The sequence below is a fragment of the Bacterioplanes sp. CLAM21 genome (assembly GCF_059641015.1).
Genome location: NZ_CM184929.1, coordinates 2,163,990 through 2,279,332, shown reverse-complemented (window position 1 = coordinate 2,279,332; position 115,343 = coordinate 2,163,990). Strand labels below are relative to the sequence as shown.

Below are 115,343 nucleotides of genomic sequence, written 5' to 3'. Positions count from 1 at the left end.
CTTCTGGGCGCTGGCCATTCAGGTACTTGCCGCTCAAGGCACCAAAGGCCAGCGGTGAATAGGCCAGCAGACCAACCTGTTCACGGTGAGACACCTCTGCCAAGCCAACTTCATAGCTGCGATTGAGCAGGTTATAAGGGTTTTGCACGGACACTGGCCGGGCATAGCCGTGCTGTGCGGCGACACTCAGCGAGGTCATCACACCCCAGGCGCTTTCGTTGGAGAGCCCGTAGTGGCGAATCTTGCCCTGTTGCTGCAGCTCATGCAGTGCCGCCAAACTTTCTTGCAGCGGGGTAAATTCCTCGTCCTGCGCAGCCTTGTAACCCAGCTGACCAAAAAAGTTGGTGTTACGAGCCGGCCAATGCAACTGATACACGTCGATATAGTCGGTTTGCAAGCGCTGCAGACTGCTATCAACGGCCTCAACAATGTGCGACCGCGTCAGCTGTGGACCACCACGAATGTGCTTCATCCAATCACCCGGCCCAGATACCTTGGTGGCCAGAATCACCTTGTCACGACCACCGCGTGCAGCCAGCCAGGTGCCAATATAGCGCTCGGTGGCACCTTGAGTCTCAGCTTTGGGCGGCACCGGATACATCTCAGCGGTATCAATAAAATTCACGCCATGATCGAAGGCCATATCCAGCTGAGCATGAGCTTGCTGCTCGGTATTCTGCTCTCCCCAGGTCATGGTCCCCAGACAGATCTGGCTCACTTGAATCCCTGAATCCCCTAACGGGCGATATTGCATACACACCTCCATTATTGACTAGACGGTCAGTTTACTGCCCCCTCGTCCATTCAGCCAACTGGCTCGCTGTATAGAATGGCCAAGCCCACGATCGCCATAACCAACCGGTTAGCGGCGCTCAAAGATCCAAATAGATAACGGTATAACTACAATTCCAGCTGATGCATCTGGCGCCGATATTGGTTGGCGAGTTGCCGATCTGGCACAGCATTTAAGATTATAAAGATGGCCTCTCTCGCCGCCGCAGCGTGGTCAGAGGACTGCGCTAACACCATTAACTGATCCAACGCCTGGCGGTACTGCTGCTCACGAGCCAAAACGAGCGCGTCGGCAATGACAGCCGTTTTACCGCCGTAGGTCTGCAACGCCAATTGGGCACGCAGCTGAATTACCTCGGGTTCACGATGCAGGCTGGCGCCGTATATATCGAAAGCGTGAGCGACAGCCTCGAGCTTTCGCGCTTGCAATAAAGAATCAAGCCAGGCGACAAACAGCTGCGGTCTCCATAACCCTTGCTGATGAGCCTTTTGCCAAGCCAGCTCAAAGGTATGAGACGCTTTATCTAGCATGCCTTTAGCCAACCAGTCCTGACCTTCCTTATACAAGGCATCACACTCGCTAGCACACCAAGGCTGCAACCATTGCCGCAGCACCTGCTCAGACTGCAGTCCGCTGCATTGTTGCACCAGCAGTTTATCCTTAAACAACAGCAAACTCGGCACGCTACGCACCTGCAAACGCTGGCAGATATCCGCCTGCTGTTCTGCATCGATACTCACTACACGTAACTGTTGAGCAAATTCAGACTGCAAACGCTTCAACACTGGCCACTGCAAACGACACGGGGCGCAGTTATCTGCGCCGACATACAGCAATACCGCCAGCGACATTGATGCATCTAACACATCTTGATCAAAGGCGGGTGATAACACAGGTGACATTGGCTGCTGCAAAAACCAGCACCTCCACAAATTGAGAAATTGCCGCGAAAAGCACACATTCTACGGCAAATACGGTATAACCCTGGCAATACGTAAACTAAGGCCAGATATGAAAAGCCAACACTGGTGGGTGTCCACCGCATTGCTGCTGCTCTTTGCTGCCACCTTACTGGGGCTATGGTGGTTTCAACAACAGGCAGTTAGGCCCTTTATGCTCGCTACCGACCACCCAGATTACTGGCAAGCGAGCAAGGTTGAGCAACGCCTACAGTCTCTTTGGCAGCAACTGCCCGCAACACAGCAGCCAACGTTAATGCACTTTTGGAATCCCGACTGCTTGTGCAATCAAGTCAGTCAGCGCCACTACCAAACCCTGCTAAATCGCTTTGATGCGTCAGAACTGCGTGTTGTGGTGGTGGCACCGCATACTATTAACGCGGTACAACAGCAGCGTTTGCAAGAGCTTAACGGTGATCGTATTCAAGTCCTCACCGCGACCGCCGACTTGGCCCTACCCGCCAGCCCATCACTGGCGTTATTCCATGCCAGTGGCAAGCTCGGTTATTTCGGCGCCTATGGCTTTGGCGCCTTGTGCACAGTAACCGACGATCAGCTCTTCCCAACCCTGGTAAAGCGTTTGCAAACCGAACCATACGGCCCCTTTATGAGCATTACCGGAGATGGCTGCTTTTGTCCCTGGCCAGTTGGCGACGCAAACGGTTCAAAGCCGAAATAACCTCGCTGCGCGCCGCTCCGGGCTGAGCATCGCCCATGTAAAGATACTGATACAGCTGTTGCCGTAGTTGCTCAATTTGATCTGTACGTTTGGGTATTTTTTCAGCCAGCTGCTGCAGCTGTTGCTCGGGAGTTTGACCCACCGCATCGACGCCATGGCGCTGCATGGCCTTTTGCAACAACAGCCAAGCACGACTAAACCGATCCCGATAACGCGGCCGCTGCTGCCACCAAAGCCAAGCAGCCGCCAAGGCAAACAAAGCCGCTATCATAACGGCCAAAGCGTACAACCACTCTTTATAGCTTTGCAGCCCGATCCAGCGCTGCAACAGCTCCTGCTGCCGGCCACGATCATAAGACAAGACAAAGCGGTGCCAATAATAATTGATCTGATCCACTTGCATGCGTAACTGATTCACCCAGCCAATATTTCCGTAACCAAACGGCGACAACAAGCCCCCAGACAAGCTACGTTCATCGACCGACAAGGCATCCCGAAGACCTAATTCAATACGCTCAGGCGCCACCGCTGCCGTCGGATCGATTGACCGCCAGCCAACGTCTGCTTGCCAGTACTCGACCCAGGCATGGGCATCAAACTGACGCACGGTCAGATACCCTGCTTCCGCGTTCCACTCTCCGCCCTGGTAACCGGCAACCACGCGTGCAGGAATGCCAACAGAACGAAGCAGAAAGGCAGTAGCCCCAGCATAATGGGCACAAAAGCCGCGGCGAGTATCAAACAAGAACTCATCGACATCATTGTCACCCAGCACGGGTGGGCGCAACGTGTAAAAATAGTTCTGCTGAGCAAAGTGTCGCAATAGGCTAGCAACCAGCGTATCGGCATCGCCATCATATTGCTCCTGAGCCCAGCGCCGAGCGCGCGGATTCATTGCTGGCGGAAGTTGAAGGTTTTGCCGTTGCACATCGCCATTTAGACCCTGTTTGGCAATGCTGAGATCCGGTACGGATTCAGCCCGGTAACGAACTCGCTGGCGAACCTTAGTACGATATAACAGCCGATCATCCGAAGTCAGGCCAGTACGCTCATCCACTGCTCCGACGCCACGTAACGCAAATAACCAGTGCTCATCGGTCGGCTCTTGTATCACCTCATAACGAACCACATCTTCCCGGCCAGCGGCTGGACGCCACGCATTTGGCGGATACACCGCCAATTGATGCAAGCCACTGGGGTGCCAACGCCGGCCATCGTAGGCATCCAGTGTCAACGCGCGCCAATATAACTGGCTTCTGGCAGGCGGCTTACCAGATTCAAACGTCGCCCGAAACGCAAGTTCCGTAGACTGACTGAGCTGGGCTATATCGCCCGGTGCCATCGTGCTAGCCAGCCCAGTTCTGGCTTGATCGCTTTGCAGCGCCACATTCCATAACGGCCCAAGACGCGGAAACAGAAAATAGAGCACCAACATAATGGGTACCGATGACACCAATAGATGCAGTGACAGCCGTGCATGAGATCGCTGGCCGCCACTGTCGTGAATACTGATGAGCGCCGTGGTGATCAGCCAAACCGCTAGCACTCCCAATACGCCAGCCAGTAGCTCTTGCTCAAACAAGAACCCTGTAGATAACGTGAAATAGGCCATGAATACCACTACATAGCCGTCTCTCAAGGACTTCATTTCTAGCAACTTGAGCGCCGTCGCCACCACTAAGAAAGCCCCGGCACTTTCTAGAGAAAAACGCCCTTTAAAGGTGCTGGCAATCGCTATAATCGCAGCCAGAACAATGGCCGTTTTCAATATTTTGCTTGGATACGACCAACGCCCAACATGTACCGCCCAGCGCCACCCTGCCGAAAGTGCCGCCAAACACCAAATCCAAACCGGCAAATGACTGGCATGCAACACCAAGCTCACCGCAACAGCACACAGCAGCCAAAGAATGGCGCTGCGTGGAATAGAATGCACTATCATGCCGTCTCCTGATTGAACACAGCCAGTGCTTTTAAGCAGGCCTCCAAGTGCAGTTCAGAATGGTGCTGTGGAAGCGTTTGTCCGGGCAAACGCAAACCATACTGCCAACCTTGCTCATGCGCTTTCAGCACCCAGGCCGTTAGATGCGACAACCTCTGTTCCTGAGGCAATGGGGCTAAGACGTCCCAATCAAACCAACAACTCGCCCCTTCATCACTGTCAAAATCCTTACTGACTAGGCCTCGTCCCCTGGCTAACTGCTTCCAGGCGATCTGGCGCATAGAATCTCCTGGCTGATAGGAGCGCAACCCATGAAAATCGTGCTCACCGCGGCTTTCATGGCTAACGCCCTCCAGCCACTCGCCTTCACTACCGCCAGAAAAGCGAAACGGAATCCAAACAGGCTGGGGGTACACCACCACCGGGTAACGTAAACGAATCCAACTCCAACAGCGAAACAGGCCTAATGGGTAACGGCTTTCTAATAAAAAACGTTCAGCCTCAAACCAGCCGCGCTTACCTGCCTTGAGTGTCAGGGTGACCACACTTTCATTCACCGAAACATCAACATTGCCCATAACATCGGCATCATTCGGATAACGCAGCAGTAGTGATTGATGGTATTTGCCGCGAGCACTACTCAACCGTACTGGCAGCTCGATACTGTCGCCAACAAAGACAGGTAACGCATGGCCCGCCGTTAACGTGAGACCGGACAAGTTAGAAAAGCTGAAGTGCATGGCACCAATACCCGTACTAAACAGCCAAAATGTCAGGCCATGCACCAGGCTATTTTGATAATTAATGCCAGTCAGCAATAGCAACAACAGCAAGCCACCGTAGAGCCAACCAATGGCCGAAGGAAAGATAAAAATCGACCGGTGCCCTAAGGTAACACTGGAGCTGGCGGGGATGCGCCGTTCCATCCAACGCATCCAGCGCTGGCGCCAACGTTGACGCAGACTACTCATAACAACACGGGCACTTTGCTTAGAATCTGTTGCGACACCTGAGATGAACTGCCGTCGGCCGCTTCCGCCAAACGATGATCGACCACCGCCGCCAACACCGCTTGAATATCCTCTGGCAATAAATACTGGCGCTGATGCATCACCGCCCAGGCTTTTGCTGCCCTTAATAACGCCAAGCCACCTCGTGGTGACAAGCCGTATTGGTAACCCCCATCGTAGCGAGTGAAGGCAATAATACGCTGTAGATAATCCAACACCGACCCTGATGACTTAACGTCATCAACACTGTGCTGCAACTGCTTTAGCTGCTGCAAATCAATCACCTGACTGACTTCACTGGCCAACTGGCGATGATCACGCCCCTCAAATAAGGCGCGCTCAGAGGCTTCATCGGGGTAGCCCAATCTAATACGCATCAAAAAACGATCCAGCTGAGATTCAGGCAATGGAAAGGTGCCCGATTGCTGCACTGGGTTTTGCGTCGCCACAACAAAAAATGGTTCTGGCAGTGGGCGGGTTTGCCCTTCAATAGTGACCTGGCGTTCTTCCATCGCTTCGAGCAAGGCACTTTGCGCCTTGGGAGTCGCACGATTAATTTCATCAGCCAGCAACAGCTGACAAAACACAGGACCAGGATGAAAGCGAAAACGCCCCTGGTCACTGCCAGATTCACGTTCAAACACGCTAACACCCAACACATCGGCGGGCAGTAAATCACTGGTGAACTGCACGCGGTTGTAATCCAGCCCTAATACACCCGCCAGAGCATGGGACAAGGTAGTTTTTCCCATGCCTGGCAAGTCCTCAATCAGCAGGTGACCGCGAGCCAGCAAACAGCTCATCGCTAATTTCAACTGCGACTGTTTGCCAAGAATTATCTGATTTAATCGGTCAACGGCGGACTCAAGCTCACTGCCCATGAAGTACTACCTACTAATGAAAAGACAGTAAGAATAGGTAAACGACCGACACAAAGAAAGGCTGGAACGGTCAGTACCAACCGCTTGGCAGAAAACAACAAGGCGACGATTACCCCCCCTATTCAGCGCTCACAAAATCCTCTGCAAAACTGTTTGCATTCTGCAAATGCCAACAGTAACGCTCGGCCTTAAAATTGTATCTCATTGTTTTATAAGACATTTTATAAGTGGCACGGAGTCTGCAGAAGCCCTAACACTCATCAACCGGAGATACGGCCATGTTAGGAGATAGAACAATGCGACTCGAAACTCACGACAGCGACAGCGGTGAGCTCATTATTCATATTGGCGGAGATATGGATGCAAAAGGCTGCAGCCTGATTCGCGACGATATGGAAAACATCGCCAGCAGCGCACAGGGGCGATCTGTGATCATCGATATCAAAGAAGTCAGCTTTCTCGACTCATCCGGCATCGGAGCCATCGTTTACTTATTCAAACGCGTGAAAGGTTCTGGCGGCCAGTTGGCGATCAGCAATGCCACCGGACAACCACTGGAGTTGATGGAGCTGCTGCGAATTCAAACAGCGATTCCAGTGCAACCTATGGTAGCGGCGCAGGAGGCAGGATGATGGCCATTGGCAAACTGGGCTTGGCCCTAGCAGCACTAAGCCTAGCTGGATGTGCCAGTTGGCCAGAGGATGGCCGTGGCGGCATGGCTGAGCACTTTCCCTACTTGGATGCTGAAGTCATGCCGGATCAACCTCTGGGCCCAGAGCATGGGCTCAGGTTTGAGTTCGAGCTGGTCAGGCAGCAACTCGATGTCATGATATTGGAAGGCGCCAGGCTCTGTTTTCCTGCCTCTGTGGTACAGGCAAAAGAACGTCAAAACCGCATTGCCCGGGAGCTAAAGGGCGGATTAGTGTTCGATGCTGCCAACGACTTAATTGTGCAGCGTAAATCGCTGTTGCGATTGGAAAAGCAGTTGGATCAGGTTAACGCTCAGATTGACTGCAATGAATCAACGGCTCAACAAGTGGCCGCCAAACAGGATTTTGGCCAGCAAATTTTTGCCCTACTCAACAGCGATAACCAGTTTGCTACAAACTCGTCCGATATTAATCCCAAATATATGGGGCGCCTAGCAGAAGCAGCTTACCTATTAAAGAACCAACCGCAGTTTCATCTCAAAGTGACTGGCCACGCCGACATGCGCGGCAGCAATGAGCAAAATGACCTATTAGCCATGGCACGGGCGCAACAAGTACAGCGCTATTTAGAAATCTTTGGCATCGCCTCTAATCGCATCGAAGTGGATGCCGTCGGCTCTCGCGACCCTCTGTTTCAAGGTGACATGAGCCATATTCTGTTAACAAATCGCCGCGTCAGTATCGAACTGATTCAATCTCCCCACACGCTGAGCATGGGCAAGGAGTAGCAACATGAAAACGCGGACAATACTGATTGTAATCGCCTTTTTATTTCTGTGTATCGGTTCATCAACTTACGCAGACAACATCCAAGTTGGCGACCAAATTCGAATCCTACTGCCTGGTGAACAGGCGCTGGAACGTCCGCTGCAAGTTGATCGGCAAGGCAATATTCATGTCCCCGAAGTCGGCGCCATTCAGGTGACAGGCTTAACTGAGTCTGAACTGCAACCATTAATTGCACAGCGCATGCAAAGCATTTATCGAGATTTAAAACACCTCAAAGTGTTTGTCAGTCAAAAACAATTACTGATTAACGTTCAGGGATACGTCAAAAAACCCGGTGAATATACCTTGGCGTCTAACGCCTCGGTGCAGGTCGCCATTCATGCCGCAGGCGGTTTGCGCGCTGGCGCGCAAATGGATCGAGTGCAATTACTGCGTAGCGGTGAAAAACAGTTCTTTGATTACAAAGCATTTCTCGACAGTGGTGATTTTAATCGTCTGCCCAGCTTGCAATCCTTGGATACGTTATTTATTCCCGCATCGCCCATGATCGGCAATGTCGAGCGCGAATTTGATCCTGCGGCATTGGCCGATGGCGGTGACGCAGCCGAAGACCGCAAAGCCATCAAAGTGTTTGGCGAAGTCAATCGTCCTGGCAGCTTTTCTTACAAACAATCAATGAGCTTGGTGGATATATTAATGCGAGCTGGCGGCGTGACGCGCTACGCCGGCGTTGAGCAAATCCGGGTCATTAGCGATCAAGAGCCCAAATTATTTAATCTCAAGCGCTACCTCGATAGCGGCGACGAACAACTGCTGCCGACCATGGTCCCTGGCGCTACCATTTTTGTACCGCGCCAGGAAGAAGAAATTAAATCGGGTGCCAATACCATTTATATCATGGGCGAAGTAGCGCATCCGGGGGCTTACGAAGGCAAACAAGGCGCTACCTTTATGGACATTTTGGCCAACGCCGGCGGCCCTACCCGTTTTGCCGAATCACGCCAAATTCGAGTATTAAAAGCCAGTGGTGAAGTGATTCGCTTTGATCTCAGCGGCTATACCGAAGGCACAGTCGCCCAGCAGCCGCCGAGCATTCGTCCCGGGGACGCGATTTTTGTGCCCGAAAAAACCGACATGAATGAAAAGTCCTGGCTGAAGGTTGCCCCCGACAGAGCGGTTCGCATCATAGGAGAAGTGGTTCGTCCTGGCCGTATCGAATGGTCGGATGAGATGTCATTACTGGATTTACTGGCCCATGTCGGCGGCCCAACCTCAAGAGCCGACACCAGTAATATTGAAGTGGTATCGCCGCAAAGTAATGGTGCCACCCGCTCTCATGTCTTCGACCTGGATCGCTTTATTCAACGCGGCGGTCACGACCGTGAGCTGCCGGTTATTAAAGCCGGTGCCATCGTACGCGTGCACGATTTACCACAAGATCCGGCTGACAATAAATCCCAATGGGTACGCCAGAGCTCTGAACGCTCCATTTATGTATTTGGCCAAGTCGGCGCACCCGGACGCTATCGTTTCACTAACGATATGCATTTTTTGGATATTTTATCGGCAGCCGATGGCCCTACCGCTATCGCCGATATTCACAATATTCGCATCACCCATCGTAACGGCAAACACGCCAGGGTAAGTAAATTAAATCTGGCCCTGTATTTTGAAACCGGTGACCCTAATCTGCTACCTGAGGTCCGAACTGGGGATACCATCTTTGTGCCAGAGAAAAACCGTATCTGGCTCGACCAACCAAAAGAACAAACCGTTCGAGTGTTAGGTGCCGTCAATAAACCAGGCCGCTATCGCTTCAGTGACAATATGACGCTGCTCGACCTGTTGGCCGAAGCCGGTGGCACCTCGAGCAGTGCGTACATCGAAAAAATTACCGTAGTGAATTTGTCCTGCTGTCGTGACCAGGCACGCTCATTTGATCTAGCAGACTTTAGTCGCCATGCCAATTTCGCAGCCCTACCCGTGGTTCGCGCTGGCGACACCATTTTTGTGCCTAGCCAATCCGACAGCACGGCGGAAAAGATACGTACCGGTATTCGTGATGTGGTTCAGTCCGTCGCCTTATTTACCTTACTGGGGATTCTGTGATGCCAATGCAACCTTACACCATGGAAATCGAAGAGATTTATCAGCAAACCCTGGCACAGGGCGTGCGTAGCCTAGCCATTACTGCCTGCAATCCGGGTGAAGGCGTCAGTACCACCGCCCAGGCTTTGGCGCAACGCAGCTTATTGGCCGGCAATAGTACCTTGCTGGTCGACATCAACCTCTATAACCCCAGCCTGCGCAGCCTGGCCCTCGATGAGCCATCGCTCGGCCAACCGGGTATTCCACAACTGGTCAGTGCTCCTGGACAAGGCTTGGCACTGACAGGGGTCGTCGCCCCGGTAAGGCGCGAAGATATTTTGCGTTTGCGCCGCCCCCAGGCGCTACGCCAGCAAATACAAACCTGGCACCAGGAGTTTGATGTGGTGATTTGCGATACCACACCGTTTAGCCGTCTTAATGCCAACAATATTCCTGCCGAGCTGGTAGCAGGTTCATGTGATGGCTGTTTGCTGTTGGTATTAGCCGGGCATACCACTCATGCCATGGTGACTTCTGCCATGAACAAGCTGAATGCCAGCGAAGCGGCGTTGCTGGGGTGCATTATCAATGACCGTTTTAATCCTCCGCTGCGCCAAGAGCTCATACGTGAAGTGAACCGTTTACCGCAGATACTAAAACGTCCAGCGGAAGCCCTGCGGCGCTGGCTGCGTCACAACCCTTTGCTGTCTATGGAGGTATAGCCATGACCACGGTACTACTGGAATTCGAGCATCATATGGCGCTCGACAGCATTAGCGACTTCCGCCATCAAGTGGAGCAGGCGCTGACTCATAGGCCCATCATCAACGAGCAGCGCAATGCCATGTTGGTGTGCTTATCTGAAGCCGGGGTCAATCTGGTAGAACACAACCCGAATGCCAGCCATATACGCATGCAGTTTGGTCTCGACCATAGCGATTGGTGGATGCGCTTAGAAGATAACGGCCACGCCTGGGACCCGACACTGGCTGAACCTGAGAATAATGAAACAGACTTGTCTACCTCCGGTCGCGGCCTGGGATTATTACAACAGCTTACCGACAGCCTGCATTATCAGCCGGCCCAAGACGGTCACTGGAATCGCCTGGACCTTAGATGGAAGCGCGCCAGCGCCAATCAAAAGCCAACCTTGTTAGTGGTCGATGATGACCCCAGCCAACGGCGTTTAATTGAAGCCTACCTAGCCGAGGACTTTAACGTCCACAGCGTCGCTGACGGTGCTCAAGCATTGATTTTACTGCAACGACGTTCGGTCGACATGGTGATATCGGATATTCGTATGCCCGGCATGACCGGCCTGGATTTGCGCCAGCAATTGGCCCAGCAAATGGCCACCGACACCCTGCCCTTTATCTTTTTGACGGCAGCCAATGACAGTCAGGTGCAGCGCCAAGCCCATGCATTAGGCATTGATGATTTTTTGCTAAAACCCGTCAGCAAACAAGCCTTAGTCGGCACCGTCAATCGGGTATTAGAACGCTCCCGGCAGGTGTACACCCAGCTCACCGAGCGCATTAACACGCGCATCAGTCACACCTTAACGCCGCAATTACCCAGTCAGTTGCCCCATTGGGACATCGCCATCGGTTGTCGCAACGCCGGCATCGGCGGCGGCGATTTATTGCTGCACAAGTGCTCAGAACAGCGTTCATTGCTGACCCTGGTGGATATCATGGGTCACGATGAGGTCTCGAAGTTTTTTTCCTATGCCTACTGCGGCTACATTCGTGGTTTATTGCACAGTATGGACATCAACGAACTGGCCCCCGCGCTGTTCCTGCGCCAGCTCTCCAACAGTGCCTATCAAGATGAACTGCTGTCGCAGCTAACTCTGACCTGCGCAGCCTTGTCGTTAGCCGATCACGGTCGCATCGATATCGCCTGCGCCGGCCACCCGGCGCCACTACTAATTAGCGCGGACGGTGTGCAACGCTTACCTGTGGGTGGCATGTTGCCGGGTCTGATGGAAAACAGTCGTTATGACAGCGGTCATTTTTGTGTCAAACCCGGTGAGCGCATCGCTTGTTTCACCGACGGCCTATTTGAATCCGCCGCCGACGACAGTAGCCGCCGACAACTGCAGCACACTATAGAAACGACCTTAGTGCGCACCTGCAAACTGCCACTGCAGCAAGCGCTAGAAGAAACCATGGCGACCTTTGATCGTCTGGCAGGACCAACACCGCTGGACGACAGTTTGCTAATGCTGCTCGAGCCCTGCGATCCAGCAACAACGTCTAACACTCTAATATCGTGAGGTATCGCCTATGTTGTTCGCCGCGCGGAAAAAACACGTATTAGTCATCGACGACGACCTATCGTTGCAGCGCATTTTGCAGTTTCGGCTATCACAGCTGCACAAACTTAAGGTGTCTGTGGCCACCTCCGGGCTCGACGGCCTAGAACTGGCAAGGCAGCAGCTACCCGATCTCATTCTACTCGACTGGGTCTTGCCGGACATCAGTGGCACCGATGTACTGGAGCAGCTAAAGCAAACTCCGGATACCGCAGGCATCGCCATTGTCATGCTGACCGGCAGAAACCTGCTCGGTGATGTGGAACAGGCCTTTGCTCTCGGCGCCGATGGTTATATGACCAAGCCGATATCCATGTCCAAACTGAGCGGTAAGATCAATGCATTATTGCTGCGGCCGGCGGTATGAGGTTAATTCCAAGGAGAGTGACACCATGAAGGATCAAAGCAAGAGCATGCTGCTATGGGCATTACTGATATTCAATGCCCTGATCTTCAATGCGTCACTGCTCGCACAACCACCGCTCGCACAACCTCTCAGCGTCGGGATTGTGCCGCAACAAGCTGCCAGTAGTTTGGCGCGAAAATGGGGCCCTTTGATTGCTTATCTCAGTGAGCAAACAGGCTTAAGCCTGCAATTTGCTACGGCTCCCAGCATTCCTGAATTTGAACGCCGGCTGCAGCAAGGTCAGTACCAATTGGCCTATATGAACCCTTATCACTTCACTCAATTCAGTGAGCAACCCGGCTACATGGCTATTGCAAAAGCACGCAACAAGCGCATCCGTGGGCTGATCGTGGTGGCCAAAGACAGTCCACTGCAGTCCTTAGATCAATTGCAAGACAGCACCCTGGCCTTTCCTGCTCCCAATGCTTTTGCTGCCACCTTGTTGGTGCAGAGCCAGCTCAATCAGTTAAAGATCGACTTCAACAGCAAATACGTGTCTTCCCATGATTCGGTTTATCGATCCGTCGCAAAGGGCCTGTATCCCGCCGGTGGAGGAATCCAGCGTACCCTAAACACCCTTCCTGAAACGGTGCGCGCTCAGCTGCGAATTTTGTGGACATCGGCCGGTCACACGCCACACGCCATAGCTGCTCACCCTGAGTTAGCCCCTGAAATAGTCACTAAACTGCAATCAGCGCTGATACGGTTGGCTGATTCCGCCGAAGGTAGAGCTTTACTGCAAGACCTTCGTATTCAAAGCTTTGAAACAGCCAGCCACAGTGATTGGGACGATGTACGGGCGCTCAACCTTAACGCCAACATGGCAAGGAATTGACGTGAGTTTTCGCACTAAAACGATTTTGGGCATCGCCATTATTGAAAGCGCTTTGTTGCTTATATTGACCATCAGTGCGCTGAATTATTTGGGCCAGTCTAACCTCGACCAGTTGCATCAGCGTGCCCAATTAACCACGCAATTGTTGGCCCAGGCTGCCAAAGAATCACTCATCGCCACCGATATCGCCACACTAAAAAGCATTACCGACGAGGTGATTAAACACTCGGATGTCACTTACATCGATATTCGCAACAGCCATCAGTCTTTAGCCCAAGCTGGCCAAATCCCATCCGACAACGAATCAGAGGAATCTGGTTTGCACAGCAAGGTACTGCACACCCGCATTGATATCGACGAAGGCGGATTGATATTTGGCACCATCAAAGTGGGGTTTTCCACCAGCAGCATCGATACCTTAGTCACCGACGCTAAGCGACACATTATGGCCATTGCCGCGCTAGAGATCGTATTGGTGGCGCTCTTTTCATATTTGCTGGGCAGCTACCTTACACGCCAACTGAAACAGTTACAGCACGCCACCGACACCATTTCGCGTGAAGGCCCAGGCCATCAGCTCAAGATTCACGGCAACGACGAGCTGGCCGCGGTGGGGCGATCATTCAATGCCATGTCGGCCAGTTTAAAGAACAGCTACGATGACCTGCACGCCAGTCTGGCGCAAGAAAAAGACACACTAGCCATGGCGCAGCGTGCGCAGGATAAAAACGACGCCATATTAAATGCTTCTTTGGATGCCATGATTATGATTGATCAACATGGCCATGTGGTGGATTACAACCAAGTCGCCGAGCAAACATTTGGCTGGTCAATCGATGAAATCAAAGGCCAAGTGCTAGGTGACTATATTGTGCCGCCCGCCCTTAGGGATGCTCACAACCAGGGTATGGCGCACTATCGACAAACTGGCGAAGGCCCAGTCCTAGGACAGCGGCTCGAATTGCATGCGGTGCGTAAAAATGGCGAGCAATTCCCGATAGAAATTGCCATATCACCGATAAAGACCGATGGTACCACCCTATTTACTGCCTTTATTCGCGACATAAGCCGACGACATATCGCCGAAACAGAGTTGCGCATAGCGGCCCATGCCTTTGAATCCACTGAAGCCATCATCATTACCGACCCCGAAGGCCATATTATTCGGGTCAACAAAGCCTTTAGTCGGATCACAGGCTATACACCTGACGAAGTATTAGGCAAAAAACCACGGAGCTTATCGTCTGGACTGTACGACGAATCCTTTTATCAGGAAATGTGGAATCAACTAGCGGACCAGGGTAGTTGGACCGGAGAGATATTTAACAAGCGCAAAAATGGTGAAATATTTCCAGAGCATTTAAATATCAACGCCGTCATCGATAGCAATAACAACATCACCCATTATGTTGCCCACTTTGTCGACATCAGTGAACAGAAGAATTATGAATCGGCGCTGGTACAAGCACGCCGCGATGCTGAGCAAGCCAGCGAGGCCAAGAGTCGTTTCCTGGCGGCCATGAGCCATGAAATACGAACTCCAATGAACGGGGTACTCGGCGTTCTGGGTTTACTGCGCGACACACCACTCAATGACATGCAAAGGAAAATGGTTAAAACCGCGCGTGATTCAGGCGAACATCTATTAACCATTATTAATGACATCCTTGATTTCTCCAAAATGGAGGCCAACAAGCTGTCATTGGAAACGTCAGATTTCAGCATCGAAAAAATCATCAAACAGGCGCACGAGCTGCTACTCCCCCAAGCCAAGAAAAAACAGCTCGACCTGCATTACTGTATTGATGACGAGGTCCCGAGTCGAATCAACGGTGACCCGGATCGGCTACGACAAATTCTGATTAACTTAATTAACAACGCCATTAAGTTTACGACTAGCGGACATATTGCCATACGGGTTTCGTTAGATACGATGCACGATCAACATGCCGACATTCGATTTGAAGTTGAAGACACGGGTATTGGCATCAGTTCAGACGACCAGGTCAGTCTGTTTGAAGAATTTACCATGGCCGATCAGAGTCTATCACGCTCGGAACAAGGTACTGGTCTTGGGCTCGCCATTTGCAAACGTTTAATTCAACTGATGCAAGGTTACATTAGTGTGCGCAGCGAACCTAGCATGGGCAGTACCTTCTTTTTTATTGTGCCACTGCAGCTGGCGACAACGGATCATCCGGATGTCGATACCGATCAGCAACAAGCCTGGCTACCGACCCCAGGACTCAGAGTGTTATTGGCAGAAGATAATTCAGCCAATCAATACGTCTTCAAAAGCATTCTCGATAAAGCGCAACTGGTGGTCGATATTGCCGCCAATGGTGAAGAAGCCGTCGAAGCCTGCCGATTACGGCCTTACGACATTGTACTGATGGATATTTCTATGCCCATCATGGACGGCATTGAAGCCACCAAAGCCATACGCGAGCTTAACGACACCATTTACACCTTGCCCATTGTCGCTCTGACCGCCCATGCCCTCGATGGCGATCGGGAGCGTTTTTTAGAAGCGGGCATGAACGACTACCTCACTAAACCCTTGACGGGCCCGATACTATTAAATTGCATCGCCCGCTGGACCCACCCTACCTTGCAGCCCAGTGCCGATATTGCATCTAGCACAACACCCGACGACAGCGAAGAGAGTTCACCATTGAACGTTATTGACCCCTCTGTTTTGGAGCAACTGGCCCGCGACACTTCGCGCGAGCTGATCCCTAAACTTACCCGGCTGTTTATTGAAGATTCGAAGCAGCGTTTGCAAACCCTGCAGCAAGCGCTGCAGCAAAGTGACTTAACCACCCTCGAATTTCAGACCCACACCCTTGGCAGCAGCGCTGCTTCCCACGGTCTGCCTAAATTGTGCCAGCAATGCCGAGACATCGAGCACCTTTGCCGCTCTGGAGAACATCAACAGGCGCTGCAAATGGCCGCTAAACTGGCCGACATCGCCAACGACGCGTTTCAGCAGCTGCAACGGTTTGTCGAGCAAACATTTGAAGATGCAAAGCCAGCGCGAGCCAGTGGCAGCGACTATGATTAATAGGACAAGGATTGACAGCAAGCGAGCGTGCTATGACGGAGATAAACCGGGTATTGGTGGTCGAAGATTCCGCCCCATTGGCAGCCATCTACCTAGAGTATCTGAAAGATCAAAAGCTGAGTCTTAAACACGTCGAATCTGGCCAAGGCGCCAAACAGGCGATCAGCGCCAATCCCCCTGATGTAATTTTGCTGGATTTAAAGCTTCCCGACATGGACGGCCAAGAGATTCTTGAATGGGTGCGAGAGCAAGGGTTTCCCTGCGCTATTTGCATCATTACCGGCCATGGCTCCGTCGATCTGGCAGTGGATCTGATGCGCTTGGGCGCCAATGACTTTTTAGAAAAACCCATCAACGCCGCCCGCCTGAAAACCAGCGTTAACAACTTACTGGAACGCAATCGCTTACAGCACCTGGTAGAAGACATCCAAACGACGTTTGACCGCCAGCGCTATGAAGGCTTTATTGGTGCCAGCCTGCCCATGCAAGCAACCTATCGCATCATTGATGCCGCCGCCCCAAGTAAAGCGACCGTGTTTATTACCGGTGAAAGTGGCACCGGCAAAGAAGTGTGTGCCGAAGCCATTCATAATCGCAGCCCACGCAAGGATGGTCCCTTTGTTCCTATTAACTGTGGCGCTATTCCCCACGATCTAATGGAAAGTGAAATTTTTGGTCATGTAAAAGGCGCCTTTACCGGTGCCGCCGCCGAGCGTAAAGGCGCTGCCGCTCAGGCCGACGGTGGCACTTTGTTTTTGGATGAAGTGTGTGAAATGGACTTAGAGCTGCAGAAGAAGTTACTGCGTTTTATTCAAAGTGGTCGCTTTCAAAAGGTCGGGTCGAGCAAAGAAGAGTCCGTCGACATTCGAATTTTGTGCGCCACCAATAAAGATCCCATGGAGGAAGTCAACGCCCAGCGCTTTCGCGAAGATCTGTATTATCGTTTGCACGTAGTGCCCTTGCATCTGCCGCCACTGCGCAGCCGGGGCGATGATATATTAGCCATTGCACACTATTTCCTAACCAGCTTCGCTAAAGAAGAAGGCAAGCAATTTGAAGGTTTTTCGCCTGAAGCCGAAGTCATGCTACGCCATTACGATTGGCCCGGTAATGTTCGCCAGTTGCAAAATGTCATCCGCAATACTGTCGTACTACACGACGACCGTGTCGTTCGACCGCACCATATTCCACCACCACTGGATCAAGTGTTATTGGAAAAGTCTGCTCAATTATCCAGCCGCCACACAACAGAGCCACTAGCTCAGCAACCGAAGGCAGATACTGGTGCAACACCATTAACCATTCGCCCTTTGGCCGACGTTGAGCGTGAAGCCATTGAGCATGCTATTGCCGTATGTGAAGGAAATATCCCTAAAGCGGCAGCACTATTGGACGTCAGCCCTTCGACGATTTACCGCAAAAAGCAAGGTTGGGAGCAAGATGTCATACCCAACCAAGTCTCAAGCGGATAAACATTCACGCCACTTTATCCTGATGACGGCCTGCCGCCATGAGTTTACGCAGCCCCTGCATCACACTATTTTGTGCGACAACACCGAGTGAACGATTGGCTTTAGCTGGATTGCCGACCGAGACACGAATATCGCCCTGACGCGCTTTTTGATGGCGAATGCTGGTAGTGTGATCAGCAAGACTGTTTAACATGCGAGCCATCTGATTAATGGTCACCGATTCGCCCGTACAAACGTTAAACACCTGATGTGTGGTATCGGCTTTTTCCATAGCTGCCGCTAGAAAACGCACGACATCGGCGACATAAATAAAGTCGCGTGTTTGCTCACCGTCACCAAAAATGGTCAACGGCTGTCGCCTAGTTAACTTGTCGACAAAAATCGAAATCACCCCTGAATAAGGGGAACTGGGGTCTTGGCGCGGCCCAAACACGTTAAAAAACCGCATGCCCACGGTAGGAATGGCGTGCATCAACGACGCCACCCTAGCATGCAGCTCAGAGCCCAGTTTATCAGCACCGTAAGCCGTTAGCGGCCGAACCCCTGATGATTCTCGTAGCGGCATATCGGCATTGTCGCCATAAACCGCCGCCGAAGATGCATACACAACAGGGACTTTGTTAGGCCTGGCTGCTTCAAAGACATTGACACTGCCGGTTAAATTTATCTGATGAGTTCGCGCCCAGTCTTCATTAGAACGCTGAACCGATGCCACGGCAGCTAAGTGAAAACAGCCATCAATATTTTCCATGCAAGCACGCACAACGTTTAAATCTGTGACATCGCCGACACGGACATCACAGGCAGGATTAACGTTATGCATATGCCCGCTGGACAAGTCATCCAATATACGAACCTGATGACCCTCGGCTAATAAAAAGTCTGTTAAGTGAGAGCCAATAAAACCGCATCCACCCGTGACAAGATAATGTGCCATATTAATTCCTCGTAATTAATATCAGTGCACAGGGTGAATGGCAAACGACATGCCAGTAATGATAAATAATCCCAAGCCCGCTATTTTTCTGGGTTCAAGGCAAAAACAGGCAGCAAGCATTAACATATCAACAGCCAACAACGCGGATAACTCGCAGTTCGCAACGCAGTCTGCAATAAGTCACAACCTATTTTTGCGAAACGCACGTCTGCCACGCCCATATTGGAAAAAATACGCGATATCTCACCGATAACAACGCCAGTCTGGCCACAAAGATATAGGCACCGAAGTTGCTTGTATGACGTCACTGCGATTGAGCGTAACGCGACACTGCTGTGTCGCTGATGTGCTCAGGAGATTCAGTCGAGGTGTCGCTCAATGCTGCTCTAGCTGAGGGTTAAGGGTTAACCATGCAGAAGCGGCAACAACGATAGCGCTCTGCTGGTAAAAAGTGCTGGCGAATTATGATCTACAAAAAAGATTAAAAGGAGCGATATATGGTAATGACCATGCACAAGATCTGTATCTTGCTCGATAGCAGCGGCATGGGTGGCATAGAGACCCATGTTCAGCAATTGGCCAACGGTCTGGCGATGGCCGGTCAACAGGTCACCGTGGTGTTGTACCAAAACATCGACCATCACCCTCTAGTTCACAGCTTACAGCAGTCACACCCAGAGATTCGCCTTTGCCAGCTGGATGGAACTATCAGTGCGCTGTGGGCATTTCTTCGTCGTGAATCGCCGTCGATATTACACACCCATGGTTACAAAGCCGGCATTCTCGGACGACTTTTAGCGATACCTCTGGCTATCTCTGTGGTGAGCACCTATCACGCCGGTGAACTTCCCTCTGGCCGCGTTCGCGCCTACGACCTGCTCGATCGCTATCTTGGCTTTGCCGCCGCCGCACGCTTTGCCGTCAGCCATGAAATACGCCAGCGCCTGCCCTATCCGGCACGAGTGCTGGACAATTTTGTCGATACCCGTGGTTTACACAAGAGCCAGGGCCAGCAGCTGGCATTCGTTGGCCGCCTGAGCCATGAAAAAGGGCCAGATCGTTTGTTAGACCTAGCCCGACAATTTCCAAAACAGAGCTTTGATATTTACGGCGATGGACCACTGGCCACCACATTAACCCGTCAGGCGGCAGGCAATGTGACCTTTCACGGCCAAAGCGATATGCGCCACTACTGGCCGCATATCGGTGTATTGATCATGCCATCACGGTACGAGGGTTTGCCAATGGCAGCACTGGAGGCCATGGCACGCGGTATCCCAGTCATAGCCTCTAACGTCGGTGACCTTGGCCGTGTGATCGAACATGGTATTAACGGTTGGCTGGTGGACCAAGACGACGCCAACGCCTTTGAAAGCGCGTTACAACAGTGGCTGCAACTGAGCCAAACCGAACGTCAGCAAATGCAGCAGCAGTGCATCACCACCATTCGCTCGCGTTTTTCCACCCAGGCAGTCATTCCCACCCTGTTACGTACCTATTGGCAAATTGCAAAAGCGCCATCAACGTGAGTTGCAGATTGAGGATCTAGCACTCGATAGATCCTCAATTGGTTCCAATATAAGTTTATATTTCTCTGATATTTCAACAACATAAAATCAATTTTCGCACCTGGCCTGGTCCTTGCTCAAGCTTATCTAAAGCGGAGGGATCAATGTGAAAATGACCACCAAGCCAGTCACCATACTGTTTGTACATTACGGCGATAACTGGATCCGTGGCAGCGAGGGCTGCCTGCTGGACTTGATCAGCCATCTGGATGCCGACCGCTATCGGCCGCTACTCTGGTGCAATAGCCAAGCCTTAGTCGAAGCCGCTCAGGCCCTTCACATTGAGGTGGTGCGCGACGATTTTCCGCTGTTATTGGGCTGGCAAGCACCGCGTTTAAATCTGCGTGGTTGGAGCAGCCTAATCAGCAAGGGTAAACAACTGGTTGAACAGCATCAGGTCGATCTGATCCACGCCAATAGCGCAGCGCCCATGCAGTGGCTCAACGTCGTCGCCCGCCTGTGCCAGCGTCCTCTGCTCACTCATTTGCACGCCCGCTATCCGGCCCGCGATCGCCTTACGTTGGGTTTGCATCACAGTGCCATGCTGGTAGGAGTCAGTCAGCCGGTCGTTGATCATGTGCTGCAAGACGGCATACCCCAAGAGCGTACCCAAATGATTGCCAATGGCATCGATACCCAGGCGCTGTTGGCGCAGCCCGTGGTGGATCTTCGCGCCCAGCTCAAGCTTGATGCTGGCGACTTTTTACTGGCCACCGTTGGCTCTTTGATCCACCGCAAAGGCATCGACATCATCATCAAAGCCCTACATCAGCTAACGCTGCAAGGACTGCCTGCCCATTTGGCCGTTATCGGCGATGGCGAAGAACATCAATCGCTACAGCAGTTAAGCCATCAGTTAGGACTAAGCCAACGGGTGCATTTTATCGGTGAGCAGGATCAGATCGCGTCCTTGCTGCGCGGTGGCGTGGATGTGTTTGTCAGCGGTGCCCGAGAAGAAGTGTTTGGCTTGGTACTGGCAGAAGCCGGTTTATGCCAATTACCTGTAGTAGCGCCCAGAGTGGGCGGCATTCCCGCCGTGGTGGACGATGGCCAAACCGGATTACTGGTTGCCAGCGAAGATCCGCAATCTATGGCCAACGCCTTGGCTTTACTGCAGCGCCATCCACTGCGACGTCGACAAATGGGACTGGCGGGCAAGCGCAGGGTCATGCAACGTTTTACCATTGAACGCAACGTCGAGCAGTTTGATCACTTGTATCAACGACTGCTCAGCGATAAGACTCAGCGCATGGGCTGGACCCGCCATTGGCAGTTGGGCACTGCACTAAAGCTGGCACTGACGTCGACCTGGAAGGCACTGCGGCAGCGTTTTTCTACTACCAAACCTCGTCATATCCTGGTACTCGACCCCACCGCTTTTCCGGGCGGTTCAAAAGTGGCGACGGAAACCGCGTTGTCATTGCTTGATGATCAACAGCAGCGCGTTAGTGTGCTCACTGCTAACCCAGCTTCTTGGAGCAAGCCACAGCTCAACGTCATCGGTTTTTACCAACTCAGTTGGCTGGCCCAACAAGATCAAGGCATGGCATTTTTTCTGCGTCACGCTTATTTGTCAGTTGTCATTATCTGGTCACGACTGCGTTTAGGTCGCATTGACCTTGCCGTTGGTGCCTCAGGGCCTGGGGTTGATCTGGCCCTTTATCTGCTCAAGCCTCTGCTGCGCTTTCCGATCTTGCAACTGATCCACGGACCGGTGGCCGCCTCGCGCACCTTGGCTCGCTGTCTGTTGCAGGCCGATCGTGTGCATTATCTCAACAGCAGCCGCCAATCACTGCTGCAGGCGCTGCAACGCCTGCAAACGGCAGAGCAACCTCTGTCAGAATCGCTGCCCGCGCACTTTATCGAACTGCACAACGGCTTGGCGGCTGATCAATGGCCAAGCCCATGCCAGTATCAAGCGCCACAAATTTTCTGGGCTGCATCATTGTTAAAATGGAAAGGCCTAGACACCCTATTGGCCGCGTTACAGCACCTACCCCAGCGCCCAGACACCCATATCTGTTATATCCGCCCGCAGCAAACGGCCTTGCCTGTCAGCCATGCACCAGTCGAGCTGGATAAGGTGCATTGGCATGAAACCCCCAATGATCTTGATCGTATTCGCAGCCAGTGCAGCATTTTTATCTCCACCAGCCATCAAGAACCCTTTGGCCTATCCATCCTGGAAGCGCTGGCGGCGGGTCTGTGTGTCGTTATTCCTAATGACGGTGCCTATTGGAGTCAGCACCTGGTGGATGGCCAGCACTGCCTTATGTATCAGCCCGGCGATGAGCACGATCTGGCAGAGAAAATTGCCGCGATCAGCGCCGACTTAGAGCGTCTTAGTCGCATAGGAGAGAATGGTCGAGCACTGGCAGAGCAGTATCGCGCCGAGCAACGTTTGGCGCCATTACTGTCGGACCTAAGCACGATTGAGGCGACCTCCGACACCGCCATCGGCGCGCGGAGCAGCCTATGAAGCTGTCACGGGTGATGCATCACGCCCTACTCTACGGCACTAGCATTGCGCTGATGAAAGGCGTATCGCTACTCATGCTGCCCTTTATTGCCCAACAGCTGTCTGCTGACGACTTTGGTCGATTGGAAGTTGCCGGCAGCCTGGCCGTGATTGGCAGCATCATGATTGGACTGGGGCTAGAGGATAGCCTTTATCGTTTTGCCGGCGCCCACAGCGAGCAGGATGCCAGACGGCGCGTTGCTGCGGTGATTTACACCCTAACCTTAATCGCCGCACTGATCGTCGTGCCTCTCGCCTGGCTGCTCGCTGCCCCTCTGAGTACTTGGTTACCCGGACAGCTCGGTAGCTACGAAGTCACCCTAGTGTTGTCGCTTTTGGCATTAGAAGGCGCGATCGCTGTGCCACTTGGCTGGCTACGTATGCGCGATCAGGCCATGAGCTTTTTTACCTTAACCACAGGTCGTGCCGGATTGCAGGCACTGTTGACCCTGCTGTTGTTAAGCGAGGGAAGACAAGTTGCCGGAGTATTGGAAGCGGGTGTGATCAGCGCATTATTGCAAGCGCTTGTGCTGGCCTGGTTGCAGTTACGCGACAGCGGCATCGGGGTAGATAAAGCCATTATCCGCCAAGCGCTGGTATACGGCTTGCCACTGGTCGCCAGTGGTTTACTTGCCTTCTCCGTTAGCGGTTTGGATCGTTGGATCATCGCCGATCAGGTTAGCTTGGCCGATGCCGCTCACTTTGGCATTGCCGCCAAATTTGCCCTCGCTACGGTGCTGCTGCTGCAGCCCTATGGCATGTGGTGGATGCCAAAGCGTTTTGAGGTGTTGTTTGGTGAGGGTGGCGCCGAGCGAACCGCCTACTTTAACAGCCTAGGTATCACCTTAGCGGTGATTATGACGGTCGCCGTTGGCCTTGCCGCACCGGTGATGATTCATTGGCTGATGCCCCTTGAGTACGCTCCAGCCGCAGGCTATGCCGTGGTGCTGGTGGCAGCAGCAGGGCTGAAAGAAATCAGCGAGCTGGTCAGCATCAGTTGCTTGGCAGGCAAAACTACCGGCACCCAAGTGGGCATTAATGCCCTCAGTGCAGGCTGTGCCGTTGTCCTGATGCTCAGCTTGGCGCCCAACTACGGAACCTGGGGTGTGTGCGGGTCGTTATTGGCCGCCCAGTTGGTCCGTCTGCTGGCATTTGCCCTTATCGGCCAACAGCTGCACGCCTTACCCTACCCCAGCGCGGCACTGCTACTGCTAACAGTGGTTGCGGTGGCCACCCTGTTATGGTCAGACCATCGCCAAATTGATGCGGCGTATTTCCTACTGTCGGCCGCCTCGCTAGCGCTGGTTATCTTATCGGCTCTGGCGCTTAAGCTATTGCCGCTCCCCCTTATCGCCAAGGCCGAAGAAGACAGTGAAGCCAATAAAGTCAGCGGGGTCACCTGATGGACTTGAGTTATAACCACCGCCGTTCACAAATCCTATTAGCAGGCGCCATTTGCCTGCTGATAGCCGGGCTGTGGAAGCTAGTGCCCCATCCAGCGGTGGTCGTAGTCATCGGGCTACTGCCACTGGCGGGCTTGGTGGTGCTGGATAAGTCGTTTTTTATGATTTTGCTGTTTGTGGCGTTTTCGTTTTTCCGTTTGCATGAGGTATTTCCCCAGCTCTATTCCTTGAAAATACCCCTACTGCTGTCACTGGCCTCGTTGGCCGCGCTGTTTTGGCATGTTGGTTTTAGCCGCCAGTACCAGATGTATTGGCGCCCGGAACTGACCACTCTCAGCATCTTTTTTGCCCTGGTGGTTATCGGCGTGGTGATGGCCAGCAATCGCCCCATCGCCCTGGCTTACTTTAAAGGCATCTATTGGAAAATTGCGCTGATGACCTTTGCCATCGCCTGGCTGTCACGCACCGCCAAAGACTTTGCCCTGACCTCCCGCGTGATTACAGTGTCGGGAATTCTGGTTGGCTTAGTGGCGCTAAAAAATAAGGCGACCGGCATCGGCCTGGTAGAAGGTACCCGTGTCACCATTAGCCGCGATATTGGCTCTGTATTGGGCGACCCTAACGATCTGGCCTTAGTATTGATGTTTCCCACCTCTTTTGCCGTCAGCCTGGTGTTAACCGAGGGCATCGACAGAGGCACACGGCTGCTGGGGCTAATTAGCATTCCTATTTTGTTCAGTGCCGTCATTGCCACCCAAAGTCGCGGCGGACTGCTCGGCATCATGGCCATTTTTGGCCTTTACGGTTATCGCCGCATCCAATCAAAAACCCTGCTATTCAGCCTGGCATTGATTGCCAGTGCGGTCCTCTACCTCGCAGCAGGCATCTCCGGCCGCGCCTCTGGCGGTGCCGGCGAAGAAGGCATCGATGCCTCGGCCATGGGACGCCTTTACGCCTGGGAAGCCGCCGTCGGTATGGCGGTTCATAACCCCTTTACGGGAGTGGGAATCGATAATTTTTATTCCAATTATTTTTATTACAGCCCGCATTGGGATGGTTTGAACCATGCCGTGCACAGCACTTGGTTTGGTGTCTTGGCAGAAACTGGTTTTCTCGGTCTGACGGTATTTCTGATTCTGATTGCCCAGCTTACCCGTACCGCACTGCGCACCCTCAATCGTGTTGAAGCAGCACGCAGTCAGGTGCAGCCAGCTATTCATGCCTCTGCCATGGCGGTGCTCGCAGGTCTAGTCGGCACCATAGTTTCTGGCACCTTTCTCACTCAGGGATTTACCTGGCCTATCTACATTCTGGCGGCGCAAGTCATCGCCATTGCCCGCTGGGCCGACACTCATTTGAGCGACACCAAGGAGGCATCATGACGTTAAAAGAAGATGCCCTGACGGGTGTTGTCTGCTCGACAGCAATCCAGTCCCATACGACCGCTAGGCGCTGGCTCTATCTGCCACTGATCGCAGGCCAAGCCGTCGCAACGGCGGCTCATATCGGGCGAGAGCAAGCCTCTTTGTGTCCAGTCACCAGTCTGTTAGCGTTAGGATTAGCGGCACTGGCATTAGCCGCGGATAAACGCACGGCCAATACTCTCGATGTGGTATTGGCTCTGGCGTGCTCTTTGGCGTTTGTTGTGCCAAGTCAGCAAGGTGGCTGGCTGATACTCTTGCTGATCGGGGCTCGCCTAGCGGCAGCACCTCAAACGACAGCCACTCAATCGACAACCCCACCAATCACAAATGCAAACCGACGCCCAGGCCAGCTGCTGTTACTAACGGCAGGTTTAAACCTGGTCTGCACTTACAGCCTCAAGTGGTTTGCCAACCCGATTCTCAGCCTCGATGCCTATGCCTTAGCCGCCCTTTTAGACCTGAGCGGAATCCACTATGAACGTCTTGGCAATGTTATCGCAGGCCCTGGCGATCATCAGCTGCTGATACTGCGCGGCTGTAGTTCATTGCTGCTGATGAGCAATGCTGCACTGGCCTGGTGGGCCGTGATGTTATTTCGTGGTCAGCGCATCACGCCACGCACCCTGGCCCTATGTGCGGCACTATTGGTTCTAACGCTGGCGCTAAACCTAATGCGTTTACATTCCATGGTGATGCAACTGCACTGGCATCAGTGGTGGCATTCAGAGACTGGTATGCAGCTATTCCAACTGCTGTCAGCAGCGATCGTGTTGGCCTTATTAGCATTGGGAGGACGTTATGCCCAGGCGCGCTAAGGTGTTCTTTTATCTGCCGATCTTAAGCTGTTTGCTGCTGGTGTCAGTTGGCTTAGTGCTGCGTTTCTTACCAGCATCGAGCACAGCAGCCGTACCCGAGCAACAACGAGAACTGCGGCTGGCTCAGTTCTTAGCCCAACATCAATTACAGCAGATCAAACGTGTGCATTTCACCAAGGATGCCGGCATTACCGGCGTGCAAGGTTGGCTTCCAGCCTGCGCAGGGTTTGTGCATGCCACTGTGATGCCATTGGGTGACGAATTTTTAGGATTGTGGCAAGACCGCGCTGCACGTGCTGGCACAAACACGGCCTTCTGGTTTCGCCAGCGCCTCTATCAACATTTCCCGCGCCTGCCGTTTTGGTTCAACAGCATGCGCCACGCGCTGTTAAAACGTCTGGATTTAACGGCCACTCGCTCTGATCAGCCGGTGATCGCCCTATCGTACCCGGCCAGCTGTCAGCAGCTCTTTCATATCCCCTGGTCGCAGCTATCGCTGCAAGGAGCTCCACTATGAAACCTTTCCTGCCCCCACTTGTGCTGTTTGGGTTATTTTCCTGGCAACATGCGTTAGCGGTGGATGCCGACTCGCCCACCATAGAAAACCAAACCGTCGATGAGTCCATTTTGCAAACCGTGCAAACCGAGCTTTCGGAGCAAAGTGAAGTGGATCCGGCTTTTCTTAATACCGACTATGACCCTTATTTAACGCTTAATCAGGACGCCAATGTGTCGGTGACCTTTCTCGATGAAGGCGCCGGCTATCGTAATTCGTTAGGCTGGTTCACCTTTACCGAAGGGGCGTTCGATGATTTAACCAAGGGCGACATCGATACCGACAGCTCCGGTGTTATCTCCCTAGAGGAGCTCAGTGCCATCGACGGCGTCGAAACCGGCTGGTTGTTTGCTAATGCCTCAGAATCTGGTGGCGGCGGTTCTCTGCAAGTCGGTGATACAGTACAAGTCGGCACAGGAACCTTGGAAGCCAATACCTCGGTGAGTTTTTTCCTCGCCCAAAACGCCTACACTGGCGGCGATACCGTCACTGATGGCGTCTATAGTGGTGACACTCAGATGTTTTATGGCCTTGATTTCCTGAACCCTGAAGCCGACTTCACCAGCACCATAGTCAGCAACCTCACCGATGCTCGCCACGTTGCCATGATGTTTGAAGACGACAGTCAAGAGCAGGTAATTATGGGCTTTGAAGATCTTAACCGGGTCGACTCAACGGCCAATGATTATGGCTATCGCTCGGATAACGACTTTAACGATGCAGTGTTTATTGTCTCCTCAGACCCGGCCACGGCGTTTGGCGATTCCAATATTGCCACTGCGCCGCTGCCACCTCTGGGCCAGGGTGTGCTCGGGCTGTTATTGGTCGCTGGGTTATTCAGCTTCGCCTTTAACAAAGACTCATCCTTTACCATGCTGGCATGACGCCCAGACACACCACAAGGACGTGGTAAAGGGTTAACACAAGGCACTCACCGCACACGGCCATAGCGATCGCCAAAACCGCTGCTTGGGTTGCCCATCAATATCGCTGTGTCCTTTTATCACTTTTCTCATCACCCAGCTCTTTTCAATCCGTTCGCCTCATTCCGTGCATCGCTGAAATCGCATTGCAGATTGCAAAACGCCCCCATTGCAGACCGCAAAATCGCCCCTAAATTTATGCTATCTAGCTGTTTTATATAGGTTTTTCAATATTGGCCCGATCCCTGCTCTAGCTCTGCATAGATGTTAAGAGGAGTGCCATTATGTGTGGAATTTTCGGTGCCATTAACGGTGACTCAGTCACCCCCAGTTTGTTAGCCGGCCTTGAAGCACTGGCCTATCGCGGCTACGACTCCAGCGGCATTGCTATTGCCGCGGCTTCTGGCCTTGAACGTCGTCGCGCCCAAGGCAAGATAGGCAATCTGCAGCAGGCCGTTCATCAGGCGCCGCTCGATGGCACCACCGGCATTGGCCATACCCGTTGGGCAACCCATGGTCGCCCCGACGAGCGTAATGCCCACCCACATATGACCGATCAGGTCGCTGTGGTGCATAACGGCATCATAGAAAACTACCAACAATTGCGCAGCGAGCTGAACCAGCAAGGGGTGGAGTTTTCTAGTGACACCGACAGCGAAGTCATTCCCTGCCTGATCAGCCAAGCCTTGCAACAAGGAATGGATCACTTTCGTGCCATGCGCACTAGCCTGGCACGGCTTCATGGCAGCTTTGCCATCGCCGCCATTTTCAGCGACAACCCAGATTACATTTATGCCGCTCGAATGGGCAGTCCATTAGTGATAGGAAAGACCGAAGGCGCCCATTACCTCGCCTCTGATAGCAATGCACTGGGTGACAAAGCAGATTACGCCTGCCACTTGGAAGACGGGGATCTGGCCTGCATCTCCCGCCATCAGGTCATTATCGTCGACCGCCACGGCAGAACTGTCGAGCGAGAATTCAGCCTGTTAGAAGAAGGCCAAGGCGATCACGGCAAACAGGGGTTCGCCCACTACATGCTGAAAGAAATTCACCAGCAACCGGACATCATCGACCAGCTGCTGAACTACTACCGCCATCAAGCGGCGGGCCAACAAGCGTTGGCACGCACCTGCCAATTGCTGCGTAGCAAGCAACGGCTGGCCATGGTCGCTTGCGGCTCATCCTATTACGCTGGCATGGTCGGCAAATACTGGCTGGAGCACAGCGCTGCTATGCCGGTAGATCTGGATATCGCCTCTGAGTATCGCTATCGCAATAGCCCAATGACCGCCGACAGTGCGGCGCTATTTATCTCTCAGTCGGGTGAAACCGCCGACACCCTCGCCGCTCTGCGTTACAGCAAAGACATGGGCATCAGCACCTTGAGCATGGTCAATGCACCCGCCAGTGCCATGGCACGGGAGAGCGACAGTTTCTTGCAAACCCGGGCAGGTGTCGAAATCGGCGTCGCCTCGACTAAGGCCTTTACCGCACAGCTGACGCTACTGGCGCTATTGACCTTAGAGCTGGGTAAAAGCAACCAGCAGATCGACACCTCAACCCAGATTCAACATTGGGGCGCACTGCACCAACTAAGCCGCCAGATGCGCAGCCTATTGGCTGATCAAAGCGCTATTGAACGCGTCGCCGGACGCTTAAGATGTGCTCGCAACGTACTTTATGTCGGCCGTGGCATCGCTTATCCACTGGCCTTAGAAGGTGCATTAAAACTTAAAGAAATCAGTTATATACACGCCGAAGCTTATCCTGCTGGTGAACTTAAACACGGCCCTATTGCGCTGATCGACGATGAGCTGCCAGTGATTGTACTGGCACCGCCTGGACCACTGCAGGAAAAAGCCCTGGCCAATCTCAGAGAGGTCGCTTCGCGCGGTGCCCAGATCATTTTGATCAGCGATCAGCACGGTGTTGATCTTGCCGCTGACAACATCCAAGACGCCATTGTGATGCCAACTTGCGATGTGATGGCGGTGCCTTTGCTGTACAGCCTGCCACTGCAGCTACTCGCCTATCGAGTGGCCCTGATCAAGGGCACTGACATTGATCAGCCTCGCAACCTAGCCAAATCCGTGACGGTGGAGTAAGCCTTATGACTTCCATGACCCAATGCCGCCAATGGTTAAAAACCAGCCCACATCCTCTGGCAAAAGCACTGTTGCACCTTGCCAAAGGCATTAGAAACCCAGAGCTGCCAGCGCCCAAAGGCGTGTTTAGCTTGCTGTATATGGGCTACAGCAGCAGCCGATCACTGATTACCGCCCTAACCCGAATACTGTGGTGGACGCCGCTGTTTAAAAGCCGGCTCAACCGCTGTGGCAGCAACCTGTACTTATATGGAGGGCTGCCCTATCAAGCCGGCCCGCTGGAGATCAGTCTCGGCAAAGACTGCCGTATTTCTGGTCACACCACCATCACCGGACGCTGCAGCGCGCCCCAGCCGCCGACCTTAATTGTGGGCAGCAACGTCGATATTGGCTGGATGACCACCATCGCCGTCGGCCAGCGCGTGGTGATTAGCGACAACGTCCGCATTGCTGGCCGGGCATTACTGGCAGGTTATCCTGGCCACCCATTGGATCCCAAAGAGCGGGCTGCAGGGCTTCCTGAGCATGATCATCAGGTTGGCGACATCGTCCTCGAGCCCGATGTCTGGCTGGCAACCGGCGTTTCTGTCATGGCTGGCGTCACCATTGGTCGTGGCACTGTGGTGGCCGCAGGCAGCGTCGTCACTCATGACTTACCCGCAGGCGTGTTGGCGGGTGGTGTGCCTGCCAAGGTCATTCGGCCATTGCAGCAACAGAACATCAGCAAGAGGGCGGTGGCATGACTCGCGATCTGATCGTATTTGGCGAGGACTGGGGGGGCTTGCCATCCAGTACTCAACACCTGGTGCGCCGTTTGTCCCAAAGCCGTAAGGTATTGTGGATCAACTCCATTGGCCTGCGCCGCCCCAAGTGGCAATGGCGTGACGTCAAACGTGCGCTGAACAAGCTCTATCGTGGCAGCCAGCGCAGTGCGAACGCCGCTGCCAATGAGCAGCCCTGCCAGCTACAGGTGGTCAACCCGCGCACCCTGCCAGCACCGCGTGGCCGCATCGAGCGCAGCCTTGCCCAGGCCATGTTGAAACACCAGCTGCAGCCACTGCTGCAACAGGCCCAACTGAACCAGCCCATTTTATGGACCTCTCTGCCCACCGCAGTGGATATGGCCGGACAACTGGGTGAATCGGCGTTGGTGTACTATTGCGGCGATGACTTCGCCGCCCTAGCCGGCGTTGATCATCAGGTCGTGGCCGAGCGCGAACACGAGCTCATCGACAAAGCCGATCTGATCCTTGCCGCCAGCCCATTGTTGGCAAAACGCTTTCCGCAGCAGCGCACTAAGCTATTGCCCCATGGCGTCGACTATCAACACTTTGCTACCCCGGCCATCAGAGCTGACGATTTGCCCAACGATGGTCGCCCTATTGCCGGCTTTTACGGCAGTTTGTCCGAATGGATTGACGTTGAGCTGCTGGCTGCCACGGCCAACTTGCTGCCGGAATGGCATTTTGTTTTGCTCGGCCAAGCCGTTGTGGACGTCAGTGCACTGACCCGTCTCGATAACGTCTCTCTGCTTGGACCCAGGCCGCATCAGCAATTGCCAAGCTACAGCCAACATTGGACTGCATCGCTGTTGCCGTTTCGCAACAATGCCCAAATCCAGGCCTGCAACCCGCTGAAACTATTGGAATACCTAGCCGTTGGCCGACCCGTTATCAGCACCCCATTTCCGGCCTTAGCACCTTATGTAGGCAAGGTCGATATCGTCACAGACGCTGGCCAAATGGCGGCAGCACTGCAGTATTCCCGGCGCTTAGGATGGGATGTGAGCCGCCAACGGCTGGCCGCCAGCCATGACTGGAATGACCGAGCCGAGCAGTTATCAAACTGGCTGGAAGCGCTATGAACAGCCTGTCCTATCGCTTTTATCTGTTACTCGATGGCGCCTGGCGGCGACGCTACGCCATCGCCGTGCCGATTTTGCTATTGCCATTGCTAGGCTTGGCGGTAGGAGGACTGACCCCCAAACGCTATGCCTCCCATACCAGTATGCTGATTCAGGAAACCGCCAAGATGAATCCCTTTTTGGAGGATCTGGCGGTGTCGGCCATGTTGAAAGAGCGCATTGAAGCATTAAAGACACTACTGCACAGCCGCCATATTCTCGGTCTGGTGGCGAAAGAGCGTGGTTTAATCGACGACGACACCAGTCCAGCACAACATGATGAAGTCATTTTTACCCTATCGACCGGCTTGTCGGTACAGATGGTGGGGAAAGATTTGATCCGCATAGACTATCGCTCGTACCAGGCGGAAGGCGTGAAAGAAATCCTAGAAGCAGTCAGCAAACATTTTATCGAACAGCTACTGGCACCCGAGCGCTCGTCGATCAAAGACTCCAGTTACTTTCTGGCCGAACATTTAAAACAGCGCCGCACCGAACTGGAAGCAGCTGAGGCGGCCCTGGCAGAATTTAAAGATCAACACGCCGGCGAGCTACCAGAGCTGCAAATGGCGCACTTTTCCAGGCTGGCACAGCTACGCCAACGGCTAGCAGAAAAACAAGCCGAGATGGCCGGCGCCAGCAAAAGCCTGGGCGGCCTTGATCAGCAATTATCCAAAACCAATCCAGTGGTCGGCCGCATCGAAGAGCACATCGTCGCCATTCGCGGTGAACTGGCTCTGCTGCGTGCTCGTTACACCGATGAGCACAGTCAAGTGCAGGGGGCTTTACGTAACCTCAGACGGCTAGAGCAAGAGCGCAAAGCCATTCTCAGTGACAGCAATCAGACCATCAATACCGAGCAGTTATGGGACATAGCCAGCAGTGTGGTCATGCAGGACGATCAGCAAGGCAGTCAGCCGCTATTGATTTCCCAGCTGCAACAATTGCAACTGGCACGGACTAAGGTCGATGGCCTGCGCGAAGAAACCGCCAGCTTGCAACAGATGATCGCCGAGTTGGACAAAAAAACCGCCGGATTTGGCGATCACGAGCGCCGTTTAAAACAGCTAGAACGCGACCATAAGGTCAAATTGGAGCTGTACGAAGACCTGTTACAACGCTATGAAATGGCCCGTATTACCGGCTCATTGGGTATCTTTGAGCAGGAAAAACGCGTCAAAGTTATTGATCAGCCTTTCACCCCAACGGCGCCGACCAATTTACCACTGCTGCTGTACGCCATCGCCGGCATTCTCGGCGGCATTTTTCTTGGCTCCGGCCTAGCTCTGGTCCTGGAACTTACCGATACCAGCGTCAGACGCAGGGATCAGCTAACGGCATTAACCGGCACAGCCGTACTGAGCCGGATACCGCCGTTAGCCGTGAGCGACAACGGTTTGGGCGAGTTAATCGAAGGCGCAGTGATGGATAACGCCCGACTTGAAGACTCGATGACACCGGCGCCCTAAGCCATGACTCGTGCGCTAACGGCCCATTTCCGATCCACAAAAGGCCGATCCACTAATAGCAGCAAACCGCACTGGCCGGCACTGCTGGCGCTGATGCTGCTGTGCTTAGCTCCCTGGCTATTGCTGGCCTGGCCCGAGCCAGGCCGGCAAGTGATGCAGTTTGATCAGCCACCGCCACTGACAGACAGCAGCCAACTGCACATTCAAGGGTACAATCATCACGCTAAAGAGCGCATCTTAGTGATTCGCTTGGACGACCGTGCTCAGCCTAGCTACAGCGATCGCATTAACTTAGAGCGGGTGATCCCCGCTGGGCGGTTTTCACTGCAGATATCATTAACTGCCCTACGCACGCCATCAGGCCGTAGTTTTGATAGCAAACAGCTAAAGCAAATTATTGTTTTCCCAGGCGATGGTCAGCCTGGCATGGACATCAAGCCCATAAAGATCCTGCAACCACCGCCCTTACCCAACCAGGCTCTGGGGTGGGATCTAGGCCCCAAAGACAGTGCCGTATGGCCGGGTTTTAGCGCCATCAGCCCTGAGCATTCGCTAGTGCAAGGCAAGCATCTGCAGGCGATTGATCGTGGCCGCCGTCAACACGCCGCCGATGCTCTCGTGCGAGACGGCATTCGCGGCATTGAGTCTTTGCGACTGCCATTGGCACCAGGCCGGTGGCGCATCACTTTATGGTTACGTGACAGCGGCGAGTGGGAGTATGTGCCACACCCATTGACGCGCCGCGTCAGCGCCAATGGCCAAACCGTCTACGCCGTTGAGCACAGTCCATTGGAGTGGATAGAACAGCAATATTTGGCAACTAGAGAGCAACCGGTAAAGCCTGGGGTCAGCAGCTGGCCGTTGTACGGCCAACGTCCACGTCAGACATTCAGCTTTGAACAGGATGTTGAGCAGCAGGGTCTGCTGCTGGAATTTTCCGGCCAGCAGCCAGAAGCCGGGTTTGTTGCTGCCATTTTGGCTGAGCCCGCCAACCAAGCCAGCGCCTACCAACAGGTTCAACAAGAACGGGCTCGTTGGTGGCAGCAAAACTGGCCAGTAGATGCTTGGCCTGCTGCTGTTAGCGCCGATCCGCCTGGCCCCATCACCCTGACCAGCACTGCCAACAACTGGATTCGCTGGCGAGTAAAAGTGCAGGCCAGCCATAACCAGCTGGCAAACCTTGAGTGGCAAGCACCCTCGCTCAATGGTTTACAACTCAACGGCGAATTGCGTTTTGCTCACTGGCGACTGCGTCGAACGGCGTTATCGTCAACCTTGCTGCGCGCCGACAACCGGCTGTTACGCAGCGCCTTGCCAGCGCAGACTCAGCACGCGAAAAAAACACCAGTGCATACTTTGGAGTGGCGCATATCTGTGCCCAAACAAACACCACCGGGAGTGTATCAAGGCCAGCTGAGCATCGGCAGTCAGCAGTGGCCGATTCGAGTGCAGGTGTTAGATATTCAGCTGCCTGAGCCTGACCGTCCAGTCGGGGCTTATCTGGAATCTCCTGTGCACTTTGACTGGTTCCAACAACAGCTACCAGGCTATCGACAAAAAGCGCTGGCCTGTGATCTGGCTTTGTTGCGCGACTTTGGTTTAACCGGCATCGCCCCGCCGTTCGACACCCCCAGCGACGAGCATGCAGAGACACTGCAGCAGCACCTGTCGCTGGCGTATGAGCTGGGTTTTCATGCCCCCATCCTCGCCTACACGCCGTTTAAACGATTGCAGGCCAGCTTAGGTTTGCAAGGTGCACTGCAACAGTTACATCGCACTGAGCAATGGTTACGCCAACAGGGCCTGCAGCCGCCAATCTGGGTCACCGCGGATGAACCATCAAATCCGGGCAGTGAGCACAATCTAGAGCAACAAAGGCGCTATGCCGAGCTCTATGCACCCACCGCCAAACGGGCCGGTCACCTCAATCATGACACGGATGAGCCGCTGGCCAGTGCCTTTGATCTGGTGTTGATTAACGATGGCTACGGCCTTAATTCAAAGCGGCTGCAGCAACTGCAACAGAAGGTGTGGCTTTACAACCTAAACGACAACATTCGCCTCGCCGCAGGCTTTTATTTATGGCGCAGCGGAGCCCAGGGCTATCTGCAGTGGCATGCACGCATGCCGACCGCCGATCCTTTTGACCCCACCGATGGCCGTGAGGACGATGCGCAACTGCTCTACCCCATGCGATCGCCCTGCCCATTAACGGCTGATATCGACGCCGACCTGTTAGATTTGGCTGACGGCATCCAGGATTTACGCTGGTTACTGTGGCTAGAGCAGCAAGCGCCGAGCAATGCCAGCGCTGATCAGCTGCTACATCAGATTCAGCAAGCAGTGAGCCTCGACTGGCAAGATGCCAAGCAGCTAACACTGGCTCAGCTCACAGACTGGCGTCTGCGCATGATTGCATTAGCACGCCAGAGTGCAGAAAACTAAGACCTTTCAACATTGCTTTGCATTCTGCAATTTAAGCCGGCGCCATCGCCAACTCAGGCTTAACAATCCGGCATAACCCATTGATTTTTAAACCAATGACAATCTCCTTATAGGTTGGCACAAGCGCTGCAATAGTGCTGTCACACCTGATTGAAGGAGACCGCCCGTGATTACCAGCGTACAGATTGTTCAGCATTTACGTCCCGGCGGCATTGAGACCATGGCGCTAGACCTGGCTCGTTTTTCATGCCATCCAGACACCCTCATCATCAGCCTGGAAGGCGACAAAACCAGCGCTCTACAGCACTGGCCTCGACTGCAACAGATGCAGGATCGGTTAGTGTTTTTAAACAAGGCCCCTGGCGTTCAAATCCAGCTTGTCCTGCAGCTGCTGCGCCTGTTTAAACAGCACCAGGTGCTAACGGTACACACCCATCATATTGGACCGCTGTTGTATGGAGGGTTGGCTGCACGCCTAGCTGGCATCAGCCACTTGATTCATACCGAGCACGACGCCTGGCATTTGGAAAATGATAAGCAACGCCAGCTGCAAGGTCGGCTGTTAAACTGGCTAAAACCGACCTTAGTCGCCGACTCGCACAGCGTTGCCAATGCACTGCGACAGTATTTCCCGCAGCGAGCCATTTTAACCATTCGCAATGGCATCGACAGTGAGCAGTTCAAGCCCGGCAATCAGTGCCAAGCGAGGCGCAGACTGCATCTTCCCCTGAATACCTTAATGATCGGCTGCAGCGGCCGCCTGGAAGCGGTCAAAGGTCAGCATTTATTGATCGATGTATTGCCTCAACTGGATGAAAAAGTGCATCTGGCCTTTGCCGGCGGCGGTTCGCTACAAACGGCATTAGAGCAACAGGCACAGCAAGCCGGGCTGGAAAAACGCGTTCATTTCTTGGGCCACCTTGATGATATGCCGACCTTCTACCAGGCCATCGATGTGTTTTGTTTACCGTCTTATCAGGAAGGTTTTCCACTATCGCCGCTGGAAGCCCAAGCCTGCGGCGTGCCCAGCATAGTTACGGATGCAGGCGGTTCGGCAGAGACCATCTGCCCGCACAGCGGTGCCAGCATATCGAAAGGCGATGCCGCGGCCCTTACCGCCAGCCTTATCACCTTGCTGAAACGCCCACCGGCGATTTCACCGCGCCAGTTTGTCACCCAAACCAGCGATGTGCGCACCATGGTGCAAGCCTATGAAGCGCTATCCGGCGAGGGGGTGTGATATGTCGGAATTAGCCTTGAGCATTATCACCTTATTAAGCGGATTTTTGGTGGTGTACCACCATGCGTTATACCCACTGGTCCTTAAATGGCTAGCCCGAAAACGTGCTCCCGCTACCACAGAGCGACCCGCTAAAGCCTGGAAACAGTCACCATTGCCTAGCGTTACGATCATTGTGCCGGCTTTTAACGAGCAGTGCTGGATCGCCGAAAAGATTCGAAATCTGGCCATTCTCGATTACCCAGCAGAGCGCTTTGAGGTGATCATCGCCTGTGATGGTTGTCGCGACCAAACCGCAACACTGGCATTGGCCGCCATTGCCGAGCCTGTATGCCAAGGCATTCGTTTTAGCGTTAAAAATTACGTGGTTAACCGTGGCAAGGTGGCACTGATTAACCAGTTGGTGCAAGACAGCGACAGCGACCTGATTCTATTAACGGACGTGTCTGCACTGCTGTCGATCGATGCTCTCCGCCTCGCGGCACAGCACTTTATTGATCCCAGCGTTGGCGTGGTGAACAGCCGCTATCGTTTATGGCATAACGACCTCGCTGGTGAAGATCTGTACTGGCAGTATCAGTGTGAGCTCAAACAACGAGAAGCCAGCCTGGGCTCAACCTTAGGCACCCATGGCGCTGGCTATGTGTTTCGCCGCCAGCTGTACCAACCCCTCGCCAGCGACACCATTAACGATGACTTTATTCTGCCGATGCAGATCGTGGCCCAGGGCTATCGCTCAATACAAGAAAGCCTGTTTACCACCCTGGAAATGGAAAGCAGCAATGAGGATATGGATTTTAAACGTCGCATTCGCATCAGCGCCGGCAACCTGCAGCAACTGATTCGCCTGCGTGGACTATTGCATCCAAAACACGGCGGTGTGGCCTTTACCTTTGCATCGGGCAAAGCGCTGCGAGTACTGATGCCGTTTTGCATGCTGGCAGCGTTACTGGGCAGCATCAGCCTAGCTTTTAGCAGCCCATGGTTTGCCCTGTTAGCGCTATTGCAATTGGCGCTCTACGGCTTAGCGGCCGTCAGTGGTGTACTGGGCATTGGTCAACATAAAGCCTTAGCCGCGCTGCGCTATTTAGTCGCCGGGCATTTGGCCGGATTGTGGGGCAGCGTGCGTTACGCCTTAAGGCTAGAACGTGGCCGCTGGTCGCGAGTGGCCCCAAACGGAGGTCAACTCTAATCACCAGATCAACAAGGACGGTGCGACGGCAAGTCGCATGGCTTAAGGACGTGCCCATAGCTCGATAAAGACAGTTTTAACCCTTTAGCATTTGCTGGGAGACACCACTATGCAGACGTCCTTGTTCACCATCGACCCCAAAACTGCCGTCGGCAAACGGCTGTTTGATGTATTTTTTGCCAGCATTGGTTTACTGCTGACCTTGCCTTTGTTCCCGCTGATCGCCTTGGCCATTCGATTAGAATCGCCTGGGCCCATTTTTTATCGCCAGTTACGCATTGGCAAGGCAATGCCTGAACGCACGGATCTGTTCCATATGATCAAGTTTCGCACTATGGTGCAAAATGCAGAAAAACGTACCGGTGCAACCTGGGCCAGCAAAGCCGATCCCCGTATTACCCGGGTTGGGAATTTTTTACGTAAAAGCCGACTCGATGAACTGCCACAGTTTTTTAACGTGTTAATGGGTGACATGTCTCTGATTGGACCAAGGCCTGAGCGCCCCGGTTTTTATCAAAAACTAGAAAATGCCATTCCCTACTTTGCCGAACGCACCTATGGCGTCAGTCCAGGCATCACCGGATTGGCCCAAGTAAACCAAGGTTACGACACCTGCATTGAGGATGTTCGCTCCAAGGTAGGCTTTGATCATCGCTATGCCTTGGCTCTGGGCGACCCTTGGTCTTGGTTAAAAATGGATTTATTTATAATGATAAAGACCATCGCCGTGATGGTATTGGGCCGAGGACAATAATGATTCAACAGCCAAGGCCACTCATTAACCAGGAGACTTTTTCGCCTCCAGTAACGCAATTTTTGCCGCCACCTGCTCTGGCATACCGGCATCTGGCGGCAAAAAATCGGGCTGCAGCTGATTTAACAGCGTGATTAAGGGTTGTACCCGCCCGCCGTGCAGCACCGCCACCCGCGCCAGCGCCTTAGCATGCAGCCTGCCCTTTACGCTAAAGGCGTGTTCTACATAAAAGTATTTTTTATCCAGATGCAGCACCTTACTGCTCACTTGCACCTTGGCCAGCGGCGGTATTTCGCGAATAAAGGTCAATGTTTGACTGGCCAGCACCGAGCGCCAACCATGGCGGACAAATAAACCCGCGGCCCCTAATTCAATAAACAGCTTAGTGCGTGCCAGATCCAGCCACTTAGGGTAAACACCGTTGGTCAGGTGCAAATTAAAATCACAGTCCCAGGGCATGACACGAAACTGCATCTCACTGGCCGCAAGAATGTCATCCAGAGGCCTTTGTTGCGCTGGCCATTGCCACAATAATTTGGCGTAACGAAATGAATGCATACTGTTAATCCTTCACCGTCGTTTTGCGCATCAAGCCTTCTTGCGCCACCGACGCCACCAGTTCGCCCTTTTGGCTAAACAACTGGCCGCGACAAAATCCACGTGCACCACCGGCATTAGGGCTATCGATGGCATACAGTAACCATTCATCCATGCGAAATGGGCGATGAAACCAAATACTGTGGTCGATGGAAGCCACGCTTATATCTTTCTGCGACACCGACACACTGTGAGGATGCAGCGCCGTGGTGATCAAATTAAAATCCGAGGCATAAGCCAGCACCCTGGCGTGATCGTGAAAATCATCACCCAGTTGATCGTCAGCGCGCATCCACACATATTTCAGCGGCTCTTTTTTTTGCGGCGCAAAAATATTAACCGGGTCGAGCACTCGCTGCTCGATGGGTTTGTCGGCGGTATAGATGTCGCGTACCCGCTCAGGGAAATAATCGCGAAACATACGTGCCAGCTCCAGCTGCGAGGCAATGCCCTCAGGACCTTTGACGTCAGGCATAGGGGCCATATGTTCAAAGCCCTCTTCGGGGTGCTGAAACGAGCACATCATGGTTAGGATGGCTTTGCCATGCTGACTGGCTTTTACTTGGCGGGTAACAAAACTACGGCCATCGCGCAGCACATCGACTTCAAATTCGACACTGTCTTCGACCCGGCCTGGACGCAAAAAATAAGCATGCAATGAATGCGGCGCCCACTCACCGGCAGGCAAGCTTTGCATCGCCGCCGATAAACTCTGACCAAGTACCTGGCCACCAAACAAGGCGCGAAAGCCTAGATCCTGGCTATGCCCACGAAAGCGATTCACGCCAATAGGTTCCAGCTGTAACAGCTGCAGTAATTCTTGTAATACGTCGCTCATGATACTGCCCTCAGCTCGCAATACACCCTACTTTACTAGGGCCAATCGCTGTGCCATTGGCTGACCTGACAAACACCTGTGCAGGATAGCAACAGACTGTTGCCAGGCAGCATCCGTGAACGTTAAGCACCCACCGCCAAAAAGGCCTCAACCAGCTTGGCAACTCGTTGCTCACTTAGGCCAGCAATATTAATGCGCCCGCCGCCGACCAGATAAATGCCATGCTGCTCACGCAGCTGCATAATTTGCTGATCCGATAATCCGGTGACCGAAAACATGCCGCGGTGCTCAGCAAAATAATCAAAGCGATTACTGTCAGCGGCGGCCTTAAACTCACTGACCAGTTGCTGGCGTAGGCTCTTGATGCGCTGTTGCATGTCATCCAGTTCTGCTTGCCAGCGCTGCGTCAGATGATCATCAGCAAGAATCATGGCGACAATGGCCGCGCCATGATCCGGTGGCATGGTGTAGGTAGAGCGCGCAATACGCTGCATGTGGCCTTTGGCATAGTGTGCTTGGGTCAGCGATTGACCGATCACCATGGCGACGCCTGTGCGCTCACGATACAGGGCAAAGTTCTTTGAGCAAGATACCGCCACCAACACCTCGGGCAAGGTGTGCGCTAGTAAACGAAGGCCTGCGGCGTCGGCGTCTAGGCCATCGCCAAAGCCCTGATAGGCCAGATCAACAAAGGGCAAAAAACCTTGTTTTAACGCCATATCGGCAATGGCCTGCCAAGCCTGGGGCGAGATATCCGCACCCGTAGGGTTATGACAGCAGCCGTGCAACAGTAACACATCATCAGGGCCCAGTTTGGCAATGCAATCTAGCATGGCTTGTTCGTCCACGCGCTTGCTGTCTGGATCAAAATACGAGTATTCCAACACCTCCAAGCCGCAGGCTTCCATCACTGGCTGATGATTAACGTAACTGGGGCGACTAATCCATACCTTGGCTTTGGGGCGGGTATAAGCGATCAACTCCCCCAGCATACGCAGCGCACCGCTAGCGCCGGGAGTTTGAATGGTCGCCGTACGCGCCAGTGCATCCGTGCCTTGCAGCAGAAACTCGGTCATGGCCTGGTTAAAGGCTTCATTGCCCGCTAAGCCGACATAGCCTTTGCTGTCTTGCTCTTGAGCAATGCGAATCGCCGCTTCACGCACCGCCGCCATGACGGGGGTATGACCGTGGGCATCACGATAGACACCAATACCCAGGTCCATTTTGTCGTCACGCGTGTCCTCGCGAAACGCCACAGAAATCGACAGTATCGGATCCGCTGCTGGCACATCCAGTTGTTCAAACATCTACATTATCTCCGTTTCGAAAGCAGGCCGCTGGCAAACAGCACGCCTAAGGTGACGAAGAATAACCCTGCCAGGGTGCTTTGCACGACTGTTTCTTGCAAAACCACAGCAGCAGCCAAGGTTGCCGCCACTGGGGTTAATGAGCCAATGGCAGAGGTCATCTCAGCGCCGAGCTGACGTATGGCATAGCCATACAGATAGCCAGCCCCCAAACCCACCAATATTCCTTGCACCAGCATTTGTGGCAGCCATTGTTGCCACGACAACTGTAAAAACGAGGGTGCATCGCCTGTGAACGCTGCATACGCCAGCAGGCCAAAGCCACTGGGGACGGTAATCCAGGCGGCTACGTCCAGCGGTGCCAGGCCGCTTTGCCGCACCGATATGGTAAACAGCGCCCACAATAAACTGGCCAATAAAAACAGTCCCTGACCCAGCGCCAAATCAGCGTCGCCCTGCAACCAGCTGCTGACGATTAACAGCAGTACGCCCAGCGCAATAGCACTTAAACCAATGCGTTTGCTGGCAGATAAGGGCTGGGCAAACAGCCACACCGCCAATAACGTCACAAACAACGGCGCCACACCTGGAATTAAGGTACTGCCGTGGGCCACGGGGGACCATTGCATTGCCATGGCACCGAGCAAAAAGAAAGGCACACCACTGCCGATCAACATGCCTAATCGCCAAACCCTAGGCACCGCCAGAATGGTCTGGCGCCGACGCCAGAACCAGGGCAGCAAAATAATGCCAGGCACAGCAAAGCGAAACAGCGTCAGATCAAAGGTTGCCAAAGGCGACAGCGCTCCGAGGCGCAACGACATAAAGTAGCTGGCCCAAATCAACACCGTGGCCAGTGCCGCCAGATAACCTAAACGGCGATCATTGGCCTGATTATCAATGGGGACGACGGTTTTCCAACTCTGGGTACTGCTCACTGACATGGTTTGTCCTCATACTTTTTTATAGTGTGAGGGCAAGGGCTTGAGTGATGACGGCAAGTATTCGCGCCCAGCATTGATTTTGTGCCAAAATATGCCAAATACTGAAGAGTGATTAGCATATGCAGCCACTGGATAGAATTGACCAGCAGATCCTGCATTGGTTACAGCGCGATGGCCAGCTCACCGCTCAAGAGCTGGCCGACAAGGTTGGGCTGTCGCCCTCACCCTGTGCCCGGCGTATTCGCAGGCTGCAGCAAGAAGGCTGGATTGTGCGCTATCGGGCGGAACTCAGCCGCGAACAGTTAGGCCTCGACATCACGGTATTTGTTCATGTGCGTCTCAGCCAGCACCAGGACGCCATCATTGAGCAATTTGAGCAAACCGTCAGCGACATGGCCGAAGTTATCAGCTGCCATACGGTATCGGGTGCCTTTGACTATTTGCTACAAGTGGTCAGCAAAGATTTACGCCACTACGAGTCCTGGGTGCGACGGCTGCAAAAATTGCCTAACGTCAATACCATCGACAGCAGCTTTGCCATTCGCCAAGTCAAAGCCGGTGGGCCCTTGCCGCTACTGCCAAACTGAACATCAAGCGCCGCTGTGAGCTCAATAGCGATCTAACGAACGGAAAGAACCTACTGGGACCGCATCGCTAAGCTGCATCTCAGCGCTGATTCCGTATAATGGCGGCCCCGTTTTACAGGTGGTGTTATGTACCCGGTTTATCAGCACAATGTCCTGCCCGAGCAATACGATGCTCTATTGCACAGCAAAGCCACAGAATTGGCCGCCAAACTGGCCCCCTACCAGGCTCCCGAGCTGGAGGTATTCGCCAGTGCGCCGCAAGGCTTTCGGCTACGTGCCGAGTTTCGCCTATGGCATGACGGAGATCGCTGCTTTTATGCCATGTACGCACCGGGTGACAAAACTCAGCCCTATGAGGTTAAGCAGTTTCCAATTGCCTGCCCACTGATCCAGCAGCTCATGCAGCGGCTGTTAACAGCCATACAACCGAGCGAGATCTTACGACAGCGGCTGTTTCAGGTGGAGTTTCTCACCACTTTAAGCGGTGACGCGCTGATTACCTTGGTGTACCACAAGCCACTCAGTGACGACTGGCAGCAGGCCGCCGAACAACTGCAGCAGCAGCTGGGCGTCGCCATTATTGGCCGGGCGCGCAAGCAAAAGCGGGTATTAAGCCGCGATTATGTTACTGAAACCCTGCGGGTTGATGGCCAGAGCTTTCATTACCGTCAAATTGAAGGTGGATTCACGCAGCCTAATGGTGAAATGAATCAACAGATGCTGAGCTGGGCGCGACGCTGTGCTGACGGCATCGGTGGTGATTTATTGGAGCTGTACTGTGGTAACGGCAACTTTTCCATTGCCCTAGCCGATCGCTTTCGCAAGGTGCTGGCAACAGAAATTTCCAAAACCTCGGTTCAAGCCGCCCAGGTCAATATCGCCGATAACGGTATTGAAAACCTGGATATTATTCGCTTATCGAGCGAGGAGTTTGTGCAAGCCCTGCGCCAGCAACGAAGCTTCAGACGCTTGCAGGACATTCATTTGCAAGATTATGATTTTCGTACTGTGTTGGTTGATCCCCCGCGCGCCGGACTGGATGACGAATCGGTACGCCAGATACAGGCCTACGACAACATCATCTATATTTCCTGCAATCCAGACACGCTAGCGGCGAATTTGGACATTCTGCAGCACAGCCATCGCATTGAGCGGGCGGCACTGTTCGACCAATTCCCATACACCCACCACACCGAAGCCGGTGTGTTTTTAACGCGACGATAAACTATGACCTCAGACATGCAACGCGACAAAGACGGCCAAGCATTGCATCGCTCTGAGGCAGAAAAGCGCAAACTCGAGCATCAAGCGGCGCGATTATTTATGCGCCGCTATGAGCAAGAACAACAGCAAACCGTGCGCCATATTTGGCATAACGACCCTGCCAAACCCGATGTTTCCTGTTTTTTACAAGGCCAACAACTCGATTTGGAAATCGCTCATTTATACGCAAGTGAAGACGAGGCGAAATGGGTCTCCGGGCGCCAACAAGATGACCCCATCTGGCGCTATTTAAGTGAATTAGCGCAGTTAGACAGTAACGCCAAACTTCGTCATGCACTTGAGCGCCTGTTAACTAGCAAAGCGCAAAAGCACTATGATTCTGAGCGGGTGTGGTTGGTGATCCGTAATGCCAGCCCATTGTGGCATCGGCAGCAGTTTATTGAAGCATTGCCCAAGCTCACGATCAGCGGCGGCGAATTTGAAAAGATATGGCTATTGCCCGACTTTTTAGGTGAACAGCCGCTAATTCAGCTGTGGCCTAGAGTATAACGTTGCGCGACTAAGCAGATGGGTCGTGATGGGCCTTGCGATAACGGCCTTTATCCAAATACATGGCCTGATCAGCCGCCGCAATCCAACTATTCGGACCACTGATATCCGGATAACCCACAAATGCGAGGCCAATACTAAATGGCACCGCCACCTGACAGCCGTCATCGGTATCGAAGGTCAGTACTTCGCGGCGGATTTTATCCACCACATGCTGAGCCTCCGGCACTGTGGTCTGCGGCAACACCACCACAAATTCATCGCCCGCATAGCGAGCTAGCGAGTCACTGATACGAATAATTTGCTGAAGTTTTTCTGCCAATAACAACAGCGCCTGGTCGCCGGCAATATGACCGTGATTGTCATTGATCTGTTTAAAGTCGTTCAAATCGATAAATAAGATAGTGCTTGGGGTTTGATGACGACGGTATAAATTCCATTGTGCTTGCAGCTCTTCATACAGTGCCTGACGATTGAGGCAGCCCGTTAAAGGATCACGACGCAACTGCTCCTGCAATGCTTGGCTAGCCTGTTGCTCGCGCTCCAGCGCCCGCTCCACTTCGCGCCGTGCTTCCATTTGCTCGGTCACATCCGTCGCCAAGCCAATTAAAAACTTTAACTGGCCTTCATCATCTTCAATACCGTGACCGATATCGTGAATATGACGAATATGGCCATCGGTATCGCGAATGCGATAGTGTAGCTCCCACTCACCTTGGCGTTTTTGGCCCATGGCGGCTTGTATCTCTTTTCTATCCTCGGGTAATACCGCATCAATCAGTGCTTGTGGATTTTCATACAGCATGTCACGGCTACGCCCCCAAATGCGCTCATACGCTTGATTCACGTACAAAATCCTATCCGGCCCAGGCGTCGCCATCCACACCACAGAACGAATGGTTTCAGCGATGGTGCGAAATTTTTGCTCAGATTCTTCCAGCAAGTGCGCCGCCCATTTGCGCTGGGAAATATCAATCACATTGGAGATAAAATAATCCGGTTTGCCGCGCTCATCACGTACCATATTGACCGTTAACTGGGCCCAAATAATTTGGCCATCACCTCGCAGATAACGCTTTTCCATATCGTAACTGTCGGCCGCGCCTTCAATTAACTGACGCAACTGATCAACATCGCGGTCCAAATCATCAGGGTGGGTAATCTGCTGAAAATCCAAATTGAGCAAGGCTTCACGGGCGTAGCCTAAAGTGCTACACAGGGTGTCGTTCACCTCCAAAAAGTGCCCACCTAAACTGACAATGGCAATGCCGACGGTACGCTGTTCAAACAAGCTGGCATAGCGCTTATTTAAGTGCCGCAGCGCACGTTCTTCATCTTCTAGTCGACTGGTATCACGAATCGCCGCCAGTGCCAGTTCGCGGCCGTGCAATTGAATTAATGACAAATGTATTTCTGCCGGCAACGAGTGCCCACCGGCATGACAAACGCGGATACGATTGCGCATTTTTTGCTGACCCGCAGACGAAAAGAACAGCCCAACCAGGGAATCATGATGCAACCTAGCGCCTTCAGGCACTAGGCAAGAAACGGACTGACCGTCCAGTTCTTCGGTGTGATAACCAAGCATCTGGTGAGCGGCCAAGTTTGCGCGTTCGATAATGCCGCGAGTATTGACGACCAGCATGGGATCGGGACTGAGCTGAAACAACTCATCAACGTCCTTTTTTACATCAGCCACTGAGCGGGCCTTATAGTAATAGCCACATGCTGCCGCAAAGCCAGCGACCAGCAATACAGTGAACGCCAGCAGCACCCCATCCATTGGCAAACCATCCAACTGTTCAAGACTTTGTCAGTCTAGCATGCAGCGACTGGGTCGCTGCCGGCATTGGCTGCGTTTTCGATGTTATTCAGTCGCTAACACTACGCCAGCTAACACCTTGTTCATGCGGATTGATTTTGGCCACGGGCACATGGCCTTCAAAGCCAAAAATCGAACGCCAGAACCAGTCATCATCCAATTCATCACGACAGCGATTTAACTGCTGCTGATAAGCGGCGGCGCGGCGCTGAACTTTCTTGGCCACCTTGATCAACCAGGGCTTGTTTTTGTAGCTGCCACGCAAATAGCCTCCGGCCCCTTCGTGATAGGCCAGATACAAACGATAAGCGTCATGGGATTTAACCCCTGTGCGCTTGACCGTGCGCTGGTTATACCAGCCAACAAAATCGACAGCGTCTTCAAAATCATCACGATCGGCACTCCAGTTGCCGGTTAAACGCTGGTATTCCTCCCAGGTGGTATCCAATGCCTGGGCATAACCAAAGGCCGTCGATGGCCGTGGACCTGGAATAATCCATAAATACCATTTGCGCGGCGGGCGACTGTCATCAATAAACTTGGATTCCTGATGAAGAAACGCCATGGTCACAGGCTCGGGGATGCCATAACGTTCGCGCACCGACTTAGAGGCGTTGTACCAATCGTAATACTCGTCGTAGATATCGCAGACGTCGTTAATATTGCGCGGCTGCGGCGTTGAGCAGGCCGCCAACAGCACACACACCAGCAGCAGCCCGAATCGCATTAGAGCAAATCCCGATGCTGTTGTAACAGCGCTTGCAAGGCATCTTCATCAAGCACCTCAACGCCCAATGACTGAGCCTTAGTGAGTTTGCTGCCCGCTTTTTCACCGGCCACCAAAAAGTCGGTTTTGGCCGATACACTGCCGGTGACTTTAGCGCCCAACGCTTGCAGCGCAGCCTTGGCCTGATCGCGACTCATATTGCTTAAGCTGCCGGTAATCACTGCCACCTGCCCCGCCAACGGCAAATCATCAGCGCCTTGGATGTCTGGCTCACCTTCTTCCCATGTCAGACCGGACGCCAACAGCTGTTCTATGGTGCTGCGGTTATGCGCTTCGGCAAAAAAGTTAACGATATGACTGGCGACAATATCACCGATATCATCCACCGCCACCAGCTGCTCGTGAGTGGCCTCCATAATGCGTTGTAAGAAACCAAAATGAGACGCCAGGTTTTGTGCCGTCACCACACCCACTTCGCGAATGCCTAAGGCATATAAAAAACGCGCCAAGGTGGTGTGCTTACAGGCTTCAATGGCATCGAGTACATTCTGCGCCGACTTTTGCCCCATTCGTTCCAGCGCCACCAAAGGCTCCAACTGCAAATGAAATAAGTCGTCGACGCCATCAATCAAATCGGCGTCCACTAACTGTTCTATCAACTTATCGCCCAGCCCCTCGATATCCAGAGCCTTACGCGAAGCAAAATGCTTAATCGCCTCTTTACGCTGGGCCGCGCACACTAAGCCGCCGGTACAGCGAGCAACGGCTTCACCGTCAACACGTTCAATATGGGATTCGCACACAGGACACGCCGCTGGCAGCTCAATGCGCTGCGCATCCGCAGGCCTATCTTGCACCACCACAGAAACAATTTGTGGTATCACATCGCCAGCACGACGCACCACCACGGTATCGCCAATGCGAACATCCAATCGTTCAATTTCGTCCATGTTATGCAAGGTGGCATTGCTGACCACCACACCGGCCACAGCTACCGGCTCTAACCTAGCAACTGGGGTGATGGCTCCAGTGCGGCCAACCTGAAAATCGACACCATTGAGGCGCGTTAACTGCTCAACGGCCGGAAACTTGTAGGCGATGGCCCAGCGTGGCGCGCGAGCCACAAAACCCATGCGCTGCTGCAACGCTAGGCTATTGACCTTAAACACACTGCCGTCGATTTCATACGCCAGTTGGTGACGTTTATCGCCAAGGCGCTGATAAAACGCCTGCGCTTGCTCTAAGTTAGCCGCCAGCGTCAGCTCATCGTTGACCTTAAGCCCCCAGCTGGCAATGCACTGAAAAACATCAAATAGCGTATCCGGACGCTCAAAGTCATCACTGACCACACCTAAGCCGTAAGCGCAAAACTCCAACGGTCGCTTGGCAGTAATGCGAGAATCTAACTGACGTAACGAACCTGCGGCGGCGTTGCGTGGATTGGCGAACACTTTGCCGCCTTGCTCCCTGGCACGCTCGTTGTATTTCTCAAATCCCGCCAGCGGCATATAGACTTCACCGCGCACTTCCAGCCTGGACGGCACCTCTCCTTGTAAGCACAGTGGTACATTGCCGATGGTGCGCACATTGGCACTGATGTCTTCGCCAGTGGAACCATCACCACGGGTTGCCGCGCGTACCAGCTTACCGTCTTCATACAACAGGCTAACAGCGGCGCCGTCGAGCTTTGGCTCACACACCAGAGCAATGTCGTTGCTGTCGCCCGCCAGGCGCTGCAAACGCGCGTAGAAATCGGCAAATTCCTCCGCGTTCATGGCATTGTCGAGGGACAGCATGGGCTGTTCATGTTCGATTTGAGAAAACGCTGATAGCGGCGCCGAGCCCACTCGTTGACTGGGCGAGTCACTGCTTAGTAACTCGGGATAGGCCTGCTCCAGTTGTTGCAGTTCACGCAGCAAACGATCGTATTCGGCATCCGGCACGGTCGGATTATCGTCTTGATAGTATTCGCGATTATAGCGGTGCAGACGCTGGTGTAATTCGGTGACGCGCTGCTGCGCCTGGGGGTATTCGGGCAGGGTTTGATCTGTCATGTGGTGTCTTTTGCTAGGGCCTGTTAACACGATTTAGCTCTTTGCTACTGGAATCCATTTTTTATTGAGCAAGGCATAAGGTACGCCGTTTAACCCGTTAAATAAGCAACGAACAACACAGCTCAAGGAAAAATGGGCTCCAGCCCGTTGGGTTATCTCTGAAAATCCCTCAATCTGCGTTACTCATCCTTCATTTAGCTCGTTAAACATCACTCTTCGCGCCTGAATTGAGGGATTTTCAGTTCATAACAGCGTGATCGAAATAGTGTGACAGGCCCTAGGCGGTGCCGGCGGGCACCGCTGGGCTACACGGCTTAGCCGCGCTTGCGGACCTGCAAGCGCTGGCGTCGTTCAAAGTCCATGATTTGCGCGCGATCATGCTCAATGGTCTGTGGCGTTAAGGTACTGTGTTCACCGTCCATCAAATCGCCACCCAGCTGGCGCGACACCAGCTGGGCCATTTCCGACATGGCTTCATAGGCCTCTAACGGCTTATGTGCACCGGGCAAGCTTAAGAAAAAGCTCAGCCCAGGATAGTGCTGCTCAGCCATGTCTTGTGGCACAAAACTGCCTGGTTCATGGCTTTGGGCAACGGAAAACTGCACACAACCCTGACCATCGGCTTGCTCATAACGATGAAAAATATTTTTTTCGCCATAGCGCAAATCACAGCTGTTGAATAAAAACAGCACATCGCGACCACTAAAGCCTTGCTCATCATGAGACAGAACATGGATCACCAGCACCAACTCAGGATCAGGACGTTCACTTAAACGCTCGGCATCGGGGGCAGCAAAATTAACCGGTTGTACCAGAGCGGGATCGGCTTCTGGCAAGTTCTCCACTTCCTGTTCAAGATGCGGGTCTTCAATAGTATCCAGCGTTTCAGGTTGTGGCTCAGGGTCGTAATGAGCGTGTTCAATATCAGCTTCGTCGGCCTGTTCCTGTGCCATTGAGAGATCACCGTCCGTGTAGGCGGGTTTATTGGGGGCGCTGTCGACATCGTCGCCCAGCTCCTCCACTTCCATCAGCACGGGCACAGGCTCGTCGAGATTAACCGGCTTTACCTTAGGGATTTGTGACACCGCCTGGGGTCGCTCAGCAACAGGAGCGTCAATATCAAGATCAAGCGATGGCTGCGACGTCTCGCCCAACGACAGCGTTGGCTCCAGTCGTTCATGACTGGGCTCATGCTCGGCTTCTTCATCCCCGACAACACGTGCACCACCGCCCGGCAACTCTGGGTTGTGACCGTCTTCGGGAAAGCGAAACTCATTGGATACGTCGAGCCGTAAGGCTTCTGCTCGGGCTCGTCGCATGCGTCTGAATCCGTCGATAAGGATCACCACCATGCCCAGCAACCCCAGCAGGATCATGACGGTGCGCCAGCTCCATTCCATATTCTGTACCTTAAATTATCACTTCGTTTGATTTCACTGGCCCGCCGGAAAACAAACAACATCGGCGAGCACATACCAAGGAGCCTTGGTGTAGCAGAGTGTTACACAACCCAACCGGCGAATACAGACCCCGTCACTACCTATTCGTGTATGAAGAGTAGTTTTACTTTTTCTGACTGAGGCTTTTTCCTGATCTGACCACTCGCGGTCAGAAAAGTCCGCCGTTAGTCAATCATTTCTGCTGCTTCTTCAACGTCCACACTCACTAAACGCGACACCCCGGGTTCTTGCATGGTCACGCCCATCAATTGATCGGCCATTTCCATGGCAATCTTGTTGTGGGTGATGTAAATAAACTGCACTTTATCGGACATGGCTTTCACCAAACGGGCGTAACGCCCCACGTTGGCATCATCCAAGGGGGCGTCTACCTCGTCCAACATACAAAAAGGTGCCGGGTTCAGCTGAAAGATAGAGAATACCAAAGCAATAGCCGTCAGGGCCTTTTCACCACCGGACAGCAAGTGAATGGTGCTGTTCTTTTTGCCCGGCGGGCGCGCCATAATGGCCACGCCGGTATTGAGCAAGTCATCGCCCGTCAGCTCCAGCGACGCATGACCACCGCCAAACACTTTAGGAAACAGCTCAGCCAAACCGCGATTCATGTGATCAAAGGTTTCTTTAAAGCGAGTGCGGGTTTCGCGATCAATTTTGTGGATCGCCCCTTCTAAGGTTGCCAGCGCTTTTTCCAGATCTTGGTTCTGCTCATCCAGATAGCGTTTACGCTCAGATTGCGTCTGATACTCTTCGATGGCGGCCAGGTTAATCGCACCTAAGCGCTGAATGCGCTCGCCGATACGCTGTAATTCGTGCTGCCACTGCTCAGAATCCGCTTGCTCGGGCATGGCTTGCATCACGTCATGCAGACTAAGGCCACTTTCTTTGAGCTGATCGACCAGCGCCTGACGGCGAATATCCAGTGCTTGGCATTCCATGCGCACTTTTTCTAGTGCATTGCGCACTTCTAATGCCTGCTTCTCGGCATCACTGCGCTGCTGCTCCAGTTCACGCAAACGACTGTCGACCTGCTCCAGTTCACGTCGCCGCGCTTGCATCTGCTCTTCGGCTTGCAGGCGCTGCGCCAGCTGCTCTTCCAGTTGCGCTTTTAACAATTCCAAATCGGCAGAGTGATCGCGCGACTGTTGTTCGACAATGGCTTCGCGCCGCTGACGCAAGGTGCTGAGCTGCGCAGCCAAACGTTCAATGGCCTGCTTCAGGCTGTTTTCACTGCCATTCAGGCTTTGCAGTTGTAGCTGCAACTGATGACGCCGGTCTTTGTGCTGACCTGCCTGACCACGTGCCTGCTGCAATTGCGTTTGCACCTGCTCACGGCGCTGCTGCAGCTGTTCGCGCTGATCGGCGTCTTCATCCACTGCGGCCATGGCTTCATGCCATTGCTCACGCAGCAACTCCAGCTGCTCGCGTTCCAGCTCTTGCTGTTCGTTGATTTCTTCCAGCTCAGTTTGCAACTGCCGCCGGCGCACATCAAATTGTTCCGCCCGTGCCTGTTTGCCCGCCAACTGAGAGCGCAGCGCAATCAGTTTTTGACTGGCTTGCTGCAACTCACGCTGAGCGTTTTCACGCTGCTGCTGCTGACTGCGTAGCCTGAGCTGGTCACTGTCGAGATCAGCTTCGGCTTCTTCAACGTCAATATCCAGTTGCTCAATGACATCGGCCAGCTGCTCCAGCTCTTGCTGCCTGGCCAGCATGCCGCCTTCATCACCCTGCTGTCGGTTGATGCGCAGCCAATCTGGGCCGATCCAAATGCCATCGGGCGTAATCAAAGATTGACCGCTACTCAGACTATCACGCCGGGCCAAGGCGGAGGCCAGATCATCGGCCACCAATACCCCGTGCATCAAATCACTGAGGTCAGTTTTGGCGCTGACCTTAGCCTGCAAAGTGCCAGCCTCAGCAGCCACGCTCGCCGGTCGACCCTGGCATAGGGTCAATAAACCATCGTTTAAATTGGCCAGCCAATGCTGCACCGGATCAAGGGCATCCACCATCACCGCCTGCAGATAGTCGCCCAGTACGGTTTCCACCGCTTTTTCCCAGCCGGCTTCAACGTGCAAGGTTTCAGCTAAGCGCGGTTTGCGTGCCAGCTGGTGGCTTTCTAACCAATGACTGACGGCTTCCGACCCTTCACCCACCGCTGCAGCTTGCAAGGCTTCTAAGGTGGTTTGACGATTCAGATGTTGTTGCAGTTGCTGGCGCTGCTCATTGAGCTGCTGACGACGTTGTTCGAGCGTCTCTTCACCTTGCTGCAGCTGGCTTTGCAGCTGTTCTACCTGCTCTTGCAACGACTCCGAGTGCAGCTCTTGCTCGCTGCATTGCTCTTGCAGCAGTTGGATTTCTTCCAGTTCAGGATTGTGCTCCAGCTGATGCTGCTCATCCTGCAATTTGCCACGGCGCTGCTGCAGACGCTGCAGCTGTTGTTCGATATTTTGGATCCGGGTTTGCGCTACTTCCGCTTGCCGCGTTGGCTCGCTAGCGCGCTGGGTAAACTGATCCCAGTCGTCTTGCCATTGCCGTTGTGCCTCCTCGGCTTGCAGTAAGGCCTCACTGGCTTCCTCTTCTGCCGCTTCTAGCAACTCCAACTCAGGCTCCAGCGCCATGCGCTGTTCACTGACGTCCTCGAGCTTAATCTGATCCTGCTCCAGCTCTTTTTGCGCTTCTAACAAGCTGCGCTCAGCATCAGCCAAATCACGATCCAGTTGCAGCGACAATTGCGACTGGTGCTCCACCTTTTGTTCCTGTCGAGCGATTTGGGCACCGACTTCATAAAAGGCCGTTTGTGCTTGATTAAAGGCGTCGGTTTTGTCGCTGTGCTGCACACGCAGCGCTTCGATATCGGCGTCGGCCGAGCGCTGGGCCGCCATATGGGACTCAAAGGTCACCTGCAATTGGCCGATTTGTTGCTCACGCTGCTGGTAGTCGGTATCTAGGGTCTGCCATTGCAACGCCTGCAGCTGGGCCTTTTTCTCACGTTCTTGCGATTTCAGTTCTTTGTATTTTTCCGCCGCCTGGGCCTGGCGCTGCAGGTGCGCTAATTGGCGATCCAGCTCTTCACGAATATCGCTTAAGCGCTCGAGGTTTTCCTGAGTGCGGCGCATGCGGTTTTCGGTTTCACGACGGCGCTCTTTATAACGAGAAATGCCCGCCGCCTCTTCGACGTAAACACGCAGTTCTTCTGGCTTGGCTTCAATCAGCCTGGAAATCATGCCCTGTTCAATAATGGCGTAAGAGCGTGGCCCCAACCCCGTGCCCAAAAATAGATCGGTGACATCTTTGCGCCGACACTTAGTGCCATTGAGGTAATAGCTCGACTGACCATCGCGGGTGACCTGACGACGTACTGCGACTTCGCTGTATTTGGCGTATTCGCCGCGCAGCTTGCCTTCGCTGTTGTCAAAAATCAGATCTACGCTGCATTTGCCCACCGGTTTACGTTCCGACGAACCGTTAAAAATCACGTCCGTCATGGCGTCGCCACGCAGATACTTGGCGGAGCTTTCGCCCATCACCCAGCGCACGGCGTCAATGGTATTGGACTTACCACAGCCATTAGGGCCGACAATGCCGGTCATATTGGTGGTAAAGGGGACCGTGGTCGGATCGACAAAAGATTTGAATCCGGCCAGCTTGATGGCTTTAAGTCGCATAATCTGTGGGGCTGCCTTTTTTCCCTGGGCGTTTCCTGATCAAACCAGCCCGAGGGCGGTTAATACGTGTTGGCGTTGGTGCTGACCGTAGTTATGCACGATGGGCGCAATGGCTGCAACGTCTCGTTGCAACACCGCCTGCACCAGCTGGGCAAAAAACCGCTGGGCATTGTCTTTTTCGCGCTGACTGTGTCGCATGGCTAAGGCATAGGTACGACGCACCGCTGGTTTCAGATCGAACAGCACTTGATTGAGGTAATCGTTATCGACCACCGCCATGGCAGCCGTCATCAAGGCAAAACCGTGGCGAATAAAGTCGTCATAACCAGCCTGGTGCTGGGCTAACTGCTCAGCCTTAGCCAGCAAAGGTTGCAACTGCTGATCGTGCCATTGCTGCGCCAGCTGAGAGGCCAGCATAATCAGCAGATGTTCAAACAAATCGTACAGACTGTGTACCCGACGCTCATTGAGCTCTGCCACAAAGGCACCACGGCGCGGCAATATGGTCACCAGATGCCGCGCTTCGAGCAGCAATAACGCCTCTCGTACGCTGCCACGACTGACGTCCAGCGCATTGACCACTTTGACTTCCTGAATGCGCTCACCAGACACCATGTCGCCATCGATGATGCGCTGCTCAATATGCTCAGCTATTTGCTCGGCCAAACTCTGGGCCCGGGTCAGACTCATACATCAGCACCAATTACGGGAGGGGGATCATAGCACAGCCACTGCTGGCGCCGAACCACAGTACTGTGGCGCTATCGTCCCTGTTGGAATGTTCGCTGTCGTGGCAATATTGTCAGACAATCCAACAATAATAAGGATCTGATATGCTCCAGCACTTGTCCCATCAGCAGCTGCTGCGCTGCAAGCAATTTGCCTACTGCCTGGTAGTGGTACCACCGCTGTTACTGCCCTTATCACAATGGCTTTGGACACAGTTCGGCCATGCCGATCTGTTTGCCTGGTTTACCCTGGCGTTTGTGTATTTATTGGTACCGGCGCTGGATCACCTGATCGGTAAAGACCCAGTCAACCCAGACGAGCAACAGGAGGTGCCGCAGCTATCCGAGCAAAGCTATTACCGCTGGCTAACCTTGTTATGCCTGCCCATGTATTTGGCCTGTATCGCCTTTGCCGGCCAGGTGTTTATGACTACCGAGTTTGGTTTCTTCGGTCAGCTGGGCTGGCTGATGTCGATGGGTACCGTTGGCGGCATTGTTGCCATCAATGTTGGCCATGAATTGATTCATAAAGACACCACCCTGGAGCAATGGGCCGGCGGTTTATTGCTGGCGAGCGTTTGCTACGGCGGTTTTAAAGTCGAGCATGTGCGTGGCCATCATGTGCATGTTTCAACCCCTGAAGATGCTTCATCCTCACGTTATGGCCAGTCGCTGTATCGCTTTTTGCCCCACGCCTATGTGCACAATTTTTTAAATGCCTGGCGCTTGGAAGCTCAGCGCTTAAGCCGCAAAGATCACTCTGCATTGAGCTGGCGTAATGAACTGATTTGGTGGTATGGCATCAGCGCCTTAATGGCCATGGCCTGTGGTCTGGCTTGGGGCTGGCTGGGCGTGTTGTTTTTTCTGTGCCAGAGTTTTTTTGCCTTTACCTTGCTCGAAATTATTAACTACATCGAGCACTACGGCTTGCACCGTCGCAAACTGGACAACGGTCGTTACGAGCGCACCAATGTCGAACATTCCTGGAACAGCAATTATTTGCTCACCAATTTATTTTTGTTTCAACTGCAGCGTCACTCGGATCATCATGCCTACCCCAAACGTCGTTACCAGGTGCTGCGCCATCATGAACAGAGCCCGCAATTGCCCAGTGGTTATGCCGGCATGATTTTATTGGCCATCATTCCGCCGCTGTGGTTTAAAGTGATGAACCCTAGGGTGGAACGATATTACCAAGGTGAAGAGCACCAGCTGCACGATGCATAAAGTCAACCATCGAGCGTACTGCTAACATCAGTAATTGGCATTGCCGCTATTGGCGGTAATGCTGCTGTAGCTCTTCCACAGTTAACGGCTTACTAAAATAAAAACCCTGAATATTATCGGTTCCCAGCCGCTCCACTAGGGCCAGCTGCTCGGCGGTTTCAACGCCTTCCGTTACCACCTTCATACCCAGATTATGGGCCAAATCGACCATGGCTTTTAGCAGCGTGCGATCTTGCTCATTTTTATCCAGGTCTTTAACAAAGGCCCGATCGATCTTTAAGCAATCAATGGGAAAACGTTTTAAATAGCTCAGCGACGAATAGCCCGTACCAAAGTCATCAATGGCCAAACGAAAGCCCAAAGCTTTGATGTCGTGCATCAAGGTAATGGCTTTATCCACGTCCTGCATCAGCAGACTTTCGGTAATCTCCAGCTCGATATGATTTGGCTCAACGGCGTAATGCTGCAAACATCTCTTTAACATGGGCAATAATCCCGGGTGGCGAAACTGCCTCGCCGATAAATTAATGGCAATCGACAGAGGTTGCTGCTTTGCCCATTGCTCGTATTGACGAAAGGCTTCTTCGAGCACCCACTCCCCTAGCGTTACAATCAAGCCACTGCGCTCGGCTACTGGAATAAACTCTGCGGGTGACATCAAACTGCCGTGCTGGCGCTGCCAGCGTATCAATGCCTCGACGCCATGAATCTGATGATCATGGGCGGTAATTTTGGGCTGATACATTAAAAACAGCTGCTGTTTTTCAATCGCTTCACGCAAGTCATGCTCGATCTCGACCCAGGCCTGCTCACGTTCATGAATGGCATCGCTGTAGCGCACAAAACCGTCGCCATCGTTATTACGGGCACGACTTAACGCCGCATCGGCGTTCGCCAGCAAGGTATCTGGACCCTGACTTTGCTCAGGGAAGAAGCTAATGCCAATGCTCACGGTCAAAAAGAACTCGCTGTGTTTTAATTTGACCGGCTCCTGCATGGCTTGAACCAAATCACGCGCCAGATGATCAGCAAAACTGGGCTCAGGCAGCTCATCGAGCAAAATAACAAACTTGGCCGCTTCTAATCGATACAAAGCATGCTGCATACCGTCATCACGATAGTGTTGCAAAAAGCTGCCCAGTCGCTGCGCCACGGTGACAATCAACTCGTCAGCAATGCCCTGACCAACACTCGAGGTAACGGCGTCATAACGATCGATTTGCAGCAGCAACAAGGCCACCGGATTCGCATCATCCAAGGTGACAGCATCCAGTTGCTCAAATAAACAACGGCGATTCCTAAGGCTGGTTAATGCATCGTGATAAGCCTGATGACGCAGTTCCCGCTGGGCCTTTATTTCATCAGTGATATCCGTGATATAAAGATGGCAGCTGGATAAGTCCGGCAATAGAGATAATGAGTACTGCAGCCAATGAGACTCTTGCCAGGGCTGCTGCCACTCCACCAACGCTTGGCCTTCTACCTGGGCTTCTAACAAGCGCTGCTGAAAATCTGCCGGCAATAAGCTGTCGGCGCGGCGCGACTGATTGCCCAGTTGCTGCATCAATTTAACCGTAGCGGGATTGCTGTATTGCAGCTCACCGTGCCAGCCAAAGCGCAACACCGGATTGGGATGACGCTCTGCCATCATGGCCAGCCGCCGGCGCTCGGCACTGTCACTTAGATAGCGATTAACGTAATAACCAACAAACGCTGCAATAATCAGCACCAGCAAACTGAAAATAACCACCAGCGTGGTACTGAGCTGTGTTTGATAGCGGGTTTCTGCCCCGGCCATATGGGCTTCAGAACTAAACTCAGATACCAGACGCTCAAGATCGGGCAGCACCTGACGCCTAGCATTGCTGATATTTTCGAGCAGCACACGGGCCTGATCCCAATCGACTCGTTCGGCGCTCATTACTTGATCGAGTTCCCCAGTCAACTGCTGCAGTTGCTGGTACGACTGCTGCAGTTGCTCTAGCGCCATGCGGCTTTCTAAGCCCTGCGCCAAAGCTTGCAAATGCAGACCTAACTGAGCATCAACCGCCGCCACCTTTGGCATAATGCCAGCCTGATCTATGGTAGCGTAATATTCGTACAGCAACCGTTCATGCTCAACCATGGCAAAGTAGAGCCCATGCATATGCTCGAGCAAGGGCAGATCTTCATCTACTAAGGTGCTGGTAACCGCAGCGACGCGCTGGCCGCTAATAAGGGTTGATACTGAGATGGCCAGCCCTAGCGATAATACCAGGGCGTATACCAACAGGATTTTTTGGCGCAGCGACACGAAGGCATCCTTTTACCGGGCTGTGCCGCTAGTATAGAAGGGCTTTCTGTCGCAGTAGCAGCTATATCGCCAACGCGAAAATGGCCTGATGGCTATTCCGGCTTATGCAACAGCGCCAAATAAAAACCGTCCATTTGTGCGCCGGGCCATACCCGTATCGTATGTTGGCAATCCGCGTGCAGTGCTTTGCCTTGCCACTCGGTAATGCCAGCCGACACATTGTGAATGCTGTCTGGCAGCTCAATAGGAATCACCTGGGCGGGACGTTTTTTCAACAGCTGACTCACCACCACTTCATTTTCTTCCGGTGAAAATGAACAGGTGCAGTACATCAATACCCCACCTGGCTTTAACGCATCAAAGGCACTTTGAATTAAGCGACGCTGCTTTTTCGAACACTCGGCCACTTTGCGTAACGACCAATGCTCAATCGAACTGGCATCGTAGCTTTTAAAGCGAGATTCCGATGAGCAAGGTGCATCCAGCATAATGCGATCAAAGGTATCAGGCTTTAAGCTGCCAATGGCACGACCGTCTTTCATATAACACTGAGTATTATCGACGCCCATGCGCTCAAGATTGGCGCGCAAGCGGAAAAAGCGATTTTTAACGGGCTCTACTGCACTGATGCGACCTTCATTGTTCATCATCTGCGCCAGTAAAATGGTTTTACCGCCGGGAGCTGCGGCCAAATCCAGCACCCAATCATCGGACTCTGGCTGCAACAGCCAGGGTGCTAACATGCTCGACAAACTTTGAATATAAATATCGCCCGATTCAGCTTCTGCACTGTACGTCAGCGCTTCACGCTGCTGGGCATCCACCTGCCAGGCAAACAAACCAATCTCATGACTCCAATCGACGGGCTGACAATCCAAGCCTTGCGACTGCAAACGCTCGATCACAGTGTCGTGATCAGGCCTTAGGGTATTCACCCGAAAGGTCACCGCCCTGGGCTGGTCAAATGTTCGACGTGCATCCGGGTGCAGCGTCTGGGGGCATAACTGCTCAAATCGCTCTTCAAAATCACTGGGTAACATGCGCATTCACACTGACTCAAACGGCGGTATATTAACAAAATACTGCCCCCACTTCAGACTGGCCACAGCAACCAGCCGATGGCCGTTATCAAAAGCACGACCAACAGCACCTGATGCCGCTGTATAGATTCGTTGAAAAACCAAACGCCCCACAGCAAAGCGCCTAACATGCCGACGCCACGTTTGATGGTTTCAATAACGCCGGCGTGAAGGCTTTGCAAGGCATACAGCTGCAGCGATACCGCCAACACAAATACCAGCACGGCCAACAACAACGGCTGCAGTGGCACACGACCAGGTGCCGCCTGTGCCAACTCACCACGCCACCACAACAGCAGCGCCAGTAATATCAGCATGCCCGTACTTTGCACCCAGGCGTGAGCCAATGGTTCGATATACGCCAACGCCCATTTATCGAACACCGTGCCCATACCCCAGCCCAATGCCACCAGCAGCATATAGCCCAAACCAGCACGCCAGCGAAGGTGGGCACCACCCTGCAGCAAAAACAGCAGCACCACGATGGCCACCATAGCGGCCACTTCCCGTACCTGCAGATGGTCATTTAGCCACCAGCTACTCATTAACGCCGACACCACAGGACTCAGGGCCAGCACCGGCATTAATAACGCGATTTGGCCAATCTTTAGCGCTTGGATAAAACACACCGCGGCCATGGTCGACACCAATAGACTGCCAAGGGCGGGCCACAGATAGCCGGCGGCTGGCAATAGCGGCTGGCTCCACAGACATAACAGCGTATAGATAGGAATTACACCGACGCTTAGCCATAGCGCCAACGGCAGTGGCGGCAACTGCTGGGCCAGCTGCTTGCGCTTTAAATCAAACAGCGACCAAGCGCAGGCGGATATCAAAGAAAATAATAGTGACACGAAAAGTAGCCGAAGACGCTCCAACAGAATCAGAATTTAAGGTGGAGATCACCATCCAACAACATGCCTGTGTCGAAGGCAACCATTGCCAGATTGGCACAATAACGAACAACAGACACTATGCCCAATAACACCAGCCCACGCTTAAAAGTGCAATTGACACTCCAATGCTAGCCAAAAGCACAACAGACGATTCAATCAATTGATAATTGCACCCTACTGTGCTGCCTCATCCCAAGGCGTTTAGCACCCGTTCGACCATGCCGCCCTTAAACTCAAAACGGCTCAATTAAGACGCCAACATGAATGGTTAACGAGTTATATAAATTATGCTGAACACAGATTGAGGGATGCTCAACCAACGTAGGGCTGGAGTCTCTTTTTCCTAAGCAGTGTTATTCGTTACTGATTTAACCGGTTAAGCAACATCCCGTAAGTCTTACTCCATAAAAAGCCGTCGCCAGCAGCAAAAATCTTAATAGCGCTAACAATCCCTAGCGCAAATGCAATTTAATATCCGCCACCGGCGCCACTTGACCATGAACATATAATTCTTGCTCACCCAAGGTGACCTGTATTTCACTAGGGCGTTGTAAAAAGCGGCCTTGTTGCAAGCGGATATGCTCACCATAGTGACAATAACGCTGCAAATACGCTGCTGCCGGGCCCGCGGCACTGCCGGTCGCGATATCTTCGACTTGACCAGCTGGATCCCAGGTGCGCCCCTCGCCCTGGTGAATATCCAATAAATAAGCAAATTTTGCCCCAACCGGGCGCAATAATTCCGTCATGGCTTCGGCACTGATGCACTGACGTGCTTGCTCAATACCCGATTGCAAAGGCACGATCACATAGGGCAAACCACAGGACACCTGCTGCACAGGTAACTGTGCGCCATGCGCTTCAGTTAGTGAAAAAGCCTTCAGTAACGACGAGCGCTGTTCAGCTGTCATGATCTGGCCAAATGCAGCCATAGGTTGCTGCATAGTCACCTGCATGCCCTGGTTCTCTTCTGTGCTGACACAGATAACGCTGTGATTTAAATGCAAATGCCAATATTGGCGTTCGTCGCAGCCAAACCACCAACGCAGCTGTGCCGCTGCGCCTAAAAGAGGATGACCGGCAAAATCCAACTCTTCTTCCATGGTAAAAATACGAGCCCGATAATGACCCGATTCACTCATGGGCGCTAAAAAAATAGATTCAAACTGGCGCATTTCCCGAGTCAGCGCCAACATGGTATCGGCATCAGGCAGCTGCTGTTGATAAAACACCGTCAGACCATTACCGGCCAAAGGCCGACTGGCAAATACATCCACCAAGCTGCAACGCATACATTCCCCTTAAATACTGTGGAAAAACACCGCCACTAACAGCAACACAAACACATTGCGCGGTCGCCTGTCTCGGCGCAGCCACAAAAGCCCCGCGAGGGCCAATAATGCACTAAAAAAGCCACTAATGGCCGAAGGCAGCAGCACACTCAACCAAGTCGCCGCCAGCAAGCCTACCACAGCCGCATTCACACTTTTTAATGCAAACAGCAAGATTGGCTGCTGTTGCAGCCAATTCCAATGTTGCAGTAAGGCAAACAACAGTAAAAAACCTGGCAAAAAGATCGCCAGCAAACACAACAGCGCCACTGATTGCCCAACACCGGTACCTAGGGCAAAGAAGTAGGCCACGCTAAATAATGGCCCAGGCAAGATTTGCGCAGCACCGTAACCGGCATTGAACTGCAGCGCTGATAACAGGCCGGCATCCACCAGTTCGGGCTGCAATAACGGCAGCACCACATGGCCACCACCAAATACGGTGGCGCCGGTACGATAAAAAAGCCCAACCAGTTGCTGATGAATATCCGTATGTGGCCAGCAAGACCACAGCAACAACGCCAAAAACAGCCACAGCAACAGCATGGATGGCCGCGTCTTCAGCGGTGAGAGCCCAGACATATGGGGCTTAGATAACGTTGCCAACACTGACGTATCCAGGACACCTGGCTGTCGTGCACGCCAAACCGCCCACAGGGCCACCACTACCATCAACCACCACTGCCCCGACGGCCACAACAGCATCGCCAGAGCCACCGCAACAGCCATCTTTCGGGTTTGCGCCGACTGGCAAAACTGCTGGGCCATACTCCATACCGCATCGGCAACCACGACCATGGCAAGCCATTTGAGTGCCAGCACCAGAGACGTATCTGCCCACCATTGCCAGCTGCTGCCCAGCAACATCAGCACAATGAGCGAAGGCATGGTAAAGCCAACAAAAGCGGCAAAAGCACCGCGCCATCCAGCCAACTGGTAGCCTATGGCCGCCCCTAGCTGACTGCTGGCTGGGCCCGGTAAAAACTGACTCAGTGCCAATAGGTCGGCAAAGCGTTGCTCAGTAACGAGCTGCTGTTGCAGCACAAAGTAGTGGCGAAAGTAGCCAATGTGAGCGACGGGACCACCAAAGGACAAGCATCCCAAGTACAAAAACTGCCGTAACACCCGCCCAGCGGACACTCCCTCAGACATAAGCCATCACTCCTTTTTGATGAAAGCCACACCCAGCTTGTTGCGGCTCAGGCGCCATCAGTGTGACGAGTCAGGCTACAGCCAACAACAGATTTCCTTTCTCTTTTCAGCCACAAACTCCATACAACCTATCCTGGCTCCCCAACCTAGTGATCCAACCTCTAGGCCAGAGTAGTCAGGCGCCCATGCCCCATGTTTCTTCAGACATACCGACAATTGGTCAAACTGCGCTATTATTTAGAAATAGTGGGCCACCTTGGCCCAGGAGCCATATCATGGTCCAACACCCCAGCCCAACGATTGATGGCCACTTTCTTAAGCGTTTGATTCATCAACTGCCCCATCTGGTGTGGATGAAAGACCCAGACGGCTACTTTTTGGCTTGTAACGCCAAGATTGAAGAGTTCTTCAATGCCACCGAAGCCGAGATCATCGGCAAAAGCGATAAAGATTTTGTTGCCCCAGAACTGGCAGATTTCTTTCGTGAGCATGACCTTAAGGCCATGGCCAGTGACACCCCCCTGGTGAACGAAGAGTGGATCACCATGCCCGATGGTCGCCATGTGCTGTTGGAGACCACCAAATCGGCGGTGCGAGATCAAAACGGCCAACTGCTGGGCGTGCTCGGCATTGGCTACGAAATCACGGAACGCAAGCATGCCGAAGAAAGCATGCGTGTCAGCCTCAGCCGCTACCAGGCCCTGCTCAGCTCAACCCCTGATGGATTTTGGGAGTTCAGCAACGACGGTCAACTGCTTGATGTAAACGACACCTATTGCCGCCTGTCGGGCTATGAGCGTGATGCCCTGTTAGGTATGCATATCTGGGATCTGGACGTACTTGAATGTGCCAGCGAAGTACGCCGGCACATTCACATGCTGACGCAGATGGGTGGCCAGGTATTTGAAAGCGTGCACCGGCGTCAGGACGGCAGCCATTGGGCCGTCGAAATCTCTGTTAATTATTCTCAACTCAATGGTGAGCACTTCTTTGCCTTTTTGCGTGACATCAGTGATCGCAAGCAGAATGAGCAGCAAATTGAGCATATGGCTTACACCGACCTGCTGACTGGCCTGCCAAACCGTGCCCGACTAGATGAAGTGCTAAGCCAGGAAATCGCTGCCGCGGATGCTGCCATGCACACCACCGCCGTCGCCTTTGTTGACCTCGATGGTTTAAAAGCCATTAATGACAGCCTCGGCCATGTGGTGGGCGATCAACTGATTATCGCTGCCAGCCAACGCATGCGCGGCAAGCTCAGGGGCAACAATACCCTGGCGCGTTTGGGCGGTGATGAATTTATTGCGGTGATGCCTGCATTGTCATCACGAGCCGATGCCTTTGCTGGGCTTAAGCGGCTGCTGGCGGTACTGGCGCAGCCCTTTGATATCCAGGGTCATAACATTCGCATCAGCGCCAGCATTGGTGTGACATTTTTACCGCAAACCCAACCCATCGACGCACTGCGTTTAATTCGCCAGGCTGATCAGGCCATGTATGACGCCAAACAAGCCGGGCGCGATTGCTTTCGGGTGTATCAGCACGATCACAATGAACAAGCCGACCGCCGTCAACGCTGGGCGATAGAACTTAACCAAGCGATACGACAACAGCAGCTAGAAATGCACTACCAACCCAAGGTTAATATGCGCTCTGGCAAGGTAACCGGTTTTGAGGCTCTATTGCGCTGGAATCACCCACAGCAAGGAAAACTCTATCCGGATGACTTCCTGCCCGATATTGATACCCACGACATCATTACCGAGCTAGGGGACTGGACCCTCGAACAAACGCTGAAACAGCTGGCTCAATGGCAGCCCCTCGGTATTCGTTTGCCCGTTAGTGTCAATATCGCCTCGTTGCATCTGCTGCAAACAGATTTTGCCGATAAGCTTGCCCTTAAACTGCAACAGTATGATCAGGTACCAGCCTCACTGCTGGAGTTAGAAGTTATTGATTCCACTGCACTGTCACGCAGGGCCCAGGTCAATGACAGCATCCAGCGCTGCCATCAGCTGGGCGTTCGTTTTTCTTTAGACGACTTTGGTGCAGATTTTTCCGCCATCAGCGAGCTCAAGCTATTGCCTATCAGTACACTCAAAATTGATCGTTGTTTTATCCAGCAAATGATGAGCGATACCCGCCAGTTATCGATTTTGGAAGGTGCATTAAAATTGGCCAACGCCTTTGACAGAACCTTCATTGCCGAAGGCGTGGAAACGCTGGAACAGGGAGAGTTGCTACTGTTATTGGGCTGTGAACACGCTCAAGGTTACAGTATCGCCCACCCCATGCCAGCCGATCAGGTGGCCCCATGGCTGCTGAGTTATCAGCCGATCAGCCACTGGCTAAACGCCGCCAGCCTGCACAGTGCCAGCCTTGAAGCCGTCATGGCTTTGGTCAGTCATCGTGTATGGGTCAGCCAACTGGAAAACGCACTGCGCCACCAACAGCCTCTGCCGGATCTACCTCTGACACAATGTCCACTGGAGCAGTGGTTACAACAAGGTGACCACCAAGGACATGACGCCAGCGCGATAGAGCAATTGCACCAATTGCACCACCAAGCTCATACCTTGGCAAAACAGCTAATCAACTTGAACGACCCTCATAGTGACGCCCAAACTGCATTGATACTGAAAGAACTACAGCAACATAATCGGCTACTACAAAATGCACTGCGCCAAATAGCCGACTCCTACCAGCCAGCAACGGATATTAGCCAGGCGATTTAATTTCCCCAACCAAGGTCTGACATGCCCATCCCAAACGGGATAAACCTCGCCTAGCAGTCAACGGGGCGCATTTCAGTACAGCAACGCGCACAACCATACGGCATTCGCTAGATCGTTTGACGGCAACATGTAGTATTCAAGAGTTCAAGCCCCCAGCATCGTGCTCGAAAAGTCAGCTTGCTTGATTACACCCAATCGACAATAGTTGCGGAAATCGGTCGGTTTATTTGTTTTAATAGCGCCCCTTTTTTTCTGGCAATAGAATTTCTCATCATGAAAACTCTCTATACCACAGCTGTGCTGATGATATTTTCGCTACTCGCGGGGTGTGCGAATGAAAGCCATGTACGCAAATCCGTCGTCAGTGTTGATAGCTATCGTAGCAACTATCAGGGACAAAAAACGAGCATAGTGATAGGTAACTTTCAGAATCGCTCTGGCTTTCAACAAGGCATCTTTTCGGCGAACAATGATCGTTTAGGCAATCAAGCAAAGACGATTTTAAAAACCCATCTGCAGCAAACCAATCGTTTTAGTGTTGTTGATCGTGAAAACATGCAACGCATGCAAGAAGAAGCCAAGCTTCGCGGTGTCTTACAAAATATCAAAGGAGCACGCTACACCATCTCGGGAGACGTGACCGAATTTGGTCGCAAAGTCACCGGCGATCGCCAACTGTTCGGCATATTAGGGGCAGGCAAAACTCAAACCGCCTACGCCAAGGTCAGCCTTCTGGTGCTAGATAACAATACATCAGAAGTGGTTTATTCAACCCAGGCCGCTGGTGAATATGAACTGAGCAACCGCGAAGTAGCAGGCTTTGGTGGCACGGCTGGCTACGACTCCACCCTGAATGGCAAAGTTCTAAACTTCGCTATCAAAGAAGCCGTAAACAACTTAGTTAACGACATCCAGAATGGCGTTTGGACCGTTTCACAATAATGAATAAAGTATATATGCGTAGTATTTTTCTTGTACTTGCCCTTTCTATCAGCGGCTGCGCCACAAAGAACGAACACTATTACTGGGGCAACTACGAAGCGCTGTTACTGCAGTCTTATGTAGAGCCTGAAAACACTGATCCAAATGCACACATTCAAACCTTGGTTGAAGACATTCAAACGGCTCAGTCTCTTGGCAAGCCCGTACCGCCTGGGGTGCATCTACACCTAGCTTACCTCTACGCAGAAACAGGCGATGGCGATAAAGCACTGGATGCTTTCAACGCCGAAATTCGTTTGTACCCTGAATCTGAGTACTTTATCAGCGGACTGCTTATCCAGAGAGGAGGCCTCTAACATGAGATTTATCAGAACCACCTTACTGTTTCTCGCCGCCATTTATTTAAGTGGCTGTGCCACCGTATCGGAACCATATGATTACACCGCACTACTGGAAGCAAAACCTTTGTCTGTGGTTGTTATTCCACCAAACAATGCGTCGATTGAGGTAAATGCTCCATACATTTATCTGTCAACCATATCAAAACCGTTAGCAGAAAAAGGCTACTATGTTTTCCCTGTGGCAGTGATAGAAAACTTTATGCGTCAAAATGGCCTACCAACACTGGCCGATATGAATGCCGTTCCATTAGACAAAATAAACGAGCATATTGGCGCTGATGCCGTACTCTATATTAATATTGTCGATTGGGGACAAAAGTTTTTAGTAACATCATCACAAACCGTGGTAAAAGTAGACCTAAAGCTGGTTAGCACCTTTGACGGACAAGTATTGTGGCAAACACAAGCTGCTGCTGTGCACTCGTCAGGTGGCGGTGGTGGCGGTGGGATTATCGGCGCAATAATCAGTGCCATCACAACTCAAATTGTTAGTTCCAGCATTGACCAAACGCCAATTGTCGCTCGCAACGCCAATCAAACTGCTTTTGACGACAAACGCAGAGGATTGCTGCCAGGCCCCTATGCTCCGGAGCAACCTGCTCCACAACCAGCCAGCACTAAAAAATCTGACAGAACCTCACGCCGCGCGCTGTAAGTCCGACGGACCTGGGGCTATGCCCCAGGTCTTGTTGCGCCTAGGTTCGCTTTCATGGCTGTTCCGACAGCCCTCGACAACCCTTCCACGCCGAACAACTAGGCACGATGACCATTGCTAGAGTGGGTATCCGTGTTGTTTCTCATCCTTCTCTTTTTAGCGACAAGTGTTATCAAACGCCCCCAACCAATACTCATACTCTTTTTCGCTTGCCTTCCAGGCTGCTAGAGTGCTTTTTAGCTTGTTTCTATTACAAAATTGAACATAAGCATTAAGTCGAAGTACAAGGTTTTCATCATTGTCCAACCATAGACTCTCTGCCCGAGCCATATTTACTTCAAAGCTCGACTCATCCCTCTGGTAAATCGAGGCATTGGCTTTAATTAGGTTGCATAAATAATAGTCTGCAGAACAAGAAGGCATCATGCCAAAATAGCTCATCAACTTATGTAAATCAGGACTACCATATTCTATAGCCAATAGGATGACATAAAGAGCCTGAGAGTAGTCATAACCCGCATTCAAATTAAGATCGTTCATACGGATCGAGCCTGCTTGAGCTATCCTAACAAACTCACACTCAAATATTTTCTGGTTGTTTTTACCACAGTATTCACTCGCTTTCTCATAGCCCAAAAATCGGGCCAGAGTAAACACCTTGTCGCCATAATCAACATCACTGGTATCAATCAAATCATAGATACTTGAATCACCTTTGGCTTGACTGACTGCTTTTAGAAGTTGATTGGTACGAAACAGGTAGGAATTCTCATTAATCCCGTGCATGTCATCACAAATACCGTTTTGAACCTGGCACGCATAATGATAATAACGAGCAACCCTTGAGTGATAGTTGTGATGACACAAGGCTTCTACATTGTCGGTGACAAGATAAAGCTCTCCCTGCATTATGGACCTAGTGGCATGATCAGTCTCACCTTTTATGAGACTCCTAGCCGTTTCGACATAACCTGCCTTCAGCCTACTGATAAAGGCGTTTAGCTCAGGCCCCTCAGCCACTTTCTCTATATCAATAGCATCCATACTTTCGTTGCTGGAATAGCAGTAATCTGATAACAACAATGCCACTCCAAAAAGAGCAAACAACATTTTATTTTTCATTGCCTTTTATACCCCGGCATCGGCTCGGCGCATTTAGATCCGTTGGATTTTTCGCAGTTAATCATGACCGCCTTGCTTGCTGCTAATTTCATCAAGCCATTCAGCTCGATTACGAATCGGAGAATCTATAGAGCTCCCCAGCAGCAACAATCAATACAGCACTTAGAAGTTATTAGATTAACTGACTAAGATGCGTCATTACCACTAGTTCAATAGCTGTCGACAGTGTCGAATACCGGCAGTCCGATGCGGTTTATCATCATAAACAAAACAACGTCGCTTTTGTTTCAGATGCAGCGCGGTACCGACCAAGCCCTTAAACTGATGCTCAAAGTGTTGCGTCATCACCAACCAGTGGTGTGGATCGATCCCGAGTCTTTGCAGTGCTGACGGCAAGGTTTGATCGATATACCCGCGCTTGCCTTTGCGTATCTGCTTACCGGTCCAATCAACGAGATCGATGTAATCCGTTAACTTCATTGGAATACCTTCAGGCATATCTTGTCGTGGATTACCGACAAATCTCATCAACTCGGGAACTTGCTGAAATCGATGGTTAGGCGTGCTAGCTCGCTGCGCTTGTTTACTGCGTTTTTTAATCGAAGTGTAGTCTGACGACTCAGGCGTCTTGGCCATACTCGCGCGCACCGGATTTAAGTCCACGTAGGCCATACACGCTGCCAATGCTTTCTCATCTAGCAGAGCTTGAGATTTAAAACGCCCTTCCCAGAAATGACCAGTGCAGCCATCTTCTTCATTAGCCATGCGAGCAATACGTTCATTTAAGCGGCGCATAAACCAGCTAATTGAGGTTAACCGCTCACGCCACTGCGCTGCGGACTTTTCCACCAACTGCAGCTCAACGCGACTCAGCGAATCACCCAACAAATACCGCTGGGTAAAGACCGTACCCTTATACAGCTGATGCCACCGTTCAATGACGTCACGCTGGGTCCAATCTTTTGCTTTCTGCTGCGATACATGCAACACCACATGGAAATGGTTCGACATAATCGCATAGGCCGCAATATCGATGGCAAATACCTGGGCTTGCTGTAACAACAGCAACTCGATCCAGCCACGTCGATGCTCGAAACTGCGCCCAGCGCCATCTTCGCCGCATAAAAAAGCACGCCGAACACAGCGAGAGACACAATGGTAATAAGGCGTGGCCTCTAGCGACACCAGCTCCTTGCGAGGCTTAGGCATACGTGACTCCTCATCCATCCTGGATAACAAGAAGCATAACCGCTTAATTAATCAACAACCATCAGTCAACTTTCTTATCATGACTGTCTTGATTAGCAGTTTTGGTGTCCGACTAGTTTTCCACCCTAACAAGGGCCACCTAATCGTTAAGGTGGCCACTGCTGGAGCGGATGTAAGCGCTTTTAAGTTCTAGTGAATAGTTAACTGTCGATTCAAAGGCTGAAGTTAAGTATTTTACAACATCATATCTCTAGCATTGTAAGAAACTTCTTTTAATAGTTTCTTACCTTTCTTGGCCAGCGATATTGAATACTCATCATCCACATCCATGCTGCCATATTCATATATTTTAATATCTAATTTTTCAGGATGAGGCCAAGATACCTCGGGTTTAATAGAAGATACATCCACAAAATCATACTTGCTAGATAAAATGACTTTGTCATTCACATCATAAACATTAATATAAACCGTCTTATCTCCCCTCCGAAACATACTTCCACTTTCGCGCGTAAAAACCCTAAATTCTCCTTTGTAAATCCAGCCAGCTTCATGAGCCGGGATATTGTTTGGATAGGTGAAGGTTTGAAATGAATACTGCCCCTTACTGCAGCCAGTTGAAAGCACAACAAACACAAGCGTAACCAGATACAAACCAATCTTCATGGACCCACACATTTTCTTTCTCACTAAGGGTTAGAGTTTAAAATACTTTTTAATAACTTAGCTGATCCCGCAGTGATCAGCTAAAACCGGCCACCTCTAATCAGGTGACAATATTTGTTGTAGCACTACTTCCCTCAAGTAGTCATAAATAATGTCATCAGCATCGAACCTGCCGTTTGGGGCACCCGGATATTCAACTTCGGCATGATCAAAAGCTCGCTCTAAATCGTTATGACAATCATTTACAAAAGGAAAGTATAGGCCATTATTCCAATTATCAGCAGCGTCAATGCGGTCCATAAATTGTTCCTCTGTCATACCCAAGGGCAACTGAACGACCTTATAAGGGTTGTTTAATCCTCCAACCCCGTCGCCTAAAGTATAACCCGACGAACCATTTGCCCCGCGACCTCTACCTGTTTCTGTAGAATAAACATACGCGTGGTTCAATCCAGCTTTTCCCCATGCATCACTAGAATACACTCGTACTTCCAACCCATTCGGATCCACCAAATTCATCGGATTCTGATACACATACCCAAACGTACTTAATCCACCATTAAGTCCAATCGGATCGCTTTGCAGGTAACGTCCTAACTGAGCGTCGTAGTAACGATTCCAGTTATAGTGCAGGCCACTTTCTTGGTCATAGTACTGTCCTGGGAAGCGGATGTTAAAGGTAATCTGGTTGTCGCTGAGGGTGCTTTCACCAAACGCTTTTTGCTCAAGGCTCCAGACTTTATTTTGCTGACGGTCGCTGATGGCTTGTGGCGTGGCTAAGTGATCATTGTGCACGAAATACAACTGACCGTCTGTGTAATAGCCCAGCAGCTCGTTGCCCAGCCACAGGTATTCTCGGGTGGTGACGGCAGCTCCGCCGTTTTGAGACACACGCTCACTGATCAGTTGGCCTTGCAGATCGTAGTCGTAATAGGTGATCTGATCGCCTTGGATTTTTTGACTGCGCAGGTGATTCGGTAAGTAACGATACTCCGTGCTGCCTTCGCTGGTGGTCAAAGTACGGATATGACCGGTTGGGTCGTAGCTGAACTGACGCTCACCCAGTTGCGTGGTTTGGCCTAAGGCATTGATCACCACGGTTTGTGCGTTCACACCTTGGATGCTGTCCAATTTATGCGAATTGCTGGCGTAACCGTAAGTCGTGTTGCCTGGCTTATCACCACCCTGATTATCGTGACTTAACCGATTACCAATGCCGTCGTAGCGGTAATCGTCCTGCTGGCCGTGTTGCTTGGCCTGGGTTAAGCGCGACAATAAATCGTAATCAAAACCGTGCTGTTGGCTGCCCCAGTCACCGTCTTGTTTGATCGACGTAATGCGGTTAATGGCATCCAGGGTGTATTCACGCTGACGCAGTGGATCGATGGCCGAGGTCGACAATAACTGGCTGCCGGTGATCTGACCGTCTAACGCATAATCACGCTGCAGGTTTAAACCGTTGCCGTAGGTTAATGCATTAATGGCACCGCTAAAGGCTTGGTAATTCACCTCCGACACCAGGGTTTGCTGTGGTGCGGCACCATTGGCTTGCCAAGTTAATGCAGTGATTTGACCAGCGCTGTTGTAAGTCGGTTTAAGCTGAGCCCCACTTGGGTACACCAGTGCCTGCAGTCGACCATTGGCGGTGTAGTGCCACTCGGTATTTGCGGTGTTAGAACTTGAAGAATCACCTTGCGACAGAACACGCTTCACCACCTCACCCGCGGCGTTGTAGTGATACCTGGTCACATGACCCTGACGGTCTTTGACTTCACTTAAACGACCCACAGAATTAGCACTGCTGCTCAGGTCGTAGCGGTATTCCACTGTGCTGCTGTCGTGATACGTTTCCAGCGTTAACCGGTTTTGCGCATCGTACTGGTAGGTCGTGATCTCATTTTGAGCGTTTTTGCTTTGAGTACGGTTACCTGCCTGGTCGTAAACAAAGGTGGTGGTACCAGTGTCTGGGCTGATGATTTTTTCTAAATCACCAAAGTAGTTGTATTGGTATTCGGTTTTTTTGCCTTCCGGATCGGTGACCGAGGTAATCTGATCTTCAGCATTGTAGGTATAACGGGTTTCACCGTTATTGGCATCGATGTATTTGCTTAACCGACCGAGGGCATCAAATTCAGACTGGCTTTGGGTGCCCAGCGCATTGGTGTACGCAATGGCATTGCCTAAGGCATCGTATTTTGTCTCATCACCCGCATGAGTATCCGGCTCAATCGATTGGCTTAAACGGCTGAGCTGGTCGTACACGGCTTTATGCTGACGCTGCAACGCACCATTGGCATCACGAACATCGGTTTGCTCAATATTGCCAGCCAGATCCACAGTCAGATCAATGCGGTTGCCCAAAGCATCCGACACCGATGTTAAGCGACGTGCATCGTCATAACCGTATTGCACCCAAGCGCCATCGGCTTGCGTCACTTTTTCTAATAAACCTCGGGCGTCGTAAGCGTATACCGTCGTGCGATCGACCGAACCATCGGCACTGAATAAGCGCAGCTGGGTTAATTGACCATCGTGGTTGTATTGCTGTTGGTAAGTGGCGCCATTGCCATCTTGCCATTCGCTGATACGGCCATAAGCGTCATAAGCCAGGACTTTTTGCTGTAACACACCCCCAACCCAGACTTCACTCAAGCGTGAGCGGTCGTCGTATTTGATCTCGGTGATGTCATCAACATCGGTGTGCGGACCATCGACCGACGCCAATAAACCTTGCTCGTTATAGGCGTAAGTGGTGGTGCGTTTGGGGCTGCGATTAGCAGTGATCTCCACTTGCATCAGACGACCTTGGTCGTCGTACTTCATGACACGATCCCACATATTGTAGAGCCGTTCACTGGTCATCAAGCCTGGAAAGCGACTGTCCCAGCTGTAATTGGTTTTATGTGTTAACCGGCGGCTGCCATCCATGTAGTAGGTTCTGTCTATCGACATGATCTGTCCGGTTTTGCGATTCACGCTTTTGTTATGCGGAACTCCATGTTCATCCGTGATGTCGATATAACTGTCATGGTATTCAACGGAAGTGCTTGGCAATGCACCACTGCTCAGCTGTTCTGAGCTGGCACTGTCACCGATCACTTCCACCACGCGGCCATGCGGGTCGTTAATCACGGTTTTTTGATGCCCCAGAGCGTTGGTGACTAACGAGCCCACGCCTTGGTAATCAATGGTCACTTTTTCTGCACCACCGGCATGGCGACTCTCGATGGCCAAGCCTTGATGGTCGTATTCCCAACTGGCGTACTCAACGCCACTGGCATCAATAATGGCCTCTAAACGGTAGATCTGTGTGACGGCATTGCCGTTGGCGAAATTGGTGATATCGATGGTTTTATAGCGGTAGGTTTCCCATCCTTGTGAGCCGAGCTGAGTCCCAGTTAACTGACCTTTATCGTCAAAACGGAACTGCACATCGTCACCACCACGGGTGCTTAAACGCACCAAACGTTTATGTTCCGGGTCGTAGTGGAACTGCAGTCGATAGCCTTGGTAGTGAGTGATGACATCAATACGGCCCAGGTCGTCATACACTAGGGTTTGCCAGCCACCTTGTGGATGTTCAATGCGGGTTAACTGACCGTCACCATTAAAATACTCTCGCTCCGCATTTTTCTTAACCAAGATCGCGCTGCCGTCTGCTTGACGAGTCACTGTGCCCAGGCTGGCTTTAAAGGTCGACTCTGAACCGCTAAAGCGAATCAGCTCGCCCTGTGAATCTTGATAAAATGCTGTATATGCCGAGGTAAACTTAAGGCTGGCTTCAAAGTTATGGTGCATATTACCCAGTGGAGGGGGCGCTTTTTCTTCGTTAGCCCCTGCATAAAGCACTTTACTACGCTTGGTATTCACATCAGATAAATATTGTTTGTTCCATCCCGTTTTATCTTTCACTTTGCGCCAACGGATTTCATTACGAGTAGATCTCGATGGCATCGAACGGTAAAGGCGATTAAAAACTATTGGGAAATGACCTTGGCCTAGGACTATATCCGGTTCAAAGTGTTGGACTTTTTCGCCAGTTGTGACATCAATTGGGTTGCCTACTTTTTTTGCGCTGCACATCTGCTCGGGAGGCAGCTCTTTTCCTAGAGGTAAGACACACGACCAAGCTTCATAGTCAAATTGTTGTCCATTGGGGCAGTAGGTAATGCATTTATTTTCTTCGCTATCCCATTCAAACGGACTGGTACATGCTAAACAGTTGTATTCCATAACACGGGCTCCGTTGCCGTGCCTGGGAGGATAGCCACCCGTCTCTCTCCACCGATAAAAATCATGGTACCGTGTGATACCGCTTCGTTTACGTCGGTAGTCTGCCTCTCCCGACCCGTTCGATTCCCAACTGCTCCATGAAAGCCCATATGACAGAGAATTAGCGCCTTCAATGATGGCGTTAACCGGATCACTGCTCGTACAGTATTTATGGGTGGCCGGGTCATCGATGCCACTCGTTGCACAGTAGTACGCTCCTGCCGAGGAACAAAAAGTACCGATGATTTTTTCATCCGCCTGCGTCCCAACGGAGCCTATTAACATAAAGCCTAATAACAGCCACCTGACCGTTGAGCGCATCCACCTATCCTCTGAGCAAAAAAAGGCGCGCATCATAGCAAAGGTATTGCTCACTTCTAAGCCCAAATGGCTAGCTGAGACGGGCAAAGACCTGCCAGATGTGACGAATAGGTATGGTTAGGGAACTTATGGCGTAAGTGGGGAACTCCGCTCAGTGTTGAGCGGGCCAAGGAGCCGACGCCTCGTGCAGACTGTTAGGGCTAGTGCCCACCCTGCTTACGCTACCGAGTAGATCGACGCTGGGCTGTCGCTGATAAGCCAACGCTGCTCAACAAAAGCTTTAAAGTGAACATTCAATCATTCAGGTTGAGGGGTTTCTAGCAATAATCCAAAGGGCTGGAGCCTGCTTTCCTTGGCGTTTATTCGGTGCTGGTTTAACCCGTTAAACGGCACACCTCATTCCACACTCAAGAAAAACAGGCTCCAGCAGCAAAGACCAAGACAGTATCAATAGGCATCAGCCTTGCGCTGTTTTTAATGGGCTCTTTTTAAGGGCAGGCTTATGCAGCCGGCACAGTAAATTTAAAAAACTCGTCGTAGCTGAGCACTGGGGATTCATTCACTAATTGCATCATTTCATCGGCACTCATGGTCGATAACGGTTGTGCCATGCTGACTTCGGTATTGGTTTGCATCGCTAATACCTGATTAGAAAAGCGTGACCAGTCAGCTGCAAGCTTGCCTAGGTCATTGTACAAGGAGGTCCAGGCTGACACACTAGCATCCGCGTCAGCCACCTTCACATCGTCACGGGCTTGATCGATGTTATTGCGCACCCGCTGCCATTGCTCGGCAATCACTCCAAGACTGGCATGAACGTCTTTCATATAGTCTTTTAAGCCTTGACCCAGTTTTCCGTATTGATCCAGTGCTAACACATCGCTTTGAAAGTCGGTAAGCCTTTGCGCTTGAATTTTCAGCTCGCCTTTGTCTTCGATAATTTTAACCGTAGCATTAATGATCATGTTCATCCCAGCCCAATAACCGGGCACTAAAAACACCGACAGCACTCCTTTCACCCAGGTGGGAGCTGGAATAAAACCAATGGCGACATTGACCATCGCCGTTGCTGTGGTTATTCCCGCACCGCCTATTATTTTTAACACCTGATCTGATATATCTTTATTAAGCTGCTCAATTTGAACATTAATATCTTCAATGATTTTCTCGTCATGATCAGATATGTCGTAGGCACTTTTGATTAAGCCCTCTAACACACTATGCTGCTGCACCACATCGACACCAAAGCCTTGTACACGCTTTTGAGTGGTTTGCACATCATCGACAAAAGAACCCACATCCAGCCCAAGAGCAAACAAGGCATTCTTCACGCGTTGCTGAGCTAGTGTATCGGCAGGATTGTTGGCCAAGTGCGCCGCTATGGCTTTAGCCTCAGCTATCGAACGTTCAATGGTGGGACCTTTAATTTTAACCAGATCGGGCACCACGTCTAAGGTGGCAGGGACATTGCGGCCAAAGCTCATTATGTCTTGGTGGAACTTGATATCCGCTTCAATAAGCTGCGGATAATCCTTGGGCGGGTTGCGCAGATAAGGAAGATTCACCCTAGCCGCTGCCAGTGAGTAGCCCTTCACCACCTGTACGGCGGTAAAATAGTCTTCTAAGTTGTTGGTTGCTTGCTGGATATGACTGCATGCTAGATCGAGCGACATAATGTTTCTCCCTGAAACAGATTTGCGAATGGCCAACATCAGTGGCCCTTCGATGTTAGCAATGCTCGTGCAATCCATGTCGATTTCTTGCTAACCGCATGTTACTTGGCAGGCCTTTCAGCCGGTGTAATCCTTACCATACAGCCACCGACAAAGCGGCGCAGTTGGTCTTATTGTGCGCATCTTTACTTTTCCAACGCCACTGGCCACTGCCCTAGGCGCCGGCCTTATGGCATGATGGCGCCTTTTACAACGTACCCGTGCCATCATGTACAAAATCTTTATTGCCACCGTTATCAGCGCCGTATTTATCAGTGGTTGTCAGCGCCTGCCGCAACAACAAGCAGGTAACGCTCAACAACCTGCCAGTGCCGCTAGCACCCTTGCCTCACGTACCCCATCGCCGTCGCTGGCTGATGATCAGCCTCTAAGCCAGCACCCGGCTGTCGGCCGACTGCTAAAGGCACCCGATATGCTGCTGCTACTGCAGCATCAGCACAGTGGCGAGATGCTGCTGCAGCCATTAACGATGCGCGCTCAGATGCTGTCCTACGGCCAGCCGGAGCTTAAGGTTATTAAGATAGTTCCCGAAGGCAGCGAGCTTAAAATTGCCGCGATTCAGGGCGATAAAGTGACGGTGACCTTTGAGCAGAAGCAGGCTGTTTTGGGTGGCGCACTGGCCGGCCCGAAAGTGGTGGACTGGCTGGTTAGCAGCGCAGATTGCGATGCCCTCAGCCACTGCCAGCCATGGAAAACTGAAATTCAGCGCTGTCTGGCCAAGGGCCAGTGCCAAAGCTTTGTGCAGTTTGTGCCCACCGATGCCAGCGGCCGCGCGTATCCGCGCCACCGCCCACCGTTTAAGCCCGACTGGGTGAAAGCCACCTTGGCACCGCTGCAAACCTTTGCCCGCCAACAAGCACTGCAATTAGACACAGACGACACCATGCTGGAGGCGATTGTTACCTCTGATGCCGTTGCAGTGGCCAATTTGTTTTTTCACCAGCATCAGTTTCATTTAAAAGGCGACGGCATTTACGCCGCCGACTGAGAGGCCTGTCGACGACTGGGCATCTTTTGTATGCCCAGGCCGGTGACAATCAGCACCAAGCCAACAAAAGTGGCCGAATGAATCGGCTCGCCTAATACTTGGCTGATAAAAATTAGCGACAAAAATGGCGATAAAAAGATCAGCGAGCTGATGGCCGCCGTGCGCGACGTTAGGCTCATGGCGGTTTGCCACAATAAAAAAGTGACGCCCATTTCAAACAGGCCAACATAAATTGCCGCTAAGCCGCCCTGCCCCCACAGCGCCATACCCGGCCAGCCATCCCACCACAGCGCCACCAGCCAAATAAGCGGCGTGGCGATGGCAAAACCACTCCATAAGCTAACGGTGGGCGGATGCTGAGCTTTGGTATTCCAGATCCAATACAGCGCCCATAACAGGGTACTAAGCAGCGCCAATCCAACACCGAGCGGACTATCAAACTGCAGTGCCAACGGGTCACCTTTGGTGGCAATTACCACCACACCGATATACGCCAGCGATAGTGCCATGATGTCGCGTCGCAGTAGCTTCTGCCCTAGCATAGGCACGGCCAATAAACTCATGGTCAGCGCCCAGGTGTAATTAATCGACTGGGCCTGCTGTGCCGGCAGTTCGTCATAGGCCTGAAACAAAATCAAATAATACAATAATGGGTTAATCAGCCCCTGGCGCAGATAAAACGCCGGCTGCTGCTTAAAACCAGACAACGCCTGGGGCAGCCGCCGCTGATACGCCAGATAAGCGGTTAAAAACAACAGCGATGCAAGGCTGGCGATGGCCAATAACCAACGCGGTGTTAATTGTTCCAGCGATAACTTAAAGGCGGTGGCCACGGTTGACCATAACAATACCGCCAGCAGTGCTAACACCACGGCACGACGTTCAGATGACATCTTCTCTCCTTTTCATACCTTTTACAGAGCACTCCAGCAGCCAAGCAACCTGCGCGCACGGCCTCGACGGTATCACAAAAAACCGTTGTGAATCAGACTGTTCGCGAAAGCTCATCATTGAAATCCGGTTATGCCTCCCCCACTAAGGCGATAACAAGGAGGCACTTTATGTCTGAGCAAGCACACGAATACATCAGTCGCGACGAAAATCAGGGCACGGGCATTATCCAAGCCAGCGAGATCCTACCCGATCGCATTCATGTTCTACCGGTGAATGGTCGGCCGTTTTTTCCGGCCCAGGTACAGCCAGTGATTGTCGACGCGGCATTATGGTCAGAAACCCTGGAGCGCGTCAGCAATACCGAGCATAAACTCATCGGTTTGTCGTTTATTGGCGACAAACCCAGCAACCAGATGCCCGACGCCAATGAACTGCCGCTTATTGGTTGTGTTGCTCGCATCCATAAGGTTCAAACAGAAGACGGCCGCATTCAGTTTATCGCCCAGGGCATTCGCCGTTTTCGCACCTTAGAATGGGTCAGCAGTAAAGCGCCCTTTATTGCCCGAGTGCACTACCCCAGCCATAACGCCGCCTTTGACGATGAAACCAAGGCCTACGCCATGGCGATCATCAACTCCATTAAAGAGCTGGTGGCACTAAACCCACTGTACTCTGAAGAGTTAAAGCACTATTTAAATCGCTTTAGCCCCAATGACCCATCGCCGTTAACGGATTTTGCCGCGGCCATCACCACGGCAGAAGGCCCTGTTCTGCAAGAGGTGCTGGAAACCATTCCATTGCAAAAACGCATGGAAAAGGTGCTATTGCTGCTGAAAAAAGAAATCGATGTGGCCAAGTTACAGGCCGAAATCAATGAAAGCGTTAACAGCAGTATTAGCCAGCATCAGCGTGAGTTTTTTTTACGCCAGCAACTGAAAACCATTCAGAAAGAACTGGGGCTATCTAAAGACGACAAAACCGCCGACATCGACGAGTTTAAACAACGGTTAGACAATAAAACCCTGCCTGCCGACGTGCAAAAGCGCCTGGATGAAGAGCTTAAAAAGTTTTCTATGCTGGAGACGGGTTCGTCTGAATTTGCCGTTACCCGCAACTACCTCGACTGGCTCACGTGCCTGCCCTGGGGAAAAACTTCAGAGGATCAATTTGATCTGGCGCACGCCAAACAAACGCTGGACGCTCACCATAGCGGCTTAGAAGACGTTAAAGAGCGCATATTAGAGTTTTTGGCGGTCGGTGCTTATAAAAAAGAAATATCCGGCTCCATTATGTTATTGGCCGGCCCGCCCGGCGTAGGTAAAACTTCGATTGGCCGTTCGGTCGCCGAGGCCTTAGGGCGTAAGTTTTATCGTTTTAGCGTGGGTGGCATGCGCGATGAAGCCGAAATCAAAGGCCATCGCCGCACGTATGTGGATGCCATGCCCGGCAAGCTGATACAAGCGCTGAAAGATGTCGATGTTGAAAACCCGGTTATTATGCTCGATGAAATCGACAAAATGGGCAGCTCGTACCAAGGCGATCCGGCCTCTGCACTGCTGGAAGTACTGGACCCGGAGCAAAATAAAGAGTTTCTTGACCACTATTTAGATGTGCGATTTGACCTGTCTAAAGTGCTGTTTATTTGTACCGCCAATCAGCTCGACAGCATTCCTGGGCCTTTGCTGGATCGTATGGATACCATTCGCTTGTCGGGCTATATCGGTGAAGAGAAACTGGCCATTGCCCGCACTCACTTATGGCCGCGCGTGTTAGAGCGCCATGGTTTGAAAAAGTCTCAAGTCAGCATCAGTGATGCCACTTTGCGAAAAATCATTGATGGCTATGCACGCGAATCTGGCGTGCGTAATTTGGAAAAACAGCTGCAACAAATTGCTCGCAAAGTGGTGGTCAAACTGCTGGCGGGTGACAAAAAGGTAGCGGTCAGCGGCAAAAATGTAGAAGAATTTTTGGGCCAACCGGTATTTCGCCAAGAGCGAATCATTCGTGGCGTTGGCGTAGTCACTGGGCTGGCCTGGACCTCCATGGGCGGTGCGACCTTGCCAGTTGAAGCCGCCAGCGTGCACAGCAGCGGTCGCGGTCTGAAGCTCACGGGTAAATTGGGCGACGTCATGAAGGAGTCTGCTGATTTGGCTTACAGCTTCGTATGTCAACACAGCGACCATTACGGCGGAGCCAAAGACTTTTTTGATCAACGCCTTGTGCATCTGCACGTACCCGAAGGTGCTACCCCCAAAGATGGCCCCAGCGCCGGGGTAACTATGACCACAGCACTGATTTCGCTGATGACGGGCAAGCGCATCAAACGACCGCTGGCTATGACCGGTGAGCTCACCCTCACAGGGCAAGTGCTGCCCGTGGGCGGTATTCGCGAAAAGGTGATTGCTGCCAGGCGTTCAAAAATCATGGAGGTGATACTGCCAGATGCCAACCGCCGCGATTATGACGAGCTGCCCGAGCATATTCGCAGCGGCATGACGGTGCATTTTGCAAAACATTATGACGATGTGTACCAACAGGTATTTGCGCTTTGACAGTGCCGGGGTTTCATGCTGCTATACGCGCCTTTTAGAAGCCCCCGGATACTGCAATGACAAAGGTGATGAGTACTTTGTTGTGCCTGCTGATGCCAGCGTTGGCGTTAGCCGGCTCTGGCATTGATCAAACGTCTGCCGATCAACCATCAAACCGTGCCAGCCAGTCAATACCCGACACTTCGCATCAGAGCGCTGGCACACCGCCACCCAGTACCGCTAGCGTGCAATTTCCTAAGCAACTGACCTTTGCCGCCGCCCAGTGGTGCCCCTACAGCTGCGCCGATGGCAGTGGCATCGTCAGCGATTATTTGCATGAAATTTTTGCCCAGCAAGGCATCGAACTGATCGTTAAAACCATTCCTTGGTCACGGGCATTACAAGAAGCCCGCTTTGGCCATATTGATGGTGTTTTAACCTTAGTACCCGGCGAAGCGCAGGCGCTACTGATGCCAGAGGTCGCCACCATGCATTATCAAGATTGCTTTTATACTCGCCCGGGCAGCGACTGGCAGTTTACAGGCGTAGAGTCCCTACCCCAGCAGGTATTAGGTGTGGTGCAAGATTATAGTTTTGACGGCGCCATGGATGACTACATCAAAAATAATGCTAATAATCCGCAGCGTTTGCAAAGCATGGTCGGCAGCCAGCCCAGCCTGCGTTTAATTAATATGCTGCAACGCGGCCGAATCGATACCTACCTAGACGATAAAAGGGTCATGTCTTATAGCCTAAAACAGCTGCAACAGGCACCCAATGCGCTGCTTAATGCCGGCTGCTTGGCGAAAAAACCCTTGTATTTGGGCTTATCACCCCAGCCTGCTTGGGCCCATCATTTGCTCAAACAGTTAAATAAAGCGCTGGCATTGCCCGCCAATCAGGCTTTATTGCAAAAAATTGCTGCGAACTATCAATAACACAGATGCGAGCGCCGCATCACTGAACGATAGAGCAAACCTATTTAATAATCTGAATCAGCTGCTTAAACACATCCCCTTGGGCCTGTTTTTGCAGCTCAAACAACGCCATTTCCACCGAGGTAATATCGGCGCCCATGGTCTGCATTTTATCTAAGGCTAAACGGCGATTAGCGTCACTGCGTGAGCGAATGGCATCGGTGACTAGGTGCACTTGATGACGCTGCTCTAATAAATCCATCACCGTTTGATAAACACAAACATGGGCTTCGATGCCGGCCACTAACCATTGATGGCAATGGCTGGCATCAATGGTCTCTAAAATAGTGCGCTCACCTAAACCGCTAAAGCTGCTTTTAGACAAGGGTGCACTGGGGAGCAATGGTCGAATTTCTTCACGCGTAGGCCCAAGTTTGTCGGGCAACTGCTCCATAGTGATAATGGGCAACCCCATCAATTTGGCACCACGAATCAAGCGCGACAATGACTGTAACATGCCATCATAATCGTGCATTTGCTCTGCCAACTTGCCTTGCACATCAATAATCAAAAGGCCGGTGGTTTCCGGATGTAGTCGGGTAAAACTGCTCATTGGCATTGCCCTCTTGTCGCAAACAGATTCACAAATGGTATACGCCGCATTTACCTTAGGAACCTCTGAATAGTAAAACACCCAGCCATGGTGTAAAGACAGGCTATCAGGCTTTGGCGCGCGACTGTCGATCAAGTAGATAAAATAAGCCGTGATAAGGAATACCAGCATGATGACTCAAGCCAATTTCACAGGTACGACTGGTCGATACTCCTTGCTGACAAGCAAGTACCTGACCTTTTAATGGCGCCAAGGCCGCCGCATTAAGTTCAGGCTGGACAAAGCCTTTATCGCCTGCAAAACCACAGCAATGAATATCCTCGGGCACAACAATGTTATCGCTCAATTGCCGGGCCAATGCAATCATCTGCTGATCTTGGCCAGACTTTCGACTAGAGCAAGTAATATGCACCGCCAGCGGCTCTGTGCTGCGCTGTAGCTGCAATCGAGGCAATAAATAGCGTTCGGCAAAAGCAATGGGATCTAACAACTGAATGGCCGGGTCGAGCCGTTGCTGCATACGAAAGGCACAGGGACTGGTATCTATCATCACCGGTATTCGGCCGCCGTCGCTGGCAGCCAACAAGGCGGTATTCAGCTGCTCAGCCATGCGCTCGGCCTGGCTAAAGTGGCCTTTGCTATCGAGGGGCATGCCACAACAGTATTGCTCTTGCTCAGCTAATAGCTGCAACGTTAAGCCCGCTTTGCGCGCCAAATGCTGCGTCACCTGAACTAACGATCGCCTGTCCTGCTGGGCTTGTGGCGGTGCCATCGTACGACTGGCGCAGCTAGGGAAATAAATGATATCGGCCTTTGCCTGACTGGACGATGCCGCTCTAACATCACGCTTAGCCGCCGACGGCATGGCGGGGTGCCATTTGGGAAGCTTCCCCCCGCTGATTTTATGCGCCACTGTGCTGGTCGCTTCCAGCTTGCTGCTGCCCAGCACACGCTGGGTGATATCGACCAATTGCAACGCCTGGCGGCTGGCTTCACTAACGGTAGAAAAATGCTGCGCAACCCAATCGGCGCTGCGCTGATATTTATGATTACGCCTGGACCTTAGCTCACGACTGAGATCACCGGTATTAATCCCGACCGGACATGCCAAACTGCACAAACCATCGGCTGCGCAGGTATCCACCCCCTGATATTGATAGTCGGCCAATAACTGTTTGAAATTATCATTTAAACCACTACGCCGTTGCTGTTCTAGCTCGCGCATCACCACAATGCGCTGTCTGGGCGTTAACGTCAGATGACGAGATGGACACACCGGCTCACAAAAACCGCACTCTATGCAGCGGTCAATTAACTCATGAGCCACGGGAATGGGCTTTAAGTGTTCAATATGAGTACGCGGATTATGGCTCAGCACCACATCCGGATTTAATATCCCGTGTGGATCAAAGGCCTGTTTGATCTGCCACATCATATCGTATGCGGCTTTGCCCCACTCCATTTCAACAAAGGGCGCCATATTACGGCCAGTGCCATGCTCGGCCTTTAACGAACCATCGTAACGACCGACCACCAACAGGCACACATCGTCCATAAATTTGGCGTAGCGCTTAACTTCTTGAGGGTCGGTAAAGTTTTGGGTAAATACAAAATGTAAATTACCCGCCAGGGCATGGCCGAAAATAATCGCCTCGCTGTAATGGTATTTTTTAAACAGCGCTTGCAGCTCTAACACGGCTGATGCAAGTTTTTCGACTGGAAAAGCAACATCTTCGATAATGACTGTGGTGCCTTTTTCTCGCACCGATCCCACCGCCGGGAACAAACCTTTGCGAATATTCCAGTAGCGTTGGCAGGTGGCGGCATCTGTGGTAAAGACTGTTGGCAGCAAGGTATCAAATGGAGCCAGAGCTGCTTGCACCTGCTGCAATTGTGCCTCCAGTTCAGCATCACTGTTGGCTCTCACTTCAACTAAGAGCGCTGCTGCTTGCTCGCTTAGCTGCTGTAAATACTCTGGCATGCCAGCTTTTGTTTCAACGCTGCGCAAACCGGCCCGATCAATCAACTCAACCGCTGCCACCTGAGTGTGGCTTAACGCCGTGACTGCCCGACTGGTTTGCTCGATATCGGCAAACAATAATAATGCCGAGGCCTTATGGGTCTGTTCTTCGACTGTGTTGTAGGTCACTTCGGAAATAAAACCTAAGGTTCCTTCTGAGCCCACCATCAAGTGCTGAATAATATCGATGGGATCGTCAAAATCAGTAAAGGCATTTAGACTGTAGCCGGTGGTATTTTTTATGCTGAATTTCTTGCGAATACGTTCGGCCAAACGGTTATCCTGCGCCACCTGATCACGCAATGATTCAATGGCCGCAATTAACTCTGGTTGTTGACGGATAAACTGGCGACGCGAGTGGCTGTCTGCTGTGTCTAATACGCTACCGTCGGCCAAGATCACACGCATACTGGCGATGGTTTGATAGCTATTATGTGCCGTACCACAACACATGCCCGAGGCATTATTGGCGACTATGCCACCGATTTTGGCAGTGTTAATCGATGCCGGATCTGGGCCAATTTTACGCTGAAAAGGCGCCAACCAGCGATTGGCTTGGGCACCAATCACCCCAGGCTGAACCTTAAGCTGCGCGCCTTGGGCAATAATTTCGTGATGATTCCAGGCTGGGCTTAAACGCACCAAGACCGAATCCGTCACGGCCTGGCCAGATAAACTGGTTCCCGCCGTTCGAAAGGTTAAAGCCACTTGATGACGCTGGGCCAAGTTCAGCAGCAGCACCACTTCGCGTTCGTCATCAACATCAATCACCGCCTTAGGCGTTAAGCGATAAAACGACGCATCGGTACCATAAGCCAAGGTGCGCAGCGGATCTGTAATAATACGATCAGAATCAAATTGCGAACACAGCTCAGCTAAAAAACGATCAATATTCGAACTCTGCCCATTCATGACGGCTGATCTCCACTAGCATGCTCATCTGTTTGAGCATTTAACTGAGTCATAAAGTCACTGTCATCAAGCAATAATACCCATAATTGTTTTGGCCCATGGGCACCGTAGGCCAAGGTTTGCTGAATATCGGCAGTTTTACTGGGGCCGGAGATCAGCAATAAATTCGTTGGCATAACAGCATCGCCACGGCGCTGCACATAGGCATTAAAATCCGCCAGAAGCGTTGAACGGCGCAGCAACACAATGCTTAACGGCGGCACCAGAGATAACATTCTGGGCTCATCGGGGCCGGTTTCCACCACTAAGCTGCCGGTCGCGGCTAAGCCGGCTTGGGCCACAGAAAACCCCACATCTATCTGATTAAATAGCTGTTGCTTATCGAGTTGCTCGTCGTACCAACAAACATTAAGCCCCTGTTCAACCGCCGCTTGATACAGCTGCTGCCCTTCAGCACTGCGACCGCAGGCCAAACTGCCGCCAAGCGAAGCTAAGCGCTGTACGACAGTGCTCAGCCAGTCGCTGGGGTGGCAATAAATCACCTGCGCATGGGCATTTTGCAAATGCTCACAAAAATCATCCAACGATGTCTGGCTGGGTGAGCGTAGCGGGACTTCAGCTGGCTTGGCTTGCTGCGCTTGGCCCTGACGTAAGCGCTGTAAAATAGCATTGCGTGCATCGCTCATGATGGATCCTCCGCGCTCGTCGGCTGCTGTTGAATGCCCGCCGCTTTTGCTAATTCGTGCAAGCTTTTTGCCGCCGGTGTTGGCATAGTGCGAGTCGCCGTCCAAGCGCCTAAACGATTCGGCATTAACGAACGGCAGCGACTTAACGCCCAGGTCATGCTGCGATACACAGGCCCATACTGATGAGCCAAGGCCCAACCCTTCCATAGTAAGGCTTCGCCTAAATGGCGCTGACTGCCTTTGCCGGGAATATCCAACTCGCTGATGGCCGCTGTCGAGTTGGCTTCGTGGCGTAATTCACGAATTAATTTAGGCAGTGGAATGCGCACCGGGCAGGCCTCGCCGCAGGCGCCGTTTAAGGTACAAGCCGACACCAGTTCGCCTTGTTTATCCAACCCTTGCATCTGCGGCGTCACCACTTGGCCTATGGGGCCTGGGTAAGTCGAGCCATAGGCATGGCCGCCAATGCGTGCATACACAGGGCAATGGTTCATACAGGCGCCGCAGCGAATGCACTGTAAGGTCGGTTTTAATTGTGGGTGATTAAACATGCGCGAGCGGCCATTATCGACCAATACCAGATGCACTTGCTCAGGGCCGTCCAATTCACCGGCCTTACGCGGCGACGAGATCATATTAAAATAGGTGCTGATGTGTTGCCCGGTGGCGCTGCGGGTCAGCAAGCTGAGCAAGTCAGGCACGTCGGCTAAATCGGCCACCACTTTTTCAATACCGGTAATCGCAATGTGTATTGGTGGCGCCGTGGTACTCATGCGACCATTGCCTTCATTTTCAACCAAACACAAGGTGCCGGTGTTGGCGATGGCCATATTGACGCCTGAAATACCGGCATCGGCGCTGGCAAATTTATCGCGCAAAATCGCTCTGGCATTGCCTATCAGCTCGTCGACATCTTCGGTGTAAGGCACGGGCTGACCATCGCTGCGCTCGGCGCGAGTGTGCATTAAGCGTGCGATTTGTGCCGTGGTTTTATGTATGGCGGGCATAATAATGTGCGACGGCATTTCTTTCGCCAGTTGCACCAAATATTCGCCCATATCCGACTCTAGGCATTCGATGCCCTGCTTTTCTAAATAATGGTTAAGCTCAATTTCTTCACTCACCATGGATTTGCCTTTCACCACAGTGCGCGCATTATTCATGGCTAAAATAGCGTGCACTTTTCCGCAGGCTTGCTCGGCGGTTTCGGCCCAGTGCACTTGAATGCCATTGGCTGTGAGGTTTTTTTCTAGGGTTTCGAGCAAATCGGGCAGCTGCGCCAGGCTTTGCTGACGAATGGCTTCACCGCGATCGCGCAAGTACTCAAGTTCGCTAGTGTCTTCAAATACCGAACGGCGTTTGGACTGTAAAAAACCCGTTGCGCCTAAAAAACTGCCACGCAGCTGCTCATTCTCTAACGACAATTTTGCCCGTGCTTTAAAGTGACGCTGGCGCAGATCGGCAAAGGCTTTTTCATCATTATCGACATCCGCCGCCATCATGGCTGGATCATAGTTTTGTACCGTCATAGTGATTCCTCCTGGCGCTGGCGCAACAGGCTAGCAATATGACGTGTTTGAATGGGCCGCCCTTGTTTGGCCAAAGTGCCGCCAATATTCATTAAACAACCGCAATCGGCACTGACTAAAGTATCAACGCCGCAAGCCGCCACCGCCTCGGCTTTATCAAAGGCCATGGCAGCGGAAATATCGCCTTGTTTTAACGCAAAGGTGCCACCAAAACCGCAGCATTCGGTCACACGATCTGGCTCTATTACCTCAACACCGCTGTTTTGCAATACCCGTTGATGACACTCCGCCACGCCCATGCTGCGCCGCGCACTGCAAGAGGTATGCAATACCACAGACTCGCCAGAGGCCGGCAACGGCGGTAAACACAACACCCGATCCACAAACTCAGTAAATTCAAAGGTGCGCGCTGCCAATGCTTTGGCTTGCGTCTCTTCCGGCTGGCCTTCGAATAAGCGCGCATAATCACAGTGCAGCATGGCGGCACAGGAGCCCATCATCACCACCACAGGAATGTCGGCACAAAACGCCTTTAACTGCTGGCGCGCCACCTGGCGCGCCTCATCATCAAAGCCCGAATTAAACGCCGGCTGACCACAGCAGGATTGCTGCTGTGGAAACAACACCTCAATGCCCTGATGTTGCAGAAATTGAATGGCATCCATACCGGCTTGCGGATCAAAACTGTCCACTAAGCAGGTACCCATCAAATACACCTGGGACGGTAGCGACGGATAGTGACGAGAAGAAGACGATGTCATGTTAATGCGCTCACGGTTAACAGGGGCAGCCCCTTAATTGGTAAGTACCTAGCACTGTGGCGCTATAACAACCATAGCCATCAGAACCCATCTCTAATTGGTCTTACCATTTGTCCAATTATCATTTTGTGTTACGTTACGCAGATGCCAAAGCGAGGTCAATAACAGCCGTCAGAATCGGCCATGTCAGGGATACGACCTTAGTGGCAGACAATCAGCCAGCAATAAAGGTAGCAGCCAGCATGTACTCGTCAGCCGTAAAAGCACGCAAAGTGTCCGATGTTCTGGCAGAGAAACTGGAAAGTATGATTCTGGAGGGCAGCCTGTCACCGGGTCAGAAGCTACCTGCCGAGCGCGAACTGGCAGCGCAGTTTGACGTCTCACGCCCATCGCTACGCGAGGCACTGCAAAAGCTGGAGGCCAAATCACTGGTGGTGCGCCGTCAAGGTGACGGCACCTTTATTGCCGACGATATTGGCATGTCCTTTGTCGACCCACTCAGCCAATTATTTAAAAGCCATCCAGAATTTAATTACGACTTATTAGAATTTCGCCACGCATTAGAAGAGGTCGCTGCCCACTATGCCGCGCTGCGTGCCACCGAGGATGATCTAATACTGATCGAACAGCGCTATCAGCAGTGGCTGGATGGCCACGAGCGCCGTATTGGTGCCGAGCAAGAAGCCGAGTTGGATTGGCGCTTTCACCTGTCAATTGCCGAAGCCTCCCACAATGCGGTGCTATTGCACTCGATGCGGGCGTTATTTGATTTATTTAAACAGACCATCGCTGCCAATTTAGAATTTTTGTACATCAAAGAAGATCGTCGCGCCGCCATTCGCCATCAGCACGAGAAAATGAAAGACGCCGTACTGGCGCGTGATGCACAGGCCGCTCAACAGGCCGTTAACGACCACCTGGCCTTTGTTGAAGAAACCCTACAGCAAAGTAGCCGCCATCAAACCCACGCCCAACGCTCGTTAAGGCGCATAGGGTTGATGCGGCGGGATTAACGACTCACGGTTTACTGATCCGCCCACTGCCACTGACCTTTATACCAGGCACTGGCACAAAAGCCCTGCCTTGATCATCTGCAAATTTATGGGCAACGGACAAAGTCCTGAAACCTGCGTTGCGCTGAACAACAAAATGCAAATGTGGCCCGGTTGAATACCCCGAGGTACCAGAGCGCGCTAAAGCATCACCCGCCTTGACCTGCTCGCCGGGTTTGACCATGGCAGAGCCCTGCAGAATATGCGCATAAACAGCATAAGTGCCGTCCTCATGTAGCACGGATACGTAATTGGCTTTGTCTAAAAAGAACTGCTGGGCATCGCCTAAGTGATAATCGTCTTTTACCCAAATCACGGTACCGCTGCGAGCTGCATGAATATAGCTACCAATGGGCATAGCAATATCAATGGCATGATAACCACTGGGGTGGTTATGGGAGAACTGGCCACCAAAACCCTGAGTCACCTGAAAAAACTGCTGCTCAGGCAATGGAATGCGATATAGCACATCGCTGTGTTTGGCCTTGGGCGAGCCGATGACGTAGCCCAGTTCGTACGCAGGCCATGGTGCATCACGTTCAGCCACCAAGGTATGACTGTCTGGCTCTAACATCAGCACTTTATGGCCACGCTCAAACATATCGGAGCGCACCGCAGCCTGCACCGGCGCAAAATACGGGTTATGTAACCATAATTGGCGCAGCTGGCCTTGGCGTTTTTCGTATAGCTCGGGGGTGTGTTGCGCTGGCTTGGTGATGTTGACTTCGACGGCTTCAACTGGATGATCTTTTTCTGGCTTTTTATCGCTAAAGACCCAGCGACCGTTTTCGTCTTGATAGCGATAAATCTCGGCATTGGCTGTGGCCACCAAGCACAATAGGCAAGCCAGCCATAGAGTGCGCAGTCTTTTAACTCTGCTACTTTTCACCATCTCCACCCTACCATTCGTTGAACTTAAAACCGCCAGGCAATTAAGCGGCTGCGCTTTTGCCCTTGCGCCATTTCAACCACACGTACTTCAACAGCATTAACATCCTTAAGCCGCCCTTGCAGCGCTGGAATGTTTTTATGACTGGCAACCAAGCTGGTAAACCAACCGACCTGACCGGCAAACTCGACGCTTTCATCGATCATTTGGCGTAAAAACTGTGCTTCACCACCGTCGCACCACAACTCATTGTGCTGACCACCAAAATTGCGCTGACCGGTTTTTTGCCCCAGATTTTTCCATTTGCGCTGATTATGCCGCTCAGCTTCAGCCGCATCGCGATAAAACGGTGGATTACACAAGGTGGCGTGTATTTTTTCACCGTTTTTAATAATACCTCGCAAAATGCCCCTGCCTGGCTGCTGGCGAATGTCGACCTTGCCACGCAATATCGGGTTAGCCTCAACAATGGTTTTAGCACTCTGCACTGCCACTGGGTCAATATCTGCGCCTATTGCCCGCCAGCGAAAGCTGCGAGCAGCAAGTATCGGGTAGATTAGATTGGCACCTGTGCCTATGTCTAACACAGTTACCGGCTTGGGCCAGTCCAGCTCGGCAATGATATCCGCCAGACTATGAATATAGTCTGCCCGCCCAGGAATCGGTGGGCATAAATAGCCCGCTGGAATCTGCCAATGATCAATCTGGTAATAGTGTTTTAATAAGGCACGATTCAAACACAGAACCGCATCGGCATGGGTGAAATCAATGGTGGTCTGGCCGCGTTTACCCAGGCGAGTAAATTGCTGCAGTTCAGGCAGTGCCTGCAGCAGCTCAGCCATGGGATATTCGCCTTGATGGGGGTTATTGTGATGCATTGCAATTATCCAAAAAAAGAGCGGCAAAGCCGCTCTTTTTTATTTATTCCCACTCAATGGTGGCCGGTGGCTTAGACGATACGTCATAGGTCACACGGGAGACATGCTCGATCTCGTTAATAATACGGTTAGAGACTTTTTCTAACAGCTCGTAAGGCAAGTGCGCCCAACGTGCCGTCATAAAGTCGATGGTTTCCACCGCACGCAGGGCAATGACCCATTCATAGCGACGCTGATCGCCCACCACACCGACGGATTTTTGTGGAATAAACACCGCAAACGCCTGGGACGTTTTGTGGTACCAGTCGGCATTGTGCAACTCTTCAATAAAGATGGCATCGGCTTCACGCAGAATATCGGCGTATTCTTTGCTGACCTCGCCCAAAATGCGCACACCCAAGCCTGGGCCTGGGAACGGATGGCGATACACCATGTCATATGGCAGACCCAGCTCTAAGCCAATTTTGCGCACTTCGTCTTTAAACAGTTCACGCAAAGGCTCGACCAGGTCCATTTTCATGTCGTCAGGCAAACCGCCGACATTATGGTGCGATTTAATCACATGGGCCTTACCAGTTTTGGCCGCTGCCGATTCAATCACGTCTGGGTAAATGGTGCCCTGAGCCAAGAAAGGAACGTCTTTTAACTTGGCGGCTTCTTCATCGAATACCTCAATAAAGGTATTGCCGATAACTTTGCGCTTGGCTTCTGGATCGCTAACGCCCGCCAATTTGCCCAAAAACAGCGCTTCGGCATCGGCACGAATGACTTTAACACCCATGTTCTTAGCGAACATGTCCATCACCATATCGCCTTCGTTTTTACGCAGCAGACCATTATCAACAAACACACAGGTCAGCTGATCACCAATGGCTTTGTGCAACAGCGCTGCCACCACGGATGAATCCACGCCGCCAGACAGACCTAGCAACACTTTATTGCTGCCGACCTGAGCGCGCACGCGCTCGATTTGGTCTTCGATGATTTTGGCGGGCGTCCACAGCGCGTCACAGCCACAAATCTCCAGCACAAAGTGCTCTAATAAGCGCTTGCCCTGCAAAGTGTGAGTTACTTCTGGATGGAACTGAACACCAAAGAAGTTTTTCTCGGCGTGGTACATACCGGCAATGGCACAGCTTGGCGTGGAGGCCATCAGTTCAAAGCCTTCTGGCATGGCGACGACCTTGTCGCCGTGGCTCATCCATACGTCGAGCAAAGATTTGCCAGAATCGCCATCCACATGGTCTTTAATGTCATGCAGCAAACGGCTATCGCCTTCGACTTGCACCTGGGCATAGCCAAATTCACGAATGCTAGAGCCTTCTACTTTACCGCCCAGCTGCTCGGCCATAGTTTGCATGCCGTAGCAAATACCCAGTACCGGCAAGCCCATGTTAAATACCAGCTCAGGGGCTCGCGGTGAGCCACCTTCAGTCACGGACTCAGGACCACCGGCCAGAATAATACCGCTAGGGTTATACTCGCGAATTTCTTCTTCGCTCATATCAAAAGCGCGAATTTCTGAGAACACGCCAATTTCGCGCACGCGTCGAGCGATCAACTGGGTGTATTGTGAACCGAAATCAAGAATCAGAATGCGCTGAGCGTGGATGTCTTGGGACATAAATAATTCCAATCGAGTAGAAGCAAAAACGGGGATGACACGTCATCCCCTGAGTTCTTAAACCGCTGACCTAAGCAACGGTCGGGCCACGAAATTAGCCTAGACGGTAATTAGGGGCTTCTTTAGTAATCTGTACATCGTGCACGTGAGACTCACGCATGCCCGCTGCGGTAATTTTGACAAATTCAGGCTTGGTACGCATGTCGTCAATGGTGGCACAACCGGTATACCCCATAGCTGCACGTACGCCGCCCATTAATTGATGCACCACCGCAGAGGCCGGGCCTTTAACGGCAATACGGCCTTCGATACCTTCCGGCACCAGCTTATCAACGCCGGCTTTTTTATCCTGGAAGTAACGATCGGACGAACCCTGGCTTTGACCCATGGCACCCAAAGAGCCCATGCCACGATACGATTTATAAGCACGGCCTTGGTATAGTTCAACTTCGCCCGGCGCTTCGTCGGTGCCGGCCAGCATGGAGCCGACCATAATGACACTGGCACCAGCGACGATGGCTTTGGCAATATCGCCTGAGAAGCGAATACCGCCATCGGCGATCACAGGCACACCGTACTCTTCCATCGCTGCGGCCACATTAGCAATGGCAGAAATTTGTGGCACACCCACACCGGCAACAATACGAGTAGTACAAATAGAGCCTGGGCCAATGCCGACTTTCACAGCATCGGCACCGGCTTTGGCTAGATCAATAGCCGCTGCGGCAGTAGCGATATTGCCGCCAATCACTTGCACTTGTGGGTAGGTTTCTTTCAACCAACGCACGCGATCCATCACACCGGTGCCAGAAGCATTGCTGGTATGACCATGGGCAGTATCAACAATAATCACGTCAACACCGGCATTCACCAACAGCTCACAACGCTCTTCGGTGCCAGCACCGGTGCCCACGGCTGCCGCCACCAACAAACGACCCTTATCGTCTTTAGCGGCATTAGGGTAAGCGCGGGATTTTTCGATGTCCTGCACCGTCATCAAGCCTGTCAGCTTGCCGGCGTCGTTTAACACCAGGACCTTTTCAATGCGATTTACGTGCAGCAGTTTTTGCACTTCGCTGGGGCTAGTGCCCTCTTTGACCGTCACTAGACGATCGCGCTGGGTCATGACGCTGGACACGCTGGCATCGAGGTTGGTTTCAAAGCGTACGTCACGGCTGGTGACGATGCCCACCAGCTCGCCGTTATCGACCACCGGCATGCCAGAAATATTGTGCTGCTCGGTCAAGGCCAGCAGTTCACGAATGCTGGTGCTGCTGCTGACGGTAATCGGATCAACCACCACACCGCTTTCGTACTTTTTCACCTTACGTACTTCAGCCGCTTGCTGCTCAGCAGTGAGGTTTTTATGGATGACACCCAAACCGCCTTCCTGGGCCATAGCAATCGCCAGACGGGCTTCAGTAACGGTATCCATTGCCGCCGAAATCAAAGGCACATTCAAGCTGATGTTTTTGGTCAGACGGGTGGTCAGGGAAACCTGGTTGGGCAAGACTTCAGAGTAGCCGGGGACTAATAGCACATCATCAAAGGTGAGTGCTTCCTGAGCGATTCGCAACATAGAGTGCCTTCCAGAACGGGAATGTAGAAGGCGCGGCATTATAGCCGAAAGCAGGCGCCAATTAAAAGCACAAATCACATGGCCAGGCCGCGCAAAAACCTGCACAAACGGTCATGAAATGCTGGACTCGATCAGTACAGTACAAATCAAACAAGCCCCTCCGAGGTTACCATCACGCATTAGCCAATGTGCGCCAACCATGACTTCGCGCAGTAGCCGCCACTCAGTCCCGACGATAAACTCTGCCCTCCCCGTCAGGGGCTACATCTATAGCTAATCAAAGGATATGAAAATGAAGTTAATCGCTAAAGTGGCCGTCATTGCCAGCATCGCTGCCATGTCTTCCGGCTGTGCTCTAGCACCAACCCCCGTTGGCACAGGCATGCTGCTCACCGACGTCAAGTACCAAGGCATGGCTGATGACAGCAATGCTGACACATCAAAAGAAGGCCGCGCTTGTGCAACCAACATCCTAGGCTTGATCGCTCAAGGCGATGCAAGCATCAACGCTGCAAAAGCGGCCGGTGGTATTAAGAAAGTAGCAACCGTTGACTCAGAAGTGAGCTCAATCCTATGGTTCTTCTCAAAATACTGCACCGTCGTTCGCGGTAGCTAAGTTCCCAACCGGCGCTACAGCAGCGCCGGTTCATTCACACAGGACTGATCACGCAAGAACTGCAACAACGCCTGGCGCATGTGTGGCAGTTGATAACTGCCTATGTGAGCACCCTGACTATCCAGCCAGCAAGCTGGTGCAGCTAAAACGGAGTATACCTCCCGCCCCTGCTGATAGGGGATCACCTCATCATCTGGACTGTGCATCACCAAAACAGGCACGTCAATTTGAGCGGCGTAGTCTATTGGGTCCCAGTCATCCGACAACAACCAAGTAGCCGGCCATAATATATAACCAACCCAGCTGTGACTCAGCGCATGGCGCGCCACCTGACTATAACGAGCCAGCGGCGCCTCGACAATTAGCGCATCAATGCCATACCGCTGCTGGGCCTTGGCAACAAAGGGCACGGACAAGGCCGCGCCAATGCTTTGCCCCAGAACCGCCAGCTTTTTCTGCGGATAATGTTGTTGCAGCCAAGCTGTGGCCGCTTCGATATCCATAAACACCGCAGGTAGCATAGGGCTACCTTCCGATGCGCCATAGCCGCGATAATCCAACGCCAACACCGACACGCCCTGCGCCGGGAGCCAATCAATGTTGCGAAAATGACTGGAAATGTTTTCTGCATTGCCGTGTAAAAACAACACTACCCAATCGCCGGGCTGTTCTGCTGGTAACCACCAAGCATGCAATTGAGTGCCATCTTCGGCAGTTAGCTGAATATCTTCATAAGCCAAACCGACATTGGCCGGGGTTTGAATCCACACCTGCTGCGGGTAAAAAAACAGACTGCTTAATGAGCCGCAGCCAGCTAATGCTAACGCACACAACAGTACACCGATACGCAATACACTTTTCACACACATGCTTAACAGCTCTGACTAAACCACCATTGCCACCGCCCCAGCCTCAATAATATTGCTGATAGCTGATATGCCACTCATTCATGCCCATTTGACTAAACCACTGACGTTGCCAATGAAAACGCAGCTGCGATTGCTGGCTTAGCCTTGCGGTTATCGACGCAGTCAACTGTTTGCGCTCATACTCAGCACCAGCCAGTACGGGTTGCCAGTTAGCCTCCAACTGAGCATTGGCAACGCTGCTTTGATACAGCCAGCCGACTCTGGGCCCCAGTGTTAGCTGATAGCCCTCATCAATTTGATTATCTGCCAACAATTGGGCTTCACCCAACGCATAAGCTCGACCACCCGCCAGATTCACCGTTTGACCAAAGCCTACATGCAAATAGCCGTGCAGTTCCTGCTGTTGGCCAATAAACCGTTTAACGCCAGTACTGACCCCCCAAGACCAAGGCTGCTGATAAAAGCCACGAGGACTTAAAGACAACACATCGATCACGGTAAAGCGCTGCAGGCGCACGTCACCATCTTGCCACAGGCGCCATTGACTGGAACCCATTTGAATTTGTGAACCGGGAACATAACCATCGGCTAAATCCAGCACATCGTGATAAGCAGGGCGCCAGAACACATCGACAAAATCATCTTGCTGATGACCAGCACCGATTCCCATACGGCGCGATAAATGACCATCATCGTCGCGCACCGTCGGCACCTCAACGTCGGCAAAGCCGCTATCCATTGGTCTTTTTGCCCGCGCCGACAACAGCTGTAAAGTGCGACGTCTAAGCTCTGGACTGGCCTGTTTTTTCTTCACTGCCAAATAGCGTGCATAGGCATGGGACAGCTCCAGCGCCTGAACTTGCTGCTGATCACTAAGACCGCTGAGCAAGGCTTCGATATCGCTCTGCTGGTCGACCAGATCTTTCGACACCTGCCGAACACGCTCAGACACTTGCTCACTGGCCGAATTCAACTGCGCCGCGGCCGATGGGCGATATACCGCCCCAGCAACAAAATTCTGGTCTTTCAAAGCGCGGATCGTATCCACCGGCACGGCAGTTAAAAAGAACTGTTGTGCTAAATTTGCGCGCTCGCTGGCAGCATCAATTAAAGCCAATAATCGATAGGAACAATTTTCGTCAAAAAAGAAATAGTCGAACTCAGTGTCCTGAGTTTCCCAGATATGGCGAACAAACTGGTCGACTTCTGCCGGTGTCAGAGTTAATGGATACTCCCACACATCGCGGTATTCCATGTGCTGATACTCATTGGTCTTCACATAATATGGCAGCACAGACACCACCCCGGGATAGCCCCCCGTTAGACCCTTGTAACTGAACACCAGCTCATTATCGGTACTGTCGGCATTAGCTGCAAAATTTACGCTGTATGCCAATAATTTGCTGCTGTTCGGGTCTTCACGATCCAACCGCACTAAGGTGTGGCCATACATAGAGGACGGCGAGTTAATGTGCGAGGCGGGAAAGATTAACGTCAGAGAATGAGCATTTAACTCACTTCGCCAGCGCTCAAATTCAGGGCACGATTGATCAATAAACTCGCGATCAGGCAGCACTCGTTTTAACCAATGATAACGCGCCGGAAAACGGCATTGAGCCGATTCATTTGCTGCCAAGCCAGTTTCAGCAAAGGCTTGCAGCGACGCCGTTAGTTCGGCAGAAGCATTATATTTGCCATCAGGGTGTAAAAAAAACTCTGGACTATCGTTTTGACTGTAGGTATTGCCATCCCAATGCATTCGATAGTGCAATAAATGTTGCCATTGTTTTTGCTCAGCCACTGCCTCTAAAGAAACAGAAGCATTCGCCCAAGTTGGCAAACTCAATGATAAAGCCAACGTAGCCAAAACCCAACGCACGCAGACTCACTCCATAGTAGATTTCATTTCGACACACGCATAAAAAAACGCGCCAGCGGCGCGTTTTTTTCGCAAGCTATCAATTAGCCGACGTATTTTTTCAGCTGCTCGCTGCTCGCCATTGCAGTTTTCAGCGCTTCATATGCAGAGCCTGAAGTCGCATCAGCGTGGAACATGCTATCAAAGTTTGACTGAACAGTGCTGTTAAACGCTGCAGAATCATCAGCAGCAACACCCATTACTTCAGCCAGAGCAGCCAGAGTTTCGCCTTGGCCTTTAGCAGCGTCCAAGGCCAGCTGATCCATATTGTCGTCAATGAAAGCCTGAGTTTGCGCCAGAGGACCATTAGCATCCTGACAGTTCAGGGTACCAGAGGTCATACCGAAGGTCTGGTTACCTGAAGTACCATTGGTCGTTGCAGCCAGTACATGCTCATGCCATTCGTTTGCGTCAGGGAATACTACCGCAGTACCCAAACCACAACCTGCTGGTCCATGATCAGCCATCGCAACAGAAGAAGCAGCAACCAAAATGGCGCCTGCAATCATTTTTTTCATAGTACCTTCCTTTTCTTTGGTTAACTCAGCTGAGCTGAAGTGCTTTTTAAATTAGCCGCATAGGCCGCTAATGTCTACGACCCAAAAGGGTAACTAGGCCATATTGTCGGCAAACGCCTGAACGCGACCTGAAGATGTGAACCTGTTACTCTTTTATCCCAAATTATTGACAGAGCCATGACAGCGTATGAATTCACGTGGTAGCGAGCATGCCGTATTCAGCGTCAGCCAGCTGAATGAGCGCGCCAGACAGCTACTGGAAATTTCCTTTGCCCAAGTGCGCGTTGAAGGCGAATTATCCAACCTTTCCAGACCCAGCTCCGGCCATTGGTATTTCACACTAAAGGATGAGGCGGCCCAGGTCAGATGCGCCATGTTTCGCTCTCGTACGTCACAGCTGAAGTTTGACCCTAAGGTGGGCGACCGAGTGGAGTTGCGCGCCAAAGTGAGTTTATACAGCGCCCGCGGCGATTATCAGCTTATTGTCGACAGCATGAAGCCCGCAGGCGAAGGCGCCTTATTACAGGCGTTTGAAGCCCTGAAAAAGAAATTGCTGGCAGAAGGTTTATTTGATGCCAGTCGTAAACGTGAGCTGCCTCCTGTTCGACGCATTGCCTTAATCACCTCCCCCAGCGGGGCCGCCGTGCACGATATATTAACGGTATTAAAGCGCCGGGATCCGGGCATAGAGGTCGATATTTATCCGACACTGGTGCAAGGCAGCAGCGCTGCGGCCATGATTATCGCCAGCTTGCAACGGGCCAACCGCGATCAACGTGCGGACGTTATTTTGCTGTCGCGCGGCGGCGGCTCACTGGAAGATTTGTGGTGCTTTAATGACGAGCGTTTAGCGCATGCGATCGCAGGCTCCCAGCTACCAGTCATCAGCGCCGTTGGCCACGAAATCGATACCAGCATTGCAGACTTGGTGGCCGATTTGCGTGCGCCCACGCCCTCTGCGGCCGCCGAGCTACTATCCAGCGACCGCTCGCTACTGCGGCAAAGACTTTCGCAGCTGGCCAAACGACTATGGCATCAGCAGCAACAGCAGCAACGTTTGGCCAGTCAGGCACTGCAGGTGTTGCAGCAACGTTTACGCTCTCCCCTGCGACAGCTGCAAGACCAAAATCAGCGTCTCGATCAGTTGGAAATACGCCTGCAACGTGCTTGGCAGCAACAGCAAAAGCAGCGTCAGGAGCGCCTCACAGCCCGTAGCACGCGCTTACAACTGTGTCATCCAGAGCGCATTATTGCTCAGCAACAACAACAGCTGAGCCAGTTGCAGCAGCAATTATCCCGTGCCATCAACAACCATCTTCAACATCAGCACGAGGCTCTGGCACACAACGTACACCTGCTGAATAGCCTAAGTCCGCTGCAGGTACTGACACGCGGCTACGCCATCGTGCAAAACCAAGAAGGCGCCGTGATTCGCGACAGCAACGACGTCGCCGTGAACAGTACGGTTATCACACGGCTTCAGCAGGGGCAGCTGCATTGTATGGTCACCAAGGTGGAGTCAGCGACATGAGAGCATTTGCCCTACTGTGCTGGCTTATCAGCAGCTATGCTATCAGCTTGCCCAACCATGAAGCCATTCCAGGTGGCCTGTGGAAGCTAGATCTGCCTAATAGTGAGCAGCCACCTCATGTGGCACTGGACGGCAAGCCTGTCATGACAGTTCGCAGCCAGAAAGGCTGGCATGCACTGATCGGTATTCCACTGACGCAAAGCCAATCCATTACGGTCACCGTCAACCATGCCCCCGTCACCCTGGACATTAAGTCACACCAATATGCCGAGCAGCGGCTGACGGTAAAGCGTCAGCATGTTGAGCCGTCGCCACAGGCACTGCAACGAATTCAGCAAGAATTTGCCCAGATGGCGCCGGTTTATCAGGGATTCAGCACAAAAAACACCCCTCACTGGCCTGAATTTCGCTGGCCTATCACAGGTCCGGTCAGTTCGCCATTTGGCTTGCGCCGCTTTTTCAACGACCAGCCACGCAAACCCCACAGCGGCATTGATATCGCCGCCGCCAAAGGTACACCGATCCAGGCACCGGCCAGTGGAAAAGTCGTATTAGTGGGCGACTTTTATTTCAATGGCAACAGTGTATTTATTGATCACGGCCAGGGGCTGATCAGCATGATGTGCCATATGGACAGCATCAGCGTGAACACAGGCGACACAATAGCCGCAGGCACCATCATCGGTACGGTTGGCGCCACCGGGCGCGCCACAGGTCCACATTTACATTGGACCGTGAGCTTGAACAATGCCCGTATCGATCCCACACTGGTAGTGGGCGAACCCATGGAGAGCAGCCGCCGTGAAACATCCAGCCAGCACTAACCCCCTCCCTAGCACCGGCGCCAGCTGTGGCTTAAAGCCTGATTCAGAGGCTTTAGAGGACGACGTTGGCTTTGATTTTTCTGCCGCTCCTCAACTGCTAAAGCCAGAGCCAGCAACAAAAAATAGGCTCTCCGTCAGCGCTGCCTATACTGGCATCAACCAAGACATGCCCTAGTTTCTATGAAAAAGAAAATATCCGTCGACCAGCTGCGACCCGGCATGTATGTGGCGGATCTCAACTGCGACTGGATTCCACACCATAACTACCAAAAACAAGGCCGTGTACCTGACGAAGCCACCATTGATGGCATACGTAAGCGCGGCATTAGCGAAGTTTATATAGACCCAGAACGCGGCTTGGATGTGGATGGCATTCCGGAAACAGAAGTTGAGCAGCACAACCAACAAAAACTCGAAAAGGCCGCCCAGCTAACACCAGATCAAACTGCCAAAGTCAGCAGCCAGCAGGAGCTGCGCAAAGCCACCAAGCTGCATGATGAAGCCAAGGGACTGGTCAGTAATGTACTGCATGATGTGAAGATGGGCCGACCTATTGAGGTTGAGGCATTTGAAGAGCTCTCCGGCGGCATGGTCGATTCGGTATTACGCAATCACAACGCGCTGGCCTGCTTGGGGCGCATTCGCCAAAAAGACAATTATTTGCTCGAGCATTCGGTCAACCTCGCGGTATTAATGGGCATTTTCGCGCGCTCTATGGAACTCGACCGAGACAGTATGCAACAAGCCGTATTAGGCGCCATGTTACATGACATTGGCAAGGTCATGATTCCCGATGATATTTTGCACAAGCCGGGCAAACTCAGCGACGAAGAGTTTATCGTTATGCGCCAGCACGTCGCCCACAGCCGTGATTTATTGCAACAAACCCCAGGCATTGCACCACTCACCGTGAACGTGGCGGCACAACATCACGAACGCATTGACGGCAGCGGCTATCCAGAAGGCTTACATGGCTGCGATATTTGCCGCGAAGGAAAAATGTGCGCCATTGCCGACGTCTATGATGCCATCACCGCCGATCGGGTCTATCACAAAGGCCTGCCACCGACAGCAGCGATGAAAAAGTTATTGGAATGGAGCGGCACCCATTTAGAAGAAAGCCTGGTTCATCGCTTTATTCGCTCAATGGGCATTTATCCGGTCGGATCACTGGTGAAGTTACGCAGTGGCCGCTTAGCGGTAGTCATCGAAAGTGGTGAAAGCGATCAACGCACGCCTCTTGTAAAAGTGATTTACCACTCAGTTAAAAAACAGTATTTACCGGTAGAGCTGCTGGATTTATCCCGCCCCAGCAATCAAGACGAAATCATTCAGGCCGTCGACCCCAATCGATATCAAATAAAACTGAATGATTTTATGGTGTAAAGCAACATCCCCTACTGCCGTCAGTATCAAATCTAGCCATACAAAAAAGCCGCTTTGGCGACAACCAAAGCGGCCTTCTTAAAGCACTAGCGAGTAGGATTAAGTCCCCATCGACCAGCTGGTACCCTCAGGGCTATCGCGCAAAACAACACCAGCAGCGGCCAGCTCATCACGCACCTGATCTGCAGTTGCAAAGTCACGGCTTGCTTTGGCATCGGCACGTTTTTGAATCATCTGCTCAACCCAAGCAGCGTCAACATCACCACCTTGCAAGAAAGCTTGTGGATCATCTTGCAAACAGCCAAGTACCGCGCCCAAATAGCGCAACTGAGCCGCCAATATTTGTTGCTGCTCACCGCCCGCCTTATTTAGCGCACGCACCAGCTCAAACAGCACAGCAATGGCTTCAGCGGTGTTGAAGTCATCGTCCATAGCAGCATAAAACTGCTGTGAGAACTCATTTTCAACATTCGCTGGTGGCACATCCGCACACTGCGACAACGCGTTGTAAAACCGCTCCAGTTTTTGCTGAGCGTCTTTCAGGCTCTCTTCGCTGTAGTTAATCGGACTGCGATAATGGCTGGCCAATAACATAAAGCGCACCACTTCGGCCGGGTATTTATCGAGAATTTCCCGAATGGTGAAAAAGTTGCCCAACGATTTCGACATTTTCTCACCATCCACCCGCACCGCACCGGCATGCATCCAGGTATTGGCGTAGGTTTCACCGGTTGCAGCTTCCGTTTGCGCAATTTCATTTTCATGATGCGGGAACTTAAGGTCCGGGCCACCGCCATGAATATCGAAATTGTTACCTAAGCAGCAGGTCGACATGGCCGAGCACTCAATGTGCCAGCCCGGGCGACCAATGCCCCAAGGCGACTCCCAATGGGGCTCATCAGCTTTAGCGGCCTTCCACAACACAAAATCCAGCGGATCGCGCTTATGCTGATCAACATCCACTCGGGCACCGGCTTCCAGTTCATCCAGAATTTTGCCCGACAATTTGCCGTAACCGTCGAATTTACGCACCGAATAATAAACATCGCCATTATCGGCAGCGTAGGCAAAACCGCGCTCAATCAGCGCTTCGACCATAGCAATAATATCGCCAATATGGGCGGTCGCACGCGGCTCCGCATCCGGCGGCAAAATACCCAAACGCTCGGCGTCGACGTTCATTTCGTGAATAAAACGCTCCGTCAACGCGGTATACACTTCACCATTTTCATTGGCGCGCTGAATGATTTTGTCGTCGATATCGGTAATGTTGCGCACATAGTTCACATCATAACCGCGGTGGCGCAAATAACGCGCAATGACATCAAAGGCCAGCATCACCCGGGCATGGCCCAGGTGACAGTAGTCATACACTGTCATGCCACAGACATACATGCCCACCTTGCCAGCAGTCAGTGGCTGAAAAGCCTCTTTTTGGCGAGTTAGGCTGTTGTAAATGGTCAATGACATGTATTACTCCTTTTCTGAGGTCGGTTGTGACAAAGATTTGTCCTCACGCAAACCGATGGTGAGGTTAAAAACAGGCTTTTCTGCGCTGTGATCAAAACGATCAGCGACAAAATAGCCTTCGCGCTCAAACTGATACACTTGTTCGTTATTGGCCTGGGCCAGAGCAGGCTCGACCATAACAGTGCGTACCGTCAGAGAATCAGTGTTGACGTTGTCCATAAAGTCGCCTTCACCTTTATCCGGTGTTGCGCTAGTGAACAAACGCTCGTACCAGCGCACTTCGGCCGCCAGCGCTTCGCTGGCCGACACCCAGTGCACTACACCTTTAGGCTTATCACCATCCTCTGGATCCTGGCCCAAAGTATTATCAATGAGCTTGGCTCGCACCAAGGTCACATTACCCTGATCGTCTTTATCATAATCAACGGCTTCAAGCACATAACTGTGACGCAGGCGAATACGTTTGCCTGGGGTAAACTTTTTCTTGAATTTTTTACTGTATTCTTCTTTAAAATCTTCCTGATCAATAAAGATTTCACGGGTAAACGGAATTTCCCGCTGGCCCAAATCAAGCTCGTGATGATATTCCGCCGACAGCATTTCAAGGTGATCTTGCGGCAGATTTTCGATGACCACTTTCAGTGGATTCAAAACCGCCATGGCACGCGGCGCATGTTTATTTAAATCATCACGCAGAGCATGCTCTAACATGGCGACGTCGACCATACCATCACTGCGACTCACGCCGATCATCTGGCAAAAGTTGCGCACCGAGCGCGGGGTAAAACCACGGCGGCGCATGCCCGAAATCGTCGGCATACGCGGATCATCCCAACCCGCGACAACACCATCGTCCACCAAACGTTTCAACTTACGCTTGGATGTGACGGTGTAATTCAGGTTAAGACGACCAAATTCGTACTGACGTGGTTTGGCTGGCACTGGCAAGTTTTCGATAAACCAGTCGTACAAAGGACGATGATCTTCAAATTCCAGCGTACATACCGAATGAGTCACGCCTTCAATGGCGTCGGACTGACCATGCGTAAAATCGTAGGTCGGGTAAATGCACCACTTATCACCGGTTTGGTGATGATGAATCTTACGAATACGATAAAGAATCGGATCACGCAGATTCATATTGCCCGCCGACATATCAATTTTTGCGCGCAGAACATGCTCACCATCGGCGAATTCACCAGCACGCATGCGCGCAAACATGTCGAGGTTTTCTTCAACACTGCGCTCACGGAATGGGCTAGGTTTTCCCGGGCGATTAAAATCACCCTTGTATTCTTCCGTTTGCGCTGCCGTTAGGCTGCAAACATAGGCCTTACCCGCCTTGATCAGCTCCAAGGCATATTCAAACAGGGTATCGAAGTAATCCGATGAATAGCGCACATCGCCCTGCCATTGAAAACCTAACCAGCGCACGTCGTCTTGGATGGCATCAATGTATTCCTGGCTTTCTTTTTCCGGGTTGGTGTCGTCAAAGCGCAAGTAGCATTGACCACCGAACTGCTCAGCCAAGCCGAAGTTCAGGCAAATAGATTTAGCATGGCCAACGTGTAAGTAGCCATTTGGCTCCGGTGGGAAACGTGTGACCACCTGGCTGACTTTGCCACTGGCGAGGTCTTCCTCAACGATTTTGGCGACAAAATTATTACTGGTTGGAGCAGTATCAGTCATGGATGTCCGTCTTCATCTGGGTTTTGTCCCGGCGCTGCGGGAGCGGCAAAAAGACGCTATTATACGCCCTCCCCCAGCTTTGGGGATACCGCATTTGAACTGGAGAAGCGTATATGATTCGTTTGCAGACCAATTTTGGCGACATCACCCTGGAACTTGACCATGAAAAGGCGCCGAAAACGGCCGCGAACTTCGAAAGCTATGTCCGTGATGGCTTTTACGACGGCGTCATCTTTCACCGTGTGATCGATGGCTTTATGGTGCAAGGCGGCGGCATGGAGCCGGGCATGAAGCAAAAAGAGACCAAGGCACCGATTGAAAACGAAGCCGACAACGGTCTCACCAACGACGTTGGCACCATCGCCATGGCACGTACCATGGACCCACACTCGGCTAGCGCACAGTTTTTCATCAACGTTGCTGACAATGGTTTCTTAAACCACACCAGCAAAGACATGCAAGGCTGGGGCTACTGCGTGTTTGGCAAGGTAACCGATGGTATGGATGTGGTTAATCGCATCAAGGCCGTTAAAACGACCATGGCTGCCGGCCATCAGGATGTTCCGGTCGAAGACGTGATCATCGAAAAAGCTGAAATCATCGACTGATGACCTGCTTCTTCATTTCAGACCTGCATCTGGAAGCTGCGAAGCCTGCTATGACGGCAGGCTTTGTCGACTTTCTGCACAAGATTGAGCCCCAGGACCAGCTTTACATCCTGGGAGATTTCTTTGAAGTCTGGATGGGCGATGACTATCAGGACGAGCTCACCCAAAGCGTGATTGCGGCATTAGGACAGCTAACCCAACAAGGTACGCAGCTGTTTTTGATGCACGGCAATCGCGACTTTTTACTGGGTGAGCAGTTCTGCCAGCAGACCGGAGCGACACTGCTTCCCGATCCGTATGTGATCGAGCTGGCCGGCCGCAAGGTGCTGCTGATGCATGGTGACAGCCTGTGCACCCGCGACACTGAGTACATAAAGCTCAGACAAATGCTACGCAACCCGGATTGGCAGCGCCAATTTCTGGCACAATCACTCGAACAGCGGGTGGCCTTTGCCCGCCAGGTGCGCAGTGAAAGTCAGAGCGGTCAGCAGATGAAAAGCGATGACATTATGGACGTCACTCAGCAGGACGTGGATGCCGTGATGAGCCAGCACCAAGTCGATTGGCTGATTCATGGCCATACCCACAGACCCCACATTCACCGCTGGACCCACGAGGGAGTGGCGCGCGAACGCTGGGTATTGGGGGATTGGAGTGAACAGCAAGGCTGGTGCATAGACGATGCTTGCGGCACCTTCGAGCTGCGCTCATTTAACTTGTCTGCTTAGACCTTAAGGCGCAAAGCGCTGGGGCTCAGGCTCCAGCACTACCGCAAACTGCGACTGCACATCGGCTTGCACCTGCCAGCTCAGCGCCTCCACATCAGCCAAACTGGCACCGCCATGATTGACCAACACCAGTGCTTGCTGGTCATGCATGCCCACAGCTCCCAAGCGCTTGCCTTTCCAACCCGCACGCTCAATCAGCCAACCGGCCGCCAACTTAACACCATTTGCAGCGGGATAGTGCGGCATATCAGGAAAGCGCTGCAATAGTTCCGCGGCCTGTAACGCACTCACCACGGGGTTTTTAAAAAACGAGCCAGCGTTAGCTAACTGCCCTGGATCTGGCAGCTTGCTTTGACGGATACGACACACTTCATCAATCAGTTCGGCAGAGTTCACTGCGCGACCTGCTGACCACTGTGCCAGCGGGCCATAGGATAACTGGGGAGCAAAGGTGCGCGATAAACGAAAACAGACCCGAGTAATAACCAGGTCGCCGCGCAGCTCACGCTTAAAGACGGAGTCGCGATAGCCAAAACGACAAGCGGGATTATCCCAGCGCGTAAGTTGCTGACTGCTAAGCCGAATGCCCTCCACCCAAGCCAAACAATCGGCCAGTTCAACGCCATAAGCGCCAATATTTTGGATTGGTGCGGCCCCCACACTACCGGGAATAAGCGCCAGGTTCTCCAGCCCATGGCCGTATTCTGTGCTGCTCAGCACCCAGTCATGCCAGTTTAATCCGGCCTCTGCCACCACCCACACATGCTGCTTATCGCTGTGAAGCAGATAATGCTGCTGCATGGCGCTTTGCAACACCAACGCAGGCACCTCAGCCGGTGCCAATACATTGCTACCAGCGCCGATGGCAAGTACAGGCACCTGGCGCTTTTGTGCCCAGGCTAACCAAGCCAACAACTCAGAGACTGAATGATAACGAGCAAAAAAACGCGCCCGTGCTGACAGCGCCAGGGTATTAGGCACAACGTAATTGGAAAGCGGGGTCACAAGCGGTCCTGAATATCGCGCAGCAATTGATCACACGCTTGCTCGATCAGGTCCAGTACGTGATCAAAGCCTTGCTCACCACCATAATAAGGATCTGGCACCTCCACCTCGTGGCTGCGGCCATAGGCTTGCAGTAATAATTGCGGCTGAGTCTGATCGCCTCGCCCGTGATACCAAGATTGCAGCACACTGAGATTGGACTCATCCATCGCCAACACATAGTCAAACTGCTGCAAATCGGTGGCACAAGCTTGGCGCGCCCTGAGTCCAGACAAATCGTAACCACGTCGAGCGGCAGCCTGCTGTGAGCGCTGATCTGGCGCTTTACCAACATGCCAGTCGCCGATGCCAGCTGAATCCACGCGAATACGATCCGCCAACCCAGCCTCGTTCACTTGCCGCTGAAACACACCATGGGCGGTCGGTGAGCGGCAAATATTGCCCAAGCAAACGAACAACACGGAAATCATGAAGCCGACTCTTTTGCCTCTTTCGCCAGCGCCAACTTTTCCTCTTCCGGCAAACGCCTGGCTTCGGTATCCAGCATCACAGGCACGCCGTCCTGAATCGCAAACCCTAAGCCATCAAAGGTGCAGATCAGCTCCTGCTGTTCTTTGGCGTACTTGAGTTTTCCTTTGCATACCGGACATACCAGCATGCTGAGCAATTGTTTATCCATGGAGCGGACCTCGTCTATTAAGTACTGCGTTCAGACACGCGCAGCAATTCTGTTTCTAAACGGTCTTTGACCGAATGAGCCATGGCGGTACCGACTTGCAGATACCACATTTTTTGCGTTGCAAAGGGACGTATTTTAACCCAGTCCTTTTCCGTCATGACAATGGGCAAGTTATCGCCAAACTCAAGATCCGCCACACTAAAATCATGATGGTCATCAAACCAGTGGCAGTGCACGCAAGCGCCCTGCTGCTCTAAGGTGGCCAGAAAACGTTGCGGATTGCCGATACCAGCGACGGCATGAAGGGTTTGTCCGCGCAACACCTTGGGCGAGTGACGCGCGCCTGTTTTTGCATTCACCAGCGCCGTTGGTCGCACCTGGAAATCAACGCCGTTACACAGCTCAAGATCCACGTGCTGGCGTCGCCACAGAGGTTCACGCAAAGGACCCACAGGCAGCAGCCAGCCATTGCCAAATTGACGCTGTGCATCGATAACCAAAATCTCAAATGTCCGTGTCATGGCGTAATGCTGCAAGCCGTCATCGCTAAATATGATATCAGCCTTGTCGGCCGCTTTGGCCACGGCGCGATCACGCCGAGGATCCACCCACACCGGCACATTCAGCCGTTGCTGCAGCAACTTTGGCTCATCACCACATTCACTCACAGGGGTGTCATCATCGACCAACAGCGGGTAGTGCTTGGCCTTACCACCGTAACCACGACTGACAATGGCCGGTCGCAAACCGAGCTGCCTAGCTCGATCAACCAACCAAATAATCAAGGGGGTTTTACCTGTGCCACCGACGGTCAGGTTACCAATGACCCACACTGGCACCTCACCCTCTGCTTGGCGACGATCAATGCCCTGGCGACGCCAACGCAATGCCACCCAAGCCCAACTAAGTGGCTGCAACGGCAACAACCACGCGTTGCGCCACCAAGACTGATACCAACCGGAACTGATGCGCTGCGCCAGCCGACTCATTCACCGCCTTCCGCATACTGCAGACGGTGCAAACGAGCATAAGCGCCTTCTTGCGCCAGTAAATCCTGATGGCTACCTTGCTCAACAATGCGCCCCCCTTCCACCACCAAAATACGATCGGCTTTTTCAATGGTGCTTAAACGATGGGCTATCACTAACGTGGTTCGATTTTGCATCAACTGCTCCAACGCTTGCTGAATATGGCGTTCAGACTCGGTATCTAGCGCCGAAGTCGCCTCGTCCAGAATCAACAGCGGCGCATCCTTCAACAGCGCCCGTGCCATGGCCAGGCGCTGGCGCTGACCACCGGACAACAGATTACCGCCTTCACCCACCGGCGTGTCGTAACCCTGGGGCAACTGCAAAATAAAATCGTGGGCACAGGCCGCTTTAGCAGCCGCTTCGATCTGTTCAAAACTGCGATCCGCTAGTTCACCATAGGCGATATTGTCACGTACCGAGGCATTAAACAGGGTCACCGACTGGCTCACGATGGCGATATGGGAGCGTAAATTCTCTAGCTGATAGTCCTCTAGCTTGTGACCATCCAACAGAATTTGTCCTTGGGTATGCTGATAAAAACGCGGAATCAAATTGACCAAGGTACTTTTGCCACTGCCAGAAGGCCCTACCAGCGCGATGGTTTCACCGGGCTGCACCGACAGGTTAATGTCAGTTAACGTTGCCTGCTCGGCGCCGGGATACTGAAATCCCACCCCTTCAAAGGCGAGTGCCCCACGAACATTATCACTGGCATGCTGGCCCTGATCCGTTTCCAACGGCGCATCTAAAACAGCAAAAATAGACTGCGCCGCGGCGATGCCTTTTTGCACAATGGAGTTAATATCTGTCAGCGCACGAATCGGCTTCGCAATCAGGGAAGCCGCCGTCATAAACTGCAAAAACTCAGCGGCCGTCATACTGCCTGCGGCGACACGCCCGAACATCATGTAGACCATAACGCCCAAGCCGACGGCGACAATTTGCTGGTTGAGCGGAACGTTAATCGCGTTGGTCAGGGCAAATTTGAGAGTTTGAGTCTGGTTATAGCGACTGGCGGCTTCAAAGCGCTGACGTTCAAACGGTTCGCCACCAAAAGTGCGCACCTCACGATAACCATTGACCGCTTCATTGGTTACCTGGGTGACTTCACCCATGGAGTTTTGAATACGCCGACTGTAGCGGCGAAAAAAGCGACTGGCTAACGACACCACTATGCCAATAACAGGAACCAAAGCGAAGAAAATCAACGTCAGACTGGCATCCAGCCAGATCAAGTAGGCCAACAAACCAACCACCGTAAGACCTTCTTGCACTAAGGTGGTAATGGCTCGAGTTGAAGCACCAGTCACCTGCTCAACGTCAAAAATAACGCGCGAAATCAAGCGGCCCGAGGATTCTCCAGCGTAGTATTCACTGGGCAGCTTGAGCATTTGATTAAACAGCTGGGTACGCAAACTGTGTACCACGCCACGAGCGACCACGACGACAAAGTACTTGCCGAGAAAGGTACCAATGCCGCGGTAGAAAAACACTCCCACCAACAGCCCAACCAGCAGCTGCACTGCCGAGTCGGACGGGTCTCGTAGTGTTTTTTCAACCAGCCCCATCAGATGCGCCATCGCCGGTGCTGAACTGGCGTATAACGCAAAGCCAGCCACAGCGATCATCAAAGCCCACTTTTGTGGCCAGACATAAGCCAGCAAACGCCGGTATATCTGCCCCGTCGACGATGTGCTCATGGCTATTCTGCGCTGCGTGGCTGGCGAGTGGTAATGCTCAAGTTCACCAAACCCACCTGGCCTGCGGCGTCCATCGCTCGAACCACGGCCTGATGTGGAGTATTGGCATCGGCGGTAATCACCACCGGCGCATCATCACGACCCGCCAGGGCTTTTTGCAAGCCACGCTTCAAGGTATCCAGCTGCTGATTGACCAGCGCCTGATTGTTTATGCTGTAGTCGCCCTGGGCACTGATAATAATTTCCAGCACCGCTTTATCATCGGGCGCAGCTTGCGCCGATGCTTCTGGCAAATCCAGTTTCAAGTGATTTTCTTTGGTAAAGGTGGTCGATACCATAAAGAAAATTAACAGCAAAAAAACGATGTCGATCAGTGGCGTCAGGTTGACTTCCACTGGCTCGCGGTTCTGACGCTTAAAATTCACTGCTTGGCCTCAGCTGAATCGGCAACTTCACGATCACCATGCAGCACATCCACCAACTTCAAGGATTCTTGCTCCATGTAAACCACCAGCTCGTCCACCCGGCGCTGCAAAATACGATGACAGATCAATGCAGGAATGGCGACTACTAGGCCTGCAGCCGTGGTGATCAAGGCTTCTGAAATACCGCCGGCCAGGACATTGGCTTGACCGGTACCCGCCACCATGATTTCAGCAAAGACTTTGATCATGCCAATAACAGTGCCTAATAGGCCCATCAGAGGAGCGACCGCAGCCACTGTGCCCAGTGCATTGAGGTATCGCTCCATTTCATGAATCTCATGGGACGCCACTTCTTCAATGCTCTCTTTCATGATCTGGCGACCATGACGCGAGTTCATCAGGCCCGCCGCCAACACTCGGCCAAGGGCACTGGATTCACGCAATTCACGCATACGCTGGCTATCGAGCTGCTTATTCTTCATCCAGCCCCATACGCGTCCCAGTAGGTCCGCCGGCGCGACTTGCGACGGACGCAAAGACCAAAAACGCTCGACCGTGATAGCCAATGCCAGAATCGACGCGATAATGATGGGGACCATCATCCAACCACCGTTTTGGATGATTTCAAACATATTCCGTTACTCCAACGCTACATAGAACAAATAAAAACGGCGCTACTCTAGCACAAGGCCGGGGCCTGCATAAGGCCTTCAAGGTGGCGAAAAGTGCCTGAAAATCAACGATTTTTCCAAACTGATAAGGACGTCATATCCAGTCCGTGAAACTGACCATTTGGCAACAGCACCACACCACCATTAACATCCGTGCGCCATACCCGGATACCTCGCTGCTGCAGTGCCTGCAGCACCTGCGGATGGGGATGGCCAAAACGATTGTGCCAACCACTGCTGATCAGTGCAAAACTCGGCGCCACCGTCTGTAACCAAACCTCTGAGCTACTGCTGCGGCTGCCATGATGACTCACCACCAACCAATCGGATTTCAGCCGTTTGTCGTAGCGCCGCACCAATTCACGCTCAACTCGAGCTTCAATGTCGCCGGCCAACAATATACGCAGGCCATACCAGCGTAGCTGCATCACACAAGAATGATTATTGTCGTTATCGCGCTGCTCTATTGGTATGGAAAAGAATCGATAACTCAATTGTGCACTCAAGGTATACCAAACACTGATACCACCTAGGTGACAGCTACGAGCCTCCGGGTGCACCTGCCCAGACCAAAGAAAATCGGGCTGATACCAAAATTTCAGCCCCTCATAGCCTCCGGCATGGTCATTGTCGGAATGACTCAACACTAAGGTCGATAAGGAGGACACCGACATCTGCCGCAAGCTAGGTGCCACCACCGCTTCACCTATATTAAAGCGCGATGACCAACGTGCACCGACGTCGTACACCAAGGCCTGGTCGGCGACAGCCACCATACTCAGCCCCTGCCCGACATCCAGGAATCTAATTTGCGCCGTCGGCGTCACCGGACTGGCGGCTAACATTAGCAATAAGGCTGTTCCAAGCCAGGCCAACCTAGCCGGCAGGCCTAACCACAGCAACAGCGCCCACCCCCACCACAGCAGCAACACAGTCATCGATAACGGCGGCCAGCTCACACTGTGCATCGCCACCCATTGCAGCCACTGCTGCAAGACATCCACCAACCACAACAGCGACCGATCCAGCCACCACACCAGCGCGCCGTCCCAGCCAAACCCAGCGAATACCGCTCGCAGCAGCAACGCCGGCAGCAATAACAGTGACACTAGGGGGACAGCGATGATATTCGCCAACCAGTGCCAAACACTCACCGGCTGCAACCACATCATTAACAATGGCAGCAGCACCCACCAAGCCAGCCATGATGGCAACCACAGCCAATGCCAGCGAGGTGTTTTACGCCCCTGAAACATCAGCACCAGTGCCGCCACCACCAATAAGGACATAAAAAAGCCAGCCAACTGATGGGCCAATGGATTCATCAGCAATAACGCCACCGCTACCCAGGCCAATAAGGTGATGGGTGACCAGCGACGAAGTCCAAGCACTAAAAGTGCGGCCAAGCACGCCATTAAACTGGCCCGCCAGATAGCAATCCCCGCCGACGCCAGCCCAATATAAATGGCCAGCACGACTAGCCAACCCAACACAATCGGCATCATGTGCCGGCGAGGGCTGGCCACAGCAAAGACAGGCGACGGAAAAACTGCCGCTGATAATCGACCCAATAACAGCGCCAGGCCCCAACCCAATGCTCCGACCAGGGCCAAATGCAAACCACTGACCACCAGCAAATGCACGGTGCCCGTTGCTTGACCTAAATGCCATAAAGAAGACGGCAGTGATCCAGTCTCGGCGAACACCAAACCGTCCAGCCAGGGAATCAGCGACTTGGGCAACTGCGACAACAGCTTTTGGCGAACTTGCTGGCGCACTGGAGCTTGACCACTCTGATGCCGCCTTATTTCTCGGATGTAGCCACTGGCATCGATGCCGTTTGCTAGCAACCAAACCTCATAGTCAAACGCCAAGCCGTTGCGCAAGTTGCGCGCAGCCCTCAGCTTGACCTGCATCTCTAGCTGATCACCGACCTTCAGTGACAAGGGTCCATAGTAGCTGGCACGAATGCGCCTAAGCCTGGGCTGCTGATTATCCAGCTCTGCGTTCAAACGCAGGGTTAAACGCTGCACCCTATCGTCAGCTACGACTTCCGTCACTGTGCCCGCCAGCCAACGCAGGTGTTGATCCTGCGCCAACGGCAGCCGATGCTGCAAAGCCTGATC

Annotated in this window: 92 protein-coding genes (2 of these 92 cut by a window edge); 43 read left to right on the top strand and 49 right to left on the bottom strand. The window is 52.4% G+C overall.

Annotated features, from left to right (window positions below; all coding sequences use genetic code 11):
- On the bottom strand, positions 1 to 754 hold the 5' portion of the coding sequence (locus AC55FS_RS10445; protein ID WP_496932192.1) for an NADP(H)-dependent aldo-keto reductase. It extends 284 nt beyond the left edge of the window; the window shows 754 of its 1,038 coding nt (coding positions 1-754); the start codon lies at positions 752 to 754; the stop codon falls past the left edge of the window.
- Positions 755 to 900: 146 nt separating this feature from the next.
- Positions 901 to 1,695, bottom strand: a complete 795-nt coding sequence (locus AC55FS_RS10440) for a thioredoxin family protein (protein WP_496932191.1) — start codon at positions 1,693 to 1,695, stop codon at positions 901 to 903.
- A gap of 109 nt (positions 1,696 to 1,804) precedes the next feature.
- Between AC55FS_RS10440 and AC55FS_RS10435 the strand changes: the two genes are divergently transcribed.
- Positions 1,805 to 2,431: a DUF6436 domain-containing protein gene (locus AC55FS_RS10435; protein ID WP_496932190.1), complete on the top strand. Its 627-nt coding sequence runs from the start codon at positions 1,805 to 1,807 to the stop codon at positions 2,429 to 2,431.
- On the opposite strand, the gene AC55FS_RS10430 is transcribed toward AC55FS_RS10435, so the two are convergent.
- Genes AC55FS_RS10430 through AC55FS_RS10420 form a run of 3 tightly spaced genes read right to left on the bottom strand, consistent with a single transcriptional unit; the run spans position 2,367 to position 6,264 of the window.
- A complete protein-coding gene (locus AC55FS_RS10430) occupies positions 2,367 to 4,373 on the bottom strand; it encodes a transglutaminase TgpA family protein (RefSeq protein ID WP_496932189.1) in 2,007 nt (668 codons plus the stop codon). The two genes, AC55FS_RS10435 and AC55FS_RS10430, sit on opposite strands and share 65 nt — an antisense overlap.
- Positions 4,370 to 5,344 (bottom strand): DUF58 domain-containing protein, encoded by a 975-nt coding sequence (locus AC55FS_RS10425; protein ID WP_496932188.1) that lies wholly within the window; start codon positions 5,342 to 5,344, stop codon positions 4,370 to 4,372. Before AC55FS_RS10425 ends, AC55FS_RS10430 begins: the two co-directional genes overlap by 4 nt.
- The gene (locus AC55FS_RS10420) at positions 5,341 to 6,264 is read right to left on the bottom strand and encodes an AAA family ATPase (protein ID WP_496932187.1); all 924 of its coding nucleotides are present in this window, start codon (positions 6,262 to 6,264) and stop codon (positions 5,341 to 5,343) included. Before AC55FS_RS10420 ends, AC55FS_RS10425 begins: the two co-directional genes overlap by 4 nt.
- Positions 6,265 to 6,560: 296 nt before the next feature.
- Here AC55FS_RS10420 and AC55FS_RS10415 point away from each other — a divergent pair, with 296 nt between their 5' ends.
- The 9 genes from AC55FS_RS10415 to AC55FS_RS10375 are packed head-to-tail and all read left to right on the top strand — an operon-like array spanning position 6,561 to position 17,885.
- Complete coding sequence (locus tag AC55FS_RS10415; protein ID WP_496932186.1) at positions 6,561 to 6,896, top strand: STAS domain-containing protein; 336 nt, start codon at positions 6,561 to 6,563, stop codon at positions 6,894 to 6,896.
- The gene (locus tag AC55FS_RS10410; RefSeq protein ID WP_496932185.1) at positions 6,893 to 7,702 is read left to right on the top strand and encodes an OmpA family protein; all 810 of its coding nucleotides are present in this window, start codon (positions 6,893 to 6,895) and stop codon (positions 7,700 to 7,702) included. Before AC55FS_RS10415 ends, AC55FS_RS10410 begins: the two co-directional genes overlap by 4 nt.
- Positions 7,703 to 7,706: 4 nt before the next feature.
- Positions 7,707 to 9,812: an SLBB domain-containing protein gene (locus AC55FS_RS10405; RefSeq protein WP_496932184.1), complete on the top strand. Its 2,106-nt coding sequence runs from the start codon at positions 7,707 to 7,709 to the stop codon at positions 9,810 to 9,812.
- Positions 9,812 to 10,513 (top strand): P-loop NTPase family protein, encoded by a 702-nt coding sequence (locus tag AC55FS_RS10400; protein ID WP_496932183.1) that lies wholly within the window; start codon positions 9,812 to 9,814, stop codon positions 10,511 to 10,513. Before AC55FS_RS10405 ends, AC55FS_RS10400 begins: the two co-directional genes overlap by 1 nt.
- 2 nt (positions 10,514 to 10,515) lie before the next feature.
- Positions 10,516 to 12,069, top strand: a complete 1,554-nt coding sequence (locus AC55FS_RS10395; RefSeq protein WP_496932182.1) for a response regulator — start codon at positions 10,516 to 10,518, stop codon at positions 12,067 to 12,069.
- A gap of 10 nt (positions 12,070 to 12,079) precedes the next feature.
- On the top strand, positions 12,080 to 12,475 hold the full coding sequence (locus AC55FS_RS10390) for a response regulator transcription factor (protein WP_496932181.1): 396 nt from the start codon (positions 12,080 to 12,082) through the stop codon (positions 12,473 to 12,475).
- Between the two features lie 25 nt (positions 12,476 to 12,500).
- Complete coding sequence (locus AC55FS_RS10385) at positions 12,501 to 13,349, top strand: phosphate/phosphite/phosphonate ABC transporter substrate-binding protein (protein ID WP_496932180.1); 849 nt, start codon at positions 12,501 to 12,503, stop codon at positions 13,347 to 13,349.
- Position 13,350: 1 nt separating this feature from the next.
- On the top strand, positions 13,351 to 16,413 hold the full coding sequence (locus AC55FS_RS10380) for a PAS domain S-box protein (protein ID WP_496932179.1): 3,063 nt from the start codon (positions 13,351 to 13,353) through the stop codon (positions 16,411 to 16,413).
- 32 nt (positions 16,414 to 16,445) lie between these two features.
- A complete protein-coding gene (locus tag AC55FS_RS10375; protein WP_496932178.1) occupies positions 16,446 to 17,885 on the top strand; it encodes a sigma-54-dependent transcriptional regulator in 1,440 nt (479 codons plus the stop codon).
- Between the two features lie 4 nt (positions 17,886 to 17,889).
- On the opposite strand, the gene AC55FS_RS10370 is transcribed toward AC55FS_RS10375, so the two are convergent.
- Positions 17,890 to 18,822 (bottom strand): NAD-dependent epimerase/dehydratase family protein, encoded by a 933-nt coding sequence (locus AC55FS_RS10370; protein ID WP_496932177.1) that lies wholly within the window; start codon positions 18,820 to 18,822, stop codon positions 17,890 to 17,892.
- A 497-nt stretch (positions 18,823 to 19,319) separates the two neighbouring features.
- Between AC55FS_RS10370 and AC55FS_RS10365 the strand changes: the two genes are divergently transcribed.
- From AC55FS_RS10365 to AC55FS_RS10295, 15 genes are all read left to right on the top strand, one after another.
- On the top strand, positions 19,320 to 20,351 hold the full coding sequence (locus tag AC55FS_RS10365; RefSeq protein WP_496932176.1) for a glycosyltransferase family 4 protein: 1,032 nt from the start codon (positions 19,320 to 19,322) through the stop codon (positions 20,349 to 20,351).
- Positions 20,352 to 20,502: 151 nt separating this feature from the next.
- Positions 20,503 to 22,869 carry a glycosyltransferase family 4 protein gene (locus AC55FS_RS10360; protein WP_496935964.1) on the top strand — a complete coding sequence of 789 codons (2,367 nt, stop codon included), beginning with the start codon at positions 20,503 to 20,505 and terminating at the stop codon, positions 22,867 to 22,869.
- Positions 22,866 to 24,311 carry a lipopolysaccharide biosynthesis protein gene (locus AC55FS_RS10355; protein ID WP_496932175.1) on the top strand — a complete coding sequence of 482 codons (1,446 nt, stop codon included), beginning with the start codon at positions 22,866 to 22,868 and terminating at the stop codon, positions 24,309 to 24,311. The genes AC55FS_RS10360 and AC55FS_RS10355 overlap by 4 nt, the downstream gene beginning before the upstream one ends.
- On the top strand, positions 24,311 to 25,693 hold the full coding sequence (locus AC55FS_RS10350) for an O-antigen ligase family protein (RefSeq protein ID WP_496932174.1): 1,383 nt from the start codon (positions 24,311 to 24,313) through the stop codon (positions 25,691 to 25,693). Before AC55FS_RS10355 ends, AC55FS_RS10350 begins: the two co-directional genes overlap by 1 nt.
- Entirely contained in the window at positions 25,690 to 26,550 is an 861-nt protein-coding gene (locus AC55FS_RS10345) for a hypothetical protein (RefSeq protein ID WP_496932173.1), read from the top strand. Before AC55FS_RS10350 ends, AC55FS_RS10345 begins: the two co-directional genes overlap by 4 nt.
- Positions 26,534 to 27,067, top strand: coding sequence for a hypothetical protein (locus tag AC55FS_RS10340; RefSeq protein WP_496932172.1), 534 nt, complete (start codon positions 26,534 to 26,536; stop codon positions 27,065 to 27,067). Before AC55FS_RS10345 ends, AC55FS_RS10340 begins: the two co-directional genes overlap by 17 nt.
- Positions 27,064 to 27,990 (top strand): DUF4114 domain-containing protein, encoded by a 927-nt coding sequence (locus AC55FS_RS10335; protein WP_496932171.1) that lies wholly within the window; start codon positions 27,064 to 27,066, stop codon positions 27,988 to 27,990. Before AC55FS_RS10340 ends, AC55FS_RS10335 begins: the two co-directional genes overlap by 4 nt.
- 323 nt (positions 27,991 to 28,313) lie before the next feature.
- The gene (gene glmS / locus AC55FS_RS10330) at positions 28,314 to 30,137 is read left to right on the top strand and encodes a glutamine--fructose-6-phosphate transaminase (isomerizing) (protein WP_496932170.1); all 1,824 of its coding nucleotides are present in this window, start codon (positions 28,314 to 28,316) and stop codon (positions 30,135 to 30,137) included.
- A 5-nt stretch (positions 30,138 to 30,142) separates the two neighbouring features.
- Complete coding sequence (locus AC55FS_RS10325) at positions 30,143 to 30,880, top strand: acyltransferase (protein WP_496932169.1); 738 nt, start codon at positions 30,143 to 30,145, stop codon at positions 30,878 to 30,880.
- Entirely contained in the window at positions 30,877 to 32,001 is a 1,125-nt protein-coding gene (locus AC55FS_RS10320) for a glycosyltransferase (protein ID WP_496932168.1), read from the top strand. Before AC55FS_RS10325 ends, AC55FS_RS10320 begins: the two co-directional genes overlap by 4 nt.
- On the top strand, positions 31,998 to 33,509 hold the full coding sequence (locus AC55FS_RS10315; protein ID WP_496932167.1) for a GumC family protein: 1,512 nt from the start codon (positions 31,998 to 32,000) through the stop codon (positions 33,507 to 33,509). Before AC55FS_RS10320 ends, AC55FS_RS10315 begins: the two co-directional genes overlap by 4 nt.
- Positions 33,510 to 33,602: 93 nt before the next feature.
- Positions 33,603 to 35,954: a hypothetical protein gene (locus tag AC55FS_RS10310; protein WP_496932166.1), complete on the top strand. Its 2,352-nt coding sequence runs from the start codon at positions 33,603 to 33,605 to the stop codon at positions 35,952 to 35,954.
- A 166-nt stretch (positions 35,955 to 36,120) separates the two neighbouring features.
- On the top strand, positions 36,121 to 37,194 hold the full coding sequence (locus AC55FS_RS10305; RefSeq protein WP_496932165.1) for a glycosyltransferase: 1,074 nt from the start codon (positions 36,121 to 36,123) through the stop codon (positions 37,192 to 37,194).
- Between the two features lies 1 nt (position 37,195).
- Positions 37,196 to 38,386: a glycosyltransferase family 2 protein gene (locus AC55FS_RS10300; protein ID WP_496932164.1), complete on the top strand. Its 1,191-nt coding sequence runs from the start codon at positions 37,196 to 37,198 to the stop codon at positions 38,384 to 38,386.
- A 109-nt stretch (positions 38,387 to 38,495) separates the two neighbouring features.
- Complete coding sequence (locus AC55FS_RS10295) at positions 38,496 to 39,140, top strand: sugar transferase (RefSeq protein ID WP_496932163.1); 645 nt, start codon at positions 38,496 to 38,498, stop codon at positions 39,138 to 39,140.
- 24 nt (positions 39,141 to 39,164) lie between these two features.
- Here AC55FS_RS10295 and AC55FS_RS10290 read toward each other — a convergent pair whose 3' ends face one another.
- From AC55FS_RS10290 to AC55FS_RS10275, 4 genes are all read right to left on the bottom strand, one after another.
- Entirely contained in the window at positions 39,165 to 39,698 is a 534-nt protein-coding gene (locus tag AC55FS_RS10290) for a thioesterase family protein (protein ID WP_496932162.1), read from the bottom strand.
- A 4-nt stretch (positions 39,699 to 39,702) separates the two neighbouring features.
- Entirely contained in the window at positions 39,703 to 40,575 is an 873-nt protein-coding gene (locus tag AC55FS_RS10285; RefSeq protein ID WP_496932161.1) for an acyl-CoA thioesterase, read from the bottom strand.
- Between the two features lie 122 nt (positions 40,576 to 40,697).
- Positions 40,698 to 41,882, bottom strand: coding sequence for an amino acid aminotransferase (locus AC55FS_RS10280; RefSeq protein ID WP_496932160.1), 1,185 nt, complete (start codon positions 41,880 to 41,882; stop codon positions 40,698 to 40,700).
- A gap of 5 nt (positions 41,883 to 41,887) precedes the next feature.
- Positions 41,888 to 42,826 carry a DMT family transporter gene (locus AC55FS_RS10275; RefSeq protein ID WP_496932159.1) on the bottom strand — a complete coding sequence of 313 codons (939 nt, stop codon included), beginning with the start codon at positions 42,824 to 42,826 and terminating at the stop codon, positions 41,888 to 41,890.
- A 119-nt stretch (positions 42,827 to 42,945) separates the two neighbouring features.
- Here AC55FS_RS10275 and AC55FS_RS10270 point away from each other — a divergent pair, with 119 nt between their 5' ends.
- The 3 genes from AC55FS_RS10270 to AC55FS_RS10260 all read left to right on the top strand — a co-directional run bounded on the left by AC55FS_RS10270 (position 42,946) and on the right by AC55FS_RS10260 (position 45,186).
- A complete protein-coding gene (locus tag AC55FS_RS10270; protein WP_496932158.1) occupies positions 42,946 to 43,413 on the top strand; it encodes an Lrp/AsnC family transcriptional regulator in 468 nt (155 codons plus the stop codon).
- 126 nt (positions 43,414 to 43,539) lie between these two features.
- Positions 43,540 to 44,637, top strand: coding sequence for a tRNA (uridine(54)-C5)-methyltransferase TrmA (gene trmA, locus AC55FS_RS10265; RefSeq protein ID WP_496932157.1), 1,098 nt, complete (start codon positions 43,540 to 43,542; stop codon positions 44,635 to 44,637).
- Between the two features lie 3 nt (positions 44,638 to 44,640).
- Positions 44,641 to 45,186 carry a hypothetical protein gene (locus tag AC55FS_RS10260; protein WP_496932156.1) on the top strand — a complete coding sequence of 182 codons (546 nt, stop codon included), beginning with the start codon at positions 44,641 to 44,643 and terminating at the stop codon, positions 45,184 to 45,186.
- A gap of 10 nt (positions 45,187 to 45,196) precedes the next feature.
- Here the strand turns inward: AC55FS_RS10260 and AC55FS_RS10255 are convergent, their stop codons facing one another.
- The 6 genes from AC55FS_RS10255 to AC55FS_RS10230 form a co-directional block, all read right to left on the bottom strand.
- Positions 45,197 to 46,969, bottom strand: coding sequence for a PAS domain S-box protein (locus AC55FS_RS10255; protein ID WP_496932155.1), 1,773 nt, complete (start codon positions 46,967 to 46,969; stop codon positions 45,197 to 45,199).
- 88 nt (positions 46,970 to 47,057) lie between these two features.
- On the bottom strand, positions 47,058 to 47,735 hold the full coding sequence (locus tag AC55FS_RS10250) for a transglycosylase SLT domain-containing protein (RefSeq protein ID WP_496932154.1): 678 nt from the start codon (positions 47,733 to 47,735) through the stop codon (positions 47,058 to 47,060).
- Positions 47,735 to 49,789: an NAD-dependent DNA ligase LigA gene (gene ligA / locus AC55FS_RS10245; RefSeq protein WP_496932153.1), complete on the bottom strand. Its 2,055-nt coding sequence runs from the start codon at positions 49,787 to 49,789 to the stop codon at positions 47,735 to 47,737. Before ligA ends, AC55FS_RS10250 begins: the two co-directional genes overlap by 1 nt.
- 314 nt (positions 49,790 to 50,103) lie before the next feature.
- Positions 50,104 to 51,189: a cell division protein ZipA gene (locus tag AC55FS_RS10240; RefSeq protein ID WP_496932152.1), complete on the bottom strand. Its 1,086-nt coding sequence runs from the start codon at positions 51,187 to 51,189 to the stop codon at positions 50,104 to 50,106.
- Positions 51,190 to 51,413: 224 nt separating this feature from the next.
- On the bottom strand, positions 51,414 to 54,914 hold the full coding sequence (gene smc / locus AC55FS_RS10235) for a chromosome segregation protein SMC (protein ID WP_496932151.1): 3,501 nt from the start codon (positions 54,912 to 54,914) through the stop codon (positions 51,414 to 51,416).
- A gap of 39 nt (positions 54,915 to 54,953) precedes the next feature.
- Entirely contained in the window at positions 54,954 to 55,604 is a 651-nt protein-coding gene (locus AC55FS_RS10230; RefSeq protein WP_496932150.1) for a GntR family transcriptional regulator, read from the bottom strand.
- A gap of 143 nt (positions 55,605 to 55,747) precedes the next feature.
- Here AC55FS_RS10230 and AC55FS_RS10225 point away from each other — a divergent pair, with 143 nt between their 5' ends.
- Positions 55,748 to 56,869 (top strand): alkane 1-monooxygenase, encoded by a 1,122-nt coding sequence (locus AC55FS_RS10225; protein WP_496932149.1) that lies wholly within the window; start codon positions 55,748 to 55,750, stop codon positions 56,867 to 56,869.
- Between the two features lie 46 nt (positions 56,870 to 56,915).
- Here AC55FS_RS10225 and AC55FS_RS10220 read toward each other — a convergent pair whose 3' ends face one another.
- The 5 genes from AC55FS_RS10220 to chrA all read right to left on the bottom strand — a co-directional run bounded on the left by AC55FS_RS10220 (position 56,916) and on the right by chrA (position 63,620).
- The gene (locus AC55FS_RS10220; protein WP_496932148.1) at positions 56,916 to 59,162 is read right to left on the bottom strand and encodes a putative bifunctional diguanylate cyclase/phosphodiesterase; all 2,247 of its coding nucleotides are present in this window, start codon (positions 59,160 to 59,162) and stop codon (positions 56,916 to 56,918) included.
- Between the two features lie 92 nt (positions 59,163 to 59,254).
- Complete coding sequence (locus AC55FS_RS10215) at positions 59,255 to 60,208, bottom strand: RsmB/NOP family class I SAM-dependent RNA methyltransferase (RefSeq protein WP_496932147.1); 954 nt, start codon at positions 60,206 to 60,208, stop codon at positions 59,255 to 59,257.
- Positions 60,209 to 60,255: 47 nt separating this feature from the next.
- Positions 60,256 to 61,095: an SMR family transporter gene (locus tag AC55FS_RS10210; RefSeq protein ID WP_496932146.1), complete on the bottom strand. Its 840-nt coding sequence runs from the start codon at positions 61,093 to 61,095 to the stop codon at positions 60,256 to 60,258.
- A gap of 494 nt (positions 61,096 to 61,589) precedes the next feature.
- Positions 61,590 to 62,429, bottom strand: coding sequence for a PhzF family phenazine biosynthesis protein (locus AC55FS_RS10205; protein ID WP_496932145.1), 840 nt, complete (start codon positions 62,427 to 62,429; stop codon positions 61,590 to 61,592).
- Between the two features lie 9 nt (positions 62,430 to 62,438).
- Complete coding sequence (chrA, locus tag AC55FS_RS10200) at positions 62,439 to 63,620, bottom strand: chromate efflux transporter (protein WP_496932144.1); 1,182 nt, start codon at positions 63,618 to 63,620, stop codon at positions 62,439 to 62,441.
- Positions 63,621 to 63,895: 275 nt separating this feature from the next.
- Here chrA and AC55FS_RS10195 point away from each other — a divergent pair, with 275 nt between their 5' ends.
- The 4 genes from AC55FS_RS10195 (at position 63,896) to AC55FS_RS10180 (ending at position 68,353) form a co-directional block, all read left to right on the top strand.
- Positions 63,896 to 66,355, top strand: a complete 2,460-nt coding sequence (locus tag AC55FS_RS10195; RefSeq protein ID WP_496932143.1) for an EAL domain-containing protein — start codon at positions 63,896 to 63,898, stop codon at positions 66,353 to 66,355.
- Between the two features lie 273 nt (positions 66,356 to 66,628).
- A complete protein-coding gene (locus AC55FS_RS10190) occupies positions 66,629 to 67,297 on the top strand; it encodes a CsgG/HfaB family protein (protein WP_496932142.1) in 669 nt (222 codons plus the stop codon).
- On the top strand, positions 67,297 to 67,653 hold the full coding sequence (locus AC55FS_RS10185) for a DUF4810 domain-containing protein (protein ID WP_496932141.1): 357 nt from the start codon (positions 67,297 to 67,299) through the stop codon (positions 67,651 to 67,653). Before AC55FS_RS10190 ends, AC55FS_RS10185 begins: the two co-directional genes overlap by 1 nt.
- A 1-nt stretch (position 67,654) precedes the next feature.
- Positions 67,655 to 68,353 (top strand): DUF799 domain-containing protein, encoded by a 699-nt coding sequence (locus tag AC55FS_RS10180; RefSeq protein ID WP_496932140.1) that lies wholly within the window; start codon positions 67,655 to 67,657, stop codon positions 68,351 to 68,353.
- A gap of 156 nt (positions 68,354 to 68,509) precedes the next feature.
- Here the strand turns inward: AC55FS_RS10180 and AC55FS_RS10175 are convergent, their stop codons facing one another.
- From AC55FS_RS10175 to AC55FS_RS10155, 5 genes are all read right to left on the bottom strand, one after another.
- Positions 68,510 to 69,475 carry a hypothetical protein gene (locus AC55FS_RS10175; protein ID WP_496932139.1) on the bottom strand — a complete coding sequence of 322 codons (966 nt, stop codon included), beginning with the start codon at positions 69,473 to 69,475 and terminating at the stop codon, positions 68,510 to 68,512.
- 204 nt (positions 69,476 to 69,679) lie between these two features.
- Positions 69,680 to 70,684: a transposase gene (locus AC55FS_RS10170; protein ID WP_496932138.1), complete on the bottom strand. Its 1,005-nt coding sequence runs from the start codon at positions 70,682 to 70,684 to the stop codon at positions 69,680 to 69,682.
- A gap of 234 nt (positions 70,685 to 70,918) precedes the next feature.
- Positions 70,919 to 71,350: a hypothetical protein gene (locus tag AC55FS_RS10165; protein ID WP_496932137.1), complete on the bottom strand. Its 432-nt coding sequence runs from the start codon at positions 71,348 to 71,350 to the stop codon at positions 70,919 to 70,921.
- A 96-nt stretch (positions 71,351 to 71,446) separates the two neighbouring features.
- Positions 71,447 to 75,583 (bottom strand): RHS repeat-associated core domain-containing protein, encoded by a 4,137-nt coding sequence (locus AC55FS_RS10160; RefSeq protein ID WP_496932136.1) that lies wholly within the window; start codon positions 75,581 to 75,583, stop codon positions 71,447 to 71,449.
- Positions 75,584 to 76,443: 860 nt separating this feature from the next.
- Positions 76,444 to 77,694, bottom strand: coding sequence for a hypothetical protein (locus tag AC55FS_RS10155; protein ID WP_496932134.1), 1,251 nt, complete (start codon positions 77,692 to 77,694; stop codon positions 76,444 to 76,446).
- 190 nt (positions 77,695 to 77,884) lie between these two features.
- Between AC55FS_RS10155 and AC55FS_RS10150 the strand changes: the two genes are divergently transcribed.
- Positions 77,885 to 78,664, top strand: a complete 780-nt coding sequence (locus AC55FS_RS10150; protein ID WP_496932133.1) for a hypothetical protein — start codon at positions 77,885 to 77,887, stop codon at positions 78,662 to 78,664.
- On the opposite strand, the gene AC55FS_RS10145 is transcribed toward AC55FS_RS10150, so the two are convergent.
- Positions 78,649 to 79,557 (bottom strand): DMT family transporter, encoded by a 909-nt coding sequence (locus AC55FS_RS10145; RefSeq protein WP_496932132.1) that lies wholly within the window; start codon positions 79,555 to 79,557, stop codon positions 78,649 to 78,651. The two genes, AC55FS_RS10150 and AC55FS_RS10145, sit on opposite strands and share 16 nt — an antisense overlap.
- A 168-nt stretch (positions 79,558 to 79,725) precedes the next feature.
- On the opposite strand from AC55FS_RS10145, the gene lon reads away from it, so the two are divergent.
- Together lon and AC55FS_RS10135 are read left to right on the top strand one after the other, a co-directional pair.
- Positions 79,726 to 82,110: an endopeptidase La gene (lon, locus tag AC55FS_RS10140; RefSeq protein WP_496932131.1), complete on the top strand. Its 2,385-nt coding sequence runs from the start codon at positions 79,726 to 79,728 to the stop codon at positions 82,108 to 82,110.
- A 56-nt stretch (positions 82,111 to 82,166) separates the two neighbouring features.
- Positions 82,167 to 83,027: a substrate-binding periplasmic protein gene (locus tag AC55FS_RS10135; RefSeq protein WP_496932130.1), complete on the top strand. Its 861-nt coding sequence runs from the start codon at positions 82,167 to 82,169 to the stop codon at positions 83,025 to 83,027.
- Between the two features lie 40 nt (positions 83,028 to 83,067).
- Here the strand turns inward: AC55FS_RS10135 and AC55FS_RS10130 are convergent, their stop codons facing one another.
- From AC55FS_RS10130 to AC55FS_RS10110, 5 genes are all read right to left on the bottom strand, one after another.
- Positions 83,068 to 83,619, bottom strand: a complete 552-nt coding sequence (locus AC55FS_RS10130; protein WP_496932129.1) for an isochorismatase family protein — start codon at positions 83,617 to 83,619, stop codon at positions 83,068 to 83,070.
- A 106-nt stretch (positions 83,620 to 83,725) separates the two neighbouring features.
- A complete protein-coding gene (locus AC55FS_RS10125) occupies positions 83,726 to 86,551 on the bottom strand; it encodes an FAD-binding and (Fe-S)-binding domain-containing protein (RefSeq protein ID WP_496932128.1) in 2,826 nt (941 codons plus the stop codon).
- The gene (locus AC55FS_RS10120) at positions 86,548 to 87,237 is read right to left on the bottom strand and encodes a LutC/YkgG family protein (protein WP_496932127.1); all 690 of its coding nucleotides are present in this window, start codon (positions 87,235 to 87,237) and stop codon (positions 86,548 to 86,550) included. The genes AC55FS_RS10125 and AC55FS_RS10120 overlap by 4 nt, the downstream gene beginning before the upstream one ends.
- Positions 87,234 to 88,766 carry a LutB/LldF family L-lactate oxidation iron-sulfur protein gene (locus AC55FS_RS10115; protein ID WP_496932126.1) on the bottom strand — a complete coding sequence of 511 codons (1,533 nt, stop codon included), beginning with the start codon at positions 88,764 to 88,766 and terminating at the stop codon, positions 87,234 to 87,236. Before AC55FS_RS10115 ends, AC55FS_RS10120 begins: the two co-directional genes overlap by 4 nt.
- On the bottom strand, positions 88,763 to 89,527 hold the full coding sequence (locus AC55FS_RS10110) for a (Fe-S)-binding protein (protein ID WP_496932125.1): 765 nt from the start codon (positions 89,525 to 89,527) through the stop codon (positions 88,763 to 88,765). The genes AC55FS_RS10115 and AC55FS_RS10110 overlap by 4 nt, the downstream gene beginning before the upstream one ends.
- 242 nt (positions 89,528 to 89,769) lie before the next feature.
- Between AC55FS_RS10110 and AC55FS_RS10105 the strand changes: the two genes are divergently transcribed.
- Entirely contained in the window at positions 89,770 to 90,540 is a 771-nt protein-coding gene (locus AC55FS_RS10105; protein WP_496932124.1) for a GntR family transcriptional regulator, read from the top strand.
- 4 nt (positions 90,541 to 90,544) lie between these two features.
- Here AC55FS_RS10105 and AC55FS_RS10100 read toward each other — a convergent pair whose 3' ends face one another.
- The 4 genes from AC55FS_RS10100 to guaB form a co-directional block, all read right to left on the bottom strand.
- Positions 90,545 to 91,471 (bottom strand): peptidoglycan DD-metalloendopeptidase family protein, encoded by a 927-nt coding sequence (locus AC55FS_RS10100; protein WP_496932123.1) that lies wholly within the window; start codon positions 91,469 to 91,471, stop codon positions 90,545 to 90,547.
- A 23-nt stretch (positions 91,472 to 91,494) separates the two neighbouring features.
- Entirely contained in the window at positions 91,495 to 92,346 is an 852-nt protein-coding gene (gene rlmF, locus AC55FS_RS10095) for a 23S rRNA (adenine(1618)-N(6))-methyltransferase RlmF (RefSeq protein WP_496932122.1), read from the bottom strand.
- Between the two features lie 43 nt (positions 92,347 to 92,389).
- The gene (guaA, locus tag AC55FS_RS10090; RefSeq protein WP_496932121.1) at positions 92,390 to 93,970 is read right to left on the bottom strand and encodes a glutamine-hydrolyzing GMP synthase; all 1,581 of its coding nucleotides are present in this window, start codon (positions 93,968 to 93,970) and stop codon (positions 92,390 to 92,392) included.
- A 94-nt stretch (positions 93,971 to 94,064) separates the two neighbouring features.
- The gene (gene guaB, locus AC55FS_RS10085; protein WP_496932120.1) at positions 94,065 to 95,549 is read right to left on the bottom strand and encodes an IMP dehydrogenase; all 1,485 of its coding nucleotides are present in this window, start codon (positions 95,547 to 95,549) and stop codon (positions 94,065 to 94,067) included.
- A 292-nt stretch (positions 95,550 to 95,841) separates the two neighbouring features.
- Between guaB and AC55FS_RS10080 the strand changes: the two genes are divergently transcribed.
- On the top strand, positions 95,842 to 96,165 hold the full coding sequence (locus AC55FS_RS10080) for a TRL-like family protein (RefSeq protein WP_496932119.1): 324 nt from the start codon (positions 95,842 to 95,844) through the stop codon (positions 96,163 to 96,165).
- Positions 96,166 to 96,179: 14 nt separating this feature from the next.
- On the opposite strand, the gene AC55FS_RS10075 is transcribed toward AC55FS_RS10080, so the two are convergent.
- The 3 genes from AC55FS_RS10075 to AC55FS_RS10065 all read right to left on the bottom strand — a co-directional run bounded on the left by AC55FS_RS10075 (position 96,180) and on the right by AC55FS_RS10065 (position 99,470).
- Complete coding sequence (locus AC55FS_RS10075) at positions 96,180 to 97,028, bottom strand: alpha/beta hydrolase (RefSeq protein WP_496932118.1); 849 nt, start codon at positions 97,026 to 97,028, stop codon at positions 96,180 to 96,182.
- A gap of 49 nt (positions 97,029 to 97,077) precedes the next feature.
- Complete coding sequence (locus AC55FS_RS10070) at positions 97,078 to 98,913, bottom strand: Lnb N-terminal periplasmic domain-containing protein (RefSeq protein WP_496932117.1); 1,836 nt, start codon at positions 98,911 to 98,913, stop codon at positions 97,078 to 97,080.
- 83 nt (positions 98,914 to 98,996) lie between these two features.
- Positions 98,997 to 99,470: a DUF3015 family protein gene (locus AC55FS_RS10065; RefSeq protein ID WP_496932116.1), complete on the bottom strand. Its 474-nt coding sequence runs from the start codon at positions 99,468 to 99,470 to the stop codon at positions 98,997 to 98,999.
- A 187-nt stretch (positions 99,471 to 99,657) separates the two neighbouring features.
- Here AC55FS_RS10065 and xseA point away from each other — a divergent pair, with 187 nt between their 5' ends.
- The 3 genes from xseA to AC55FS_RS10050 all read left to right on the top strand — a co-directional run bounded on the left by xseA (position 99,658) and on the right by AC55FS_RS10050 (position 103,211).
- Entirely contained in the window at positions 99,658 to 101,001 is a 1,344-nt protein-coding gene (gene xseA, locus AC55FS_RS10060; RefSeq protein ID WP_496932115.1) for an exodeoxyribonuclease VII large subunit, read from the top strand.
- The gene (locus AC55FS_RS10055; protein WP_496932114.1) at positions 100,998 to 101,825 is read left to right on the top strand and encodes a peptidoglycan DD-metalloendopeptidase family protein; all 828 of its coding nucleotides are present in this window, start codon (positions 100,998 to 101,000) and stop codon (positions 101,823 to 101,825) included. The genes xseA and AC55FS_RS10055 overlap by 4 nt, the downstream gene beginning before the upstream one ends.
- 180 nt (positions 101,826 to 102,005) lie before the next feature.
- Entirely contained in the window at positions 102,006 to 103,211 is a 1,206-nt protein-coding gene (locus tag AC55FS_RS10050; RefSeq protein ID WP_496932113.1) for an HD-GYP domain-containing protein, read from the top strand.
- Positions 103,212 to 103,310: 99 nt separating this feature from the next.
- On the opposite strand, the gene cysS is transcribed toward AC55FS_RS10050, so the two are convergent.
- Positions 103,311 to 104,681: a cysteine--tRNA ligase gene (gene cysS, locus AC55FS_RS10045; protein WP_496932112.1), complete on the bottom strand. Its 1,371-nt coding sequence runs from the start codon at positions 104,679 to 104,681 to the stop codon at positions 103,311 to 103,313.
- Between the two features lie 3 nt (positions 104,682 to 104,684).
- Positions 104,685 to 106,370 (bottom strand): glutamine--tRNA ligase/YqeY domain fusion protein, encoded by a 1,686-nt coding sequence (locus AC55FS_RS10040; RefSeq protein ID WP_496932111.1) that lies wholly within the window; start codon positions 106,368 to 106,370, stop codon positions 104,685 to 104,687.
- Positions 106,371 to 106,483: 113 nt separating this feature from the next.
- Between AC55FS_RS10040 and AC55FS_RS10035 the strand changes: the two genes are divergently transcribed.
- Positions 106,484 to 106,978 (top strand): peptidylprolyl isomerase, encoded by a 495-nt coding sequence (locus AC55FS_RS10035; RefSeq protein ID WP_496932110.1) that lies wholly within the window; start codon positions 106,484 to 106,486, stop codon positions 106,976 to 106,978.
- A 50-nt stretch (positions 106,979 to 107,028) separates the two neighbouring features.
- Positions 107,029 to 107,706, top strand: coding sequence for a UDP-2,3-diacylglucosamine diphosphatase (locus AC55FS_RS10030; protein ID WP_496932109.1), 678 nt, complete (start codon positions 107,029 to 107,031; stop codon positions 107,704 to 107,706).
- A 3-nt stretch (positions 107,707 to 107,709) separates the two neighbouring features.
- Here AC55FS_RS10030 and murB read toward each other — a convergent pair whose 3' ends face one another.
- The 8 genes from murB to AC55FS_RS09990 form a co-directional block, all read right to left on the bottom strand.
- Complete coding sequence (gene murB, locus AC55FS_RS10025; protein ID WP_496932108.1) at positions 107,710 to 108,711, bottom strand: UDP-N-acetylmuramate dehydrogenase; 1,002 nt, start codon at positions 108,709 to 108,711, stop codon at positions 107,710 to 107,712.
- Entirely contained in the window at positions 108,708 to 109,181 is a 474-nt protein-coding gene (locus AC55FS_RS10020) for a low molecular weight protein-tyrosine-phosphatase (RefSeq protein WP_496932107.1), read from the bottom strand. The genes murB and AC55FS_RS10020 overlap by 4 nt, the downstream gene beginning before the upstream one ends.
- Positions 109,178 to 109,390: a Trm112 family protein gene (locus AC55FS_RS10015; protein WP_496932106.1), complete on the bottom strand. Its 213-nt coding sequence runs from the start codon at positions 109,388 to 109,390 to the stop codon at positions 109,178 to 109,180. Before AC55FS_RS10015 ends, AC55FS_RS10020 begins: the two co-directional genes overlap by 4 nt.
- Positions 109,391 to 109,407: 17 nt before the next feature.
- On the bottom strand, positions 109,408 to 110,379 hold the full coding sequence (gene lpxK / locus AC55FS_RS10010) for a tetraacyldisaccharide 4'-kinase (protein ID WP_496932105.1): 972 nt from the start codon (positions 110,377 to 110,379) through the stop codon (positions 109,408 to 109,410).
- Positions 110,376 to 112,121 carry a lipid A export permease/ATP-binding protein MsbA gene (gene msbA, locus AC55FS_RS10005; protein ID WP_496932104.1) on the bottom strand — a complete coding sequence of 582 codons (1,746 nt, stop codon included), beginning with the start codon at positions 112,119 to 112,121 and terminating at the stop codon, positions 110,376 to 110,378. Before msbA ends, lpxK begins: the two co-directional genes overlap by 4 nt.
- 2 nt (positions 112,122 to 112,123) lie before the next feature.
- Complete coding sequence (locus tag AC55FS_RS10000; protein WP_496932103.1) at positions 112,124 to 112,546, bottom strand: ExbD/TolR family protein; 423 nt, start codon at positions 112,544 to 112,546, stop codon at positions 112,124 to 112,126.
- Entirely contained in the window at positions 112,543 to 113,178 is a 636-nt protein-coding gene (locus tag AC55FS_RS09995) for a MotA/TolQ/ExbB proton channel family protein (protein ID WP_496932102.1), read from the bottom strand. The genes AC55FS_RS10000 and AC55FS_RS09995 overlap by 4 nt, the downstream gene beginning before the upstream one ends.
- 104 nt (positions 113,179 to 113,282) lie before the next feature.
- Positions 113,283 to 115,343: the 3' portion of a DNA internalization-related competence protein ComEC/Rec2 gene (locus tag AC55FS_RS09990; RefSeq protein ID WP_496932101.1), read on the bottom strand. Its footprint extends 207 nt past the window's final position; the window shows 2,061 of its 2,268 coding nt (coding positions 208-2,268); its start codon lies beyond the right edge, outside the window — the gene reads right to left on this strand; the stop codon is at positions 113,283 to 113,285.

What these genes read in the sequence shown, in the direction of transcription:
- AC55FS_RS10440 (WP_496932191.1), bottom strand. Translation starts at nt 1,695, where the DNA reads ATGTCACCTGTGTTATCACCCGCCTTTGATCAAGATGTGTTAGATGCA.
- AC55FS_RS10435 (WP_496932190.1), top strand. Translation starts at nt 1,805, where the DNA reads ATGAAAAGCCAACACTGGTGGGTGTCCACCGCATTGCTGCTGCTCTTT.
- AC55FS_RS10430 (WP_496932189.1), bottom strand. Translation starts at nt 4,373, where the DNA reads ATGATAGTGCATTCTATTCCACGCAGCGCCATTCTTTGGCTGCTGTGT.
- AC55FS_RS10425 (WP_496932188.1), bottom strand. Translation starts at nt 5,344, where the DNA reads ATGAGTAGTCTGCGTCAACGTTGGCGCCAGCGCTGGATGCGTTGGATG.
- AC55FS_RS10420 (WP_496932187.1), bottom strand. Translation starts at nt 6,264, where the DNA reads ATGGGCAGTGAGCTTGAGTCCGCCGTTGACCGATTAAATCAGATAATT.
- AC55FS_RS10415 (WP_496932186.1), top strand. Translation starts at nt 6,561, where the DNA reads ATGCGACTCGAAACTCACGACAGCGACAGCGGTGAGCTCATTATTCAT.
- AC55FS_RS10410 (WP_496932185.1), top strand. Translation starts at nt 6,893, where the DNA reads ATGATGGCCATTGGCAAACTGGGCTTGGCCCTAGCAGCACTAAGCCTA.
- AC55FS_RS10405 (WP_496932184.1), top strand. Translation starts at nt 7,707, where the DNA reads ATGAAAACGCGGACAATACTGATTGTAATCGCCTTTTTATTTCTGTGT.
- AC55FS_RS10400 (WP_496932183.1), top strand. Translation starts at nt 9,812, where the DNA reads ATGCCAATGCAACCTTACACCATGGAAATCGAAGAGATTTATCAGCAA.
- AC55FS_RS10395 (WP_496932182.1), top strand. Translation starts at nt 10,516, where the DNA reads ATGACCACGGTACTACTGGAATTCGAGCATCATATGGCGCTCGACAGC.
- AC55FS_RS10390 (WP_496932181.1), top strand. Translation starts at nt 12,080, where the DNA reads ATGTTGTTCGCCGCGCGGAAAAAACACGTATTAGTCATCGACGACGAC.
- AC55FS_RS10385 (WP_496932180.1), top strand. Translation starts at nt 12,501, where the DNA reads ATGAAGGATCAAAGCAAGAGCATGCTGCTATGGGCATTACTGATATTC.
- AC55FS_RS10375 (WP_496932178.1), top strand. Translation starts at nt 16,446, where the DNA reads ATGACGGAGATAAACCGGGTATTGGTGGTCGAAGATTCCGCCCCATTG.
- AC55FS_RS10370 (WP_496932177.1), bottom strand. Translation starts at nt 18,822, where the DNA reads ATGGCACATTATCTTGTCACGGGTGGATGCGGTTTTATTGGCTCTCAC.
- AC55FS_RS10365 (WP_496932176.1), top strand. Translation starts at nt 19,320, where the DNA reads ATGGTAATGACCATGCACAAGATCTGTATCTTGCTCGATAGCAGCGGC.
- AC55FS_RS10360 (WP_496935964.1), top strand. Translation starts at nt 20,503, where the DNA reads ATGACCACCAAGCCAGTCACCATACTGTTTGTACATTACGGCGATAAC.
- AC55FS_RS10355 (WP_496932175.1), top strand. Translation starts at nt 22,866, where the DNA reads ATGAAGCTGTCACGGGTGATGCATCACGCCCTACTCTACGGCACTAGC.
- AC55FS_RS10350 (WP_496932174.1), top strand. Translation starts at nt 24,311, where the DNA reads ATGGACTTGAGTTATAACCACCGCCGTTCACAAATCCTATTAGCAGGC.
- AC55FS_RS10345 (WP_496932173.1), top strand. Translation starts at nt 25,690, where the DNA reads ATGACGTTAAAAGAAGATGCCCTGACGGGTGTTGTCTGCTCGACAGCA.
- AC55FS_RS10340 (WP_496932172.1), top strand. Translation starts at nt 26,534, where the DNA reads ATGCCCAGGCGCGCTAAGGTGTTCTTTTATCTGCCGATCTTAAGCTGT.
- AC55FS_RS10335 (WP_496932171.1), top strand. Translation starts at nt 27,064, where the DNA reads ATGAAACCTTTCCTGCCCCCACTTGTGCTGTTTGGGTTATTTTCCTGG.
- glmS (WP_496932170.1), top strand. Translation starts at nt 28,314, where the DNA reads ATGTGTGGAATTTTCGGTGCCATTAACGGTGACTCAGTCACCCCCAGT.
- AC55FS_RS10325 (WP_496932169.1), top strand. Translation starts at nt 30,143, where the DNA reads ATGACTTCCATGACCCAATGCCGCCAATGGTTAAAAACCAGCCCACAT.
- AC55FS_RS10320 (WP_496932168.1), top strand. Translation starts at nt 30,877, where the DNA reads ATGACTCGCGATCTGATCGTATTTGGCGAGGACTGGGGGGGCTTGCCA.
- AC55FS_RS10315 (WP_496932167.1), top strand. Translation starts at nt 31,998, where the DNA reads ATGAACAGCCTGTCCTATCGCTTTTATCTGTTACTCGATGGCGCCTGG.
- AC55FS_RS10310 (WP_496932166.1), top strand. Translation starts at nt 33,603, where the DNA reads ATGCTGCTGTGCTTAGCTCCCTGGCTATTGCTGGCCTGGCCCGAGCCA.
- AC55FS_RS10300 (WP_496932164.1), top strand. Translation starts at nt 37,196, where the DNA reads ATGTCGGAATTAGCCTTGAGCATTATCACCTTATTAAGCGGATTTTTG.
- AC55FS_RS10295 (WP_496932163.1), top strand. Translation starts at nt 38,496, where the DNA reads ATGCAGACGTCCTTGTTCACCATCGACCCCAAAACTGCCGTCGGCAAA.
- AC55FS_RS10290 (WP_496932162.1), bottom strand. Translation starts at nt 39,698, where the DNA reads ATGCATTCATTTCGTTACGCCAAATTATTGTGGCAATGGCCAGCGCAA.
- AC55FS_RS10285 (WP_496932161.1), bottom strand. Translation starts at nt 40,575, where the DNA reads ATGAGCGACGTATTACAAGAATTACTGCAGCTGTTACAGCTGGAACCT.
- AC55FS_RS10280 (WP_496932160.1), bottom strand. Translation starts at nt 41,882, where the DNA reads ATGTTTGAACAACTGGATGTGCCAGCAGCGGATCCGATACTGTCGATT.
- AC55FS_RS10275 (WP_496932159.1), bottom strand. Translation starts at nt 42,826, where the DNA reads ATGTCAGTGAGCAGTACCCAGAGTTGGAAAACCGTCGTCCCCATTGAT.
- AC55FS_RS10270 (WP_496932158.1), top strand. Translation starts at nt 42,946, where the DNA reads ATGCAGCCACTGGATAGAATTGACCAGCAGATCCTGCATTGGTTACAG.
- trmA (WP_496932157.1), top strand. Translation starts at nt 43,540, where the DNA reads ATGTACCCGGTTTATCAGCACAATGTCCTGCCCGAGCAATACGATGCT.
- AC55FS_RS10260 (WP_496932156.1), top strand. Translation starts at nt 44,641, where the DNA reads ATGACCTCAGACATGCAACGCGACAAAGACGGCCAAGCATTGCATCGC.
- AC55FS_RS10255 (WP_496932155.1), bottom strand. Translation starts at nt 46,969, where the DNA reads ATGGATGGGGTGCTGCTGGCGTTCACTGTATTGCTGGTCGCTGGCTTT.
- AC55FS_RS10250 (WP_496932154.1), bottom strand. Translation starts at nt 47,735, where the DNA reads ATGCGATTCGGGCTGCTGCTGGTGTGTGTGCTGTTGGCGGCCTGCTCA.
- ligA (WP_496932153.1), bottom strand. Translation starts at nt 49,789, where the DNA reads ATGACAGATCAAACCCTGCCCGAATACCCCCAGGCGCAGCAGCGCGTC.
- AC55FS_RS10240 (WP_496932152.1), bottom strand. Translation starts at nt 51,189, where the DNA reads ATGGAATGGAGCTGGCGCACCGTCATGATCCTGCTGGGGTTGCTGGGC.
- smc (WP_496932151.1), bottom strand. Translation starts at nt 54,914, where the DNA reads ATGCGACTTAAAGCCATCAAGCTGGCCGGATTCAAATCTTTTGTCGAT.
- AC55FS_RS10230 (WP_496932150.1), bottom strand. Translation starts at nt 55,604, where the DNA reads ATGAGTCTGACCCGGGCCCAGAGTTTGGCCGAGCAAATAGCTGAGCAT.
- AC55FS_RS10225 (WP_496932149.1), top strand. Translation starts at nt 55,748, where the DNA reads ATGCTCCAGCACTTGTCCCATCAGCAGCTGCTGCGCTGCAAGCAATTT.
- AC55FS_RS10215 (WP_496932147.1), bottom strand. Translation starts at nt 60,208, where the DNA reads ATGCGCATGTTACCCAGTGATTTTGAAGAGCGATTTGAGCAGTTATGC.
- AC55FS_RS10205 (WP_496932145.1), bottom strand. Translation starts at nt 62,429, where the DNA reads ATGCGTTGCAGCTTGGTGGATGTATTTGCCAGTCGGCCTTTGGCCGGT.
- chrA (WP_496932144.1), bottom strand. Translation starts at nt 63,620, where the DNA reads ATGTCTGAGGGAGTGTCCGCTGGGCGGGTGTTACGGCAGTTTTTGTAC.
- AC55FS_RS10195 (WP_496932143.1), top strand. Translation starts at nt 63,896, where the DNA reads ATGGTCCAACACCCCAGCCCAACGATTGATGGCCACTTTCTTAAGCGT.
- AC55FS_RS10190 (WP_496932142.1), top strand. Translation starts at nt 66,629, where the DNA reads ATGAAAACTCTCTATACCACAGCTGTGCTGATGATATTTTCGCTACTC.
- AC55FS_RS10185 (WP_496932141.1), top strand. Translation starts at nt 67,297, where the DNA reads ATGAATAAAGTATATATGCGTAGTATTTTTCTTGTACTTGCCCTTTCT.
- AC55FS_RS10180 (WP_496932140.1), top strand. Translation starts at nt 67,655, where the DNA reads ATGAGATTTATCAGAACCACCTTACTGTTTCTCGCCGCCATTTATTTA.
- AC55FS_RS10175 (WP_496932139.1), bottom strand. Translation starts at nt 69,475, where the DNA reads ATGAAAAATAAAATGTTGTTTGCTCTTTTTGGAGTGGCATTGTTGTTA.
- AC55FS_RS10170 (WP_496932138.1), bottom strand. Translation starts at nt 70,684, where the DNA reads ATGCCTAAGCCTCGCAAGGAGCTGGTGTCGCTAGAGGCCACGCCTTAT.
- AC55FS_RS10165 (WP_496932137.1), bottom strand. Translation starts at nt 71,350, where the DNA reads ATGAAGATTGGTTTGTATCTGGTTACGCTTGTGTTTGTTGTGCTTTCA.
- AC55FS_RS10160 (WP_496932136.1), bottom strand. Translation starts at nt 75,583, where the DNA reads ATGGAATACAACTGTTTAGCATGTACCAGTCCGTTTGAATGGGATAGC.
- AC55FS_RS10155 (WP_496932134.1), bottom strand. Translation starts at nt 77,694, where the DNA reads ATGGATTGCACGAGCATTGCTAACATCGAAGGGCCACTGATGTTGGCC.
- AC55FS_RS10150 (WP_496932133.1), top strand. Translation starts at nt 77,885, where the DNA reads ATGTACAAAATCTTTATTGCCACCGTTATCAGCGCCGTATTTATCAGT.
- AC55FS_RS10145 (WP_496932132.1), bottom strand. Translation starts at nt 79,557, where the DNA reads ATGTCATCTGAACGTCGTGCCGTGGTGTTAGCACTGCTGGCGGTATTG.
- lon (WP_496932131.1), top strand. Translation starts at nt 79,726, where the DNA reads ATGTCTGAGCAAGCACACGAATACATCAGTCGCGACGAAAATCAGGGC.
- AC55FS_RS10135 (WP_496932130.1), top strand. Translation starts at nt 82,167, where the DNA reads ATGACAAAGGTGATGAGTACTTTGTTGTGCCTGCTGATGCCAGCGTTG.
- AC55FS_RS10130 (WP_496932129.1), bottom strand. Translation starts at nt 83,619, where the DNA reads ATGAGCAGTTTTACCCGACTACATCCGGAAACCACCGGCCTTTTGATT.
- AC55FS_RS10125 (WP_496932128.1), bottom strand. Translation starts at nt 86,551, where the DNA reads ATGAATGGGCAGAGTTCGAATATTGATCGTTTTTTAGCTGAGCTGTGT.
- AC55FS_RS10120 (WP_496932127.1), bottom strand. Translation starts at nt 87,237, where the DNA reads ATGAGCGATGCACGCAATGCTATTTTACAGCGCTTACGTCAGGGCCAA.
- AC55FS_RS10115 (WP_496932126.1), bottom strand. Translation starts at nt 88,766, where the DNA reads ATGACGGTACAAAACTATGATCCAGCCATGATGGCGGCGGATGTCGAT.
- AC55FS_RS10110 (WP_496932125.1), bottom strand. Translation starts at nt 89,527, where the DNA reads ATGACATCGTCTTCTTCTCGTCACTATCCGTCGCTACCGTCCCAGGTG.
- AC55FS_RS10105 (WP_496932124.1), top strand. Translation starts at nt 89,770, where the DNA reads ATGTACTCGTCAGCCGTAAAAGCACGCAAAGTGTCCGATGTTCTGGCA.
- AC55FS_RS10100 (WP_496932123.1), bottom strand. Translation starts at nt 91,471, where the DNA reads ATGGTGAAAAGTAGCAGAGTTAAAAGACTGCGCACTCTATGGCTGGCT.
- rlmF (WP_496932122.1), bottom strand. Translation starts at nt 92,346, where the DNA reads ATGCATCACAATAACCCCCATCAAGGCGAATATCCCATGGCTGAGCTG.
- guaA (WP_496932121.1), bottom strand. Translation starts at nt 93,970, where the DNA reads ATGTCCCAAGACATCCACGCTCAGCGCATTCTGATTCTTGATTTCGGT.
- guaB (WP_496932120.1), bottom strand. Translation starts at nt 95,549, where the DNA reads ATGTTGCGAATCGCTCAGGAAGCACTCACCTTTGATGATGTGCTATTA.
- AC55FS_RS10080 (WP_496932119.1), top strand. Translation starts at nt 95,842, where the DNA reads ATGAAGTTAATCGCTAAAGTGGCCGTCATTGCCAGCATCGCTGCCATG.
- AC55FS_RS10065 (WP_496932116.1), bottom strand. Translation starts at nt 99,470, where the DNA reads ATGAAAAAAATGATTGCAGGCGCCATTTTGGTTGCTGCTTCTTCTGTT.
- xseA (WP_496932115.1), top strand. Translation starts at nt 99,658, where the DNA reads ATGAATTCACGTGGTAGCGAGCATGCCGTATTCAGCGTCAGCCAGCTG.
- AC55FS_RS10055 (WP_496932114.1), top strand. Translation starts at nt 100,998, where the DNA reads ATGAGAGCATTTGCCCTACTGTGCTGGCTTATCAGCAGCTATGCTATC.
- AC55FS_RS10050 (WP_496932113.1), top strand. Translation starts at nt 102,006, where the DNA reads ATGAAAAAGAAAATATCCGTCGACCAGCTGCGACCCGGCATGTATGTG.
- cysS (WP_496932112.1), bottom strand. Translation starts at nt 104,681, where the DNA reads ATGTCATTGACCATTTACAACAGCCTAACTCGCCAAAAAGAGGCTTTT.
- AC55FS_RS10040 (WP_496932111.1), bottom strand. Translation starts at nt 106,370, where the DNA reads ATGACTGATACTGCTCCAACCAGTAATAATTTTGTCGCCAAAATCGTT.
- AC55FS_RS10035 (WP_496932110.1), top strand. Translation starts at nt 106,484, where the DNA reads ATGATTCGTTTGCAGACCAATTTTGGCGACATCACCCTGGAACTTGAC.
- AC55FS_RS10030 (WP_496932109.1), top strand. Translation starts at nt 107,029, where the DNA reads ATGACGGCAGGCTTTGTCGACTTTCTGCACAAGATTGAGCCCCAGGAC.
- AC55FS_RS10020 (WP_496932107.1), bottom strand. Translation starts at nt 109,181, where the DNA reads ATGATTTCCGTGTTGTTCGTTTGCTTGGGCAATATTTGCCGCTCACCG.
- AC55FS_RS10015 (WP_496932106.1), bottom strand. Translation starts at nt 109,390, where the DNA reads ATGGATAAACAATTGCTCAGCATGCTGGTATGTCCGGTATGCAAAGGA.
- lpxK (WP_496932105.1), bottom strand. Translation starts at nt 110,379, where the DNA reads ATGAGTCGGCTGGCGCAGCGCATCAGTTCCGGTTGGTATCAGTCTTGG.
- msbA (WP_496932104.1), bottom strand. Translation starts at nt 112,121, where the DNA reads ATGAGCACATCGTCGACGGGGCAGATATACCGGCGTTTGCTGGCTTAT.
- AC55FS_RS09995 (WP_496932102.1), bottom strand. Translation starts at nt 113,178, where the DNA reads ATGTTTGAAATCATCCAAAACGGTGGTTGGATGATGGTCCCCATCATT.